We start from the raw sequence: 115,343 nt of genomic DNA, 5'->3' as shown, positions 1-115,343 counted from the left end.
CAACTATCACAAATAAAAGATAGATTTTATAAAGGTGATCAATCACATAATATCCATGCAGACAGCAATGGTTTGGGATTATCTATAGTAGAATCAATTATTCAATATCATGATGCAGATATCGATATAAAAAGTGAGATTGATGAAGGAACTGAAGTCGTGGTATCGTTTAAGAAACCATAAACTTATAGTTAGCTATAATAAAAAAATAGGTAGGTGTTAAATTGAAAACAGGTCGTATAATAAAATCGATTAGCGGTGATTATTCAGTTCAAACTGAAGATGGAGTTTATATAACAAAAGCTAGAGGTTTATTTCGTAAAAAGAAAACATCACCAACAGTTGGGGATATTGTTGATTTTCAAGTAGAGAATGAAACCGGTGGCTATATTCAACATATTCATGAAAGAGAGAATATATTACTAAGACCTCCTGTGTCGAACATTAATAAAGTAATTGTAGTGATGAGCGCAGTAGAACCAGAACTGAGTCAACAGCTTTTGGACCGTTTTTTAGTCGTAGTTCATTCATATAATATTTCACCAGTCATATGTGTCACAAAAAAAGACTTGGCTACTGATAAACAAAGCGCACAGATTAAACAGTTGTTAAATGAATATAAAATGATTGGCTATGAAACAATTTTTGTCGGTAATGACGATGATTTGTCATTAACAATCAAACCGCTCATAAAAGGTATTATCGTCTTAAGTGGTCAGTCAGGTGTAGGAAAGTCATCTATGATGAATCGATTATTTGAAGACTTAAATATTGAAACAAACAAGATTTCTAAAGCATTAAATAGAGGAAAACATACTACTAGACATGTCGAACTTTTTGAAATGGAAGATGGATTTTTGGCTGATACTCCAGGGTTTAGTGCATTGGATTTTTCTCATATTGAAAAAGAAGATTTAACAAATTATTTTCCTGAATTTGAAGAAGTAAAATCAGAATGTAAATTTAGAAATTGTACACATATTAACGAACCAAAGTGCGCAGTTAAAACTTTAATCGAAGAAAGAGAATTTTATAAAACGAGATATAATCATTATGTAGCGTTATTCGAAGAAATACAAAATAGAAAGGTAAGATATTAATGGTCAAAATAGCACCGTCACTATTAGCATGTGATTTTTCAATTTTAAAAGAAGAAGTAGATAAAGTTCGTGAAAGTGGAGCAGATATATTACATTTTGACGTGATGGATGGACAATTTGTTCCTAACATTTCAATAGGGTTACCAATACTAGAATCATTAAGAAAAATAACTGATATGACGATTGATACACACTTGATGATTGAAGATCCAGAACAAATGATTGATTTATTCTGTGAAGCTGGTAGTGACATGGTTTCAGTTCATTATGAAGCAACACCGCATATCCATAGAGCTATTCAACAAATAAAGTCACATGATAAATTAGCTGGAGTCGTTATCAATCCAGGAACGCCTGTGCAGTTAATAGCTCAAATATTACAAGATGTTGATTTTGTATTAATCATGACAGTTAATCCTGGGTTTGGTGGCCAATCATTCATAGAAACAACTTTAGATAAAATAGAATGGTTAAATGAGTACAGACAAGAACACGGTTTAAACTTTGAAATAGAGGTCGATGGTGGTATCAACGAAACCACAAGTGCTCAATGCATAGACAAGGGCGCTGATATATTAGTAGCAGGATCTTATTATTTTAAACATGATGATTATAAGCAACCTGTACTTAAATTAAAGGGTGATTAACTTTGAAAGTAAAATTATTATGTAGCGTAAGAAATATTCCATCTAATCTATTTGATGATAAAAATGTAGACTGGATCGGTGTAGATAGAGGAACTTTAGAGTTGGTTAACAATCAAATCAAGCCTGTATCAGCAGTTGGGGATTTTGATTCTGTTAATGAACAAGAGTTAGAACAAATAAGGAAAGCTATAGATGTTTACCCCGTCAAGAAAGAAAAAGATGATACAGATTTAGCGTTAGCAGTAAATTTAGCGGTTGATATGGGATATACTGAAATAGAAATTTATGGCGCAACAGGTGGCAGATTAGATCACTATATGGGCGCGGTTCAAATTTTAACAAAACCAGAATTTTTAAAGCAAGATTTTAAAATTTCACTTATTGATCAACAAAATCATATAAGTGTTTTAAAACCTGGGAAACACGAAATATTTAGAGTAGAAGATATGACTTATGTATCATTTGTACCTTTAAATACAGGTATTAGAATTAAATTGGATGAATTGAAATATGAATTGCCGTTTACAACACTAGATCAAGGTTCTACGTTAACCATTAGCAATGAGTTTAAAGAGGGATTGGAACGAGGTTTCGTACAAGTTGAGTTAGGAAATGTATTAATTATTCAAAGTAAAGACATATAAAAAAAGAGAACCTTCCACACAAAGGTTCTCTTTACTATATGTGACTTATATTCATTAAACGCGTGTAACTTTACCTGATTTAAGAGCACGAGCAGAAACCCATACACGTTTAGGTTTACCGTCAACTAAAATTCTAACTTTTTGTAAGTTAGCGTTCCAACGACGTTTGTTAGCATTTAATGCGTGAGAACGATGGTTACCCGTTCTAGCTTTACGACCTGTTACGAAACATTCTTTAGCCATAAATATCCTCCTTTAATGAAATATAAATACACATTTATTTACGTTTACACACTTTAATAATATAACACGCGTATTATGCCATTTCAATATCTAATTTACAAAAATAAGAAAAAATATCAACAAATTTCGCTAAAAGTATTTTAAAGTTGAGTTTATTTGTTATAATTATATCTTGTGAAAACGTTGCTTACGTAAAAACAATAAAATGATGAATTCTTGCGATTTGAATGTTATTTTAAGTATAATTAAAAAGAACATAAATAATGAAGATAAATACGTATATATTCTAGATTATTAGGAGGGACGAAATCATGACTTTAGAAATTACAAATGAGTATGGCAGTATCGATATATCAAATGATGTTATTGCAACATTAGCAGGCGGAGCTGCTGTAGAATGTTATGGTATTGTTGGAATGGCAAGTAAGCATCAAGTAAGAGATGGAATTGCTGAGATTTTAGGGCGAGATAATTACTCTAAAGGCGTTATCGTATCTCAAAATGAAGGTGTGCTTGACGTTGATATGTATATAATTGTGAGTTATGGAACTAAAATTTCAGAAATAGCAAACAATGTTCAATCTGCTGTTAAATATACTTTGGAGCAATCATTAAAATTAAAAGTCAACGCAGTAAACATATATATCCAAGGTGTTCGTGTGATTAATGATGATGAGGAAGCATAGGGAGGCAATTAGAGTATGAAAAAGATTGACGGCAAATTGTTTGCTGATATGATCGTTCAAGGATCAGATAGTTTATCAAACAATGCAGATTTTGTAGATTCTTTAAACGTATTTCCAGTTCCAGATGGTGATACAGGTACAAACATGAATTTATCTATGTCATCGGGCGCAGGTGAAGTGAAAACCCAAAACAGCGCACATATAGGAGAAGTAGGAAAAGTTTTCTCTAAAGGTTTATTGATGGGAGCGCGAGGAAACTCAGGCGTAATATTATCCCAGTTATTTAGAGGTTTTTCTAAATCAATTGAAAATGAAAATGAAATAGATGCTATACAATTTGCTAAAGCGTTCCAAGCAGGTGTTAATACAGCGTATAAAGCTGTTATGAAACCTGTTGAGGGTACAATACTAACAGTAGCAAGAGAAGCTGGTGAGGCTGCTGTAAAATCGACTGAGACAACAGATGATATTATTACTGTAATGGAAGCGGTTATTGAATCAGGTCAAGTAGCACTAGATAATACACCAAACCAACTACCTGTACTTAAAGAAGTAGGTGTTGTCGATAGTGGTGGACAAGGTTTGATGTTTGTTTATGAAGGATTCCTTGCTACTTTAAAAGGAGAAAAAATAGCTCCAAACAGAGAAAAAGTAGATACTGACGAATTTATAAATGATGATCATGATTTTGGCGGCATTATCGATACAGAAGATATTGTTTATGGTTACTGTACAGAAATTATGGTGCGATTCGATAAAGATAAAAAACCATTTGATGAAGAACAATTTAGACAAGATATGAGTGAATTTGGTGATTCATTATTAGTTATTTCTGATGATGAAATTGTTAAAGTCCATGTACACTCAGAAACGCCTGGTGAAGTGTTAACTTACGGTAGCCAATATGGTGAACTTATTAAAATGAAAATTGAAAACATGCGCGAACAACACAGAGAAGTGTTAAGAAAAAGTGCAGATAAAAAAATAAAACAAGAAAAACAAGAAGAAATTGACACTGCAGTGATTACAATTTCAATGGGTGACGGTATCACTAAATTATTTAAATCGCTTGGTGCAACTCATGTAATTAGCGGTGGACAAACTATGAATCCATCGACTGAAGACATTGTAAAAGTAGTAAAAGAATCTGGTTGTAAGAAAGCAATTATTCTACCAAATAATAAAAATATCATTATGGCAGCTGAACAAGTTGAACAATTAGTTGATATTCCAGTAGCTGTCGTTACATCTAAGACTGTATCACAAGGTTTATCAGCAATGTTAAACTTCAATTTAGAGCAGTCTATAGAAGAAAACAAAGCACAAATGGAAGATGCAATGCAATTCGTTAAATCTGGATCTGTTACTTATGCGGTAAGAGATACGAATATTGATGGTATCACAATTAAAAAAGGCGAATTCATGGGAATTAATGAAGGTAAAATTAAAGTAAGTGATTCTGATCATGTAGCCGTTAGTCAAAAGTTAATTGATGATATGCTAGATGAAGATAGTGAGATTTTAACAATCATTAAAGGTGAAGATGCAACTGACGAAGAAGTGAGTAAACTAGAAAGTTATGTTGAAGAACACTATGAAGATGTTGAAATTGAAGTACATCAAGGTGATCAACCTATTTATTCATTCTTATTCTCAGTTGAATAATTAAAAGCAATGAAGAACAACAATGTTAATAATTTGACGTTGTTGTTTTTTCTGTTTTAAAACGCTTACAAAATTTAGTAAAGTTGTTATAATGGTATGGTGAAATCAAAAGAGAAATGAGTGATAATTGATGAAATATACAAGTGTCTTTGACATTATAGGTCCTGTTATGGTTGGACCATCATCATCTCATACTGCTGGGGCAGTTAGAATCGGCTTAATAGCTAGAGGGCTTTTTAATGGGAAGCCGAAGCATGTAGATATATATTTATATGGTTCTTTTATGGAAACTTATAAAGGACATGGAACAGATGTCGCACTTGTGGGTGGTCTTTTAGGATACGATACAGACGATGATAGAATTAAAACAAGTCTAAAAGATGCAGAACAACAAGGTATTGAGGTTAATTTTATAGAGATGTTCGAAGAAAGATCACATCCTAACACTGCGATTATTAGTATGCGTAATGAAGAATTAGAAATTTCAGTAGAAGGTATTTCTATTGGTGGCGGTAAAGTTGAAATTGTTGCCATCAATGGATTTAAGATAGCAATCAGTGGTAATTATCCAGCGTTACTTGTCTTTCATAAAGATACTTTTGGGACAATTGGGAAAGTTACAAATGTCTTTGGTGAATATCGAATTAATGTTGGTAGTATGCAAGTAGCTCGTAAAGAAAAAGGTGAACTCGCTTTAATGACTTGTGAATTGGACGATGATATACCACAAGAAGTATTAAACAAAATACAAGAAATTGACGGCGTACAAACTGTGTCATTAATGGGGTAAGTTAAAAAGGAGGGTTATAATGTTTCAAAGTGTAAAAGAACTTATAGAAATATGTGAAAAAGAAAATAAAAAAATATACGAAGTTATGATCGAACAAGAAATAAGCGTAACAAAGCTCTCCAAAGAAGAAGTGTATAAAAATATGGAACGCAACCTTGATACAATGGAGAAAGCTATAGAGCGTGGTATTAATGGTGTAACTTCCACTACAGGATTAACTGGTATGGATGCTGTATTATTACAAGATTATTTAGAAAGCGGTAAATCACTTTCTGGAGACTTAATGATAGATGCTGTAAGTAAAGCAGTCGCGACTAATGAAGTAAATGCAGCGATGGGTAAAATATGTGCAACGCCAACAGCAGGGTCTGCTGGTGTAGCGCCCGGCGTATTGTTTGCATTAAAAAAACGCCTGAATCCATCAAGAGAAGATATGATTCATTTTCTATTCACAACAGGAGCATTTGGTTTTGTTGTTGCTAATAATGCTTCAATTTCTGGTGCTGCAGGCGGTTGTCAAGCTGAAGTTGGATCTGCAGCAGCAATGAGTGCAGCAGCTACAGTTGAAATGGCTGGAGGTACACCACAACAGTCTGCTGAAGCATTTGCGATCAGCCTGAAAAACATGCTTGGATTAGTATGTGATCCAGTAGCCGGTCTTGTAGAAGTACCATGTGTTAAACGTAATGCTGCTGGTGCTTCAAATGCTATTATTTCAGCTGATATGGCATTAGCAGGTGTAACGTCACGAATACCTACAGATGAAGTAATCGAAGCTATGTACAAAATAGGGCAAACAATGCCTTCAGCGCTTCGAGAAACAGGTAGAGGTGGCTTAGCAGGTACACCAACAGGTGAAAGATTGAAACAAGAAATCTTCGGAAATTCATAAACAATAAAAGTGCTATGTGAAAGGATTACAATCCTGATTTCATAGTAAAGCTCCTAATCCGTTGTTTTTAGATAACGGCTTAGGAGCTTTTATTTATATCTTCGGTATTGAAAGTATATGTTTATGTAGGTGCTTTTTATGTACATATTATTTCAGGGAAACTACTATTATCTTGTCTCATGTCTTTCTTAACAATTGGTTTAATAAATATAAATGTTCTATAATAGTAGTATTAATTAATTTAGGTGATAAAAATGAAAAAGCAACATCTGATATATACTAATCACACACTACAAGAATTAAAAGGTGTTGGCCCGAAAAGTCTTCAATTATTGAATGAGTTAAATATTCATACATTAGAAGATTTAGTTTTGTATTTACCGACACGTTATGAAGATGAATCTGTTATTAATTTAAATGAAGCATCAGATGGTGATGTCGTGACGGTTACAGGAGAAGTTTATTCATCTCCAACAGTAGCTTTTTTTGGTAGAAATCGTTCGAAACTCACATGTCATATGATGATAAATAATATTGCAGTAAAAGTGACTTTCTTTAATCAACCATATTTGAAAAAACGTCTAGTAATGGGCCAAACTGTAACTGTAAAAGGAAAATGGGAGCATAAAAAGCAGATTATTACTGGACAGAAAGTAATGGCCGAAAGACAAGAAGGTGGCAATACATTAACGCCAATATATCGTTTGAAAGAAGGACTAAAGCAAAAGCAACTTAATAAATATATTGAACAAGCATTAAGTTTAGTAGATATTGACGAATGGTTATCAGAAGATTTAATTAGTAAATATAAATTGATGTCTTTAAAAGATGTTATTCCAATTTTACATAGACCAATAGAGTTTGATTATTTAAAAATGGCGCGTCGAACTTTTGCTTTTAATGAGCTATTTTTATTCCAACTTAAAATGAAGTGGTTAAGTAAGCTTGAAAAAGAAGCAAACAAAATTGAAGGTTTAAATTATAATGTTCAAGATGTTAAAGAATTTATAGATACGTTGCCATTTGAATTAACAGATGCTCAAAAGAGTAGCGTGAACGAGATTTTCAGAGATTTAAAAGCACCTATAAAGATGCACAGACTTTTACAAGGTGATGTTGGTTCAGGAAAAACAGTTGTGGCTGCTATTGCTATTTATGCAATGTTTAATGCGAATAAACAAAGTGCATTAATGGTCCCTACAGAAATTTTGGCAGAACAACATGCTATTAGTTTAGACGAGTTATTTGGAGGTCGTTTGAACGTGGCTTTATTAACTAGTTCGGTAAAAGGTAAAAAAAGAAAGCTTTTACTTGAACAATTAAGAGCTGGACAAGTAGATATATTAGTAGGTACACATGCTCTTATACAAGATGATGTTGAATTTAATGATATTGGTTTAGTTATTATTGATGAACAACATAGATTTGGTGTGAATCAACGTAAAAAGTTGAGAGAAAAAGGTGCAGATACAAATGTATTATTTATGACTGCGACACCCATCCCTAGAACGTTATCTATATCAGCTTTTGGAGAAATGGATGTCTCCTCTATTAAACAAATGCCCAAAGGTCGTAAGGAAATCATCACTTCGTGGGCAAAACACGATGAAATCGATAGTGTGTTAAATCAGCTTAATAGTGAGATAGTTAAAGGTAGACAAGCTTATGTAATATGTCCACTCATTGAAGAGAGCGAAGCATTAGATGTCCAAAATGTTACCGCTATATATGAACAACTACAATTGAAGTTTGGATCTGAAAAAGTTGGTTTACTCCACGGTAAAATGACATCGGATGAAAAAGACCATATTATGAATCGATTTAGCAATAATGAAATTGCTATTTTAGTTTCTACAACTGTGGTTGAAGTAGGTGTTAACGTTCCAAATGCTACGTTTATGATAATATATGATGCTGATAGATTTGGATTATCGACACTACATCAATTAAGAGGAAGAGTAGGAAGAAGTAATCATCAAAGTTACTGTACACTTGTTGCTTCACCAAAAACTGAAAGTGGTGTTGAACGAATGCATATTATGACAGAATCTACAGATGGTTTCTATTTATCTGAAAGGGATTTAGAAATGCGTGGCCCTGGTGATTTCTTTGGTGTTAAACAAAGTGGTTTACCAGACTTTAGAGTAGCAAATATAGTGGAAGACTATAGAATGCTTGAAGTAGCGAGAGATGAAGCAAGCGAATTGGTTCAATCGGGTGAGTTTTTCAAACCTAAATATGATAAATTGAGATTGTTAGTACAAGAAACAATGGAAGAGCAAAATTTCGATTGACAAGAGAAAGCCGATTGTATAAATTTAAATTACCATTATTTGAGAGTAGGTAAGTATTATGAGATGGGTATTAAGAACAATTGGTGTTTTACTCATTTTAGTATCGATCACGATATTCTTTTGGAATGACGTTAGAACATACTTTACAGAACGCGTAAATGATAAAGTGATTACTTCATACGAAAACCAAGATAATAAAGTAAAAGTAAATCCTGTTGAATCTTGGATTACGAAGACGGAAATGAATGAGCTTGAAATAAATGATAATATGGTTGGTTATTTAAAAATACCGACAGCCGATATTAATGAGCCGATTTTTAAAGGTCCTGCAACAGAACAAAATTTAAAAAATGGTTTATCGTTAGTAGATGAAGGTGAAAAACTTACAGAACAAAATGTTGCAATAGCTGGTCATAGAGTCGAAGGTGCTGGTATTCGCTTTAACTATTTGGATAGAGCGAAAATTGGAGATAAAGTAGAATTGATTACTAAAGAAGGTAAAAAAACATTTAAAATTGATAATATTAAAAATGTTAAGCCAACACAAGTAGAAGTGTTAAATGAGCATAAAGATAAGCCAAACCAACTCACTTTAATTACATGTGATTCTTATAATCCTGATACTTTATTGTTTGAAGAACGTATGATTTACACAGCAATTGAAGAAAAAAGCGCATAATTAAGACCAAGCGAGTGAAAAAAATAAATTTCACTCGTTTTTTATTGTATAATTTGTTGAGAATATTGTCGTGCCCGTGTTAGTATAAATAAGGTAGGTCATGATAGCAGGTGCTAATTATAGCTATAAGTACATAATAGAATGGATTTGGATGAGATGAAATTAACAAAAGCAAATCGTCAGAAAGAACTTACAAATCGATTAAAAGAAGAACCGTTTGTTACTGACGAAACGTTAAGTGAATATTTTAATGTAAGCATCCAAACTATTAGATTAGATAGAATGGAGCTTGGCATTCCTGAATTAAGGCGTCGTATTAAAGACGTTGCAACAAAACAACATGATGAAATTAAATCATTACCGATAGAAGATGTAATTGGTGAAATTATAGACATAGAATTAGATAAATCCGCAATTTCACTTTTAGATATTAAAGATGAACATGTTTTTACAAGAAATAAAATTGCGAGAGGGCACTATATATTCGCCCAAGCAAATTCTCTATGTGTTGCACTTATTAATGATGAATTAGCTTTAACGACTAAAGGTTCTGTACAATTTATAAAGTCAGTTAAGTTGAATGAGCGAGTAATTGCTAAAGCTACGGTGATTAATAAATCTAAACATATTGCTAAAGTTGATGTAACAAGTACAGTGCATGGAGAGACAGTATTTAAAGGACAATTTGAAATGTATTATGCAAGCGAGGGTGAAAAAAATGGTTAAAATTGCGGTAGATATGATGGGTGGAGATGAAGCTCCAGATATCGTAATAGAAGCGGTAAAAAATGCCGTAAATGATTTTCCAGATTTAGAAATATTACTTTTTGGTGATGAAAAGAAATATAATTTTGAACATGAACGCATCACTTTTACACATACTGATGAGAAGATAACAATGGATGATGAACCTGTAAGAGCTATAAAAAGAAAGAAAAACGCATCTATGGTATTAATGGCTCAGGCTGTGAAAGAAGGTAAGGCAGAAGGTTGTGTATCTGCGGGGAATACAGGAGCGTTGATGAGTAGTGGCTTATTTATTGTTGGAAGAATTAAAGGCATAGAAAGACCAGCGCTTGTCGCAACATTCCCTACGGTTACGGGTAAAGGTTTTGTGTTTTTAGATATTGGTGCGAATTCTGATGCTAAACCTGAACATTTAGTGCAATATGCAAAAATGGGCGAAATTTATGCTAAACAAGTTAGAAGCATTGATAACCCATCATTAGCTTTGCTGAACATTGGTACTGAAGAATCAAAAGGTAATCAACAAACTAAAAAGACATACCAATTATTAAAACAAGAAAGTTTTGATAATTTTATTGGAAACGTAGAGTCAAAATCTTTATTATTAGATGCATGTGATGTTGTTGTTGCAGATGGTTATAGTGGTAATATGGTCTTAAAAACAATCGAAGGTACTGCTAGTGCTATTTTTAAAATGATGAAAGAAGCAATGTTTTCATCAACTAAAAATAAACTCGCTGCATTGACATTAAAAAAAGACATCAATAAAATTCGTGATAAAATGGATTATGCAGAATATGGCGGTTCTGTGTTACTAGGATTAAATGGCGTTGTAGTAAAAGCGCATGGTTCTTCTAATGAGCGTGCATTTTATAACGCGATAAGACAAGCAAAACTCGCTGCAGATACAAAAATCGTAGATAAAATGAGAAAGGCAGTAGGTGATGTAATTGAGTAAAATAGCAATCATGTTTCCTGGTCAAGGATCACAAAAAGTAGGTATGGCAGAAGATTTATACCAAACAGATATCAACGCTACTTCTATCCTAGATAGAGCTAATGAATCATTATCATTCGATTTATTAGATGTTATGTTTAAAGATTCAGAAGGTATATTAGGTTTAACTGAATATACGCAACCAGCTTTATTAACACATAGTACTGCACTGATGAATACTTTAAAAGATATAAACTATGATTATGCTTTAGGACATAGTTTAGGTGAATATTCAGCATTAGTATCAGAAGGTGTATTAAAATTCGAAGATGCAGTTCAAATTGTACATAAACGTGGACTATTAATGTCTGAAGCGTTTCCTCAAGGCGTAGGTTCAATGGCTGCAGTATTAGGATTAAATATTGATGAAGTTAGAGAAATTTGTGGAAAATTATCAACAGAAGATGAAATAATAGAACCAGCGAACATAAACTGTCCTGGTCAGATTGTAGTTTCTGGTCACACAACTTTAATTGAAAAATTAGTATCAGAGGGTAAATCATTAGGTGCTAAACGTGTTATGCCATTAAAAGTATCTGGTCCTTTCCATTCTTCTATGATGAAAACTATTGCTGCAGATTTCAAAGCATACATAGATCAATTTGAATGGCACGACGCAGAACACCCAATTGTACAAAACGTTCATGCTAAACCAGAAACAGATCACAACGTAATTAAAGAAAATATGGTAAAACAATTGTTCTCACCAGTTGAATATAGTCAATCCATTGAATATTTAATTGCAGATGGTGTTGATCACTTTATAGAAATAGGTCCAAACAAAGTTTTATCAGGACTTGTTAAAAAAATAAGCAGAGATGTTAAAATAACTTCAATTCAAACAATTGATGATGTTAAAGGATGGAATGAATAATGACAAAAACTGCACTTGTAACAGGCGCTTCTCGAGGCATAGGTAAAAAAATAGCATTACAACTAGGTGAAGAAGGTTATAACGTTGTAGTCAATTATGCTGGGAATAAAGAAAAAGCAGAAAAAGTTGTCTCTGAAATAAAAACTTTCGGCGTAGACGCATTCGCAATACAAGCTAACGTAAGCGAACAAGACGAAGTAAAAGCAATGATTAAAGAAACATTAAATCAATTTGGAACCATCGACGTACTTGTAAATAATGCTGGTATCACACGTGATAACTTACTTATGAGAATGAAACAAAACGAGTGGGATGATGTAATCAATACAAACTTAAAAGGTGTATTTAACTGTGTACAAGCAGTTACAAGACCGATGTTAAAACAAAAATCAGGACGTATTATTAACTTGTCTAGTGTAGTAGGTTCAGTAGGTAACCCAGGACAAATTAACTACGTTGCAACAAAATCAGGTGTAGAAGGTATGACGAAAACATTCGCACGTGAATTAGCATCTCGAGGCATTACATGTAATGCTGTTGCACCAGGATTTATTGTTTCTGATATGACTGATCAATTATCAGATGAGTTAAAAGAACAAATGAAATCACAGATACCTTTAGATCGTTTTGGTGAAGATAGTGATATTGCGCACACAGTAGCATTTTTAGCGAGTGAAAAAGCAAATTACATTACTGGCCAAACAATTCATGTTAACGGTGGCATGTACATGCAATAATTTGGTATTATTCATGTTAGTGTGAAATATAAAAGTTTTAAATTATTTAAAGGAGGTGAATGGAATGGCAAGTTTCGATAAAGTAAAAGACATTATTGTAGATCGTCTAGGAGTAGACGCTGAAAAAGTAACACCTGAAGCTTCATTTAAAGATGATTTAGGTGCTGATTCTCTAGATATTGCTGAATTAGTAATGGAATTAGAAGATGAATTTGATATGGAAATCCCTGATGAGGAAGCAGAAAAAATCAACACAGTTGGTGACGCTGTTAAATATATTGAATCATTAGAAAAATAATTCAAATTACAAAAGCCCGTATACCAATGGTTTCGGGCTTTTTATTATGAGTTTTTATGAAAAGGGGGCAAAAAGGGGGCAAAATCTATACGATATTAATATTTTCCAACTTATTTACTAACTCTTTAGACATTTTTTCAGATACGTGTGAGTATATTTTTAAAGTAGTATCATGATCATTATGACCAACTCTATCCATAGTAACTTTTAAAGGAATACCCATTTCAGCTAAAAGAGTTATATGTGAGTGTCTGAATATATGAGTAGTCACTTTTTTATTGATCGAATCAATTTTATCTACAGCTTCTTCTAATATTTTATTTATTTGAGAAATAAAGATAGGGTTACCTTTACTTGTAGTGAAAATAAAACCTCGATTAATATATGATTTATTATAAAGTTGCAATTTTTTATTTTCATGGATAAGTGTTTTTAATATTTGGCAACTTCTATTATTAATATTAATTTTACGAGTACTATATTCATTTTTAGTTGTATCTTTAACTCCATATCCACCATTGGACTTTTTCCAATTAATAGTTCCTTCTATCATTAATTCCTTTTTATCAAAGTCTATATTTTCATTTTTAATTGCTAATAGTTCTCCAACCCTCATGCCATTTAAATACATAAATTCAATGATATATGCAGTTACAAATCGAATTCTTTTGCTATCTAATCTATTAAGTGCCTGGTAATCTTCCAGTATTTTATTAATTATTAATTTAACCTCTGAATTTTCCAAGAAAAATGATTGTTTATTTCTAATTTGTTCTATAGATAAACTTTTTCGTGGTAGAGTAATGTTATCAATGAAAGATATGTTTTCTAAGTTATAAAATTTATTAACGTATCGCATTATGTTTTTAAATAGGGATAATATCTTATAGCTATATTCATGAGCGATGTTTAATTCTAGAATTTTATCAAATTGCTTTTGAGTATAAGATAAATTTAGCTTTTGAACTAACACATCACTATTAAATAATTTTTTTAGTACTTTGAGTTCACTTTCTTTACTCAAAAATGTATTGTATTTATTACCCGAAGTCGCTTTGTAGTGTTTAAAATACTCATCACAAACCTCGAAAAAAGTTAAAGTACTTAATTGTTGTGTATTACTATTTGAAATAATAGAATTTATTTTTTTATCTAGCAATAACACAGCTTCATTTTTAGCCTTTTTTGTACATGTATTCATACTTATACTTACTTTTTTACTTTTGTTAGTAAGTGGATCTTTATATCTTTCATAAAATTTATAAGTTTTTTTTCCATTTTTTAAAATCCTTTCTTCATACCACATGTTTTTATACCTCCAAAATTACATCAAATCGATTTAATGCCAACTAAAGGATGTGTTTTACTTCTATTGATTAACATCTCTAGTCTTTTATATGCCTCTAAATACGTCACCTTAAAGTAATATACAAGCTGTTCAGCAGTCCATAACTCATTTGTAACGATTAATCTTTCAGGCATTCTGAGTAATAATGAAAACTTTTCAGCTTCTGCTTCTTGTTTAAAATTAAATAGATTTTTAGTTTTCGTTTGATTACCAAAATGCAAATGAAAATGTGCAAACTCATGACAGAATGCTTTCCACATGTTTTCTGTAGTATCATTTTTAACAAATATAACGTCTCTGTTCCTTACTTTTGCATAAAGTGTAATAGGGGAGTTATAAACGACTAAAATGTTATAAATATTGCTTAAAAACTCTATATTCAAATCACTGTTATCTAAAATTGTATAAGCAGTGATATCATTCACTATATCTTCGACTCTCATAAAATATCCTCCAAATCTAATCAAATGATCTAATTAACTTAATCACTTTGCCGATTATATTTATACTGTTTATATCTTCAATAGAGTAGCTGGTGTTATTAATAGCAACATAGTTTGATAGTTTTTTTATTTCAAATCTATCTGATTCAATAAAATTAATTTCGGCAACAAATTGGTTAAAAGGAGTACCGTTCATTTCATCATTAATAACTACAATATCTTTATCGAACAGTAAAGGTTCAATATTGTCTGTTTCATCAAAGTAAATAATAATTGCTTGATCGTTATTTTCTATCCTTTTGTTATCTCTTGAAGTTGCAAACTTTGATATTCCAGTTCTAAATTGTTTATATCTTTCTGGTATTTCAATTAAAGTGTTTGTATTCATGTTCTATTCCTCCAATTTATAAGAACGTATGTTCGGTTTTAGTTTGAAATAAAAGCCGACCAAAATATTTAGTGGTCAGCTAAAAATAAAGTTTATTATGGTTCTAAGTTGTATATTGCTTTTGTCCCACTGAAATCAGCAAAAGGACTAAATTCTAATTCTAGTTTTTTAGGGTTACCAGTAATAGCAAAACCGGTTTTTCCTTGTATACTTCTACCAGGCGATAAACCATCTAATAATTCATCATCCACAGGGTAACTCTCTAACTGTTTTCCATCAGCATATGCTTTTACATCAGTTCCAACTGGAATGTCTTCATCTCCATTGTTTTTAATTTCCATATCTACAACTAAGACTTTATCAGCTTCTACATCTGCGAATTCATTTCTTTCATCAGTATAATATGCATCAACCAATTTAAATTGCACATCTTTGATAGTAACATCGTCACCGACTTTATATCTTTTTTCAGATGTTTTTTTATTTTTCTTTTGTTCTTCTTTAGTTCCATTTACTTCTTCATCAACACTATTAACAAATACTGCACTACATGCTCCAAAGATTATAGCAAGTATTATAAAAATTCCTAAACAACCGCCACATCCCCATATCCATTTTTTCTTGTTACTTTTAGTATTGATACCTTCTTGATTGTTCATACTTGTTCTCCTTTTATATGTAAATTTTTTATAACTACCTTTTATAATTATTATATATACATTTATTTTTAAAAAATAATTGATATAATGAAAGGGATATCGGGCGCTCGTGGTCATAATATTGTTCTCATACTCAATGACTATGCGTTGCACTTTCTAACTACTTTTACTGAGTTTGTTAGCTTAGCTCAAAGTTGCCATATCTTTAAATTAGACTTAGGTTTCCTTTGAATTCACCCGATGCATACTATATATTACTATACAGTAGGGCAATTAATTACCTGTAAGCGTGTTTGTAGCGAAACTGCCAAGACTTGATTTAGTATCTGTCACACGAGAGAGCATATCTCCAATTGAAGTTGATTTCACTATAGTTGAACCAGTCCCTTCTCGCTGTGATTTAACTGTTTTATAAGAACCCGAAGCAATTGACTTGCTTACAATTGTTGAAAGGTTGGTAGTCGTTCCGTTACTCAATTATGTTATCGCCACCGTTTTTTATCGGTGGCTTCTTTATGTTTCCATAAAGTTCAGCATATGTGTTTATCCCATAATAATTATAAATATTTTTATTTAGCACTCTTTTGTTAAAAACAAATTATAAACCATAGTCCACTAATTTAGTACAATCTAAAATTTGGTTAAAAAATATAAACTAACAGGTTGTTAGTTCATACTCTTTTCTATTGATCGCCTTTAGACTTCTTGTCTTTCTCAATATAGAAGTCGGCTAAATCTGATAATTCTCGCATAATTTCTTTTTTACGGTCATCGGATAGTTCGTCCCAACCTTCTTTGTCTGAAAACATCAAAACTTCAGTATCTTCAATAGAGTTGGTATTTTCTTTTTCATTTATTAATTCACCTAAATTTATATCAAATAAAACACTTAGTTTTTTTAAGTTCTCCAAATTAGGTTCATTCGTATTAGTTTGAGACTCGTATCGCTGATATGCTTGTGGAGTTATATTTAAGTGATCAGCAACATCTTTTTGCGTTAACTTTTTAGCTTTTCTAAAATACCTTAATTTAGTAGCTAAATCCTTATTAGGCATAGTTACAACTCCTATTTAAATGGGATTATTACTTATGTAACAAATATAAACTATAAGTTTAATTTTAACAAACAACAAAAAGTTGTATTTATCGGTTGACTTAAACAAAAAGTTGTATTATATTATTTATAACAACTTAAAGTTGTAAAAAGAAAGGGGTGATCACATGATTACTTTATCTTCAATAAAAGACGCCAGAAAAGAATTAAACCTTACCCAAGATGATATGGCTAAAAAAATAGGTGTCACTATTCAGTACTACAACATGTTAGAGAATAAAAAAAGACAACCTTCTGTTGCTATTGCTAAAGAAATAGGTTCAATACTAAATATTGAATGGACTATTTTTTTTAAATAATGAAACAACTTAAAGTTGTTTTTTTCAGAACACTTGATTTATTCGACTAACTAAATAATACGAAAAAATACGTGAACATGATAGACCAGTCAGTTCACAGAAAGCGAGGATACAATGAAAAGATTTAAATTGTGGAATCACTATCAATACGAAATTAGTACTAAGAAGTTTAAAGCACTACATCTAATAACTTTAAATATAGTGCTTATAACTTATACGTATCAATTTTTGAAACATTGGTGGTTAGAATTCAAAGATTGCGAAAATGCTTTTGAACTATATTTTAAAACGACTAATCATTTTGAACGTTCATCTAAGAATTTTGAAATTAATGATAATTGAATTTTTGAATTGGTTTTCATAGCTTCTTCCATTAAATATTTTTCGGTTTTGTTTAATGGTCTTAATTTAGAAAATTTATTAAACAATTTTTCTAAATCAGAATTATGATCTTGCCAATTATCTTCAATAAATTTATCGATATCCAAAGTATCACCACCCTTCAAATTTAATATTACAAATTTGAAAGTAAATAAGTAAGACAGAACTTAAAACGAACATGTTGACGTCCTACTAGAGCGTTTAAGAGCGAGAGTGAGCGACGATATGAGCCACACTTAAATACATCTAATAGTCATTGCCAAGACTAAACGTTGTGATAGGACGTCAACAAAAGAAAAGGAGGAACTAAACTATGTCTAATTTAAAGATATTGCCTAATGAAAAAAATGTAATCGTAGATTCAGAACAAGTAGTGTTTAATCCTATTTATGCTAAACCTGGTCCAGTAGGAAAAGCATTTGGAGTAGGTAGAACAACAGTATACAACTGGTTGAAATCATATGAACAAGACAATTTAGGTATCGAGGGAATGTATCTTGATTTAACACCTGGATTAACACTAATCAATATTCAAAAACTAGAAGAATTTTTAAAGAAGAAACATAAAAAATGGTTATAGGAGGTCTGTACATGAGCAAATTAAATCTAATCAAAATAACACTTCTAATCATCAACTTGGTGGAGGAGGTTAGAAGTGTATCTAGTAAAAATTAGGAGGAATAAATTATGGATGAAGACAAGTTTTTAATGATATTTACTATCTTTACTTTGTGTATAAATCTGATAGCTCTACTAGCAAATCTTTTCCTATAGAAATTTCAAATTTCTTTGTTTTTCTACTAGTTGCTATTTTGAATTTCAAAGATTTATAATCGAAAGTTTTGTCGTTTTCGTTTTTCATAAATTGTAGATAACATTTTTGGGTTTGATAAGCTGATAAATTTATCGGTAACCCGTGTGTCTTATGATTATCATCAAAATATTTTCTACTCATAATATTTTCAACATGATAAACGACTTCGAATTTTTCATTATTAGATGTTGTTTCAATACCAGTAATTGAGAATGGTTTATTGGATTTATTTATAAATATAAACTCAATATAAAATTCTACACGAGAATCAACAATTTCATTAATTTTTACATCGAAATTTGTTCTTTGTTTCCAAAATAAAAACCAAAAGTTAATTACAGAAAGAATAAAGCCACCTGTTGCAAAAAATGTTTTAATCAATTCTGGCTCAATGAGTTTTATAATAACTTTCACCACACTTTCATAATAAATTAAATTAATTGTACCAAATTGAAATAATAAATCTATAACAAATTAAGGAGGTCATTAAAATGACAAGAGAATTACAAACTTTTAATTTTGAAGAATTGCCAGTAAGAACTTTAACAGTAAATGATGAACCACATTTTGTAGGAAAAGATGTGGCTGAGGTATTGGGGTATTCCAGGGCAGATAATGCTATTAGAAATCACGTAGATGAAGAAGATAAGCTAACGCACCGTTTCAGTGCATCAGGTCAAAGTAGGAATATGATAATCATCAATGAATCAGGTTTATACAGTTTAATCTTTTCATCAAAGTTAGATTCAGCTAAACGTTTTAAACGCTGGGTTACATCAGAGGTATTACCAACATTAAGAAAGACTGGTTCATATCAAGTTAAACCTTTAACAACATCAGAACAAATTCAACTGATTGCACAAGGTAATACCGAATTAGATGAAAGAGTAACAGCTATAGAAGAAAGTTATCCAATTATGCACGGACAAGCAAAACATATTCAACAATTAGTTGCTCGTAAAGTAGCAGAGATCGTTAGGAATAAATTCAATGGATACTACAAAGAAACATCTAAGAAATTGTTTGCAGAAATCTATAGAAGTATTAAAAAAATCTTCCAAGTACCAACATATAACAGTATTCCAAGAGGACGTTATGAAGAAGCAGTAAAGTTCGTTGAACAATGGCAACCCTCATTCGAAACAGTGTATCAACTAGAACTTAACCTTAAAGAAGCATAAAAAAATAACTGAACCAGGTGACCAAACCTAGTCCAGTTACACTCAATGACCAAATTGAGATTTTAGAACACATCATTTATTCGACCAAATGATGATAACTAAATAATACATCACATGATGTGAACTTTAAAGACGGAACAGTTAACCAAACACACGCATTAATCAATAAGGATTATAGAAAGAAGGAGAACAATATGGCACATGTAATCAAAAGGCAAATAGACAGAACAGGAATGACACAACAGAGATTGGCAGATATGGCATTAACAACAAAGAGCAACATGTCAATGATGATTAACGGTCAAAGAAATATATCTGCAGATACTTATAAAGCGCTAGCAACAAATAGTAATGACGGGGTTTTTGTAACTGATACATTAAATGAGTTTTCAGATGGTTTCTCAACTCCTGCGCACAGTGACGAATATTATTATGATCACCCTGGTTTAGTTAAATATCAACTTATAAAAGAAATGAAAGAAGCAATTTATGCCTTAGAAGAATGTAATTTCTTAAAAAGACCAGAATATATGACTAGAGATGAAAAAGAAGAAATCGTTAAGACAATGTCCGAATGTGAAGATGTATTGTTCCACGGAACTGTATTTATCAATAAGACATGCGAACACATTAATAAAAATATTAGAGATTTAGTAAAAGCGCACGAACAGAAGTTAAAAATGGAACGCAGAATATAGGAGGTATTATATGAACATTTTAAAATATCCATTACTTACTTTAATTATTGTAATTGAGTTCTTTATCATAGCAAGTTTTTCAGTTACACCTATTGAACATTCCTTAATGTTTTGGCTTGTAACAGTATTGTTTTTCGAAATGTTCGACCATGTATTCAATAGCTTAAAAAATGATGAAATTTAAAGGAGGGATCTAAATGTTAGAAGTAGGAGAACAAAGGAATTCAAATTTTTCGTTACAGGGATTTTGGTTTGAAAAAGAAGTGATTTATTACGCTGACTATATTGATATGAAAATCAAATGTAATCGTACAGAAAGAACAGTAGTATCAGCTTGTTTTTCTTCAGCTGATGATTACGAAACACAGAAAGAAAACATTGAAGCAATGTTAAACGATTATTTATTAGAAAATACGACCGAAAACGAAAGATTATTTAACTATTTGACCAGTAGACAATGGAACCATGATTTATTCGACTAAAAAAGACACCTCGACCAAGGTGTCCAAATAAGAAATAAGATTTGTAAATATTATACCACAGGAGGATATGGATATGGAAATCAAGCTTATTAAGTTAGTGCTAGATAACTTTAAAGGCGCTAAACATTTTGAATTAAACGCCGAAGGTAAAGATATTGTTGTTAAAGGAGAAAATAACACAGGTAAAACAACGATTGCAGATGCTTTTTATTGGTTACTTTTCAACAAAGATAGTAAAGGTGCTACTAAATTCTCAATCAAAACATTAGATAGTGCAGGAGAAGAAATAAACAATTTAAAGCATAGCGTTTATGCAGTGTTGAACATTGACGGTAAAGAACAACATATTAAAAAAACGTATTCAGAGAAATGGACAAGAAAACGAGGACAAGCGAAATCAACTTTCACAGGACACGAAACGGTATATGAATTAGGTTTCTCAGAAGAAGAATTAACACCTAAAAAATTAAAAGACTTTAATGAATTTATAAATTCAATTATCAGTGATGAACAAATCTTCAAATTAACAACTAACCCGTTTTGGTTTAACAGTTTAAAACAAGATGAACGTAAAAAGATATTAATGAGTTTAGTTGATGAAGTGACGGACGAAGATGTAATTAATTCAGATAGTAAGTTGAAAGAACTTAAAAAATTATTAGGTGACGGATCATTAGAAGATTTTAAGATGCGAATAAGTCGAAATAAGAAATCTATCAATGAAGATTTAAAGGCTATTCCAGTACGTGTAGATGAAATCAATCACAACATGCCAGACGTTCGAAAATATAACAAACAAGCTTTAGAAGAAGAGTTAAACGAAATTAATAATCAAATTAAGCAAATAGACATTGAAATTAAAGATGTAGAGAACGGTTTGGAAATCGAAAAGATTGAGAAAGAAATCAAATCAAAAGAACTCGATATCCAGTATTTAAAAGATAATCACAATCATGGTAGCAAACGAGATTTATCGTCAATGATCAACCAAGATTCTGAACTACAAAGAGCCATTGCAACGAAACGTAGAGATTTAAGCAATTTAACAGCTGAACTGCAAAAAAATGAAAGTGTAATTGAAGAACAAAACGAAAAATTCAAAGCATTAGGTATTAAACATAAAGAATTAGTAAATGAACAGAAAGAGTTTACTACAGCAACTGTATGTGATTGCTGTGGTCAAGATATACCAGAACATATGCAACAAGAAGCAATACAGAAAATGAAAGAGGATTACAACGCTGATAAGTCTGAAAGATTAGAGAAAATACAATCAGACGGTATTGAAATTAGAAATAAAGTGAAACAACTATCAGAACAAAACGATGAAATTGAATCAACTATGGAAGAACTGAAAGAAGAAATTGATAAAGAAACAAAGAATGTAGAAGAAATCAAAGAAAGTATCAAAAAAATCGAAAGCAATAATACAGATGTGAAAGATACAGACGAATACAAGCAATTAGATAGCGAAATTAAAGCCCTAAAAGAGAAAAAGGGACAATCTATTCAAAGTATGAGTGAAGACGTTCAAAACATTGTTAAGAGCAAAAAAGAACCATTAATTAATCAGCAACAAGAGATTAAACAAAAGTTAGATGATATCCAAGTTAGTCAACGCGCTGTAGATCGAATTAAAGAACTTGAAACTAAACAAGAACAATTAGCACAAGAATATAACGAATTAGAACATGCGACATTCTTAACAGAAGAATTTACGAAACAAAAAGTAAATCTGATGGAAGGCTCAATCAATGACAAATTTGAAATCACTAAATTTAAATTGTTTGATGTGCAGATTAATCAAGGTGTTCAAGATGTTTGTATCGCAACACATAACGGCGTTCCATTTGATAGTGGATTAAATAACGCAGCAAGAATAAATGTCGGTTTAGACATCATAAATGCTTTATCTAAGCACTATAATTTCTATGCACCAATCATGATTGACAATGCAGAATCTGTTACAGACGTTCATAAAACAACATCTCAACAAATTCAATTAGAAGTAAGTAAAAAGGACAAAGCCTTAACTGTAGAAGTAATTTAATAAAAATAATGGAGGAATTAAAATGACAAATCAAAATCAAATAGTAGAGAAATCAAGTACAACATATGAGGTTAACGGTGAAACAGTTAAGTTATCACCTTCAATCATCAAAAAATATTTAGTAAGAGGTAACAAAGAAGTTAATGATCAAGAAATTATGATGTTCTTATCACTTTGTAAGTATCAAAAATTGAACCCATTCTTAAATGAGGCGTACATCGTTAAGTTTGGTGGAGATGCTCAAATAATTGTTGGTAAAGAGGCATTTATGAAACGCGCAGAGTCTAACGCTAAATACAAAGGTATTGCAGCAGGAATCATTGTAGAACGCAACAACGAGTTACACGAAATCGAAGGTGCTGTAAAGCTTAAAAACGATGTTTTAATAGGTGGCTGGGCAAAGGTTTATCGAGAAGATAGAGAAATGCCAATCGTAGCTAAAGTATCACTTGAAGAATACGACAAAAAGCAATCTACATGGAAACAAATGCCATTAACAATGATTAGAAAAACAGCAATCGTGAACGCACTACGTGAAGCTTTTCCAGAAAATCTAGGTGCTATGTATACCGAAGAAGAAAGTATTCAACCAATCAATGTAAATGACGATGTTCAGCAAGAAATTAAGCAAAATGCCAATAAAACAGCAATTGATATTCCGAAAGAAGAACCTCAAAAAGTTGAAACACCAAAACAACAAGAAAAAGTAGAAGTTGAGCCTGCACAGTTTGAAGAAGTTAAAGAACCGAAACAAGCTAATCAATCAATATTCGATGAAGGACTATTTGGTAATGAAAATTAATTGTATAGGTAGTGGTTCCAATGGGAACTGCTACCACATTACAGACGGTGAAACTGAAGTATTACTTGAATGTGGGTTTAACTTCAAAAAGATACAACATGCTTTAAATTACCAACTAAAAACCATTTCAGCATGTTTAATCAGTCACAGACATAATGATCATATCAAAGGATTAAAAGAATTATTGAACTACGGTATCAATTGTTATATTGGTGAAATCGAAAAAGACGAACTGATAGCAATAGATAGAAAGTATGACAATTTTAGATTGAAAGGTATTCAGCCTTTAGAACATTTCAAGATTGGCACGTTAACAATATTACCCTTTGATGTACAGCATGACACAGGTCAGCCATTAGGTTATCTCATTCAGTCAGACAGTGGCGACAAGCTACTGTTTGCGACTGATACCTATTACATCAAATACACGTTTACAGGACTTACACACATGCTTATTGAGTGTAATAACAGTATCGAAATATTAAATCGAAATGTAGAAAACGGCGTACTAAATTCATCTTTGAAAAAGCGAATTAGAAAAAGTCATTTCAGTTTAGAGAATGTAATTGATTTTCTAAATGATTGTGATTTATCGAGATTGAAAGAAACATATTTAATTCATTTATCTGATACTAACTCAGACGAAGTATTGTTTAAGAAATCTATTCAGAAAGTTACTGGAAGACCAGTATATGTACTTTAAGAAAGGAGAATCAAAATGTTGCAAAAAATATTTGTAATAAATTTGAAACATCAAATGGATAAGCAAAAAATTGGAGTTGGATATCTTGCGAACAAAATCGGTGTTAGTAGAAATACTATAACTTCGATATTGAATAATGATAATTATGGACTGAAATTAAAAACAGTTGAAAACATTGCAAATGCACTTGGAATAGAAGTGATGGATTTACTGACGAAGCAAGATTTATACGCTGGAAAGGAGCAAAATCATGAAAGAACAACCTAGTTATTACTCAATATTAACTGCTGATGTTAGATATAGCACATATATAAATGATAGTGAGAAAGTTCTGTTTTCTGAAATAACAGCTTTAAGTAACAAAAATGGATTCTGTAGTGCTTCTAACAAGTATTTTGCAGAACTTTACAACGTAAATAAAGATACGATATCTAGAAGAATAAACAAGTTAAAAACAAATGGATTCATTGATGTAGAAATTGAATATAAAGATAAACAAATAATAAAAAGAAGAATATACCCATTGTCGCAAATCAATAGAGGTATAGTGACAAATCAAGATAGGGGTATCTCGAATTCACACGGTAAGGGTATATTGCCAAATCACGTAGAGAATAATACAAGTAATAATACTACAAGATTAAATACTACAAGAAGAATAGATATATTGTCGGGTAACCCGACACCAGCACCCTATAAATCTATAATTCAATATTTGAATAGTAAGACTGGAAAACAATATAAACATACGTCAAAGAATACGCAAAAATTAATCAAAGCAAGAATAAACGAAGGTTTTACAGAAGAAGACTTCAAACATGTTATTAACGTAAAAGTAGAACAATGGATTAATGATCCTAAAATGTCTGAGTATCTAAGACCGACAACGCTATTTGGAAATAAGTTCGACACTTATCGAAATGAAATATCAAAGGAAATAGCTGATGAAGATAATCCGTATCTTAAATATATGAATAGTTGAGGTGATTAAATGAATGGTCTATTCAATCCAAAGTTAGCGAATAAGTTAGAACAAAAAATGCAGCCTAAGTTATTAGAAAAAGGCAAGTGTGAGAAATGTGGTCGAGATTATGAGGAATATCAATTTAAAAATGGTTATACCTACAGACTAGGTTGTGACTGCGACATGATTGAACACGGTAAAGAGTTAACACGTAAATTCAAGCAACGTCAAAAACAGAAAGAAATAAATAGAATTCTAAGTTTTTCAAGTGAGAATGAAGAAACTAAAAACGCTACTTTCGAAACTTACATTCCAGAAAATCAAAACCAAGAAAAGGCAAAAGTAATCTGCGAAAGATATGCCAACTCATTTGATAAAGATAATAAGCAGTCGCTTTTATTACAAGGCTCATTTGGATTAGGAAAATCACACTTAGCAATGTCGATTTTAAAAGAAGTGAAAAATAAAAATTATTCAGTACTCTTTATTAATTTAACTGAATTGATTTCGAAGTTCAGATCTACCTTTGATAAAGATAGCGAGTATTCAGAAACGGATTTAGAAAGAGCAATAGGACAAGTTGATTTAATGGTTTTCGATGACTTCGGTATGAATGTTACAGACTATGGCATGTCAAAGCTATTTCAAATTGCTGAAAGTAGAGTTGGCAAGCACAACATCATAACAACTAATCTATCAGTCAAAGAACTAACGAAAACAAAAGACCAACAAAGATTATTTAGTCGGTTAATGTCTAACACCACTGGCATTACTTTGGAGGGCGACGATTACCGAATGAAAGGATTTAGAAGTCTAAAGTAATTAACAGGAGGAAATTAAATGATTCCAATAACAGTTGAAGACATTATGGAACGATTAAATTGTAGTGAGCAAAGGGCAAGATTATTTTTCAAATGGTATGGCGATAATCAAGAAAAAATACAACGAGAATTAGCCATACAAGAACACAAGCAAAGAACAACACCAGCAATCATAATTAATAAACCAATGGAGGTAGCAACAATATGATCAATAGAACAGTATTAGTAGGGCGATTAGTACGTGATCCAGAATACCGAACTACACCGAGTGGCGTTCAAGTAGCAACATTTACATTAGCAGTAAATCGTACTTTTACTAATCAACAAGGAGAACGTGAAGCAGATTACATCAATTGTGTTGTATTTAGAAAAACAGCAGAGAATGTAAACCAATATTTATCTAAAGGGAAATTAGCAGGCGTTGATGGAAGGCTACAAAGTAGAAGTTATGAAAACAAAGAAGGACAAAAAGTATTCGTCACTGAAGTTGTTTGCGATAACGTTCAATTCCTAGAGCCTAAAGGTAGTCAAAACGGCTCAAATTCATATCAAAATGGAACGAGTTATCAAAAGGGGAACAACTATACCCAAAATAACCAAAACGTCCAACAAAGGCAAAATAAAGCGAAATACGACCAACAAAATAATCCATTCAACAATGGCAGTGGTTTTAATGATGACGATTTACCTTTTGACTAAATTTTAGAACATATCCTTTATTCGACGAGGTGCGAAATATGACAACAAAACCAATTTTTAGGTTATCAGATGCAGTTAAACAAAACTATAAGTTAAAACGTCCGTTAATTGACCAATTTCAGACGTTTATAGCAAGTATTAAACAATCTGGACACTATATAAACGATACAGATGCTTTGCAGTGGTTTTTAAGAAAAAACGATGTATATGGCTTTATTTTATACATCGGCATGACCACTGAAAATGAAATTAGAGTAACGATGTCAGTTGAAAAACAAAGATTGGTTTCAAACAGAAAAAGCTTAAACAAACTAAATGACCAAATGGAGAGTGTAAAAAATGTTACAAAAAGAAAAAATAACAGCTGATGGCAATGAATACATTTTAACGCCACAACAAGTAAGAATGGCTGAAGAAAACAACTTTGATAAAACTTTTATAAGAATGCGTATAAGAGCAGGTTGGACGTTGAATTTAGCTGTAAGTGTTCCTCAAGGTGTACCGAAATGTGATGCCGAAGCATATATGAAGTTCGAAGAGTTAGATGGACGTAAGAGAAAACCTAAAAAAGATTATTCAAAACCGAAACCATGGTTAGAAAAATATCCTCAGAAAACAGAATTCGGAGATTACGCTAAACAATTATTCAATGACTGTTGTGGGAGTTGGTAAATATGATCAATAAAATTAGTGATGAAAAATCTTGCTTTGAAGTTGGTAAAAATGGTGTAGGCACTATTACCGAGTGGAGAGTAAATGTTGATGTAGTAGACATTTTTAGAGTAGCTGATGTTAATGGTCATCTACTAGCTTTTAAAGGATTTATTAATAAGAATTACAAAATTGAACGTGAAAAAGTAGTTAAAAAACAACTAAGCATATTTGATATTTAGTCATGCTATTAATTTTAGAAGGTGATATAGATGGTGAAAAAGTTAAATGGAAAAGGAAGTCTGGCAATGTTGTTTGAAATTTACAGATATTTAAATAACAAGAAAAGAACACCTAGTGAGAATGTTATCTACAAGATGATTAATGATCAATATAAAACTACATTTGAAACAAGTCCAACTTATTTTTATCGACTATACGAAGAGAAAGCCAAAGTGAATATATCTACTTTCACTGGAAGAGCGAAAAGAGGTTGGTCATTGGATAAAGCTTTAACTACAGAAAGGTTAAGTTATGGTGCAACGCCAATGAATTCAGTAGAAAAAATGAATGAAACTGAAAAAGATATCATTCGATTTATTGAAAATAAACTACCGCTCAATCCAAGACAATTAAAGTATATCGAAAGTAATCCAGCGTTTGCACAAAGAATGAAGAAAGAAGGTATATGCTAATGAAATTCAAAGCAGGCGATAGAGTGCATGTGACGAGGTTAGATGGTATAAAAGCAGATTTTTACGCAACTCTATCTGGTTTTGATTCATACTATGAAACAGCAGAATTAGTTAATTGTACTAATAGAACACTTGAAGGTGAAGATGTGTATTTGCCACATGATGAGGACTTCGGTCCAAATAAAGATGACTACTACACCCTAGCGACAGACGAAGAAGATACAGAGGAACCAGTTATTCAGCGTATTAACGAAATGTATAACGATGTGCCAACTCATTATAAAGCTGATATAGACGTGATTGAGTTTTGTAGACAACATTTCACTGACGAAGAATTTAAAGGCGCTATGAAGTTCAACCTTATCAAATATCCGACACGTTTAGGACGTAAAGATGACATGGTTAAAGAATTAGATAAAATTATTGATTACGCACAACGATATAAAGAGGTGTTGGAGAATGAGCTTACTCAACAAATACGATCTATACAATTCAGAAGGCAAAAAGATGTTTACAGTGATACCTGGTGAGATTAAAAATACTTTACTAGGTATGCCGCACACAGCGTTTGTGAATCAAGAACATAAGCTAACTGATAGTCAGTTGAATCAGTTTAAAGCAGCACATGATTTGAAGTTAGAAGAAGAATTAGGACTACAACTTGATATATGGGATGTGATTTAATGCCAACGATAAAAATAAAGAAAGAAATGAATTTACCACAGTTAATTGAGTGGGGATTTAAAAATAATATAAAAAACGCTGTTTATAATTCTAAGAATGGACTTTCAGTAAACTTCTCATTTGATGGAAAAGCAGTTATTGGCTATGCCTTTAGCGAAGAAGATACTTTCACAGTAGAGATTGAAGAACCTATCACAGAAGATGCAGAAATAAAGGGGTTGGTTGAATTTGGTAACGATGGTTATGGTCCACATTTCTTTCAGTGTAGTGGCTCATCAATAAATGAACAAAAAGATATTGATTCAGAAGCTTTCTACATCATGAACGAAGATAAAACAATAACTCTTATCTGGACTAAAGAGAAAGGGCTGGTGGAGTAGATGCCGACAATAAAATACACGAGAGAAGATATAACTAAGTTAGAGAATGAACGAGATCAATACAAAGCAGAACGTGATGAACTAAGCAATAAGCTAGATAAAGAATGTAATGATAATTATAAGTTAGAGGGTCAATTACACGACATGACCAAACAACGTGACACTCTTATCAAAGATGTGGAGAAGTTAAGGGAAGAAAAGGCAGCAATAGAAATGTATTTGGATGCAGTTAAGGTATATTACCCGATGTACGAAGAATTGAACAAGAAATATAACAGACTCACTGAACACATCAGACTAAAAGCGAATAATAATCCAGGCAACAGTAGATATATTGCGTTAGTACATTTCATAGATGATTTGGAGGCTGGAACAGATGATTGAAGAAATAGAAGTTTTAGTTAAGGGGCGTTTATTTACTTTTAAAAATAAAGATTTTTCGCAAGAAGATTTAGAAATAATGTGGGATTGTTTAAAAACAAAAATAAGGTCTGATTTATTTTTATCTTTTACACCAAAAGAAGATTTAATAATAAAAGCATCATCAATTGATTTTGTAAACAAAGTTATGCTGGAGGCTGATACTCATGATTAGAGAAATATTTCAAGATATTACCGATACATTTGACATGAACCAATGGACAGTATTGTGGATGGATGATAAAGGAAAGTCACACGGTAAAAGGTTTTATTACAAACATCATGCTAGAGATTTCTATAAAAGCTTACCTTATATGAATAAAAGAATGGAAAGAGTGTGAGTGACTATGGCGTATGAGTATGAGGAATGGATAAGTATTACAATCGATGAAAAATTAGCGTGGAGAGGGTTTGACCCAGATGAAGAAACTAGAGCAAGGGATGAACTCAAAGAAGTCTACGCTAAAGCAAAAGCATTTAACGAGATAGTGGAAGTTTTCAAAGATTACCCTTTAAAAACTGATTCAGATGTCATGGACTTTATTCAAGCAAAATTAGACGATATGGAGGACAAATAAATGAACAACTTAATCAAACAAGTAGAACAATGGTCAATTGATAAAGGACTAGATAAAGGTAACAGTTTTACACAATACGCTAAATCTTCAGAAGAAATGGGAGAAGTTGCAGCTGCACTTTGTAGGAATGATATAGACGAACTTAGAGACGGTATAGGGGACGTTATTGTCACATTAATTATATTAGCCCAACAAAACGGTATGACGTTATATGAGTGCTTAGAACAAGCGTATGGAGAGATTAAAGATAGAACAGGAGTTATGAGTAAAGATGGATCGTTCATCAAAACCGAAGATTTATAAGGATAAGGGTGGCGAAAGTCACCAAGACATCCTAGAACGCATTAAGCAAATACTTAATAAGGAGGATACACAATGAAACTATTAATTACATTATTACTAAGCACACTAGCATTATTCATATACGTCAAGCGTTCGTATAAGTACGCTAGCGTGAATGACACAGTTGAACCACCGATAGATTACGAATCAGATAAGTATAAAGAGAATGAAGTATGGTTTAGTGGAGTTGGTAGACATTGATATTTGGAATAATACTACTCGCAGTAATAGTCATTGCACTAATAATAAATGCAGTTAAGGAGTGATAAATATGGCATCAGTACAAGAACAAATGAATAACATCAAAAGTAAAGATGAATTGATTAAATGGTTGATCAATGAATATTTCACTTTATCACGCAAAGTATATGGTAAAAAATACGACGAAGTTTTATTTAGTGAAATTGATTCAATAAGGGATAAATTTGATGTACTAAAGGAAGTCGAAAAGTAGGGGTTATAGTATAATTAAAAATAAAAAAGGGGTTCTAAAATGTTAAGTAAAAATGCCGAAATTATCTTGAAACACTTGTATGAAAAGGAAATGAAGTTTGAAGATTCATCTGATAAAAAGAACGAAACAGCAATGGTATCAATGGACGAAATAAAAGATTTATTTCCAAATAGTTCAGATATTCATGTAAACCAAACACTGACATATTTGTTGTCCGAGAAATATATATTCAATCGTCTAATAAATTATCCTTACAAAATCTATGACAAAGATTTTTCGCTAAATAAATTTGTAATTGGTGATAAAGGAATATCTTACTTGAAAAATAAAAAATATAGATTAGGTGCTGTAATATTACCTTTAGTTTTCTCAGCGATAGGTATTATTATTTCAATAATTGCTTTATTGAATTAGAGATAAGGAGTGATCAATTGAATAGAAAACAAGCTAATCGAGGTAAGTGGTTTGAAACAGTAATAGGCAATATTAATCGCGTTTACAAACAAAAGAATATAGCAATAATCGATAAAGTAGCAACGCCTATAAGTTATAACACAAGGACAGGTAAAGCACGCTATCAAGAAAAGAGTACCGTTGATTTTGTAGGATGTAACAACAAAGGTAAGTACATAGCCTTTGATACGAAAGAAGTTAAAATTAAGAATTTACCCTTGAAAAATGTGAGTGATCATCAAGTTAAGTATTTGACTGATACTAAACGAATGGGTGCTGAAGCTTTTCTATTAGTACTATTTAGATTTAATGATACATGTTTCAAGTTAGACATTGACCAGTTTAACGATTTTAAGAAACAACATGAACGTAAAAGTATTCCGTACGAATGGTTTGAAGGAAATGCTGAATTAGTTAGGAGTGGTAATGGCGTAATTTTTGACTATTTAACCGATGTTGACCACATCGAAAACTAAACCAATCGGAGGAATTGAACACATGACTTATTCGACTAAACATCTATACAAAGTAGAATCAAAAGAGAAAGCTTTGGAGTTAATCCATAATTATTATAACAACGCTAATACTTTAATTTTATATGCAAAAGAATATGAAGATGTAATTGGTGGTGCTAATACTTCTAAATATGGTATAGAAGCAAGTTTGCCAAAAGGTAATATAACGGATACAACACCATTTTTATATGAGGTTGATCGCAGGATAAAAAGAAATAATCTAATGGTTAAGTTAGAAAGGAAATTATATCCCGTGCAAATGGCAAAACAGTTTATAAGTGATGAAACAGAAGAACTTGTACTTGAAATGAGAATGGACGGGAAGTCACTTAAGAAGATATATGAGACTACTGGAATCAGCAAGAAACAACAGTATAAAATCTATAACAAAATAGCCGAGGATATCATGAAACATTCTTGAGTTACCAAAGTTACCAAAATTACCGCCTTTGTCACTCGTTACGATAGTTGATTACAATAGGAGGTTTACCCTAAAATGGAAGGCAGGACGGCTAGGCAAATTCAAATCAATCAAACTGATAAGTTTGTACGTCGCCCTACACCTAGCCTAACGGCTATTTTCCATACCCTTTCTATAACCCTAATATTAATGTGAATCCACCTAGCAAATGTTAGGTGGATTTTGTATAATTAGATTGTAAAAAATTAAAATAAGAGGATAGTGAAGCACAGATGGATTGGATTATTAGCGTATTTGATTGGTTAAATAATCTTTTTAAATTACCAATAATACAAAGTATTTTAGGTTCAGGTATAGTTGCAATGATTTTCTCAATTGTAATAAAACATAATCTGATGAAAAATATAGAAGTATTAAAATTTAATAACTCAAAGGATTTACAAGCAGAAGCATTTTATAAAGAAGTTGCTGGTAAAGAAATGTCGGAACTGCTAATTTGGTGGTCTAAAACGGTATTAGAAAAAGATTTCGTATCTAGTAAATCAGATGATGAAATTCAACAGAAACTTCAACAAACCTTTATTTATGGAGGAGAAAGAACTGTAAAGTTAATAACTGCGTACCAGCAACATAATTACATTCCACCTGAAAAAAGGAATGAAGATTTCAATTATAAAAGTATGGCATACATTTCTATGATTGGGAGTTCTGTAAAGAAAGATTATACAAACCAAGTTTCAGATCCATTGAGTCTATTAGAATTTAAATTGAGTGACTTCAAGGGTAGTAAGGGGAAATTCAAAAAAATTGTAAATGATATTGAAAGAGAAATTTAACACTCACTTATGTGGGTGTTTTTTATTTGGAGTTGAACATATGAGAGTAATGGTAATCGCCGACGGAACTTTAAAAGGCATTAGAAAAGTGAATAATGATTGTCATTTGATAGCAATGATTAAGAGATTAAAGAATGATGCTAACGTAAGCAAAGTGTTAATTGATTATAATCCAGTTGATAAAGGTGATAAAGATTACGATATAGAAGTAGAGTTGATGACATGAAGAAATTCAAATATGTGATTAACTCTATTTTTTATATTCAAGCACATATGCATTTAGTGATTATGAAAGTGTTTAAAGTTAAGGAATTAAAATAAATGAACCTATTAGGATAAGAAGGTGATACATTGATATGGCTAGAGTAAATGCTAAAGATTGGATAACTGAAGAAGGATTAACGAAGATACAAGGTTGGGCTAGAGACGGTTTAACTGATGAACAGATAGCACATAACATAGGGTGTAGTCGTTCTACATTGTATGTATGGATTAAGAAGTACACGGACATTTCAGACGCCTTAAAAAGAGGAAAAGAGGTTATTGATAGGCAAGTAGAAAATGCACTGTTAAAAAGAGCGTTAGGTTATGAAACAGTTGAGACAACAAAAGAAAGAGTATTTGATGAATTGACTGGTGAATACGCAATGCTTGAAACAAAAGAAGTTAAGAAACAAGTTGCTCCTGATGTTACTGCTCAGATATTCTGGTTGAAAAATAGAAAACCTTCTGAATGGCGTGATAAACGTGACGTTGAACATAGTGGAGAAATGACGACAAATGTTAATAACATGAACAATCTTAGTGAAGACGAATTACGTAAACTTGCTAAGTTAGATGGTGATTGATTTGAAATTAACAGACGAACAAAAGAAACTTATTGCCATTCAAGCAAAGAACGAATTATCAAGTCGTTACTTTAGAGACTATATCGTCACTGTACATCATGGGGCTTATAAACATTACAGACATACAGAATTGATTTGTGAAGCACTACAACCGATTGCAGAAGGACAACAGAAATATATATTGATTGAGTTACCACCTCGACATGGTAAATCAATGACGGTGACTGAAACGTTCCCGTCTTTTTTTATTGGCAAAAATCCAGATAAAAGAGTTATCAGTTCAGCTTATTCTGATAACCTCGCTAGAAAGTTTGGTCGATTAAACAGGAATAAGTTAAAAGAATTTGGTAAACAGATATTCAACTTAGATATATCAGATGAAAAGAGCGCATCTAATAACTGGGGAATAGCTGGTAAACGTGGTGGAATGATTGCCACTGGTATTGGTGGCTCAATCACTGGTGAAGGTGCAGACTTATTAATCGTTGATGATCCAATTAAAAATAATGAAGAAGCACAATCAAATACAATACGAGAGAAGATATGGAGTGAGTGGGAATCAACATTGACTACTCGTCTTCATAAAGGTGCATCAGTAATTGTGGTAATGACACGTTGGCATGAAGATGATTTAATAGGTCGTTTGCTTGAAAGGTCGCCCTATAATTGGCAACGTATAAGATTACCTGCTATTGCAGAAGATGATGACGATTTACTCGGTCGTGAATATGGTGAAGCTTTATCACCAGACTTGGGATATGACGAAGAGTGGGCAGAATTAAAGAAACAAGAAGTTGGTTCAAAGACATGGGCATCACTTTATCAACAAAGACCAGCACCAAGTGAAGGAAACATATTTAATCGTTCATGGTGGCAATTCTATGATAAGTTACCTTATCGATTTGATGAAATGGTTATCTCATGGGACTTAACATTTAAAGATGCCGAAACAAGTGACTACGTGGTGGGTCAAGTTTGGGGAAGAGTTAAGGCTGATAAATATTTAATAGATCAAGTTAGAGACAAGATGGACTTTCCTTCAACATTGACTGCTGTTAAAACGTTAGCACGTAAATATCCAAAAGCTAAAGCAATATTGATTGAGGATAAAGCAAACGGTCCAGCTGTTATTTCAACATTAAAAAGAGAAGTATCAGGCATTATTCCAGTTAATCCAGATGGTGGAAAGATTGTAAGAGCGCAAGCAGTTACACCTATGATTGAATCAGGGAATGTATTCTTACCAAGTAACAAACCATTCACTCATGATTTGATAGAAGAATGTGCAAGCTTTCCAAATGGTAAACATGATGATGCTGTCGATAGTATGACACAAGCATTAAATCGTATTGGTAATACAAAACAAGCATTCGTTTCGAATGTGAATATGTGGTAAGGAGGTAGACAATGGCAGAGTTAAAATCATTCACGCAAGAAGAAATAACAGAAACACACGGTGATATGTTTTTATATAGAGATTTATATGACGGTCGTCATTCGAAGTTGTTCGATAGAGCAAAAGCATTAATTGAACAAGGTGAAATCATTGACCGTATTGAATATGGCGATGTTAAAGCACAGAACGTTCAAACGCCATACATTGTAGTGAACATATCTAAAATGATTGTAGATATACCGACACTGTTTATTACAAGGTCAATGGGTAAACTTCAAACGAACTATCCAATCAATGAGATAGAAGATGATGAAGACTTCAACACAGAAGATAATCATATTGAGGGAACACAAGATGATTCGTTAAACGGAGAACTGTTCGACTTACAACAAGAAACATTAGACCAAATAGAAGTAAATTCAAACTTCAACAAACATCACGGTATGAATATAAAGCAATGGCAAATAGACGGTGGCATTGTGGCAGTACCTGAAGTGATTAACGGACAAGTAAAGTTATCGTTTAAAGAACGTAATGTGTATTACGAACTAGAAGACGGTAAGACATATCAACTTCGCTATATCGTAGAACGTGGCGATGACAAGTATGTTCATGTTCACGAAGAAGTCGAAGGAGAAGACGAATTAACAGGAAGTCATACAGTTTATCATATGGACGACAACGGAGACTTACAAATAGTTGATGATGAAGAAATCATATTCGATATAACTAAACTTGAAAAAGACCAACGAGATTATGTTTTAAAAGGTCGTAAGCGAACGTTATTTGTTTACCTACCTTACAGTCCAACGTTCATGAATAGATACGGTAGAAGTGTTCTAATGGGACAAGAAGGTAAGCAAGATGAAGTAAACTGGACAATGACTCGTACAGCACAAATCTTCGAGCGTAATGGCAAACCTAGAATATCAGTTTCAAAAGAAGTAATGGATCGATTAATAGATGTATCTATGCAACGATATGGTGTTGAAGATAAGTTTGATCATCGTGATTTAGAAGTTACAACAATTGATGAATTTGGCAAGTCATTGGAAATACATCAAATCGATATTTCAAAGATTGGTGACATTACCTATGTAAAAGACGTTATCAAGATGATGTTAATGGAAACACAAACGAGTGAGAAAGCAATTGATTTCTTTACTTCGGAAGGCGCTCAAGCACAATCTGGTACAGCAAAGTTTTATGACTTATTCTTATCGATTATGAAAGCTGAACAAATGCGAGATGAATATATTGAGTTCATTCAACAAGGCGTTGAAAATTGTCTGTGGTTACTTAACTTAGATAACAAAGATATCATCATTGAGAAACCAATCGTTGTTCAAAAAGATATGATGCCAGTTACTTCAAAAGAAACTTCAACATTAAACAATCAAAGTTATGCAGCTGGAACACAATCACTTGAACAAACAGTTCGTAACAACAATCCAGATAAGTCAGAAGAATGGATTATGGAAGAAGTAGAAAAAATTGAAGCTGAACGAACGTCACAAGATAGCATGTCATTGTTAAGAGGTAACATGACAGGTTTAAGCTTCAACGACAACAAAGAAGACGAGGAAGAAACTAATCCAGTTGATGAAGAAGTAAAAGAAATGGAGTAGGTGATTAAATGAAGATTGAACAAATAAAGCCTACAGTTGAGTTTTTACAAAATGAAATACTAAAGTTAATTCAAGAAGTTGATTTATTAAGCGCTAGAGATAAACAGATTATGTTTAGAAACATTGAAAACTTAATTCAACAATTTGGTACAGATGTTTTTGAGTTTATTGAACCCGAACTTGCGAAGGTGTATGAATCGGAATTGAACATAGCAACTAAAGAATTAAGTAAGCAAGGTATACCGATATCAAACGAACTCAATTCACAAGTTCATAAAAGTGCGTTAGCAACAATCACAAGTGATACAATGCTAGATTTACAAGCAGCACTTAGACAAGCATACTTCACAACAGTTTCAACAATTAATCAAACATTATTAGAAGTTCAATCAGACATTTCAAGAGGTATCTTATACGGTCAAAATCGTAGGAAGATAGTTCAACGGGTGTCTGATTCTTTTGTTAAAGGTGGTATGAAATCATTTAGAACAATAGATAATAAACTATTACCTTTAGACTTCTACACAGAAACAGTAGTGAGAACGAAAATAAGCACTGCTAGAACGCATGCTCATGTTAACCATTACTTAGAGACTAGTAATGACTTAGTGTATGTTACAGGCAATTTAAATACATGTAGTGAATGTGCTAAATATCAAGACAGAGTATTTTCAATAAGTGGTAAAGATACGAGATTCCCACAATTAGATGTTCGTGATGTTATTCCAGTTCATCCTAACTGTAAGTGTATGGTTAGACCTTTTGTTGCTGACTTCAAAACAGAAAGTGAAATTAATAAATACATTGCTAAAGGTAAAGACTTTAATCCTAATCTTGACCCTCGAACTAAAAAACAAAGAGAAAGTTACGAACATGATCAACAACTAAAACGTAAAGCAAGACAAGAAATGAAAACATACAACAGTATTAAAGCGATATTAGGTGATGATGCTCCTAAGACATTAGGTGCTTATCGCAGAATGAAACGGGCTAATAGTACTGGTTATGTAAAGATGAAACAGAAGTTAAGAGTTGCTAGACAAGAAATGAAATAGGAAGTTTATTTAAACCGACAGTCGTGAGATTGCCGGTTATTTTTGTGCGTTTATCTAATCATAAGGAAGTGATCTAAACGTATCTCATGGCAGTGGTATTCTGCTTGACCTGTTCGTAAGTCACTAAAAGACGATGTCGCAGGTACAAGCGTTATTGTACTAATCCAATCGGTGTCGGACATCGTTATCAAAACGTAAGGAGAGAATAAATATGAATAGAGAAACACTTAAAGCTTTACAATTATCCGATGAACAAATTGAAAAAGTAATGGCAGAAAACGGTAAGGATATTCAAGACATCAAATCGCAATTAAGTGAGAAAGATACAGAAATCAAATCTTTAGAATCAGAAAAAGAAACATTATCTAAACAGATTACAGCACTTGAAAAGAAAGCAAATGATTATGACAAGCTTGAGGACACTAATAAAGAACTTCAAGAACAAATCAAAGACTATAAAGTTCAAGTAGCATCTAACGAATTGGATAAGAAAATCTTAAAAGAAGTATCTAAAGATGCGTATGATCCAGACGATGTATTTTTATTTATTGATAAAGACAAGTTTAATCGTGATGAAGAAAGTGGAGACATCACAAACTTTAATGAGGTCATGAATGAATTACGTGAGAATAAAGCCTACTTATTCAATCAAACTAACACTTCAAATGATGAAGGTGGTTCAGAGGAAGAAGTTACGCCACCACCAAACAACAATTATAAGTCTGGTGGACAAAGTGGCAATGGCAAGCAAAAGGTTGACTATTCAAAACGTGGTAGAGACTTAGCAAATGAATTATTTGGAAAACAAAAGGAGGAATAAAGAATGAGTTTAAAACCAAAGAAAGTTCAATTCGAAAATGAACAACCAGAATTTTTAAGAGATGCTAAAAATCTTGAGTGGACTGTTGGAAACATCACTTTAGATTCATCTAAATTAACAGAAGGTCAAGTTATCAAAGGTGGAACAGCAGTATTTAAAAATACTGAATCAGATTTATTTGAGTTAGTACAAGCTTCAACACCTGAGACAATGACTGCACCAGTGTTAACAGGACATGCAGTTAAAATTGATGATGTTCAAGTTAATGAACAAGTATCAGCGTTACGTAAAGCATCTGTTTATGAAGAATTATTAACAGGCGTAACAAACAATTTCAAAAAAGCTACTCAAGGACGCATTACATTCGACGTGTAATACGTCCTATTTAATTGCAAATAAAAGGAGGAAATATTAATGGTATTAATTACTGAACACGAAAATTTACAAACACCTACATTACAAGCATTTATTGAAAATGCACCTGCTCAATCTTCAAGACGTTTATCAAATGCTTTTCCTACTGAACAAGTATTCGATATTAACGTAGCGTATAACGTTATTGATTCAACTGGAATTAAAGCAGGTTCTATTATTGGATTTGATGCTGCTACACCATTACGTAAGAAAGGTGATATCCAACAAGTATTGGCTAAGCTTTCTAAAATCGCTCATGCCTACAACTACACAGAAGAAGAAATGTATCGCTACAAAAACTCACGTAATAGTGCTGAACAAGATGCTTTAGTTCAAAATGCTTTATTATCAATCGCTGATTTATCTGAAGGTATTGAAGATACTAAAGAGTTAATCAGAGCAAACATGGTTTACCGTGGTGTGTTTGATTATGAAGATCCAAAATCAGAAGTGAAAATTCAATTTGATTTAGATTTACCAGATGAAGCTAAAACAACAGCAGGAGATTTCTCTCGTGCAGATGTTAATCCATTAGAAGTATTAATGAATGAAGTTGAAAAGTACAAAGAGCGTAACAATGGTCAAGCACCTGCTTATGTTGTTATGAATTCTAAAACATTAGCGAAGATTAAACGTAATCCTAATGTTGCTGCTGACTTATATGGTTCAGAGGCTGGAAACAAAATTGTTCGTCAATCTGATTTAGATACTTTATTCACAGATATTGGCTTACCTAAAGTTGAAATCGACGATGCTCAAACAATTATCGAAGGTATCACTGGAGATATTGTTAAGAAACATTTAGATGATGATGTAGTCGTATTACACGCTGCAAACTTAGGTAATACATTAAGTGGTCCAGCCGCTGATAACAACTTCACAAACGGTAAGTATGTTGTTTCTGTTGTTTCTCAAGACCCAGTTGGAGAGAAAACAATTGTCGGAGAAGTAGCAATGCCTGTATTGAAAAATATCAAAGGTATTTCTATCATCACTGCTAACGAAACATCTGACGAAGAAGAAGTTCCTGAAGGTTAATTTTAACTTTCTAAAATAATTAAGGAGGTTAAATCAATGGCGAAATTTAAAGTGCTTAAACAAGTTGATGGTAAGAAAGAAAATAAACGTTTCGAACCAGGCGAAGAAGTTGAACTAACTGTTAAGCGTGTACAAGAGATTGAAACAAACATTGATAAACAAAAGAAATTCAAAGGAACAGGTCCTTATTTCGAACGTATTGAAGAACCTAGCGAGTAGGTGATGATATATGTTGGATACTGAAAAAGTAATTGAATACATTGAGAAAATACCTTCTAATCCGTTGTTAGAAGGTATGGGAACTCAAGAATTAGAACAAAATATATTTGATTCTTACGAAGATATTCACTCCTTATATCCAAAAGTAATAATCTCAGAACGAATGATTGTTAAACAAATGTTGTACAAACTCGAAGGAGAGTCCAATGGTTACGCTATGTTGAAAAGACAAGGTGTAGAAACACAAAAAATTAATGATGCTAGCGTAACGATGTCTGATAATCTACTTGATCCATATGTGCTTTTCCTAATCAACCAACAATTACAAACTAAATCGGTAGGTCATATTGGGAGATTGATATGATTATTTACAGAGATAAAGTTAATGTAATTGTACCAACTGTTGATTCGAACGGTAATCAGATAAAAGATGACTACGGTAAACCATTAACTGAAAAGGTGTTAACTAAAGCACATGTTAGATATGGTATTCAAAATATCTATAATGCTAACGGTGAAGAATATACATCAGTTACTCAAGTTTACATTCCTATATCTGATACTGTTTCAAATATCGATTTAAATGCACGTATTGAGCATATAACACCAAAACATACAAAAGTATTAGGACAAGTTAAAAAGCTTGAATACGGGCAAGATATTACAGGAAAACCACATTTTATTAAGGGTTATATGTAGATGGCAGGACTCAGTTTAAAAATTGAATGGACAGGACTTCGAGAATTACAACAAGAGTTTAAAACGATGAATAAACGTTTCAACCTCATATTGCTTGATGAAATGGATAAAATCGGTTTGACTTGCGAAGAATATGCTAAAGCACTTTCGCCACGTGATAGTGGAGATTTAGAGAATAGTATTCATTCAACACAAGCTACTGTTGAAGGACGTTCATTTGTAGTCTACGTTGGTACAAATATGGAATATGCAACGTATGTTCATGAGTTAAACAATGTTAGACCAGTTGGAGATAAATATGAACGTGGTGTTAAATATCCAAATTATTATATAAGAGGACGAGGAACAGGTACCCGTCAAAAACCTAATGTTAAAGGATATCAACCAGGTCGTAAATTCCTACAACATGCCGTCATTTTAACTGACCAACATTTTGAAACAGCAATGGAAAGAGCGTTGACACGTTTATTTGAAGGAGGCAGTTAGATGATACAACGCGCTATTAAAAAGATATTACAGGATAGAATACCTGACTTAGAGTGGACAGTTGATTATCGTACTGCACAATCAGAGTTCGGTGTTGTTTATTACGAAGGTGGTTATCCACCTGATAGAAGTGATATGAAATCACACTTGATGAATTATCAAGTTGAAATAAGGAGTCAAAGCTTTGATAAAGCAGCAAATAGGGCTTTCGATACTTACAAAGCTATTCATGGAATAGAGAATAGGGTAATGGAAGTCCCAGTATATGAAGACGGGCGTTTAATCAGAACAGATAAACACTTTATTCAATACATTTATGCAGAATCGCCACCAATTAGAGTGGGTGTAGAGAATGACATTATGATCTACACAATAAATTTTTTAGCACTTATTTTGCCTTATTGCGAATAAGTGCTTTTTTAATACCCAAATTTAAGGAGGAATTATAATGCCACAAGAAAAAATTAGTTATGAATTTGGTATGGCTGACTTCATTTTTGATGAAGGTTTACCGACTGAAACGAGATTTGACGGAAAAATGTGTGAAGATGGTTCATTACTACAAGGTGATGGAGGGGAAGTTCAATTAGAGCCTGAATTAGAAGATATTAATTCACCAGACTTCGGTAATACAAATTATGACCAAGTTGTAGTTGGTTGGAATGGAACAGTGACTATTGTCGCAATGAAAGCAACATTAGATTTAATTAGTAAAACATTAAGTGGAACTATTTCACTTGAAGCAGATGGTAAAGTCGTATCAGTTACAGATGCACCTATTGGAGCATCACTTAGAGAAGGTGCTAGAACTTTAAGAATTCACCCAAGACAAATGGGAGATGATACTTCAGAAGATATCTTCATTCATAAAATCGCTAACTCTAGTGGTATGACTAAATCATTTGCGAATGAACAAGGTAACTACGAAATGGAATTTGCAATGTTCCCTAAAGATTGCGCAGATGCCAATAAACCGAATAACTACTTCTACATCGGACAAGATCCAGATGAACTAGTAGAAGGTGCAGAAGAAGTACCAGCAGGATAAGTAGAGTGAGGGATAACCTCACTCTTTTTTATTTGTTTTTTAATTTATATATCAAAGGAGAAATGACACATGGTACAAGTAGAAATTAAAACATATGAAGGTAACAAGTTAGTAACTGAAAACGTTGAAATCAAAGAAATGAATATTCTTCAAATCAAAAGAGTATCAAGAGAATTAAATAAATTAGTTAAAGATATTAATACAAATGATCACTTAAAGAGTGCAGTAGATACATTCTTCGCTAAACGTAATGAAATCAATGAAGAGAATAGAAGACTTTATGAAGAAGCACTTGAAAAAGCTAAAAGTGACGATGATAAAGTAAATGTTTTTCAATATGACGGTTCAGAGGCGTTTAAACGAGCAGGCGCTCAATTCTTTAAAGATGTATTAGGTTCTTTTGAAATCGTGTTAGAGAACGCACCAGATTCATTACAAAACTTAATTTCTCAAGCATCTAACATCAATGCTGATGTAATTGGTCAACAAAATGTTTATACGTTCTTAGATATTATCGATGCAGTTATTGAAGTCAATGATATTCCTAAATTAATCGAACGATTAAAAAAGTCAAAAGATTCCTTCTCAATGGTGTTGGCAGTTCTGTTTCCGAAGAAGGAACAAACGAAGGACGAAGTAATGCCAGCGACATCGAATTAGAAGAAGTCGTCATATACAAGTTAAGCAAAGAACTCGGAGGGCGTGATGAAGTTCTTAGCACTCCTTTTAGTGAGTTACTAGCTTATTTAATGACACATTTCGAAAACGAAGAACGCAAAGCAGAGAAAGAGCAAGCTGATTACTATATGAACTTCATAGCAATGTTAAATAGTAATCCACAGTCAAAAGAAGATATGAAAAATGTTAAAAAGTTCTTGAAAGATATTCAGCCTAAAAAGAAAGTTGAAACATCTTCAAGACCTAAAAAGAAATATCAATGGAACGAAAGAGTCCAAAAGAAAATTGAAGCTAGAAAACGTGCTGAACAAAATATGTAAATTAAAAAATAAATAAAAGAAGGGAGGGGTCTTATGGCAACTATTAAGGAGTTGCAAGCCAAATTTAGCGCCAATCAAAGTGGTATGGAATCGGCTTTTAGTGCTATTGCTAATCGACTTAACGATATTGAAAAAGCATCTGATCGTGCTGCAAGAAATATCGAAAAGAACATGACTCGTGGTATGAATAGAGTATTCAAAACGGGTGAAGGCTTTGAAAAGGTTGGTTCAACTTTCACTAGTATATCTAAAAAATCAGAAGAAGTAGGTAGTAATCTTACAAATAAAATCACAAAGCCTGCAATGATTGCTGGTGGTGCTTTAGCAAGTATAACCATTGGTAAAGGTTTCGGGCGTTTGGTTGAGATTGATAACGCTAAAGCTAAATTAGATGGTTTAGGACATAGTAGTGAAAGTGTTCAAAAAATCATGGATAACGCCTTAGAATCAGTTAGAGGAACATCATTCGGATTAGGTGAAGCTGCGACGACTGCATCTAGTGCAGTTGCAGCTGGAATTAAACCAGGTAAAGAACTTACTAGATATTTAAGCCTAACAGGAGATGCTGCTGCGATAGCTGGGTCAAGCATGGGCGAAATGGGTTCTATTATTAACAAAGTCCAAACTTCGAACAAAGCTTATAACGGAGAGTTACAACAACTTTCTGAACGTGGTATACCTATTTATCAATGGATTGCTAAGGAAGCAGGCGTTACTGCTGATGAAGTATTTAAAATGGCAAGTGACGGAGAAATTTCAAGTAAGATGTTCTTAAATGCTATCGAAACAAATATCGGTGGCGCAGCTAAAAAAATGGGACAAAAGTCCTTTACTGCTTCTCTTGCTAACATGTGGGCTGCAGTTGGTCGACTTGGTGCTAGTTTCTTAGATGCTGGTGGTAAAGGTGGAGGTTTCTTCAGCAAAATGAAACCTTTAATGAATGATTTAACTACTGCTATTGACGGAATGGAAGGTTCGGCCGCTAAGTGGGGAGAAACACTAGGTCAAGTGCTTGATAAAGTTGTTAACGGAATCAAAGGTATTGTTAATTGGTATAACAGTTTAGATAAGAATACTCAAAAACTAATAGCAAGTATTATGCAGTGGAGTACATTGATACTTATTGGACTTGGTCCTGTCTTAATGATATTCAGTAAGTTAACAGGAATAATCGGCGCTATATTTGGACCGTTTGGCAAGTTCTTAAAATTCTTTGCTAAATTTAGTACTGCTGCTAAAAGTTCAGAAGGTGCAATAATCGGTATTACTAAAGTATTCCCTAAACTAGGCGCAATACTAGGAACGCTAACTGGACCTGTTGGATGGATAACATTAGGAGTCATAGCATTAGGTACAGCATTTGTCGTCGCCTATAAGAAGTCTGAAACATTCAGAAATATCGTTAATGCTGCGCTTAATGGCGTTAAACAAACATTTATTACGATAGGAAATATCATCAAAGGCTTTTTCCAATTATTCAAAGGAAATGGTCAAGACGGCATTATAACACTAAGTAAGATATTACCTCCTAATGTAGTTGTTGGACTTACTAATTTTGCTACAAAAGTTAAAACTACATTCTATCAAGTTGTTAACGCAATAAGTACTTTCGCTAGATCTATTGGTACACAAATTAGTGCATTTTGGGCTAAAAATGGTACTGAAATAATGTCTGCTTTACGAAATGTAGGTAGTTTTATTTCTACAACATTCAAATTCATTTGGGGTAACGTGATAAAACCAATCATGACTTTAATTTGGAATTTGATGAAAATTTTGTGGCCAGCCATAAGATTACTGATTGTATCCGTTTGGCAGAACATAAAAGGCGTGATACAAGGCGCGATAAATATCATACTAGGTATAATCAAAGTGTTTTCTTCATTACTTACTGGTAATTGGAAAGGCGTTTGGCAGGGTATCGTTCAAATTCTAAAAGGTTCAGTTATTTTAGCGTGGAATTTAGTTCAATTATGGTTTGTTGGCAAAATACTTAAAGTTGTTAAAGTTGGACTAGGTCTGTTGAAGGGTGTCGTTTCTAAAGGTTGGACTTTTATACGAAACTTCATCAGTAAAACTGCACAATCAATTTGGAATTCAGTTCGTACTAAATTCTCTGGTCTTTCTAAATCAACAAGGGATATTTTCACGAATTTATCAAATTGGTGTAGAAATTTATGGACATCATTGAAAAATAAAATTACTTCATTAGGTCAGTCAATATGGGACAATATTCGCAATAAGTTTACGGGATTAAGTAAATCTACAAGAAGTATTTTTAGTAATTTATCTAAATATGCCCGAGATTTGTGGACGAAAATGAAAAACTTCATTACTAATTTAGCACAAAATATTTGGACTAACGTACGTAATAAGTTTTCAGGAATGTCTAAAAGTTCTAGAGAAATATTCAGCAGATTGTTTGAAAGTGCTAAAAATATCTTTACGAATATTAAAAAGAGAGTGACAAGTTTAGCACATGGCGCAAGAGATAATGTCGTGAATGGTTTTAAAGCCATGTATGACAAAGGTAAGTCATGGATAGATAAACTTAAAAACTTCTTATCTGACTCAGTGAGTGGCTTTAAATCGATTGCTAAAAAAGTTGGTAATGGTGTTGCTAATGGTGCAATCAAAGGTTTAAACGCAATGATTAAAGGTATTAATACCTTATCGGATAAGATAATGAATAAAAAGCTTATCAAAAATGAAATACCAGAAGTCAAATTATCTACTGGTACTGGTGGAAGTAAATCTGTTAAGACAAATGCAAAGGGTCAATTACAAGAAGATACTTTAGCAATGGTTAATGACAAGGGACCAGGTAACGGGAAAGGTCGTAATGGACATCAAGAATTAATAAGAGATAAAGACGGCTCATTATTTGCGCCTAAAGGTCGAAATGTAGTTCTTCCGTTGAGAAAAGGAATGGAAGTAATCAACGGTAGAAATACACAAAGTATGATTGAAAATGGAAATATTGCAGCTTTTCATAATGGTACAGGTGATAAGCCACATAAAAAGCATAAAGCAGAAAAGAGGCCAAATGCACTACAAGTAGGTATGGCATCTGTAGATTCTGGATATAAAGCTTTGAAATCATACGGAAGTAAAAAGACTGCTGAACTAGTTGCTAAAGGAAGTAAAGTTGCATTAGATGCTTGGGATTATGTTGAAAATCCAAGTAAGTTAGTCGATACGGTCATGAATCAATTTGGTGTGAATTTTGATGATATCAAAGCTGTATATGGAGATATTATTAAACACAGTTATAACAAATTGAAAAATAGCTTGAAGAAAAAAGTTATGGAATGGTTTGTAGACGCGTCAGACGGTGGTGGAGGTGGCTCGAATCCATTTGCTAATAATCCAGCTTATCACTGGGTTAGAGGCTTCAATCCTCCAAGTCACTATGGATTAGATTACGGTGCTAATACTGGTACTAAAATTCCATCTTCAGTTTCGGGACGTGTAGTTAAAGCCTGGTCATCTCCATACGGTGGTGGTAATGAAGTTCAAGTTGCAAGTGGAGGTATGGGGCATATTTTCATGCATATGAATAAACGATCAGTTCAAGCTGGGGATATGGTAAAACAAGGACAAAAACTTGGAGAAGTTGGTTCTACAGGTAATAGTTCGGGTCCTCACATTCACTGGCAAGTAAACAAAGGAACTTCTTATGCTAGTAATAATCAAGCGATTGACCCATTGAAATGGGCGAAAGATAATCCATCTAAAGGTGGTGGAGGTGGCATGTTAAGCAATGTCATAACTGCCTTAAAAATCGCCAAACTCCCTGTAACTCAGGAATATATCAACGCTTGGATGAAACAGATTGAAACTGAATCAAGTGGTAATGCTAGAGCAATGGGTGGTAACGACGGACTAGCTGACGGAAACGCAATGGGGCTTGTACAAGTTAAACCTGGTACTTTCAAAGCCAATCAAGGTAAAGGTATGGGTGATATTTGGAATCCAGTACACAACTTAGTGGCAGGTATGAACTATGCAAGTAAAACATATGGAAGCAGTTTACTAGATGTTATTGGTCATGGTCATGGTTATGCAAATGGTGGCATTATCAATTCACCAGAAATAGCTTGGCTTGCCGAAGGTGGTTTTAGTGAATCAGTAATTAGTCATGACCCTTCTATGAAAGCAAGAAGTAAAGTTATTTGGGACAGAACAGGAGAAATGCTTGGATTCTCAGAAGATGCAGAATTACTTCGTGGAATTATTTCAGCAATCAATGAAGGTAATAGCTTACAACAAATCAACAATAGAGATACAAATAGAATTGCTAATAAAGATACAAATGTATACATGGACGGTAAACAAGTTGCACAACAAGTAAGCAAAAGACAAGGTTCTATGTATAACAATAATTCATACGTATTAGGAGGTGGGTAAATGAATTGTGATAATGGAAAATGGGTTAAATTAATATATAGTAACAATAAAACCGTCAATCTCATGGAGAAAGACGGTTTTGAATTTATTGGATTTGATAAACATGAAGTAAATGGAAATACCTTTATTCAAGAGATAAGTGGAGTAGACGGCGCTTTAATGGGAACCACAACATTTGGACCATTTGAACTTAATTTACATTTTAGATATACAGGTGTAGATAGTACGGATATGGATTTGTTTTGTTTTGAACTTGAAAACGAACTACAAAGCAGAGAACCATATTATGTTGTCCATAGTAAAATGCCAGGAATTAAGTATTTTGTTGCGCCAACTCCTAAAGTAGAAAAAGACCCATTAACAATCAGACACAGTGATTTTACAATTACATTTACTTGTAACAAAGGCTACTCCGAGTCCTTATATGAAACAAATCAATACAACAAAACATCTGACAAATGGCAGTTCGGCAATGGTTTACTTGTGAATGATGATATCAAGTATAAGCATAATACAACTAGCTTTAAAATATTCAATGGTTCATCTGACACGATCGCACCTTTTCCACATCGACATAAGTTGATTATTAAACTAAACGTCAATGCACCTAAAGGTTTCAAACTTATTAATCGTACAACAGGCGATATATTTGAATATAAGAAAGCTATCACTAAAAGCAAACAAATCATTATCAATGGTATATATCCAACGATAGACGGTAAACGTGTCGGTATAGATACTAACCACGAATGGTTAACACTAGTACCCGGATATAACGATATTGAAATAATCGGAACGGATATAACACAGCCAACTGCTGAATTTATATTTCCGTTTATTTATAGGTAGGTGTTAATATGGATAATTTAATAATTACCAATAGTGCTAACACATTCGCAGAGTTGTTGATTGATTATGATTTAGGGACATTCAAATATGAAGTTGAAAAAAATAGTAGTCGTTCATTATCGCTAACTGCTTTTAAAACAAGTTTTGCACCCGATATATATGATTTGATTCAAAACGAGTCTATTTTATTATGGCGTGGTCAACAGTATGTGATTAAAACGACTGATCCAAAAAGCAACAATGTAACACTTACGAATGATATTGTGGCTCATCACATTATGTTTGAATTTCAGAATCACTATATCGACAAAGATTTAGAGAATGAAGAAATGAATAACGACAGTGATGAAGAATTACCGTCACCAACATGGACTTTAGAGCAATATTTAGACTTCGGTTTCAAAAGCAATAAGCTAGGTTATTCATATAAAATTGTCGGTAAGTTCGACCAACGTATAGCAATTGATGAAGTTGGCGATAAAAACGGTATAGAATTTCTAGTCGAAGGTGCTGAACTATTTGGTTATATCTTCTATGCTGACAATAAAATAATCTATATATATGACGAGGATACGTACTATAAAACATCTGATGTTGAGTTAATTGGTGGATACAATGTAGACGAGGCGTCAGTAACGGTTAATACGCAAGAACAAAAAACATTTGTTAAAGGTTATGGCAAGAAGAAGTCAACTTCAGAAACAAAGAATTACAGTCCGTTTAAACCGCCTAGCTTAACGTACAATGGCACGTTCTTCAAAGAGGGTACTTGGCGTACACAAGTCGTGGGTGCAAGCTATGAGAAACGTTTTGAGTGCAAATGGGGGAACGAAACTCTTACATGGTCACTCAAAAAACTATCTCGTGGAGGACTGTTAGATGTCTATTTAGATAATGAGTTGATTGGACGTTATAGCTGTTATAGCCATACAGCTAGGTCAGAACAAATTGTTATTGCTCGTAATTTGAGTAAGGGTTGGCATACATTCAAAGCAGTACATCGTGGTGCAGATCCTAACGTTAAAGAATATAAAACAGCGCCAGTAATGTATGTTGGTACTGAAAAGTCTACAACGTTAAACTTAACAGCAGTGTTGAAGGGCGAGGACTTATATCATGTGAGCGATACTTATTACTCACCTTACTACGATAAGAACAACCCTAAGCAAGCTGCAACAATCTATGATGATAATATTCTTGATAAAGCAGAATTACGCAAAAAACTAATTCAAGAATTAAATGACGAACCAGTGGTCGAGTTATCCACTAACTATTTAGATACCGAACAAATCAATGAACGTGATCTAGTTTATTTTAAACACACTGGTTTAGGTTTTGATACCATGTTGAAAGTCATCAAGATAACAGAATCGCATCCATTACTGAACTTACCAGTTGAAGTAGATTTCAGTAATAAGAAAACAGACATTATCAAGATACAACAAGCAATCAATAAACGTATAAAAAATGTAGATAAACAAATCAAGTCGGGTACTCTTGGAGGCTCGACTTTTGTTATGCCTAATTTATATTCCGATAGTGTAGGGGTGGTGTTATTAGATGGCTGAAATTAATATTAGATATCTTCAAGATACTGACGGGGATAGATATTTCCCTATGACACATGTTAACGCCATTTTAGGGTTAGAAGAATTTGATAATGGCGATGATATCAGTAATTTAAATGCGCTAATTAATAAACTCACTACTGACAATTCAGCACTACAAAATAGGGTGTCAACACTTGAAACGGACAATAATCAATTTAAACAAGATATCGAACAAATGAAACAAGAAATAGAAACATTGAAAAACGATTCAACAATACCACCAGAGGAGGGCTAGTAGATGAAGATAAAACTTAATTTTCCAATCGAATTAGGTCAAAAGTTTAGACGGTTTATTATAGAGAATTTCAGATTAATTCAACAAAAATTCGATGATTTGAAATTAATCTTTGATAAGCACCGTACAACTGAAAAAAGAGCGCATAAATCATCTCAAATAGATCATAACGGAAATAGTTTAGATAGAGAAATTAATCGTATGAGTGGCGAATTCGACAATGTTATCATTACTAATAATGGTGACGGTATTGCAGAAGTAACGCAAGCGCAAGTAGATATGGTGGGTACTAGACATGAAGTGCTTGCCAAAAGATTGCGTTCAGATTTTTTAAACTTGGAAAATCAAATTGACGAAACAAATAACGAATTAGAAAAATCTAAAATTATCCGTTCGGCTTATGATTTTGGTGTTTATCCAGACAGAGATGAAGATTCTAGCGACGGACTACAAGCATGGCTAGATTGGAATAACCATAGAGGCGGAGGAACAATTATTCTGCCATATGGGGAGTATTTAATCGGTAAGCAATTAACCATATATAGAAATACAACGATTTTAGGTTATGGTGCAAAAATCATCAGACATGGCGATAATAGAAGTTGGATGACAAATTTACCTAATGGTGAACTACCTTATAAATATGAAGGTGAAGGCAACATAAAAATATGTGGTCTAACATTTGATGGTAATAGTGAACTAACAACCAACATGAACGGTGTATTACTTGCGCACGGAGAAAACATTGTATTTGAAGATTGTCTATTTAAAAACGTTTCGGGTACACATGCAATTGATCTAAGTGGTTGTAAGGATGTGTTAATCAAACGTTGTAGTTTTAAAGGACAACGTGATGCTGTTGAAGGTAATAAGGAGGCTATACAAGTATCCATTGCAAGTAAAGATGGTATAGGTGAGCAATATAGTAGTTCATTCGATAGCACACCTTCAAAAAATATAGTTGTTGAAAATTGTTATTTTGGACCTTCTGAAGAGTTTGGAAGTTGGGCAACTGCAATTGGCGACCATTTCAGCGTTTATGACAAATGGGTATCGAATGTACGTTTAACGAATAACTTCATTGAAGGTACAACGAATTACGCCTTAAGAGTATATAAATTTAAAAACACGATATTAGAAGGCAATATTATAACTGACTGTAATGGTGGTATCTTTGCAACACCAACACCTGGTGGTTACCTATCTTCACATAATGCCGAAGGTGTACAAATGGGTGCAGCACAAGGTGGAGAAGATTTGAAACTTATCAATAATACCATTACGAACATAGCGACAAATGGTATACATGTTTCAGCTTATCCTAACAAATTAGATTCAGAGTTAAATGAGTCATTTGACTTTGTGGAAATCAAAGGTAATACAATCAGAAATTGTCAAAGAGTCGGTATATATGTACCTGAGTCTGACAGAGTTAAAATCATTGGAAATTCAGTTGATAAAACAAATGTCGGTATTCAGTCATATGGTACTTGGCAGTTAAACCTATCAAATAATATCGTTTCTAATGCCAATACAATTGGTATTTTTGTATCTAATAATAAAAAGTTAGAAAACGGTAGCATACAAAGTCATGCATCAATACATGGCAACCAAGTATTCAATACTGGACAAGATGGTATTCGTGTTTCAGAAGGCGCCGTATATATTGATGTTGAAAGTAATCGAGTATCTAATTATGGCTTGAATGCTACGCAAAGTTGGATAGTTGCAGGTATTTATTTTGTTGATGTGCATAACGGATCAATTACTAATAACACATTAAGTGCTGTAGGTAAAAGTTTCGTAGATGCTGTTAGAGTTTCAGAAGAATGTACAAACATTCAAGTTTGGAATATTCAACCAGGCAACTCAACAATCACTATATTAGACAAAGAAAAGAATTATTATGGGTTTAAGGATATCAATGGAAACATTATAAGACATGATGGAGGTGCTAATTAATGGCTATGAATAAAGTAGGTACATTAAGACTTGATGTTAACGCACATTACAAGAATACACACAGTACAAATATTATGTTTTATAACATGGACATCAATACCTCAACACTTAAATTTATCATTACAAGAAATGATAAAACATTACCATTGGGCAAGAATAATGTAGATACTTACATTTATCTTGAAGCAAGCGACGGTTCATTCATACAAGATGAAGTGGCTATCATAGATGAGTTGAATGGTATTTGCGAGTATGTTATACCGAATGAATTTTTAAATCATACAGGCACTGCCAAAGGTCAATTTTATATCAGTGTTGATAATAAAGAAGATACTGTTACAAGTATAGATTTCACTTTTGAAATTAAAGATGCTTTGATTAATACAATACCTTCTGTCGTGAAGTTAAATACTATTCGTAAATATGATGAACTTGAAAAAACACTAAAAGAAAAAGTGCATAACATAGAAGAATCTTATAAAAATATAGATGATTATATTACAAAAGTTCAAAAAGCTAGTGATGATGGTATTTCATTAATAAATGATACAAAAGATAGTGCGCTTGTTGAATTAGAAAATAGTAGAAATACACATGTTAATCAAATCGAAACAACAGGTACTGAATACGTAAATGATCTGACTAATATTAGAACAGGTATTAATGAAAAAATTGACCAATTTAATATCGATGTTGAAAATAATGATTTTATCACTGAACCAATGACCGATACTTGGCAAAAATACAAATTAACTGAAGACAGTGGACAAGTAGTAGATGTTTCTTTAGAAAACAATATTGATAAATTGCATAATCTAAAGCCTGGTTTTTATTTTGCCACACTTATTCCTATAACAGATGCATCTGCTGATTCTGGTTTTGTTGAAGTATTAGAAAAAAATGGTGGCGCATTAAAACGTATAACTTTTAAGCCTCACAATTCTAATCAGGTATGGACAAAACGTTTTTATAATACTTGGAATGATTGGGAATTATCGAATAAAGACATGGAAACAACGTATGGTTCTCAAGAAAAAGTTGATTTAGCTTTAAGTGAGGCGAAACAATACACTGATTCATCAATGGTAAACAGACGTAAAACATTATGGTCAGGTGATGCTCGTGAACGTAATACGGTTTTTGCTATTAGTGAAAGCTACAAAAACTTCTCTTATTTATTAGTGCGTTATAGATACTCTGGTGGAGGTAAAACAGTACCTATTCATATAGATACTGATAAGAAAATACCGATACAAGACTTTAACATGACTGATGCAGCAGGTGACAATCCTAAGATGAATGAAATGGGTTTAATTTTTACGACTGATACTGAAGTAAAAGTGACACATAACAATTCATTTGATGTTAAAGGTCAAAGAAATTTATACGATGATAACGATATCACTTTAAAAGAAATTATAGGGGTGAGATAATGCAGATTATAATTAACGAAAATAATGAAATTACTTCATATGCAGTAATAGGTAACATGAAAGATGGTATAGAAGTTAACGATTATCCAAGTGCGTTCACTATAGAATTCAAGCCTAGATTATATTTATATGTTGATGGACAAATTACCTTAAATGAAAATTATACAAATGATATTCAACCACCTATTGTTGATACAACGCACACTGCACCAGGTAGCGATGAAGAACTACGAAAAATATTTGGAAGTTTACAAATGAGTTCTGTGCAAACCATGAAAATGGTTATGGACTTATCAAAGCAAGTCGCTTCACTTACAAAACAGAATGTAGAATTACAAAAACAACTTAACGAAAAAGGAGTTGAATAATATGTTTATGTTTCCTAAATTTCAAGATTTAAAAACGCAATGGGGTTGGGGTATTTACACATTAGAAGATATGCAATGGTATGTTGATATGGGTGTTATTGACAAAGAAGAATACGCACTTATCACAGGCGAGAAATATCCAGAATAAATCACAAGGCACTGATTAATTTCAGTGTCTTTTTTATATAAATAAATTACAGAGAGTGGGTGTTTTATGAACAAGATGTCCTTACCAGAAATGATTTCAAGCACGCTACTGTTCGGTTTAGGTGTATTCAGCTTATGGCGTGGTTTGTTCTTTGCTATTCAACAAGAAACGGTATTAAGCGATTCAGAATTTTATAAAGCTTTACATCAATTTATGCCTATTTGGGTGTGGGGGATATTGATGGCTATATCAAGTTTATTTTTGATTTATTCAAGTTGGTTGATACCTAAACGTAATAGCCTTTTTCATTGGTCATTGTTTTTAGGAGGTCTGACATGTTCGTTCATGTATTTAATGATGACAAGCGCAGGTTTGTTCAATGCTATTAATTGGCTAACACCTATGCAATTTGCCACGTTATCTGCAGTATGTGGTGTGATTGCGTTTTTCGGGGGTGCAGAGATTTATGCCAGACGAAAATAGATATGTATTAAAAGCTGACCACATTGCTGATATAAGCAAACTAACAGGTCGTATTAAAGATGTTGATAGCAAACATATGGAATTGCACAATGATTTAAAACTTACTATAAACACCCTATCAATTAGTACGCAAGCATTAACTGAAACGAGCAAGAAAACAAACCATATTTTAGAATCAATTGATGAAAAGATGGATGGATATAACGATCGTATTAAAAATGTAGAGTTTAATGTTGAAACAACTACTAAGCGTGTAGATGATATTGAACATTCAGTATCAGAACGCAAACAAGGCAACATACAGTTATGGGTCGCAATAATCGGTACATTAGGAACTGTTATTGTTGGGGCTTTAGCATTTGCACAAGTATTTTTCTAAGGAGTGATTAAATGGCAATATACAAAAATAAAGACATAGAAGTTAATATTAACGAACAAGGCGCTGAATATGGTAATATTGGCGCTAATTTTTATACAGAAGATGAAAATAGTGCCTCTATTCGTATATACATTAAACATAATAACGAGCCAGTTAATCTTGCGACTGCTGGTCTAACACCGATGTTAAGTCTATATATGCAAGACGGATCGTACTTCGATAACGAACCAGTAGATATTGTGTTAGCTGAACAAGGCTTAATTCAATATAAGATTAGAGATAATGTGATTAAACATGTCGGTAAAGTTAAAGCAACATTGATATTAAAGAGTGAAGCGCAATCGCTACATGCCACAGAATTTAGTTTCACTATTCTAAGTAGTGGACTAGATGAACAAGTAGCAAAAGAAATCAATATTGACTTGATTGGGGATAAAATCGAAGAAGTATTACTCGCTAATGCTAGTGAATTTAAAGGCGAGAAAGGCGAGAAAGGCGATACTGGATCACAAGGTATACAAGGTGTTAAAGGAGATAAAGGGGATAAAGGCGATTCCGTCCTAGCAAGTCCTAAAATTTATACAAGAGAAGAATATGACCAACTAGAAACTAAAGATAGTAACACCTTGTACTTTATAAGCGAGGTGTGATCATGGCTAATATAGGTGACAAAAAAATCACTCATATTTATCAAGGAAATAACTTGATATTAGAAGATAATCAAGAAACTAAAGATATTAAAATTGGAGATAAAAAAATAGATTTTGTTTTTCAAGGAAACAAAGTTCTATACCCTAATCCTATTATAGACAAGTTAGTTTTATGGTACGACTTTAAAAATTTAAATAATACAAGTTTTAATAAGGATATAGCAAAAGATTTAAGTAATAACAGTGATGGTACTTTAAAAAACTTTTCTTATACAAGTGAGAGTGGATATAGTACTGGCTTAAAGTTTGATGGTATAGATGATTATATATCTTTGAACACAGAACTTGGTAAAAACTTTACGATATCTACAACTATTGATATTGACAATATTACAAACAATTACATTTTAAGTTCCACAAGTGTTTATTTCTTTATCAGAAAGAATGGTTATAATCTAGATTTGTCTATACTTAATAGTGAAGGTAGGCAAGAACAATTCCGAGCAACTAACTTTTTCGTTGAGTTTTTAAATAAAAAGATAAACATAAGCTACGTTATTAACTCTGATGATAAGAAAGTTTATATGTATATTAATGAATCTTTATATACTACTTTTAACATGGAAGCAGATGCTAGAAGTAATATGAAGGTAACTGGTATAGGTATATGGAATAATAATTACTTTTTCAAAGGTTCTTTATATAGTTTAAAAATTCACGATAAATCACTCACTAATGAAGAAATTAAACACAACTACAATCTAGAAAAAGAAAGGTGGAACTTATAATGAGATTTGTCATTGCAGAAATACAATTCTTTGAACGATTAGGATATAACACGAGATATTGGCGTAAGTCGAAAGACGGTACTAAAACGATTTGTCATTTAGAATACGCTGAAATTTTAGCACATGATTTGGAAAGCAATGATAAAGTACAAATTTTAGATGCACCAGAAGCATCAGAGATCATGGCTACAAATGAATGGTCATGGGAAGAAGAATAAACTAAGTCACTCTTTCACGAGTGATTTTTTAATTTAAGGAGGATAACTAATGAAAATCAACTGGAAAGTTAGAATTAAGCAAAAATCATTCTGGGTAGCCATTATTTCGGCTATCCTTTTGTTTGCTCAACAAGTATCTGGCGCATTTGACTACGACATCACAGTATACACTGACCAAATAACGAATATCGTTAACAGTGTGTTAGGCGTGTTGGTGTTACTAGGCGTGGTTCAAGACCCTACTACAAAAGGGATAAATGACTCAACTCATGCTCAACAATATAACGAACCAAAATAAGTCGGCTAAATAGTTGGCTTTTTTAATACAATAAAAGGAGTGTTATTAATGACTGCAAAATTAACACAAAAAGAGGCGGTAGAATACGCACTATCTATGGTAGGTAAAGGGTTCGATTACGACAATGCTTATGGCTGGCAATGTTTTGATACTGCAAACTATTATTGGCATCAATTATTCGGACACGGGTTAAAAGGTAACGGTGCTGCTGATATACCTACACACAATGACTTTAAAGGCGAGGCTACCGTACATGAGAACACAAAGTCATTCTTAGCTAAACCAGGCGACTTGGTTATATTTAATAAAAATTATGGCGGTGGATATGGTCATGTAGCTATTGTTGTAGACGCAACACTAGATCAACTTGATGTCGTAGAACAGAATTGGTTGGGCGGAGGCTTAGATAAAACAGAAGTTACAACACGCAGGAAACATAACTATGATTTCCCTATGTGGTTTATCCGTCCGAATTTCAAAGCTGAAGTTAAGAAAGCTACAACTACTCAAAAAGCTACTGTTAAAAAAGAAGTTCCTAAAAAAGAAGATACTAAAAAAGGTAAAACACTAAAATACAATCGTGATGAAGTGACAGGTTATAAGTTACCTAAACGTGGCTATAAACCTAAAGGAGTAGTTATCCATAATGATGCTGGTAGTTTATCGGCAATGCAATATCACGACAGTTTAGTAAATGCACCATTAAGTCGATTAGAGAACGGTATAGCACATAGTTACATTAGTGGCAATACAGTGTGGCAAGCACTACCAGAGGGACGTACAGCATGGCATACAGCTAATAATGATGGGAATACTAATTATTACGGTATTGAAGTATGCCAATCAATGTCAGCTAGTGATAAAGATTTCTTAGCAAGTGAACAATCAGCATTTCAAGAAGCAGCGAGAATGTTGAAAAAGTGGGGACTTCCAGTTGATAGAAATACAGTGAGATTACACAACGAATTTAGTGCAACACAGTGTCCACATAGATCAATGAAGTTACACGCTGGATACACATCAACTCAACGTGCGCCACAATCAGTAGTGAATAAAACTAAAGACTACTTTATAAGTCAAATTAAAGCGTATTATCAAGGTGAAATACCAAAAGGCTCAACAGTATCAACGAGTAAGAAAACGTCTAGCAACACGTCTAAAAATGTCTCTAGTGGCAAATGGCAAAAGAACCAATATGGGACATGGTGGATGAAAGAGTCGGCTACATTCACATGTGGTGGTAGTCCGATATTAGCAAGAATAGATGCACCGTTCCTAACTGCTCAAGAAGGTTATTGGTTCCAACCTGGTGGCTATACAGATTATGATGAAGTTTGTTTACAAGATGGTCACATCTGGATTGGCTATACATGGAAAGGTGTAAGATACTACTTACCAATCAGAACTGCAAAAGGTACGCCTCCAGGACATTCAGTTGGTCCATTATGGGGTACAATTAAATAAGTAAATATGTTATAATATAATATGCTATTACTTGGTTACGATGAACCGTCGTACATTATTAAACCCTACTTAGCGGGAACTAGGTAGGGTTATTTTTTATTTAAATAAATGATACTATAATAAATAGATAAATAAATTTTTAGGAGTATAACATGAAAAAATTGATAGGTATTAGTATATTAAATTGTATTTTATTAGCAGGTTGTGGGAGTAGCACTTTAGATAAAGATTATTTAAACATAGCTCATAGAGGTGCAAGTGGTTCTAAACCAGAACATACATATGTTGCTTATGATAAAGCAATAAAGCAAAAAGCAGATTATACAGAGTTAGATTTACAAATGACTAAAGACAATAAATTAATCGCAATGCATGATAATAAAGTAGACAGAACAACAAATGGCGCTGGATTAGTTAAGGATAAAACTTTAAAAGAAATTAAAAGCTTAGATGCTGGGTCTTGGTTTGATGAAAAATATAAAAACGAAAAAGTTCCTGAATTAAATGATATTTTGAATAAGTATAAAAACAAAACTAATTTTTATATCGAAACTAAACATCCAGATATGTATCCAGGCATGGATAAAAAGCTAATAAAAGATTTAGAAAATAATGATCTACTCAAAAAAGATGGTTTGAAAAGTGGCAACTTAATTATTCAATCATTCTCTGAAACTAGTTTACAAAATATACATAAACTAAATGAAAATATACCGTTAGTTCATTTAATAGATGATAGAGATGTAAAAGATTTAAACGATAAAGAATTAAAAAGATTATCTAAGTTTACATATGGATTAGGTTTTAATAAGGATGTTATAAGTAAAGAATTAGTAGAAAAAGTTCATAAGAACGGATTGAAAGTACATGTCTTTACTTTAAATAATGAAGACGATGTTAAGGAAATGAAAGATTTAAACGTTGATGGTGCTTTTAATAACAATCCATAGCGAACATATTTAAATATAAATTAAACCACCCAAACATTTCACTGGGTGGTGTTTTTAGTTATATGAATACGTAAAAGCCCACCTGAATGAATAGGGGGTATGTGTTCGATTTGTGTTCTATCTTTTATACAATCTTATTTTAGTGTAATATTAATATAATTATGCTAAAAGAGGGATGAATTATGTTTAATTTGCCAGCCGTATGTATGAATTGTGGTACTGTTTTTCAAAGTGGATTCGGACTTTCAGTAGGTGTTATAATGACTTCAACGAATAACATCTCTGGACCTTGTCCTAATTGTGATGGTAACGGTCGTGTTCCAGATGGTATATACGAAGTTATACAAGATATTGATAATACTTTAAAGGTTGACAACGCTAAAGATGTATATAAACTTCAAAGAATACTCAATACAACAAACAACTTTGATACAATAAATAATGTGAAAGACAGAGTGAAGAAAGAAACACCACAATATATAAAAGTAATTGATGCTATTGAATATTTCTTTTCTAAAACAAAAAATACATTAGCGGCAATTGGGATTGTCAGTACAATAGTATTCGGTATAACATCTATGGATAAAGATTCAAGTATGGATGAGAATATAAAAAATCAAAATAATATTATTAAAGAGCAACGCGATATTATAAACGATTACAAAGCTCTAAACAAAGAACTTAAAGAAAAAGAAGATGACCATAAGGAGGAATAGATATGTTAATAGATCATATTTTAACAATACTACCTTACTTTGCAACAATATGTTTTCTATTCTCGTTATTAGGTTATAGTGCAGAGAACAAAAGATTGAAAAGAAAAATAGAATTATTAGAGAGACAGAAATAAAATAAACCCTAGCTTTCCAAAATAGGCTAGGGTTAATTTTGTTTATCGTATATAAAATCGGGTAAAAATCTAATATAGCTAATAATAGCTATACTTAGTAAAATTTGGCTAATCTCCGAATAACAAACTTTTATGTATTACATGCTCCAGTCCTACGGAAATAGGCTGGAGTATTTAAAAATAATTCAAATTAATTGTAAATTAAATGAAATATGCTACACTGCTTGTAGAGTTATATAACTCTATATCTCTTGAACTTTTTAAAATTAACAGCCCAATCTTTTGATTGGGTTATTTTTTGTGCTAAAATAACATTAGACATATTAAACACAACTATACGGCGAGCCTGCTCATATAATTGAGTAGGTTATTATTTTGACTAGATTATCCATAGTGATATAATTAAATTAGTTTAAACCTATTATCTCCGTTTTAGTTTTAAACTCATATTTGGTAATACCTTTTTGCACCTCGCTAATAAGTGGGGTGTTATTTATTTGATTTAATACCTAAAGTGTAGTATTACTATATATAAGCACAAATCTTGTGCTGGATTTTCATATATAAATAACCATTAACTTGCCCTATCACTTTGTGTGATGGGGTTATTTTTAAATTTTTATTGCCATATTTAGCATAATCTGGTAATTTAGTAATACAAGGAATGGCTTAATACCCGATTTAACATTCCGTATTGTTGAATGATTCTATTTTAATAAGCCACTCTAGACCTTTTACTATCATCTAGAGTGATTTTTGTATGGAATTAATAGAAGAATGTGTCACATATTGTACGAAAAGTTTACATTTTGTAACCTTTTTTAGAACGTATGTATTGAATATGCTATATTTATAGCTTATATTTAATCTAAAGGAGGAGATAATATGAGCAAAGTAGAACAAACTTTACCCTACAGACAATTGTTTAATGAATCGATACTCAGTGTTATTGGTGGAAAGTTAAATGATCAGCAACATTCAATATCGACTAAAGACTTTCATATCAAGATTCGAGATATTGTTGAAGCATTTAATCTTGAAATCGTTGAAGAAAACTTAGGTTATGATATTTCTGGTCGTCTTGAAGGGAATAAAATAATTGTTAATGAAAATCATTCTGAAAATAGAAAACGATTTACTATAGCACATGAATTTGCTCATTTTATTCTCAATCACGATGGCACTAATCTTAGAACAATAGATAAATCAAATTATAAAAATCCAGTAGATTATTCAAATGAAATTGCTGCAAATAGTTTTGCTGCAAGTATTTTAATGCCTGAAATTCAAGTTGAAACACTTTATGATACGTTTTTAAAAATTAATAATTTAGATCAAAATACTAATTTAACTTCTGAACAAAAGCGAAAGTTATATGAATATGTTTCCGAAAAATTAAAAGTATCTGAGTCAGCTGCTAGTTATAGGTTGATAAATTTAGGCTTGATATGACAAATTTAGAATTTAGTTATAGTGACATTGAAAAAAGTTATAAGGAAGATTTGTATTTTGATGTTATTAATATTGATATAAAGGTTAAAGTTCGAAACCCTGATGAAAGTAACAATACTTTATACAAAATAAAAGGAGTTTCTTCAAATACTAAATGCAATAATGAAGAACTCGCAAAAAAAGTAGGTAGTATAACTGAAGAAATAAACGTCAGATTAATCGATGACTCGCAAAAGTTTAATAATAATTGGAGTTTATTTTATTTATATAAAGAACTTCTACAACAACTTGATGGAGAATATAAATTTTCAAGAGGACAATGTACGGATTGGGAAATGTTACCTGGTATAATTAGAAAAAACACTAATGATGAACTTAAAAATAAGTTTGAAATAACCTATAAAGATATTATGTATAGGTATCCAGACTTAGTTCAGTACTATCCTGCAATTTCTGATGAAAGTAATATAAAAATGAGAGAGCAAGAACTTGCTCATTTACAGCATTATGGTATGAAAACAAGTTTGATTGATATAACCGAAAATCCATATATAGCATTGCTATTTATGGTGTCTGATACTAGTGCTAATGACTTTGAATTTGCAACTTTAGATTTATATAACATTGATCCAGAGATACATGATAAGTTTAATTTATTTAGTAAAGTAAAACAGTTAAACACTAATCAAAGAATTATTGCACAAAAAGGAGCATTTTTAAATTTTGATAAAGTATCCTTAACTACTCCCACACCAAGTAAAATTAATAAAATACCATTAATTAGAATCAAACTTAAGATTAGCTTTAAACATTTAAAGAAAACTAAACGTTTATTAGAAAAAGAAAAAAGTCGTCATAATGAGTTAAAAGAAGAATACCTTACCATGATGGATAGATCGAATGAACAAAATGATAATAACGAAGAAATTCGTAAAGAAGATATTCAGGGGAAAATCAGAGAATACTTCGAATTAGGTAGAAGTGTAAATGCTTTAAAAAGATCAGTGAAATCTCAGAAAGAGTATTATGAAAAAATAGTCTTAAGTAGAATAAGAATGGATATAAAAAATAAATTAGCAGAATATCATTATCGTGAAAAACATTTATACCCAGATTTATATAAACATATTCAATATGTTGAGTCGGAATATGTTGAAAAAAGAATGAAAGAAAATACTAAAGCGGAAACTCGAGAAAATGTTAATGCTAAAAACTTAATTGCTAATTTCTTAATATAAATTGTTTGTATAAAGGATTATATTAATAGTTTTTACAATAAAAAAACCCACCTTAATTGGTGGGCTTTTTTTATGTTATACTTAAATTGGGTGAAAGACGTTAAGACTATATATAGGTGGCTGCTACAGTCGGCCGCCTTTTTGCTCTCATAAATAGCTTTATTTTATTGTTTGAGTTAATTGCACTTATATTTTCTTTAATTCTTCCTCCATAAAATTATATATTTCTACATCTTTTAACATTTCATCTATTTTGATCAGTAAATTCTCCACTTGATACTTTGGTAAAAACGCTCTTTCTTTAGATAATTGTAGCCATTTTATATTTGGTTCTATATCCATTATATAAAAATCTATAACCATTGGTTTTAAGTATTCACATAGCCCATTAACACCATTTTCTCCATCTGTTTCTTTTGTGATTAATACATGAAGAATCATATGCTCTATTAAATCACAATATACTAGGTACTCTTTAGTTTGATATTCATATGAGTATTGATGTTTGGAAATATAATTCTTATCAGAAATGTTTTTAAACTTATTTTCAAGTATGTGATGACAAAATAAACCTTCATTAGTTTTTGAAAACTTACCTTTAGTAGGGTTTTTAATTTCACCTGCCAAAAATCTATTATAAGATTTTTCTATATAGTAATTATCTATAACAGTCCCGTGCTTATCAATTAATGTACTTATTGCTTCATCGTAACTCATATCCATTAATTTTGAATAGTATTCATATTTTTCTTCGTAGTTTTCCATGATTATCCCCTCCATTATATTAATATTACTCTATCTCCACAATACAATCCATACTCAATAACACTTTCTCACCATTCTCTAATACCTCTAACTTGTTGCACTCACTATCGAACTTATTAATCTCACACTCAATTGTTTTATAATATCCATCTTCCCAATATTTAATAGTAGCAGGTGGATCATAAAACAATTTTTGTGCCAACACATCATTTAAATCACGTAATGCTAATTCATCTAAGATAGGTTTATCAGTCTTACTTTGGTCCTTAATATATTGATTAATTGTTTCATATTGTTGAGGCATCGTAGCAAATGGCGCCCATTTAATCATCTTACGTCCCTCTGGAATATTACTGTTTAAATACTGTTTAGGTATCTTACGATAATCTGTTTCATACTTATATGGTTCAGGCATACCTGGGTTAATGATTTTCAACTTAAACACCTCTCGCATAATTAGTAGTTTTATTATACGAACAAACGTTCTATTTTGTAAAGAGGAGGAGTGTATATGTATAAGGGGGCAAAAAGGGGGCAAAAAGTTTGTTTTCATATGAACTAATATGAAATAACCATTGCATAAAACCTATGAGAAAGTGTGATAATTACTATGTTTGGACACCCATAAACTCATGCGAAAATCATATGTATTTCATCATTAGAGAAATAATCCACTTTACAAAATCCCGTAGGTATATGCCTAACGGGATTTTTTATATGCTGATATAGTTAGTTTTAAATCACTCATACACAAATGATGAACTATTCACATATCTATTATTATGTTAAAATGTTGTAATTATTCCATATGGAATAATTACTATACATAAATCATAAGGGGGATATATGAAAGGTAACAGAAAATTTTTATTAACGATGGCACTTACGAGTTTGGCAGTTTTGAATTTGAATGCTCAAGTTGATGCAAAGGAAGGTACCTCAAAAGATAAATCACCTAAGATACAGAATATTGAAGTTGATCATAGAAATTATGATAAAAAAGCAAGTAAAGTTAAGGAAGAAGCAACTAAGTCTTCATCAGCTGCAATGGATTATATAAATTCATTAGAAGGTAAAGGGTGGGACTTCGATGGCTATTATGGTTGGCAATGTTTCGATTTAGTTAATTATTATTGGAATTATTTATATGGTCATGGTTTACATGGTGACTACGCTAAAGATATACCTACTGAAAATGACTTTACAGGTGAGGCAACTGTTTATAAAAACACGCCATCTTTTGTGGCTAAACCAGGTGACATTGTTGTATTTAATGAAGATTTTGGCTCAGGAGCGGGCCATACAGCTATTGTTACAAATGGTAATGCTGATGGTAATTTAAATCAATTCCAAAGCTTAGATCAAAACTGGTATGGTGGCGGTGAAGATAAGACAGAAGTAGCTCAACGTATTACTCATAATTATGAAACAGAAATGTGGTTTATTAGACCCAATTAATATGTTAAAGGTATAAATGTTAAGCTTTTCTTAAAATACTCTTAATCTGTTATTTATTAATTTTTAGATTAGGAGTATTTTTATGTATTTTTGCTCAATAGTTTACGATTGTGGTCTAGATAAATAAGTTTATGATAATATTCTTTTTTTTTTATGATATTTAACGTAAAATAGATAGGAAACATAATGTTAGGAGGAAACAAATGTCTAAGAACAAATCTCAAATCATAATGCAATTCAAAGTTGAATTTGATCAGTTTATGTCTAATCTAGATATTGAATTTGAAAATTATGATATTTATATTCAAGCTTTTTCGCATTCTAGTTTTATTAATGATTTTAAACTGGATAAATTAAGTCATAATGAACGTTTAGAATTTTTAGGAGATGCGGTGTTAGAATTGACGGTGTCACAGTTTTTGTATAAGAAATTTCCATTATTGCCTGAAGGTAAGTTAACTAAACTGCGCGCATCAATTGTATGTGAACCATCACTTGTAACATTTGCAATGAGTTTGAACATGAACGAATTATTACTTCTTGGTAAAGGCGAAGAGAAGACCGGCGGACGTGAACGCCCGTCTTTAATTGCTGATGCTTTTGAATCGTTTGTAGGTGCATTGTATTTGGACAAGGGGATTGAAAGTGTAGAAACCTTTTTAAATAAGGTGGTTTACCCTCATGTTATAGATGATAATTATACCGCTAATAGAGATTATAAGACTGAGCTTCAAGAGTTCATGCATAGACGTAATAAAGGTGTCATTACTTATCATCTACTCGATGAAAGTGGACCAGCTCATCACAAGTTATTTACCTCAGAGGTGTTATTAAATGGGGAAGCTTTAGAAATTGGTGAAGGTCGAACGAAGAAAGAATCTGAACAAAATGCAGCTAAAAAAGCGCTGAATAATAGTCGTTAAGGAGTAATTTATGGTTTATTTAAAGTCGATAGATGCATACGGATTTAAATCATTTGCAGAAAATACACATGTTGAATTTGATAATGGTGTAACTGCAATAGTCGGCCCAAATGGTAGTGGTAAAAGTAATATAACGGACGCTATAAAATGGGTGCTTGGTGAACAATCTGCCAAGAGTCTTCGAGGATCGAAGATGGAAGATATTATTTTTAATGGATCTAAAGAACGAAAAAAATGTCAATATGCTGAAGTGAAATTAACTTTAGACAATCATTCTAGAAAACTTAATATAGATGAAGACACAATTACAGTTGAAAGAAGATTATATCGTAATGGTGACAGTGAGTATTATCTTAATAATGAAAGAACTCGATTGAAATCTATATTAGATTTATTTTTAGATTCTGGTTTAGGTAAAGAAGCTTTTAGCATTATATCTCAAGGGAAAGTTGATGAAGTATTAAATGCTAAACCTAGCGATAGACGTTATTTAATTGAAGAAGCTGCTGGTGTACTTAAATATAAAAAACGTAAAAAAGAAGCGACTACTAAACTTGAAGAAACAGAGCAAAATTTAAACCGAGTTGAAGATATAGTATTCGATTTAGAAGCACGTGTAGAACCTTTAAGGGAAGAAGCAGCAATCGCTGAAGAATATCTTTCTTTGAAAGAAGAAATGAAAAAGAGTGATATTACAGTTACTGTTTATGATATTCAAAGCTTAAATAAAGATTTTAAACAATTAGAAACTGATATAGAGCATTTTCAAGCACAAAAAAATCAAAAGACTTCTGAATTAGATGGATTAACATTTAAGTTGAATGATAAGAAAAAGAATCGTGATCAAATTTCATTTAAAATACAAGAATCTAATAAATCTTTAGTAGAAGCGACAGAATCATTAGAGCGTTACACAGGTCAATTAGAAGTTTTAAAAGAAAGACAAAAAAATAGTGATGCTACAAATGAAAGATTAGAAGAAGATAAAAACCTTACGCAATCTCGTATTGATAAAATAACTAATCAAATTAAAGAAATCGATGTTGAACTATCTTCATTTAAGGAAAAACAACAAGTAATGCTTCAAGAGATTAATCAACTTGAAAGCCAACTTTCTAATAATGAAGGTTCTTTCGAGGAACGTATTGAAGAACTGAAAGATCAATATTATCAATTAATGACAGAACAATCTGATATAAATAATGATATTAGATTTTTAGAAGATAAATTAGCAACTCATCAAGAAAAACAATCAAGGTTAGATGGTCGTCAAAAAGAAGTATATGATCATTTACAAAATGTCTGGAAAGAGAAAGAAACAGTAAGTAAACAATTAGAACAAATTGAAACGGATTTGAAAGAAACAACGGAAAAATATAAATCTGATTACGCGATTTTAAAAGAGAAAGAAACAGAGTATAAAGAGTCTGAATCTAAACTTTATCAAGCATATAGATACACTGAACAAATGAAAACACGTATTAATACACTTAAAAGTATGCAAGAAGATTATTCTGGTTTTTATTCTGGTGTAAAGCATGTACTAAAGGAAAAATCTTTAAAAGGCATTGAAGGAGCAGTAGCTGAAATTATTGATACGCCTACGCAGTTAACTACAGCAGTTGAAATTGCGCTTGGAGCTTCATTACAGCATATTATTGTTCGAGAAGAGAAAGATGCAAGATTAGCGATTAAATATTTAAAAGATAAAAAGTTAGGTAGAGCAACATTTTTACCAATGAATGTCATCAAAAAGAGATTTATACCAGATAATGTAGTAAATCAAATTAAAAACAGTCCTGGATTTGTTACAGTAGCATCAGAAGGTGTCCAGTTTGATGAACAGTATCGCAATATAGTAGAGCATTTATTAGGTAGTACGATTATTGCGGAAAGTTTAGAAACTGCTAATGAGCTAGCTAGAACAATTCAATTTAAACATAGAATTGTAACACTAGATGGAGATATTATTACTCCTGGAGGTGCGATGACTGGTGGAGGTAAAGAGAAAAAAGCGAGTCTCTTATCTCAAAAAGATGAACTTAAGACAACTGAAGATAAATACCATAACTTTATGAAACAGACAACACAAGTAGAATCAAAAGTTAAAAATTTAAAAGAAGAAATTCAACAATTAGAAAAATCTCTTTCAGAAACACAAGAAAAAGGCACGGAGCTTAGAGCAAGTGAACACGAAGTGACATTGCAGTTAGATTCTATTTTAGCAAAAGAAAAACGTTTAATAGATGAAAATGAAACGTTCGAGTTTGAAAAGAACGATGGTTATAATTTCATAAAAGGGCAAGAAACTTTAAAAGAAAAACAATCATTACTTGTTGAAATTCAAGGGCGCCTTAAGTCAATAGATGAAGAAATCAATCAATTAAACGCATCGTTATCTAATAACAAAGATAGTGAAAAAACGATACAAAATTTATTAAATGAAAAACGATCAAACCTCGCAGTGGAAAAAGAGAGAAATCGTCTGAAAGTACAGGATAAAAAACGGTTAACTGAGGATTTAAATGAAAATGAAAATACATTAACAAAAATTTTAGATCAAATTGAATTAGTTAACTCGGATGAATACAGTGGTACTAGTCAGTTTGATGAAGTTGAAAAACATATAGAACAAAGTACTAATACAAAACTTGAAATAGAAACGAAAATGTCAGAACAACAAGATATGTATAGAGCTATTCAAGAAGAAATTCAAAAACTTGAGGAAGACATAGAAACATTAAGACAAAGTATTTCTGGAATAGAAACAGGTCTACAAGATATGGTAAGTAAACATTCGAAAATAGATATAATGATTGAACACCAGTTGACGCACTTAAGTGATACGTATCAACTTACATTTGAAAAAGCTGAGTCGATGTATGAAATGCCCGAAGATATTTCAGAAGCACGTAAAACAGTTAAACTCACTAAAATGTCTATCGAAGAATTAGGTCATGTTAATTTGAATGCTATCGAGCAATTTAAAGAGGTTAATGATAGGTATACTTTCTTAAGTGATCAAAGAACAGATTTACTAGAAGCTAAAGAAACACTAGAACAAGTAATATTAGAAATGGATAGTGAAGTATCTACACGATTTAAAGAAACATTTGATGAAGTGAATCAACATTTTGGTAACGTATTTAAAACTTTATTTAATGGTGGTAGAGCTGAACTTCAATTGACTGATAAAGATATACTTGATTCAGGCGTGGAAATTGTTGTACAACCACCAGGCAAAAATAGACAGTACTTATCTTTATTAAGCGGTGGAGAACGTGCACTATCAGCAATTAGCTTGTTATTTGCTATTTTGAAAGTACGAACAGCGCCATTTGTTATACTAGATGAAGTTGAAGCGGCGCTTGATGAACATAATGTTATTAGATATGCTGAGTACTTGAATAAACTAAAAGCAGATACACAATTTATTGTTATTACACATAGAAAAGGTACAATGTCATACGCAGATAGTTTATATGGTGTGACGATGCAAGAGGCAGGTATATCTAAACTTGTGAGTGTTAACTTAAAATCAATTAAAGATGAAGAATTGGAGGCATTGCAGTCATGAGTTTTTTTAAACGATTAAAAAATAAATTTGCACCAAGCGATGAAGTAAAAAAAGATGAAATTGAAACTAAAGAGGAACAACCTATAGAAGATTTACCTCCCGAATCAAATGAAAAACAAAATCCTGAAGCGGTAGAACTTAATGATGGTTTAATGTCTTTAGATGAATTTGAAGAGTGGGAATCAGAACAACTAGGTGCTAAATTTAAGCAAGGTCTAGAAAAATCTAGAGAGAATTTCCAAAACAAATTAAATGACTTGTTAGCTGTTTACAGAAAAGTCGACGAAGATTTCTTTGAAGCGTTAGAAGAAATGTTAATTCAAGCAGACGTAGGATTTAATACAGTAATGGAACTTGTTGATGAGCTACGTATGGAAGCTAAACGTCAAAACATTACTGAAACAGAAGAGCTTAGAGAAGTAATTGTAGAAAAAATCGTAGACATATATGTTCAAGGTGATCAAGAGATTGACCGCATGGACATTGAGGATGACAGATTAAACGTTATATTGATGGTCGGTGTTAATGGAGTTGGAAAAACGACTACAATTGGTAAATTAGCGCATAGATATAAACAAGAAGGTAAAAAAGTAATATTAGCGGCTGGTGACACTTTCCGTGCAGGTGCAATTGAACAATTACAAGTATGGGGAGAAAGAGTTGGCGTTGAAGTCATCAGTCAAAAAGAAGGCTCAGATCCAGCTGCGGTAATGTATGATGCAGTTAACGCTGCTAAAAGTCGTGGAGCGGATGTTTTAATTTGTGATACAGCTGGAAGATTACAAAACAAAGCGAACTTGATGAATGAATTACAGAAAGTAAGAAAAGTTATAGATCGTAATATTCCTGGTGCACCACACGAAGTATTGTTAGCTTTAGATGCAACGACAGGTCAGAATGCTTTATCTCAAGCCAAATCATTTAAAGAAGTAACTCAAGTAACAGGTATTGTGTTAACTAAGCTTGACGGTACAGCAAAAGGTGGTATTGTATTAGCCATACGTAATGAACTACAAATTCCAGTTAAATTTGTAGGATTAGGTGAAAAAATGGATGATTTACAACCATTTGATGCTGAAAGTTACGTATATGGGTTATTTGCTGATATGATTGAATCAAATGAAAGTGTTGAAAATACAACTGAAGAAGTGGATGAAGATGAAAGAAAATAATGATTTAATCAAAACAATGCGCATGAATTATCTGTTTGATTTTTATCAAGGATTATTAACTGAAAAGCAACGCAACTATTTAGAACTATATTATTTGGAAGATTATGCTTTAAGTGAAATTGCAGAGACTTATCAAGTGAGTCGACAAGCTGTATATGATAATATAAAACGGACAGATGAGTTGTTAGAAGAATATGAAACGAAATTGCAACTCTTTAAAAAATTTAAAGAAAGACAGTCTATAATACAAGAATTAAAAAGATTGTCATCAGATAATCAAGAAATTAAGCAAGCTATAAAACGCTTAGAGATTCTTGAATAGGAGGAGAAATTATGGCATTTGAAGGTTTATCCGAGAGACTTCAAGCCACGATGCAACGCATCAAAGGTAAAGGTAAGGTAACTGAACAAGATATTAAAGCAATGATGCGTGAAGTACGTTTAGCATTATTAGAAGCAGACGTTAACTTTAAAGTCGTAAAGAAATTTGTTAACACTGTTTCAGAACGTGCCCTTGGCGCAGATGTTATGCAATCTTTAACACCTGGACAACAAGTTATTAAAATTGTTCAAGATGAATTAACAGCTTTAATGGGTGGAGAAAATAGCAAAATTAATATGAGTACTAAGCCACCAACAGTGGTGATGATGGTTGGTTTACAAGGTGCAGGTAAAACGACAACTGCTGGTAAATTAGCTATGCTAATGAGAAAAAATTATAATAAAAAGCCTTTATTAGTAGCATGTGATATTTATAGACCGGCTGCTATTCAACAATTACAAACAGTTGGTAAACAAATAGATGTCCCTGTCTATACTGAAGGAGATCAAGTAAGTCCTAAAGAAATTACGGAAAATGCATTAAAATATGCTAAAGAAGAACACTTGGATTTTGTTATCATTGATACAGCTGGACGACTTCATATTGATGAAGCATTAATGAATGAGTTGGTTGATGTGAAAGAAGTTTCTACACCTGATGAAATCATGTTAGTTGTAGATGCAATGACTGGTCAAGATGCTGTAAATGTAGCAGAATCATTTGATGAAACTTTAGATATTTCAGGTGTTACATTAACGAAATTAGACGGAGACACACGTGGTGGTGCTGCGCTATCTATTCGTTCTGTAACTGAAAAACCTATTAAATTTATCGGTATGAGTGAAAAATTAGATGGACTTGAATTATTCCATCCAGAACGTATGGCATCTAGAATCTTAGGTATGGGTGATGTATTAAGTTTAATCGAAAAAGCTCAACAAGGTGTAGATGAAACAAAAGCTAAAGAATTAGAAAAGAAAATGCGAACTTCTGCGTTTACATTCGATGATTTCTTAGATCAGCTAGAGCAAGTTAAAGACTTAGGTCCATTAGATGATTTAATGAACATGATACCTGGAGCTAATAAAATGAAGGGTATGAAAAATGCAAACATGGATCCTAAACAAATAGATAATGTTCAAGCTATTATTAGATCTATGACATTAGAAGAAAGAAGTAATCCAGAAATACTGAACGTTTCTAGAAAACGTCGTATCGCTAAAGGTTCTGGTCGTTCATTACAAGAAGTGAATAGATTGATTAAACAATTTGGCGAAATGAAAAAAATGATGAAACAATTTACTGGTAGCAATAAAAAAGGTAAAAAAGGCAAAAAAGGTAGCAATCCATTCCAAGGAATGAATTTACCATTTTAATTTAAAATAAGTTACTAACAAGTACTTGTCGCGATTTTGTAAAGTGATAACGCCCAGGGGAATAGTATGCGCGAGAGACTAAAGGCTCGGGCCATACCCCAGGCAAGCATTCACTTTCAAAATCGAGTATAAATAAATTCTCCTAATCCGTTAATTAAATATATAAGGGATTAGGAGAATTATTTTGAGTATGGTTAGATAGAAATCCATCTTTTTATAAACAAATTTTAGACAAATTTAAATTGGTAAAGAGAAAACACTTTACAAACTTTTTATATCCTGTTATAGTATTTACTTGTAGAAAAGAAATTATAAATGAGTAAGGAGTTTTTAAACATGGCAGTTAAAATTCGTTTAACACGCAAGGGTTCAAAAAGAAACCCATTTTATCGTATAGTAGTAGCAGATGCACGTTCTCCACGTGATGGTCGTATTATCGAACCAATCGGTACTTATGATCCAGTTGCTAAATCAGATTCAATTGTTAAAATTGATGAAGAATTAGCTTTAAAATGGTTAAAAGATGGAGCAAAACCAACTGATACAGTTCGTGATATCTTATCAACACACGGTATCATGGAAAAATACCATAATTCTAAACTTTCTAAGTAAAGATAGATTATAATGGAAAAATTAATACAAACAATTATAGTACCGCTCGTAGATTATCCGGAGAACATCAATATATCTAAAGATGAACAAGATTCTAGCATTACGTTCAATATAGACGTTCATGAAGAGGACATTGGCAGAATTATTGGTAAGAAGGGCAGAATGATTAAAGCAATTCGTACAATTGTGTCTGGTTCAATGAACGAGTATGGAAAGAAAGTGTTTGTAGAGGTTAATTAAGAGTGCCTACTTTGGTGCTCTTTTTTATTGTTGATGAAACAACAGTTAGGAGGCAATGCTAGATGAACGTTGAAATTGGGAAAATCGTAAATACGCATGGAATCAAAGGTGAAGTCAAAGTAATGTCTGAATCAGATTTTACTGATGAAAGATTTCAACCTGGTCAACATGTAACAGTTAAACATAGTAAAGAGGAACAAACTTTTGTAATCGCATCTCACAGAATGCATAAAAATTTTCATTTATTAACGTTTGAAGGTGTTCAAAACATAAACGAAATTGAGCACTTAAAAGGCTCTAAAATTTTTCAAGAGCAAGAAAATGATGCAATTGAATTAGATGAAAATGAATATTATTATTCAGATATAATCGGTTGTACAGTATTCGTCGAAAAAGATGCAATTGGAGAAGTAGCAGAAATTTTTGAAACTGGTGCAAATGATGTGTGGGTGGTTAAAGGAGAGAAAGAGTATCTCATTCCTTATATTGAAGATGTTGTTAAAGACATAGACATTGAAAATAAATCAATCAGAATAGAACCGATGGAAGGTTTATTAGACTAATGAAAATTGATTATTTAACTTTATTCCCTGAAATGTACGAAGGTGTTCTTAATCATTCTATTATGAAAAGAGCTCAAGATAAAAATATCGTATCATTTAATACAGTGAATTTTAGAGATTATGCAAATAACAAACATTCACAAGTAGATGATTATCCATACGGTGGCGGACAAGGTATGGTATTGAAACCAGAACCAATCTTTAACGCCTTGGAAGATTTAGATAAAACACCAGATACAAGAGTTATTTTAATGTGCCCTCAAGGAGAACCGTTTACACAGGAAAAAGCTGAATCATTATCTGAAAGTGAACACATTGTGTTTATATGCGGTCATTATGAAGGATATGATGAAAGAATTAGAACGCATTGTGTAACAGATGAAATATCAATAGGTGACTATGTATTGACTGGCGGAGAGCTAGCGAGCATGACAATGACAGACGCAATTGTAAGATTAGTACCAGGAGTTTTAGGAAATCAAGTATCTCATGAAGATGATTCATTTTCATCTGGTTTACTTGAACACCCACAATATACAAGACCGGCTGATTATCAAGGCATGAAAGTTCCTGATGTATTGTTATCAGGGAATCATGCAAACATCGACAAGTGGAGACATGAACAATCTCTATTAAGAACTTTGGAAAGAAGACCGGATTTATTAGAGCAATATCCACTAACTGAAAAAGACAAAAAAATTCTAAACAACAATAAAAAATAGATTGAATGAAAATAAGCATTATGATATAGTATTATAAGTGTGTGAGCACAAAATCACTATGATCCGCTGCCAGCATTGAATGTATTTTAAATTTATTATTGGGCAAGAACATAGTCAGAAGGAGAGAATATAAATGAGTAATCATAAGTTAATCGAAGCAGTAACTAAAGACCAATTACGTACGGATATTCCTACATTCCGCGCAGGTGACACTTTACGTGTACACGTACGTATCGTTGAGGGTAGCCGTGAGCGTATCCAAGTATTCGAAGGTGTAGTAATCAAACGTCGTGGTGGCGGAATTTCAGAAACATTTACAGTTCGTAAATTATCTTACGGTGTTGGAGTTGAACGTACATTCCCAGTACACACTCCGAAAATCGAAAAGATCGAAGTTAAACGTCGCGGTAAAGTACGTCGTGCGAAACTTTACTACTTACGTAGCTTACGTGGTAAAGCTGCTCGTATTAAAGAAATTAGATAAATTAAAATATAAGGATTTGTCCTTTATTTTAAGTAGAAAACCGGCTGAGACATTTTGTCTTAGCCGGTTTTGTTTTTTAATTTTGAGTCAGAGAAAAAGTGAATTCATGAGTATAACTTAATCCAATAAGAGGTGCTCTACTTGGATTATTGTCATAGTTAATCCAACAAAAGGTGCTCTACTTGGATTATTGTCATAGTTAATCCAACAAAAGGTACACTGCATCATCATATTATTGAAACTATTAAAGCATTAAGTAATTTAAGTATGTATATTAAAATTCAAAATTTAAAAAAATAGAAAACCTCCACACTATTTGATTTAACAAACATTGTGGAGGTTTTATTTTGAGAAAGAAATTTATATTTTAGAATCTTTTTTACGTATAGTTTTACGAAATACAATTAATAATATGATACCTATAAACATTGCGACCATACTCGTTTTAAATAATGGCGGTTGATAAGTAATGATAACTTTCTTTTGACCTTTTTCAACAGGAATACTAGACATAATATAATTTACTTTCTTTATATCTACAGGTTTCCCATCAACGGTAGCTTTCAATCCTTCTCTATAGACAAGTGGCATGACGAGATGACCAGAAGGGTGTCGTTTTATATCAATTTGGTAGTGATTATTTTTATTGTGAAACTTAATATCTTGATTTTTACTTTGCTTCACAGCATTTTTTAAAGTTGAATAATCTTCTCCTTGAATTGATTTTAAATCGAAATGATAAGTGCCTTTTTTAAGTTTGATATGCACAGTATTTTGAGCCCTTATATTTGCTGTAGTTGTATGGCTCGGTCTTACATAAGTATATGATAATTTATGCCTGAAAATTTTATGTTCATTCACTTTAATGTAATAATTTTTGTCTTTTGGTTTCTTGATCTCAGCATCTATCATAAAATATAAATCTTTATATTTTTCTGAAGTGTCTTTAGGTAGATTAATTGTTAAACCACCGCCATCTTTTGTAACAGTTAATTCTTTATTGTCTAGTTTTGCATTGTTATACGAAATTTTAGACGAATCAAGTAAATCTTTTGGCTGTTTAATTTGCTCTATTGAGTCTTTATGATTATCAATCATTCCATTTAACATAGCATGTTCTTTAACTAGTGGTGTATTTAAATTTTTATCATTAAATACTTTATTAACAACTCGAGCACTAGGTAGTTTTTTTGTATTTTCATATATGCGATTAGTTCTATCTTGATCCTTATACGAATCAATTCTCTCAGTGTTAGTAGGGTAATGTAAGTCGTTCTTATCCTTGATTACGTAATCGACGTTAAACAAGCTGTTTAAGTTACTTCTTTCTGAAAAACCAGCATAATAACTATTGCTATTTTTAGGCATACTCACAAATAAATCTTTTTCATAAAACTTTAATATATCTGCATTGTATATACTGCTATACAGTTTTGTGCTATTAAAGTTATAGTACATAGGTGAATTGACTGTGATTGGGCGTAACATATCGATTCTTCTTAAATCATCTATTTTATTTTCTTTTAAATGATTAATTTTAGAAGCTGTTTTCTCTGTATATATATGAGAATCTTTAATAGAATCCTTCTTAGGTGTATATTTTGAAAGTATTTTATTTTGATAGTCATAAATTAAAGCAAATTGACTCGCCATTAAAACGATACAAATAAGAATATTAATATATTGGTGTTTATAAGTTATTTTAAACAATAGTAAAATGCATAAAATAGGTACAAAAATTAACCAATAATAAAATGTTTGTTGCCAAATAGCTGTTACTAAAATAGAGGTAATAGGTAATATTGACGCTAATAAAAACTGTTTAATCGTTATTAATTTAATGTGTTGTACTACCATAGCGGTTAAAATAGCAGTAGATAACGCTAGAGCGTAAACCCATCTTCTTTGAGGCATTGAGAACCCGTTAAAAAATGAATCGAAATATGGTGATAGTGAGCCAATAAGACATATGATTGTAGCTATAGCAAAAAGCTTAAAATAATACTTTTTATATAAAGGGCGTAAAAATAAAGCAGTAACAGATAAGAAAGAAATAGTAATATAAAATCCACCATATAATACATTATATTGTTTTATAAATGGGATTATTAAATCAACATTATTATTCATGATACTTCGGTCATTTTCTAAGTAAGATAAAACACCTTGAACGAATCCAAAATTACCAATTAAAAAGGCAATAAATACTGAAACGATTGTATAGATGAATTTTTGCTTTATATTTACGATGTCTTTTTCATATTTAAATATAATTCTATATAACACATAGAATACTAAAATGATAAATTGATAATAAGTAAAATAAAAATTAGATGTTATTGTGATTGCAATAGCTATAATGAGTACTGTAGGTTTTTTTTGGGTAAATAATCGCTCAATTCCTAATAATGCTAAAGGAAGATAAAACATAACATCACTGAAAAACGACCATGTAAAAGTAAAGTAATAATACACAGTTGACCAAGCGTATAAAATACTTCCTGCAAAGGCTAATACTCTATTTAAATGATATTTTAATAATAATAAGTATGTAATAAAAATAATACATGCACATTTAAAGATAGCAATCACAATTTGGTTGGTTAATACAGTATTTAGCAGGTCCTGTGATTGTGAAAAAAATTGATAAGCTAGAACGAATACAATTCCTATCCAAGCAAATGGTGAGGTAGCGTAATAATAACTTAGATCAGAGAAGTAGTCTCCTCCTAATCCAAAATCAATATCATAAAACATTGTAAATAGTTTAGCATGTTGTATGAGATATATTTGAAAAGGTATCATTTGTTTTAATCCATCACCAATACTTGTATATAAATAATCATAATTCATATATTTATAGATAGTTGGTATATAAAAAATTATCGCGCAAAATAATGTAATGAATATTAAATAGATGATTTTTTTCATTTTGTCCCTCTTTGTTATGTGATATATAATTAGTTTATTATTCCCATATAATGGTATCATCAATCTTTTATAGTTTGAAAAAGCATACATATGAACAAGTTTTAAATTGTATATGTATGCTTTTGATACTAACTTTTATTCACTTTTCTTGTATATAAACATGATAATATTATCGAAATAATGGATACGAAAATCATAGTTTTAAAGAAAGGTGGTTTATATTGTATTTTAATATGTTTACTATTTTTAGACACGTTTATACCAGTCATAATATGATTCACTTTTTCGACTTGAACTTCTTTATTATCTACAGTAGCAGTCATACCATTTCTATAAGGGATATTAATGACTGCCATGCCACCACTGTGATTATTTAAATCAATATCAATAGCGCCATTTTCTTCTTTATAAGAATAATTTTTCTTTTTGTTTGCGGATTTTAAAGTTTTGTAATCTTCTCCATACAATCCTTGTAATTTTAGATTATATGTTCCGTTCGTTAAAGCAATAAATATTTTACCATCACTAGTAACAGGTACCCTATATAATAAATCATCTTGTAACATTCTATACTTTGAATCCTCAAACAAGCGATTATTAGAATAATCATTGATTTGAATAGAGAAGTTAGATTGTGGTGGTTTTCTCTCAAGATGTAGCATTAAATACATATCTTTATATTTTTTAGCAATCTCTTTAGGAAGTGTAATTGTTAAACCATCACCATTTTTAGGAACAGTTAAAATATTGTTTTTATATTTTGAATTTCGCTCTGTAATATTCGTTTGATTTAATAAATTAGGTGCATTTTTAATTTGTGAATAATCACTACTATGACTATCAGTAATAACGCCATTTATCATCGCATGTTCTTCATCTAAAGGTGTTTTAAGTTGTTTTTGATTATAATACTTATTAGTAACTTTAACAGCAGGTAACATTTCTTTGTTTTTTAATATTTGATATTTACCGTCATCACTTACAACTTTAAAGTTAGCAGGTGATTCTTTTTCATAACTTTTCTTCATAAGGTATTTAGTTGACCATAAACTATATAAATTAGATCTATTTTGCATATTACTATAACGGCTTAAAGATTCATTTTTTAAATTAATTTTAGCCTTGGAAAATAAATAATCATATAATTGACCATCAAAAATACTTGAATATAAACTCATACCTTTAAATTGTTGGTACATAGGTGTATTGTCTTGTTCTAAAACGCGCCAAGCAATTCTTTCATCACTTTGTGTATTTTGCTTGATGTCATCTATATGAGCACGTTGTAATCCACTATCAAAAGTACTCGCTTGAATAAAGAATGTATTTGCTCTTCTTTCATGGTCTTCATGATAGATTTGGTTTTTACTATGTTCTTTGGATACTAAAAATGATAGTAACAGGACGCCAAAAACATAAATAATCATTATTAAAGTTTTGTACGATTTCATGATTAACACAAATAATCCAATAATAAATAATACTGGTAACATCCAAATCCAAATAACATAATCTTTAGTGATCAAATAGCTAGATAATATAACAATGAAGCTCGGAATACAGGTGAATATATATGTTTTTAAGGATAAGGATTTAAAATAATATATATATTGTGCTATAAGCCCACTAGAGAAGAAAGTAAGTAAATAATGCCATCTTTTCTGAGGGGCTGAGAATCCGTTAAATACACTATCTATAAAAGGTATAAAGCTAGCAATAATGAATAGAATTGTAAATATGCTAAACATCCGGTAGAAATAATTTTTATAAAGTTTAAAAGTTAACAAAGCTTGAATAGTTAAAAATAATACGACAATTAAATAGTTATCGTAAAAAATATTGTCGTGTTTTGTGAAATCAGATAATAAAGGTATTTCACCTTGATAAGTCGCTCTATTATTGCCTATAAAGCCTCTTGCTGAATGGAAAAATATCATAATACTACAGCCAAAACCTAGTATACTTGCGATGAAAAATACTTTGAACTGTTGCCATTTAAGTACTACATCGTCTTTATGTTTAAAAGTAAATCGATAAATAAAATATAAAATTCCTATTAAAACTTGATAATAAGCAAAATAGAAATTATTAATAAAAGTAAGAGCAACAATTAAGATAAACATTCCAATTTTTTTATTTTTTAAAAATCGTTCTATACTTAATAAAAGTAAGGGTAATAAAATAAAAACATCACTAAAAAACGGCCAGTATACTGTAAATCTAAAGTATATAGGTGACACAGCAAATAGAAAGGCTGATACTACAGAGCTTAAACGATTTAAACCAATTTTTTTAGTGTAAAAGTAGACTGATATCATAATTAAAAAAGATTTTATAATAGATAATACAATAGCGTTTTGTGCCCAAAAAAGCATGCGCTCTGTATCAAAATTAAATATGAATGAGCTAATCCAGATAACAATGACATTTATAATAAATAAGATATTAGTAGAGAAATAGTAAGCAAAATCAGTTAACATATCTCCACCTAAACCTAAATCTGTTGTGTAGAAGAATGAGCCTTTTGTCCAATGTTCATATAAAAACATTTGTATAGGTAACATTTGTTCAATACCATCATTTGGTCCAGTGAAAATCACGCCATCTTTAAAATATCTATATATGACATAACCATGTCCTAAAATAGCTAATAGCCCAAGCAAAAGAATAAATTTAATTGTAGATTTTTTAGTATGTAAGAATTTTTTAAATCGTTTTATCATATAGGTCACCTGTTACTCATTCATCTATATTGTTATTTTTCATATTCGTTTGATCTATTATATACTTTGGACGATTTTTAGTTTCATAATATATTCTACCAATATATTCTCCTATAACACCAAGGCTGAATAATTGTAAACTACCTAAGAATAAAATGGCGGAAATAATCGTAAAGTAACCAGGTTCTTCGATTCCGTGTAGCACGATATTTATAAATGTGATTAAAATGTACAATAAACATACCACCATTGTAACTCCACTAAAATAAAAACAAATCCTTAAAGGTTTATTATTAAAACTAATTACGCCATCCATTGCATAATCTAATAATTTAAAGAAAGAGAATTTAGATTTCCCTTGATTTCTATCTTTATGATTAAATGTAATAGTTGTTTTAGAAAAGCCTACCCATTCAAATATCCCTTTTGAAAATCTATTATATTCAGTTAAATTTAAAATAGATTGTAAAACATTTTTAGAAATTAAACGAAAGTCACCTTCGCCACTTTTAAACTTAACATCAACAATATACTTAGAAAGTTTATAAAAAGCATTGGCTGGAATACGTTTTAAAAATGATTCATTTTCTCTATTTCTCGAAGCTACAACTTGATGATAGCCTTCTTCATATAATTTAATGAATTCAGGTATCAATTCAGGAGGATGTTGCATATCTGAATCCATAATAATTGTTGCATCACCATTTGCGTGTTCTAATCCGCAAAACATTGCTGACTCTTTACCGAAGTTCTTGGAGAAAGAAATGTATTTAACATTAGAATCAGAATTCGCTAAAGTTTTCATCATATTTAATGAATTGTCTGTAGAACCATCATTTATAAAAATAAGTTCAAAGTCATATGGTAAATTAACAAAGACGTTCGCAACTTTTTCATGTAAAATAGAGATATTAGTATCCTCATTGAAAACGGGTACTACAATTGAAATTAACATAACAAACCTCCTATATAGATATGGTAAATATATCACATTTCTATAGTTTAGAATAAGAAAGGATAATATAAATGACAATACAATGGTTTCCAGGTCATATGGCCAAAGCTAGAAGAGAAGTAACTGAACAATTAAAAATGGTAGATGTTGTATTCGAACTCGTTGATGCTAGAATACCACTTTCGTCAAGAAATCCAATGATTGATGAAATCATAAACCAAAAACCTAGAGTTGTAATACTCAATAAAAAAGATATGTCTAAACAAAGTGAAACAGATAAATGGACACAATACTTTAAAAATGAAGGGTTCTTTCCTGTTCAAATTGATTCAAAACACGGTAAACATTTAAATGAATTAATGAAAGCTGCAAAAGCTGCAACTAAAGATAAATTCGATAGAGAACGTAGGAAAGGGTTGCGTCCTAGAGCAATCAGAGCGATGATTGTTGGTATTCCGAACGTAGGAAAATCAACGCTCATTAATAAATTAGCCAAAAAAACGATGGCTAAAACAGGAAACACACCAGGAGTTACAAAAAAGCAACAATGGATAAAAGTCGGTAAAGAATTAGAATTGCTAGATACACCAGGTATATTATGGCCAAGATTTGAAGATCAAGCAATTGGTAAAAAATTGAGTCTTACTGGCGCAATTAAAGATAGCATAGTGCACTTAGATGAAGTAGCAATTTATGGATTAAATTTCTTGATTGAAAACGACCCTGAAAAATTACAAAAATTTTATCAAATAGAATTAACAGAAGAAAATGATGTTGTAGAATTATTTGACCAAATTGGTAAAAGAAGAGGCATGCTGAAAAGAGGAAATGAAATAGACTATGAAGCAGTTACAGAACTTTTAATTAGAGATTTAAGAAATGCTAAAATCGGTAATTATTGCTTTGATATATATGAAGAAATGAAGGATAGTCTCTATGAAACAAAAGACAATTAAAGAAATATCTATTGAAATCAATGAATATAAAAGCTTTGAAGATGTAGAAACTTCAATTTATAAAGACGATTTAAGAAAAGGTGTTCAAGCAGCTTTAAATAAAAAGCAAAAACAGATAGAACAGCTACAAAAATTAGAAACACAATATTTAAGAATGAGCGAATATGAAAACAAATTGTTAGAGAATAGTAGCGATGCTTTAATATGTGGTATTGATGAAGTAGGAAGAGGTCCACTAGCTGGGCCAGTTGTTGCCAGTGCGGTGATATTGGAACCAGGGCACAATTATATCGGTATAACAGATTCTAAAGCTTTATCTCAAATGAAACGTGAATTATTCGAACAACAAATTCATGCACAAGCTTTATCAGTCGGCATAGGAATAGCAACTGTAGAAGAAATAGACGAACTAAATATTTATCAAGCAACAAAAGTTGCGATGTTAAGAGCTATTGAACAATTAAATGTGAAACCAGATCATTTACTAATTGATGCTATGCAATTAGATATTGATATACCTCAAACTTCTATAGTAAAAGGGGATGCCAATAGTGTATCTATTGCTGCAGCAAGTGTAATTGCAAAGGAATATCGTGATCGTTTAATGAATGATTATAATAGCCAATATCCTGGATATGAATTTGATAAAAATAAAGGTTACGGTACAAAAGCTCATTTAGAAGGTGTAGAGAACTATGGAATAACACCAATTCATCGGTTATCTTTCGAACCAATTAAGACAAAAGTGAAATATTATTCTAACAATTCCTGAAATTAGACCATCCTTGTTTACAATAACGCTTACATTTTCTATAATTGAATAGTAAGCAAACATTAATGTATGTATTAGGAGGATGGAGAATGAATATCCATGAGTATCAAGGTAAAGAGATTTTTCGCTCTATGGGCGTAGCTGTACCTAATGGTTCAGTGGCTTTTTCACCTACTGAAGCAGTAGAAAAAGCAAAAGAATTAGATTCAAATGTATATGTAGTGAAAGCGCAAATCCATGCCGGTGGGCGTGGTAAAGCTGGTGGGGTTAAAATTGCTAAGTCTATTGATGAAGTTCGCGAGTATGCGAAAGAATTATTAGGCAAAGTACTTGTAACACATCAAACTGGCCCAGAAGGTAAAGAAGTAAAACGACTTTTAATTGAAGAAGGTTGCGATATTCAAAAAGAATACTACATCGGTTTTGTAATCGACAGAGCAACTGATCGTATTACATTAATGGCATCTGAAGAAGGCGGAACTGAAATTGAAGAAGTTGCAGCTGCAACTCCTGAAAAAATCTTCAAAGAAGTAATTGATCCAGTAACTGGTTTAATGCCTTATCAAGCAAGAAGAATAGCTTTCAATATTAACATTCCAAAAGAATCAGTTAATAAAGCTGTAAAATTAATGATGTCTTTATATAATGTGTTTGTAGAAAAAGATTGTTCAATTGTTGAAATCAATCCACTTGTAACAACAGGTGACGGTGAAGTTTTAGCACTTGATGCAAAAGTGAACTTTGACGATAACGCTTTATTCAGACATAAAGATATCGTTGAAATGCGTGACTTAGAAGAAGAAGACGAAAAAGAAATCGAAGCATCTAAATATGATTTATCATATATTGCATTAGATGGAAATATTGGTTGTATGGTAAACGGAGCTGGTTTAGCTATGGCTACGATGGATACAATTAATCACTTCGGCGGCAATCCGGCTAACTTCCTTGACGTGGGGGGCGGCGCTACGAAAGAAAAAGTTACTGAAGCATTTAAAATTATATTAGGAGATTCTAAAGTACAAGGTATTTTCGTAAATATCTTCGGTGGAATTATGAAATGTGATGTTATTGCGGAAGGTATCGTAGCTGCTGTTAAAGAAGTTTCATTAGATATGCCTTTAGTAGTTAGACTTGAAGGTACTAATGTAGAACAAGGTAAAAAAATCTTAAAAGAATCTGGTTTAGCAATCGAACCTGCATCTATCATGGCTGACGGTGCTCAAAAAATTGTTAAATTAGTTCAAGAACGATAAGAGAAAGGCGGAGAGTTACGTGAGTGTATTTATCGATAAAGATACGAAAGTGTTAGTACAAGGTATTACTGGTGCAACAGCACTTTTCCATACAAAACAAATGTTAGACTACGGTACACAAATCGTTGCAGGTGTTACACCTGGTAAAGGCGGCCAAGTAGTTGAAGGTGTACCTGTATTTAATACTATAGAAGAAGCGGTAGAAGAAACAGGTGCTACAGTTTCAGTTATTTATGTACCAGCACCATTTGCTGCAGATGCAATCATTGAAAGTGCAGATGCAGAATTAGATTTAGCTATTTGTATTACTGAACATATTCCAGTTATAGATATGATCAAAGTTAAACGTTACTTAGAAGGTAAGAAGACACGATTAGTAGGACCAAACTGTCCTGGCGTTATCACTGCTGACGAATGTAAAATTGGTATTATGCCGGGTTACATCCATAAAAAAGGCCATGTAGGTGTTGTATCACGTTCTGGTACATTAACTTACGAAGCAGTACATCAATTAACACAAGCTGGTATCGGTCAAACAACAGCAGTTGGTATTGGCGGAGACCCAGTAAACGGAACAGACTTCATTGATGTGCTAAAAGCTTTCAATGAAGACGATGAAACATATGCTGTTGTAATGATTGGTGAAATTGGTGGAACAGCGGAAGAAGAAGCAGCTGAATGGATTAAAGCTAATATGAACAAACCAGTAGTTGGCTTTATCGGAGGACAAACAGCCCCTCCAGGTAAACGTATGGGACACGCTGGTGCAATCATTTCAGGTGGTAAAGGTACTGCATCAGAAAAAATCAAAACACTTAATGAATGTGGTGTTGATACAGCAGATACACCATCAGTTATTGCAGAAACATTAATAAACCGTATCAAAAAAGAAGACGGTCTATATGACAAATGCTTAACAATCAAATAATTTAAAAATAATATAGAATAAGTACAGTGAATAACAATCAATATTCGCTGTGCTTATTTAGTGTTTTCTTTTTAAAGAAAAAAGTTAAATATTATTTCATAATCTTAATCTATGCCCTTAAAAATTAGTAATTATCTATTTTTAAGGGCTTTTTTTATGTGAAAAGATAAGATAGACAACGATAAAAAGAGATATTATAATAAATGTAAAAAAATGACATAAGGAGTGAGCGATGAATAATAATACAGAAGCACTATATTTAAAATCTTTAGAATCTAGGTATGATAATGATTATGAGACACGAAATAAATTAATGGGATTAGAAGGCGAATTAATTGTAAATAAAACATTGGAAAATATTAATTATGTTGTTTATGCTCATAATCTAGAATTTACAGTCGATAAGAAATTTCAGGTCGATTTTTTAATTGTCCATAATAACCAGATAAATATATTAGAAGTTAAACATTATTATGGAGACTTCCATTTTTTCAACTCTTACATGCAAAGTTCATCAAATAACACTTATCCACTTCCGTTTAAGCAGCTTAATATAGCGAAAAACAACCTCCAAAAATTATGCGATGAAATAAATATTAATCTCCCAATTCAAGAATATTTAATCTTTTCGAATCCCACATTTACGGCTCAATCTACTATTCCAAATAAATCTCAAGTCTTATTAAGATCAGAATTCTATAAATTCTCTAAACTTTTTCAATCATTTCAAGTAGCGAAAGATAAAGCGATATTAAATCAAATACTTCAAAAACAAAAAAGGTTTTCTCAACAATTTAAAAGTATTAAAAAAACTGAATTCAGCCTAATTATGAAAGGGATTAAGTGCCCTAACTGTAAAAACCTAAATACAATGGTTGTCGAAAAGCGAAAGAAAACGACTACTTGTATTTGTTGTGAAAAAGATTTTAAAAGAAATGAATTATACTATTTTAATATTAGAGAACTAGCAGTTATTAAAGGTGAAGAAGGATTTACTTTAGCCGAAGCAATGGAATGGTGTGATGCAGAAAATATATATACAATTCGCAGAGTTTGTAATAAATACTTTGAATCTAAAGGGCAACGATACAAGAAATATACATTAAAAGAGAATGAGATAGAGAAAGAAGTGCTCTAACGTGCAAGATGGATAGAACAAGCTCGTTAGAAAACGTAACGTGCACGAGCGAAAAAACAAGCCCGTTAACGCATAACGTGCAAGACGGATAGAACAAGCTCGGTAGAAAATATAACGTGCAAGAGTGAAAAAACAAGCCTGTTAACGCACGCAAAACACATCAAAACAATAATAAACCTCAAATTCAAATCAATATCAACTACACAATCCACTATTCCAACCTCACATATTCTACACTATAGAAGGAGCAATAATTATGAATTTTAATCAAGAAATAGTTTTAAAATTAACTTACGCTGGTTTTACGACTAGGCATTTACATAAAATGTTAAGTTATGATACAAGTTTAAATTTTATTGATGATCATGATGAGTTCTTAAATTTCATTTCCAAATCGAATTTTAATTATAATAAAATGTTTGCAATGTATAATAGGTATCGAGATAGTGATATAGAGGAGCTAGTAAAAAACATCGAAGCTCAGAATATTAAATTTGTCTTTTCTAACCAGTCGGGTTATCCTAATTTACTGAAGCAGATTTACGATTATCCATTAATGTTATTTGGGCAAGGTGATATGAATTTATTAAATCATTCAAAAATGCTCGCAATTGTTGGTTCTCGTAAAGCAACTACCTATACTGAACAGATTTGTGATACATTAATACCAAGTTTAGTTAAAGCTAATATCACGATTGTATCTGGTTTAGCAATGGGCGCGGATTATTTCGCTCATCTAAAAACGATAGATCAAGGTGGTCACACGATTGGTGTTGCGGCTTTTGGACTGAATTACCATTATCCAAAATCTACAGATTATATAAATTTGTTTATGAGAAAGCATCATTTAGTAATAAGTGAATATTATCCTAATGTTAAGTTACAGAAATGGCGTTTTCCTGAGAGAAACAGAATTATAAGCGGTTTGTCTCAGGGCGTTTTAGTTACTGAAGCAAATGAACGAAGTGGATCACTTATTACAATTGATCAAGCGTTAGATCAAAATCGTAATGTTTATTGTTGTCCTGGTACTATATTCCAGAGCTTGAGTAAAGGCGTAAATAAACGAATTCAAGAAGGTGCTAAACTTATACAAACGCCTGAAGATATACTTGAAGATTTTAGGTAAAATGGAACAAATTGAAAGGTTTGAAAAAATATTTTAATTGACAAAGCTGAATTTATCAGTTTATCATTTACATTTGTAATCAATAGAATAGCAAGGGGGAGTTACTTTGGCAGAAAATCTTGTCATTGTCGAATCGCCTGCAAAAGCTAAAACCATTGAAAAATATTTAGGAAAAAAATATAAAGTCATCGCTTCTATGGGGCATGTTAGAGATTTGCCTCGTAGTCAAATGGGTGTAGATGTAGATAATTATTATGAACCTAGATATATAACTATTCGAGGTAAAGGACCAGTCGTTAAAGATTTAAAACGTCATGCAAAAAAAGCTAAAAACGTTTATCTTGCGAGTGACCCTGACCGAGAAGGTGAAGCGATTGCTTGGCATTTAGCACATATATTAGATATAGATGAAAATAAAAAATCACGAGTAGTATTTAATGAAATTACGAAAGATGCTGTAAAAGAAAGTTTTAAGCATCCAAGAGAAATCGAACATGAGTTAGTTGATGCTCAACAAGCACGTAGAATATTAGATAGACTAGTAGGTTATAATATATCACCAGTTTTATGGAAGAAAGTGAAAAAAGGTTTATCTGCAGGACGTGTTCAATCAGTAGCATTACGACTTGTGATTGATCGTGAAAATGAAATTAATAATTTTAAACCTGAAGAGTATTGGACAATAGAAGGTTTATTCAAACATAAAACAAAAACGTTTTCTGCTAAATTCTTACATGAGAAAAGCAAACCAGTTAAGTTGAAAAATGAAGGTGATGTTAAAAAAATCACAACACAATTAGATGGGGACAAATTTGAAGTTACACAAGTAACGAAAAAAGAAAAATTAAGACACCCCGCTAAATCATTTACAACTTCTTCATTACAACAAGAAGCTTCGCGTAAATTGAATTTCAAAGCTAGAAAAACAATGATGCTTGCTCAACAATTATATGAAGGTATAGATCTTAAAAAGCAAGGTACTGTCGGGTTAATCACATATATGAGAACTGACTCCACACGTATATCAGAAACAGCACAAGCTGAAGCAGCAACATTTATTGAAAATGAATATGGTAAAGAATATTTATCAAAAGCAAAAGCTACTAAAGGTAAACAAGGTGCACAAGATGCCCACGAAGCAGTAAGACCTACAAGTGTTGCTAGAACGCCAGAACAAATGAAGGCATTTTTATCTAGAGATCAACATAGATTGTACAAGCTGATATGGGAAAGATTTATGGCGAGTCAAATGGCTCCTGCAATAGCAGATACAGTAGCTGCAGATATAACGCAAGGCGATTTAAAATTCAGAGCAAATGGTCAAACGATTAAATTTAAAGGTTTCATGAAAGTATATGTTGAAGCTAAAGATGATCAAGATGAAGAGAAAGATGGTAAATTGCCTCCATTAGAAAAAGGAGATATCGTTACTGCTGAGAAAATTGATCCTAAACAACACTTTACGCAACCACCACCAAGATATACGGAAGCGCGTTTAGTAAAAACAATGGAAGAATTAAAAATTGGTAGACCATCTACTTATGCTCCAACGATTGACACAATACAAAAACGAAATTACGTCAAACTTGATCAAAAACGTTTTATACCAACTGAACTTGGTGAAATTGTTCATGAATCAGTGAAAGAATACTTCCCTGAAATTATCGATGTAGACTTTACAGTTAATATGGAAACACTATTAGATAAAGTCGCTGAAGGCGAAATAGAATGGAAGAAAGTTATCGACATGTTCTATGAGAACTTCAAAATTGATGTTGCTAGAGCAGAAGAAGAAATGGAAAAAATAGAAATTAAAGATGAGCCTGCAGGAGAAGATTGTGAATTATGCGGTTCACCTATGGTTTATAAAATGGGAAGATACGGGAAGTTTATGGCTTGTTCTAATTTCCCTGAGTGTAGAAATACAAAAGCAATTATTAAAACGATTGGTGTTAAATGTCCGAAGTGTAAAGAAGGCGAAGTGGTAGAGCGTAAATCTAAGAAAAATCGTATTTTCTTCGGTTGCTCAAGATATCCTGAATGTGATTATACATCATGGGATAGACCATTAGATCGTTCATGTCCAAAATGTGATACAGTTTTAGTTGAACGTAAAAAAGGAAAATCTGCACAAGTTATTTGTCCAAATTGTGATTATAAAGAACAAGAACAGAAATAATGTGTGAAGTGCAAAAAGTTATCGGTATAGATAATTTTTTGCACTTGTTTTTTTGTTTATTGGTAAAAACAGTAAATTGTCACTAATTTTTAAAAATTTGCTTTAGTTTATTATTTGATTAAATTCAGATTTGTTATACAATTCAATATGGAATATAAAAATGTGGAAATAGGAGGCATTTAATATGACTTCAATAAATGTTATTGGCGCTGGTCTAGCTGGGTCGGAAGCGGCTTATCAAATCGCCAAAAAAGGGATAAATGTTAACTTATATGAAATGAGGCCAGTCAAAAATACGCCAGCTCATCATACTGATAAATTTGCTGAATTAGTTTGTTCTAATTCTTTGAGAGGTAATCAACTTACAAATGCTGTTGGTGTTCTAAAGGAAGAAATGAGACAACTTGATTCACTTATTATAAGAGCTGCTGATAATGCACGTGTTCCTGCGGGAGGAGCATTGGCTGTAGATAGACATGATTTTGCGGGGTATATTACTGATACTTTAAGAAATCATCCTAACATAACTGTAATGAATGAAGAGATTACAAAAATACCTGATGGGCCAACAATTATAGCAACTGGACCTCTTACAACACAAAGTTTGACACAAGAAATTATCAATATTACTGGGGAAGAACAATTATATTTCTACGATGCAGCTGCACCAATCATTGAGAAAGATTCAATTGATATGGATAAAGTTTATTTGAAATCGCGCTATGATAAAGGTGACGCGGCATATTTAAATTGTCCAATGACAGAAGAAGAATTTGATAGATTTTATGAAGCGCTTATTCAAGCAGAAGTAGTACCTTTAAAGGAATTTGAGAAAGAAATTTATTTTGAAGGGTGTATGCCTTTTGAAGTCATGGCTGAAAGAGGTAAGAAAACTCTTTTATTTGGGCCAATGAAGCCAGTAGGTTTAGAAGATCCTAAGACGGGGAAACGTCCATATGCAGTGGTTCAATTACGACAAGATGATGCAGCAGGCACGCTATATAATATTGTAGGTTTTCAAACACATTTAAAATGGGGCGCTCAAAAAGAAGTGATTTCATTGATTCCTGGATTAGAAAATGTTGATATTGTACGTTATGGCGTTATGCATAGAAATACTTTCATTAATTCGCCGAACGCGTTAAAAGAAACTTACCAATTGAAATCACGTAATGACTTATTCTTCGCTGGTCAAATGACTGGAGTTGAAGGATACGTAGAAAGTGCAGCGAGTGGTTTAATTGCAGGTATTAATGCGAGTAAATTAGTATCGAATTTGGAACCAATAGTATTCCCAAGAGAAACAATTATTGGTAGTATGGCTTACTATATTACACATGCAAATAATAATAAAAACTTCCAACCGATGAATGCTAACTTTGGTCTCTTACCTACATTAGAAAAACGTATAAAAGATAAAAAAGAACGTTATGAAAAGCTAGCAAATCGTGCATTGAAACACTTAGATTCATTTAAAGTAATGTTATAGTAAATTATTTTAAGATTTATAATAATTGTGATACAATTCAGATAAATTGAGGAGTGAGTATAAATGCATGCTATAGAACAACAATTCTTAAATATGTTAATGTATGAAAAACACTTTTCTACGCATACATTGAATGCTTATGAACTTGATTTAATTGAATTTAACAATTTCTTGAAGACGGAACATTTGTCATTAAAAGAATTTGAATATAAGGATGCAAGGAGATACCTTGCATTTTTGTATGATAAAGAGCATAAACGTACAAGTGTATCACGTAAAATCTCAACACTGAGATCTTTATACCAATATTGGATGAGTGTAGACAGTGATATACAAAACCCGTTTATTCAACTTGTTCATCCTAAAAAAGAACATCATTTACCAAGTTTCTTCTATGAAGAAGAATTGGAAAAACTATTTGAAACATTAAATGATGGAAAAAGAACAAATATTAGAGACAAAGTCATATTGGAATTATTATATGCAACAGGAATTCGTGTTTCAGAATTAGTTCATATTCAATTAGATGATATAGATTTGGATTATTCTTTTGTGAAAGTATTAGGAAAAGGTAATAAAGAAAGAGTTGTTCCTTTTGGTGAATATTGTCAAAGTGCAATAATAGATTATATTGATAATTTTAGAAGTCAGTTAAAAATAGACCATGATTATTTAATTGTTAATATGCGTGGACAAGCTATTACTGAGCGTGGCATAAGATATGCTTTGAATGAAATTGTTAAACGTACTCAAGGCGTTTATCATATCCACCCCCATAAATTGCGCCATACATTCGCGACACATTTATTAAATCAAGGTGCAGATATGAGAACAGTTCAAAGTTTATTAGGTCATGAAAGTTTGTCTACAACGAGTCAATATACACATGTTACAAAAGATCAATTAAGAAAAGTATATTTATCTGCACATCCCCGTGCATAAAGGAGAATTAAAATGAGTTCAACATTACATGCTACAACAATATTTGCAATTAGACACAATGGACATTCTGCAATGGCAGGAGATGGACAAGTGACATTAGGCGAACAAGTTATCATGAAACAAACTGCTAGAAAAGTGCGTAGACTTTATCATGATAAAGTTGTTGCTGGTTTTGCTGGTAGTGTTGCCGATGCGTTTACATTATTTGAAAAATTTGAAGTTAAGTTACAAGAATATAGTGGTAATTTAACGAGAGCTGCTGTAGAGCTTGCCCAAGAGTGGAGAGGCGACAAAATGTTGCGTCAGTTAGAGGCAATGTTAATCGTTATGAATGAAACGGATCTACTTGTAGTAAGTGGTACTGGCGAAGTGATAGAACCTGATGATGGCATAATCGCCATCGGATCTGGTGGGAACTATGCGCTAAGCGCTGGTCGGGCATTGAAATCATATGCCCCTAATTTATCAGCTAGAGAAATTGCTGAAGCTTCATTGAATACTGCAGCAGATATTTGTGTATTTACTAACCATGAAATCAGAGTAGAAGAAATTTAAATGGAGGGTTCCAGGTTGTCACAAAATCAATTAAAAATGACACCACATGATATTGTTGATCGTTTAAATGATCACATCATTGGTCAACAAGATGCAAAACGAAAAGTTGCAATTGCATTAAGAAACAGATATAGAAGAAGTTTATTAGAAGAACAGTTAAGAAATGAAATCATCCCTAAAAATATATTGATGATTGGACCAACAGGTGTTGGTAAAACAGAAATTGCTAGAAGAATGGCTAGACTTGTAGGTGCACCATTTGTAAAAGTTGAAGCAACAAAATTCACAGAAGTCGGATATGTCGGACGTGATGTGGAAAGTATGATACGTGATTTAGTTGAAGTTGGTCGACGTATCGTTAAAGAAGAAAAGAAAAAAGGCGTATTAGAGGATGCAAAGAAAAAAGCGAATGAACGTTTAGTGAAACTACTCGTTCCGAGCATGAAGAAAAAAGCGCAAACTAATACAGGTAATCCATTAGAATCTTTATTCGGCGGTCAATTTCCAAACTTTAATCAACAACAAGAAGAGGAAGAAGCACCAACAGAAGAAATCAAAACAAAACGTGAAGATATAAAGAAACAACTTCTTAATGGAGAATTAGAAGAGGAAATAGTAAAAATTAAAGTAGAACAAGAACAACAATCATTAGGCATGATGGGTATGGAAAATAATCCGCAAATGCAAGACATGCTTTCTCAAATGATGCCGAAGAAAAAAATAGAAAGAAACTTGCCTGTTAAATCTGCTAGAAAAATCTTAATCGACGAAATTGCGAATGAATTAATCGATCAAGAATCAGTGAACGAAGAAGCAATTCAACTTACTGAACAAATGGGCATGGTCTTTATAGATGAAATTGATAAAATTGCTGTAAGTAATAACAGTGGTGGACAAGATGTTTCACGACAAGGTGTACAAAGAGATATTTTACCAATTGTTGAAGGTAGTGTAATCCAAACTAAATATGGTTCTGTGAATACTGAACATATTTTGTTTATTGGCGCAGGTGCCTTCCACATGTCGAAACCGAGCGATTTAATCCCAGAATTACAAGGGAGATTCCCAATTCGTGTTGAGTTAGAAAGTTTAACTACAGAAGATTTTGTGAAAATATTAAAAGAACCAAAACAATCTCTTCTTGAACAATATAAAGCATTACTTGAAACTGAAATGGTTACTATAAACTTTACAGATGATGCAATTAACAGATTAGCTGAGATTGCATTCCAAGTTAATCAAGAAACAGATAATATTGGTGCTCGAAGATTACACACGATATTAGAAAAAATGTTAGAAGACTTATCTTTTGAAGCTTCTAATATGCCAAATGCAGTAGTAGATATTACACCTGAATATGTAAATCAAAAATTAGAATCAATCGCAACGAATAAAGATTTAAGTGCATTTATATTATAAAAAAAGGAGCAAAAATTAAATGAGTTTATTATCAAAGACAAGAGAATTAAATACATTACTACAAAAACATAAAGGGATAGCTGTAGATTTTAAAGACATGGCTAAAACAATAAGTGATGTAACAGTAACAAATGTTTTTATCGTTTCAAGAAGAGGTAAAATTTTAGGTTCAAGTTTAAATGAATTATTAAGCAATGATAGAATTATACAAATGTTAGAAGATAGACATATACCAAAAGAATACACTGACCAATTAATGCACGTAAGCCAAACTAAAGAAAACATTGGAATTGATGATGTGTTAACTGTTTTCCCACCAGAAAACAAAGAATTATTTGAAGATAGCCAAACAACTATTTTCCCAATTTTAGGTGGCGGTGAACGCTTAGGTACATTGGTTGTTGGACGTGTTACTCAAGACTTTAACGATAACGATTTAGTTTTAGGTGAATATGCAGCGACTGTTATCGGTATGGAAATATTAAGAGAAAAGCATAACGAAATTGAACAAGAAGCTCGAGATAAAGCTGCTATTAATATGGCAATCAACTCTTTATCTTATTCTGAAAGAGAAGCAATTGAACATATCTTTGAAGAATTAGGTGCTCCAGAAGGATTACTAGTTGCATCTAAAGTAGCTGACCGTGTTGGTATAACTAGATCAGTTATTGTAAATGCTTTAAGAAAACTTGAAAGTGCTGGCGTTATTGAATCACGCTCGTTAGGTATGAAGGGTACGTTCATAAGAATTAAAAAAGAACGTTTCTTAGATGAGTTAGGAATAACTAAATAAAAATACTTGATGAGTCAAGCTAAATATGATATATTTAACAACGGCTGAAAAAGCCAAATTCACACATATTCACGTAAATTATAGTTTGGTGCAACATTTTGATTGTTGTTACTATAATATGTGATTATGGCGGAATAAAACCAATTAGGAGGAATTTATTATGGCAGTTATCTCAATGAAACAATTGCTAGAAGCAGGAGTTCACTTCGGTCACCAAACACGCCGTTGGAACCCAAAAATGAAAAAGTATATCTTTACTGAAAGAAACGGTATCTACATTATCGACCTACAAAAAACAGTTAAAAAAGTTGATGAAGCATACAACTTTATTAAATCTGTTTCAGAAGAAGGCGGTAAAGTATTATTCGTAGGTACTAAAAAACAAGCACAAGAGTCAGTTAAAGAAGAAGCTGAACGTGCTGGTCACTACTACGTTAACCAAAGATGGTTAGGTGGTATCTTAACTAACTATAAAACAATTTCTAAACGTGTAAAACGTATTTCTGAAATTGAAAAAATGGAAGAAGACGGTACATTTGATGTACTACCTAAAAAAGAAGTTGTAGAAATTAAAAAAGAATACGACCGTTTAATCAAATTCTTAGGCGGTATTCGTGATATGAAATCAATGCCTCAAGCATTATTCGTAGTTGACCCTCGTAAAGAGCGTAACGCAATTGCTGAAGCACACAAATTAAACATTCCAATCGTTGGTATTGTTGATACAAACTGTGATCCAGATGAAATCGACTATGTTATCCCTGCGAACGATGATGCTATCCGTGCTGTTAAATTGTTAACTGGTAAAATGGCAGATGCTATTATTGAAGGTCAACAAGGCGTTTCAAATGAAGATGTTGCTGAAGAGCAAAACATCGACTTAAACGAAACTGAACAAGCACCTAAAGAAGAATCAACTGAAACTACTGAAGCATAATTTCAAAAAGGTGATAAGGTTCTATAACTTATCACCTTTTTTTAGAAAGAATTACTAAATTTTTTATAATTGATTATTTATATAAATGGAGGAATTTAATATGGCTATATCAGCTAAACTTGTCAAAGAATTACGTGAAAAAACTGGCGCAGGTATGATGGACTGTAAAAAAGCTTTAACAGAAACAGATGGTGACATCGATAAAGCGGTAGACTTTTTACGTGAAAAAGGAATTGCTAAAGCAGCTAAAAAAGCTGACCGTGTAGCAGCAGAAGGTACAACATATGTTGCTTCTAAAGGTAACGAAGCTGTAATCCTTGAATTAAACTCTGAAACTGACTTTGTTGCTCGTAACGAAGGTTTCCAAAACTTAGTAAAAGAAATGGCTGATCATATTCTTGAAGTTAAACCAGCTGATGTTGATGAATTAAACGCTTCTAAATTAGCTAATGGACAAACTGTAGAAGAAAAAATGAATGAAGCTATTTCAACTATTGGTGAAAAATTAACTTTACGTAGATTCACTATAAAAACTAAAACAGATAACGATGCATTCGGCGAATACCTACACATGGGTGGACGTATCGGTGTGTTAACTCTTGTTGAAGGTTCTACTAATGCTGAAGCTGCTAAAGACGTTGCTATGCACATCGCAGCTTTAAACCCTAAATTTGTTTCTCGTGACCAAGTTTCTGAAGAAGAATTAGAGCACGAAAAAGAAATTCTTAAACAACAAGCATTAAACGAAGGCAAACCTGAAAATATCGTTGAAAAAATGGTAGAAGGTAGAATGCGTAAATATTTAGAAGAAATCTGTGCTGTAGACCAAGCATTTGTTAAAAACCCAGATCAAACTGTTGCTGAATTCTTGAAAACAGATGGCGGCGTGCTTGTAGATTTCGTTCGTTACGAAGTTGGGGAAGGTATCGAAAAACGTTCTGATAACTTTGCTGATGAAGTAAAAGGACAAATGGGAGGTAACTAAGGTTACCTTTTGAAAGAAGACACGTCTTGTGTCTTCTTTCGTTATATTAAGACCTAATTATAAGCATAGAGAGGGATCGAGATGACAAAAAATTCTAAATATAAACGCGTCGTTCTTAAATTAAGTGGAGAAGCCTTAGCCGGAGATTCAGGTTTTGGTATTAACCCAGTTGTAATAAAAAGTATTGCTCAACAAGTTTCAGAAGTAGCTCAAATGGACTGCGAAGTTGCAGTTATTGTTGGTGGCGGAAACATTTGGAGAGGAAAAACAGGTAGCGATTTAGGGATGGATCGCGGTACAGCTGATTATATGGGTATGTTGGCGACAGTAATGAATGCTCTAGCTTTACAAGACAGTTTAGAACAATTGGACTGTGATACAAGAGTATTAACATCAATAGAAATGAAACAAGTTGCAGAGCCTTATATTAGAAGACGTGCAATCCGTCATTTAGAAAAAAAGAGAGTCGTTATATTTGCAGCAGGTATCGGCAATCCGTATTTCTCAACTGATACAACTGCAGCATTAAGAGCTGCTGAAGTTGAAGCTGATGTTATCTTAATGGGTAAAAATAATGTAGATGGTGTTTATTCTGCTGACCCTAAAAAAGATCCTAATGCAGAAAAATACGAAAGATTGACATATATTCAAATGTTACAAGAAGGATTACAAGTGATGGATTCAACTGCATCATCGTTTTGTATGGACAACGACATCCCACTTGTTGTATTCTCGATAATGGAAGAAGGAAATATTAAACGTGCTGTTCAAGGTGAAGAAATCGGTACGATTATTACAAAATAAACACGAGGTGTAAATTCCATGGCAGATGTTATTAAAGAAACAAAGTCAAAAATGAATAAAACAATAGAAAGCTTTAGTAGAGATTTAGCTGGGATTAGAACTGGTCATGCAAATGCGAATCTTTTAGACAGAGTGAATGTTGAGTATTATGGTGTACCAACACCAATTCAACAATTAGCTGGTATATCTGTACCAGAAGCTCGTTTGTTAGTTGTTCAACCATATGATAAATCTTCTGTTGAAGATGTATTGAAAGCAATTAATGCAGCAAATCTTGGGGTAAACCCAACAAGTGATGGTACAGTAATTAGAATCACTGTTCCTGCATTAACTGAAGAAAGAAGAAAAGAATTAGTTAAAGAAGCTAAAAAAGAAGCTGAAAACGCTAAAGTTGCAATCCGTAATGTAAGACGTGATTCAAACGAAGACTTGAAAAAACAAGAAAAAAATGGCGACATTTCAGAAGATGACTTAAGAACTCAAACTGACAAAGTTCAAGAAGTAACAGACGACTTCATTAAGCAAATAGATGACTTAACTACTGAAAAAGAAAAAGATATTCTAGAAATCTAAAGATATGGGCTGTACCAAATCAGACTTTGGTACAGTTTTTTTCTTTATATACACAGAATGCTTCTTTTTGTGATAAAATGTATTACGATATGTTTAATTCAAATACATATAAATTCGCGTTTGTTTGATGGAGGACGCTATGATAAAAAAGTTTATAAAGCAAAAACAACAAATAAATAATGATAATATTTTAACTATTCCAGAACATATAGCAATCATAATGGATGGAAATGGACGATGGGCTAAAAATAAAAAAATGCCCCGAATAAAAGGCCATTATGAAGGGATGCAAACTGTTAAAAAAATCACGAGAAAAGCTAATGATTTAGGTGTGAAATACTTAACGTTATATGCTTTTTCAACTGAAAATTGGAGTAGACCCGAAGACGAAGTCAATTATATTATGAAATTGCCAGTAGATTTCTTAAAAACATTTTTACCAGAACTAATCGAAAAAAATGTAAAAGTATCGACTATAGGTTTTTCAGATCAATTGCCGAATCATACTAAAAAAGCAATAAATGAGGCAATTAATAAAACAAAAGATAATACAGGATTAAATTTAATTTTTGCTTTAAATTACGGTGGAAGAGCAGAAATTTTAAATGCAGTTAAAAAACTATATCAAGAAATCGATGCGGGTCGTATGTCTATAGATGATTTAACAGAAAAAAATATAGAGGATAATTTATTTACTTCAGACATTCCTGATCCAGAATTATTAATACGTACATCTGGAGAGGAAAGATTGAGTAATTTCTTAATATGGCAATCATCATATAGTGAATTTGTATTTACTAAAACACTATGGCCAGATTTCGATGAACAATCACTTATAGATTGTTTAAAAATTTATCAGTCAAGACAACGTAGGTTTGGTGGGCTGTAAAGGAGAAAAAAATGAAAACAAGAACAATATCCGCAATCGTTGCGTTGGCTGTATTTCTCCCAGTTGTAATTTATGGGGGAGTACCTGTCATAATACTCGCTTATTTACTTGCGTTAATTGCGCTCAAAGAAATACTAAATATGAATAATTTAACGATTATTTCAATACCGGGCTTTTTGTCGGTTGCTTCATTATGTATTATTTTATTACCGCAAGAGCTTATACAACACAATATAGAATTTCAACTACAATTGTTGATTATTATGAGCTTCTTGATGTTAAGCTACACTGTTATGTCTAAGAACAGGTTTAATTTTATGGACGCTGCTTTTTGTACGCTCTCAGTTGTTTATATAGGTATTGGCTTTATGTATTTTTACGAAACTAGAGAGCATGGTTTACACTTCATACTGTTCGCATTATTAGTCGTATGGTTAACAGATACAGGTGCATATATATTTGGTCGATTGTTTGGTAAACATAAATTATGGCCTCTTATAAGTCCAAATAAGACTATTGAAGGTTTTATTGGCGGTATTATTTCTAGCTTAATTGTTGCTGTTATTTTTGGACAATCTTTTGATATGCATGTATCATTATGGTTACTTATTCCATTAACGATGTTATTAAGCATGTTTGGACAATTAGGCGATTTAGTGGAATCAGGGTTGAAGCGTCATTTTGGTGTGAAAGACTCAGGGAATGTTATGCCAGGACATGGTGGTATACTTGATAGGTTTGATAGCTTTATCTTTGTCTTACCTTTATTGAACTTATTCCTATTTCAAATGTAAGATGAGGTGAATCAAGTGAAAAACATTGCTATTTTAGGAGCAAGTGGCTCGATTGGTCAACAAGCGTTAGATGTTATAAGAGAGCATGCAACTGATTTTAATTTAGTTGCATTTTCTGTTGGAAAAAATATCGCGTACGCACAGAATATTATAAACGAGTTCAAACCTGATATCGTATCTGTACAATATGAAGAAGATATAGAAAAACTTAGCCATTTAGATGTAGAAATAGTTTACGGTGATAAAGGGTTATTAGCAGTTTCAACATATCACAAAACAGATTTGTTATTGAATTCAATTCTAGGTAGTATAGGTTTAAAGCCGACAATGGCTGCTATTGAAGCTGGAATTGATATTGCTTTAGCTAATAAAGAAACTTTAGTAGTGGCTGGCGAACTTGTTATGAACAAAGCGAAAGAAAAAAACGTTAAAATATTGCCTGTCGATTCTGAGCATTCTGCTATATTCCAATGTTTACACGGTGAAAATAATCAAAATATTAATAAGCTTATCATTACAGCAAGTGGTGGTTCGTTTAGAGATTTAACTCGAGATGAGTTGAAAGATGTTACGTTAGAAGATGCTTTAAATCATCCTAATTGGTCTATGGGTCAAAAAATCACAATTGATTCAGCAACTATGATGAATAAAGGTCTGGAAGTCATTGAGGCTAAATGGTTATTTGATTTAAATATCGATCAAATAGAAACGATACTCCATAAAGAGAGTATTATACATTCTATGGTTGAATTTAATGATTCTAGCATTATAGCACAGCTTGGTACCCCTGATATGAGAACGCCTATCCAATATGCTTTTACATATCCAAATAGAGCACCTAGAGATGCAGAGAGGCTTAATTTAGCACAAATAGGTCAACTAAATTTCAAAGAGATGGATTTTAATAGATTTAAATGTATTAAATTGGCTTATAAAGCACTTAGTATAGGTGGTACGATGCCAGTAGTGTTAAACGCTGTGAATGAAGTAGCAGTAGGGAAGTTTTTGAATAAGGAAATATCATTTTTAGATATAGAACGAATGATAGAGAAAGAAATGAAAGAGCATCAAGTAATAGCATCTCCAGATTTAGATACTATTTTAAAAATTGATGCAGCATATAAATCTAAGGATTACGGGGTGTAAGCGTGATTTATACAATATTAGCATTTATATTTGTATTTGGTCTCTTAGTTACAGTACATGAATATGGCCATATGTTTTTTGCTAAGCGAGCGGGCATTATGTGCCCTGAATTTGCTATAGGCATGGGCCCGAAAATATATTCTTATAAGAAAAATGAGACGTTGTATACGATTAGACTATTACCTGTTGGTGGTTATGTCAGAATGGCCGGTGATGGCTTAGAACAAAATCCACTAACACCTGGTATGCACATCGCAATTAAATTGAATGATCAAAATGAAATTACTCATGTTATTATGGACGACCAACATAAATTCCAACAAATTGAGCATATAGAAATTAAAGATAGCGATTTTGAAAAGGATATTTATATTGAAGGTATAACTGCAAGTGATGAAGAAAGACATCATTTTAAAATTGCGAGAGAAGCATATTTTGTTCAAAATGGTGATTTAATTCAAATAGCACCTAAAGATAGACAATTAATGAGTAAAAAGCCTTACCAAAGATTTTTAACATTGTTTGCAGGGCCATTATTCAACTTTATTTTAGCTCTAGTTATTTTTATAGGTTTAGCTTATTGGAATGGCGTACCTACAAATGACCCTGTGTTTGGTGATTTAGAAAAAGGTGGTCCTGCACAAACAGCAGGTATTAAAAAGGGCGATGAAATAAAGACAGTTGATGGTAAGAAAATAGATAAGTTTACCGATATTCAACCAATATTTAAAGAAAAGAAAGAAAAACCAGTTGAAATAAAAGTAGATCGTGATGGTCAGGAAAAATCTTTTAAAGTTGCAGCTGAAAAACAAAAATTAGAAGTAGCGAAAGATGAGTACGAAACAAAATATATGATTGGTGTAGCCCAACCTACTGAACATACTGTATTTGGGCCACTATTAGCAGGTATTGAAAAAACTGTAGTAGCAGGTAAAGTTATTTTCTTAGCAGTAACTAATTTGATAGGCAGTATATTTACAGGTGACTTCTCGTTTGACATGTTGAATGGCCCAGTCGGAATATACAGTAATGTCGATACAGTTGTTAAACAAGGATTTGTTACATTAATGGGCTTTACAGCTTTACTAAGTGTTAACTTAGGTATAATGAATTTACTACCAATACCAGCTTTGGATGGTGGTAGATTGCTATTTGTTATATATGAAATGATATTTAGAAAGCCGATTAACAAGAAGGCCGAAATGGTAATGTTATCTATTGGGGCTGTATTTTTAATATTCGTGATGATTATGGTTACGTGGAATGACATTCAACGGTACTTCATGTAACGAACAGGAGGAAAAAAATGAAACAATCAAAAGTATTTATACCTACACTGAGAGAAGAACCAGCTGAAGCTGAATCAATCAGTCATAAATTTCTACTTAAATCTGGTATGATCAAACAAAATGCTAGAGGTATATATAGTTATTTACCTACTGCTAAACGTGTATTAAATAAAATTGAACGAATTGTTCGAGAAGAAATGGAAAGAATTGATGGCGTGGAAGTTCTAATGCCTGTACTTCAACCTTCAGAATTATGGGAAGAATCAGGTAGATGGGAAGCTTACGGTTCAGAATTAATGAGATTAAAAGACCGAAATAATCGTGACTTTGCTCTTGGACCAACACATGAGGAAATTATTACATCATTAGTACGTGATGAATTGAAATCATATAAACGTTTACCAATAACATTATTCCAAATTCAATCTAAATTTAGAGATGAAAAACGCCCACGTTTCGGTTTATTACGTGGAAGAGAGTTTATCATGAAGGATGCGTATTCTTTCCATTCTGATGAAGAGTCATTAGATGAAACATATAACGATATGTATAATGCGTATCATAATATATTTACTAGAGTTGGGCTGAAATTCAGACCTGTGTTAGCCGATTCCGGCGCAATTGGTGGCGATCATACACACGAATTTATGGCGTTAGCTGAAATTGGTGAAGACACAATCGTTTATAGTGATTCAACTGATTTTGCAGCAAATATTGAAAAAGCTGAAGTCGTGTATACACCAAACCCTGAACATACAGAAATTAAAGAATTAGAAAAAGTAGAAACACCTGATGTAAAAACTGCACAGGCGTTAGCAGACTTCTTAAATGTAACGTTAGATAGAATCATTAAATCTATGATTATTAAAGTTGATGACGAGTATGTCATGATATTAATTAGAGGTCATCATGAATTAAATGATGTTAAGTTGAAATCATTCTTTAAAACTGAAAATATTGAGTTAGCAACTGAAACAGAAATAGAAAATATTATGGGAGCAAAACCAGGTAGCTTAGGCCCAGTTAATGTTGATAAAATAAAAATTTATGCTGACCAATTTATACAAGATATTAATAACCTTGCAGTAGGTGCTAACGAAGATGGCTATCATTATTTAAATGCTAACGTTGATAGAGACTTTAAAGTTGAAGCATATGGTGACTTTAGATTTATACTTGAAGGTGAAGCTTTGCCTAATAACTTAGGGAATGCAAAATTCGCTGAAGGTATAGAGGTTGGACAGGTGTTTAAACTTGGTACAAAATATTCAGAAAGCATGAATGCTACATTCCTTAACGAGCAAGGAAGAGCACAACCATTAATTATGGGTTGCTACGGAGTAGGTATTTCTAGAACTTTATCAGCAGTTATAGAACAACACCATGATGATAATGGTATTATATGGCCAAAAGCAATTTCACCATATGATTTACATTTAATCGCAATTAATCCTAAACAGGAAGCACAAAAAGAACTTTCAGATCAAATATATGAACAATTAAGAGAGAAATTTGATGTTTTATATGATGATCGTAAAGAACGTGCTGGCGTTAAATTTAACGACGCTGATTTAATTGGATTACCTGTTCGTATTATGGTTGGTAAAAAGGCTTCTGAAGGTATAGTAGAAGTGAAACGCCGTGATAATACGGAAAGCCAAGAAGTACATGTTGATGAAATTGAAGAAGTAATCAAAGCATATTACGATGCAGTGAAATAAACTGATAAGAAATATAAAATCTGATATAATATAAGATATTTAAAGAGGCTAATATGAAAAATAGCCTCTTTTTCATTTTGATGAAGGTGGTCGTGCAATTGTCAATGACAGGAAAAGAAAAATTCCAAACGTTACTCACACAATTGAACATAACAGATGAACTTGATAAAGAAATAGTTGGACAAGGTGAATTAACACGTATAAATGTCTCTCAATCTAAAAGATTATGGCATTTTTATATAAAGTTACCATACTATTTATCAAGTGAAATGTATCTAGTTTTTACAAATCAACTGCAAAGTGTATTTCAAAGCATTGCACAAGTTGATTGGACAATTGAAGTGGAAAATAAGGAACAAATAGATGAGCATATCTTAAAATATATGCCACATTGTATAGATGGTACGGGTATTAGTGATAAAGTTAAACATCAGTTAAAACAAAAGCCTATTATTTTCTCTGATGATGTAGTTAAAGTGCAAGTGAATAATGATGTTGAACGTGATTATTTTGAAAAAAGAGTGAATGGCTCTTTAGTTCAAGCACTGAAGAAATGCGGATTTAACATCAGTCGTGTTGTATTTGAAACGATGGATAATGAAGAACAAATGAGAAGAGAGTTGGAATCATTTGAAGCTCATATTCAACAAGAAGATGAAGAAGCAGCACGCATTGCATCTGAGAAAATGGAAAGAATGAAGAAAGAGAAAGCCGAATCTGGCGGAGATGAAAATGCTGTTGCTAGATGTCAAATAGGTAAAGATATTACTGTAGATAGCATTAGAAAAATTGAAGATATTATTGAAGAAGAATTCAAAGTTGCACTAGAAGGTGTGATTTTTGATATAGAAATGAAAGAGTTGAAGAGTGGTAGACATATTGTAACGTTAAAAATTACAGACTACACAGATTCACTTATATTAAAAATGTTTACGCGCAAAGGTAAAGATGATTTAGAGCACTTCAAAGCGTTAAAAGTAGGTACTTGGGTTCGTGCTCAAGGTAGAATTGAACAAGATCAATTTATTAGAGATCTTGTCATGATGATGACAGATATACATGAAATTAAAAAAGCACCTAAACTTGATAAAGCACCAGATAAGCGTGTTGAGCTACATTTACATACATCAATGAGTCAAATGGATGGTATTACTCACATCGGTAAATACGTAGAACAAGCTGCTAAATGGGGTCATAAAGCAATCGCAATAACTGACCACAACGGTGTACAAGGATACCCAGATGCCCACGCAGCTGCGTTGAAAAATGATATAAAAATGATTTATGGCATGGAAGGTATGCTTGTCGATGACGGTGTACCAATTGCATATAAATCACAAGATATTCCTTTAAAGACAGCTACTTATATAGTATTTGACGTTGAGACTACGGGTTTATCCAGTCAATATGATCAAATTATTGAGTTAGCAGCAGTTAAAGTGAGAAATGGTGAAGTAGTAGACACATTTGAACGATTTTCAGATCCTGGTGAACGTTTATCAGAAACGATTAAAAACTTAACTGGAATTACAGATGAAATGCTTCAAGGACAACCGGATATAGAGACAGTTCTGAGAGATTTCCACGAATTTGTTGGGGATGCAATTTATATCGCCCATAACGCTTCGTTTGATATGGGCTTTATTGATACAGGTTTTGAAAAAATAGGTCTTGGTGCAACTAAAAATGCTGTTATCGATACATTAGAATTATCAAGAACTGTGAATACAGAGTATGGTAAACACGGGTTGAACTTCTTAGCTAAAAAGTATGGCGTCGAGTTAACTCAACACCATAGAGCTATTTACGATGCTGAAACAACAGCACATATTTTTATAAAAATGTTAAAACAGCTCGAAGAGTTAGAGGTATATAATCATAATGAAATTAATGACAGACTTTCCAATGACGAAGCGTATAAGAGAGCTAGACCATCTCATGTTACGTTAATCGTCCAAAACCAAGTTGGCCTTAAAAACTTATTCAAAATTGTAAGTGCTTCGTTAGTAGACTATTTTTATCGTACACCGCGAATACCGCGTTCATTATTAAATGAGCACCGAGAAGGTATACTTGTTGGAAGTGCGTGTGACGAAGGTGAAGTATTTACAACAGTTATGCAAAAAGACCAAAATGAAGTTGAAAAAGTAGCACAATATTATGATTATATTGAAGTTCAACCTAAAAGCCTGTACCAAGGTTTATTAGATAGAGAGCTTATAAAAGATAACGAAACAATGGAAGAAATTTATCATAGAATATTAAGTGTGGGCGAAAAATTAAACATTCCAGTTATTGCTACAGGAAATGCGCATTATTTATATGAACAAGATGCAATAGCTCGAAAAATACTTATCGCCTCACAGCCAGGTAATCCATTAAATCGTCAAACTTTACCTAAAGCACACTTTAGAACTACAGATGAAATGCTAGATGAGTTCCATTTCTTAGGTGAAGAGAAAGCTTATGAAATTGTCGTTAAGAATAGTAATGACTTAGCTGATCGTTTAGAAACTGTTGTACCAATTAAAGATGAGTTATATACACCGAATATGGAAGGTGCCAACGAAGAAATTCGAGAAATGAGTTACAATAATGCAAGAGCTTTATACGGAGAAGATTTACCACAAATCGTAATAGACCGTTTAGAGAAAGAACTTGAAAGTATTATTGGTAACGGATTTGCTGTTATTTATTTAATATCGCAAAGATTGGTTAAGAAGTCATTAAACGATGGATACCTAGTAGGGTCACGTGGTTCAGTCGGATCTAGCTTTGTAGCTACTATGACTGAAATTACAGAAGTTAACCCATTGCCACCACATTATATATGCCCTAAATGTAAAGAAAGTCACTTCTTTGACGATGGTTCTGTAGGTTCAGGATTCGACTTACCAGATAAAAAATGTGAAAAATGCGATGTCGAAATGATTAAAGAAGGACAAGATATTCCTTTTGAAACATTCTTAGGTTTCAAAGGAGACAAAGTACCGGATATTGACTTAAACTTTAGTGGTGAATATCAGCCTGAAGCACATAATTATACTAAAGAGTTATTTGGTGAAGATAAAGTATTCAGAGCTGGTACAATAGGTACAGTTGCCGAAAAGACTGCTTTCGGATATGTAAAAGGTTATTTAAACGACCAAGGTATTCATAAAAGAGGGGCAGAGGTTGACCGATTAGTTAAAGGTTGTACAGGTGTTAAGAGAACAACTGGTCAGCACCCAGGAGGTATTATTGTAGTACCTGACTATATGGATATATATGATTTTACACCGATACAATATCCAGCCGATGATCAAAAATCAGCGTGGAAAACAACACACTTTGACTTCCATTCTATTCACGATAATATTCTTAAATTGGATATACTTGGACACGATGATCCAACAATGATTAGAATGTTACAAGACTTATCCGGGATAGATCCTAAGACCATTCCAGTAGATGATAAAGAAACAATGAGAATTTTCAGTACGCCTGAATCATTAGGTGTAACTGAAGAAGATATTTTATGTAAAACTGGAACATTTGGCGTACCTGAATTTGGTACAGGCTTTGTTAGACAAATGCTAGAAGATACAAAACCAACGACATTCTCTGAACTTGTACAAATATCAGGATTATCTCACGGTACGGACGTTTGGTTAGGTAACGCACAAGATTTAATTAAAGCTGGTACTTGTGATTTATCAAGTGTTATCGGTTGTCGTGACGATATTATGGTTTATTTAATGTATAATGGGCTAGAACCGTCGCTTGCCTTTAAAATAATGGAGGCAGTGCGTAAAGGTAAAGGGTTAACAGACGAATTCGAAGAAGCTATGAAAGAAAATAATGTGCCTGATTGGTATTTAGACTCATGTAAAAAAATTAAGTACATGTTCCCTAAAGCCCACGCTGCTGCATATGTATTAATGGCTTTAAGAATTGCATACTTTAAAGTGCATTACCCACTTTACTATTACGCTAGTTACTTTACTGTACGTGCAACAGATTTTGATTTAAAAACTATGACTAGGGATAAAGAGTCAATTAAAACAGTAATAAAAGAATACTATAGCCGATTCCATGAATTAGCTAAAAAAGAAAAAGATGTATTGACTGTATTAGAAATCGCAAACGAAATGGCACACCGTGGATTTAGAATACAACCAGTTAGCTTGGAGAAAAGTGATTCATTTGAATTTAAGATTGAAGGAGATACTTTAATTCCTCCATTCATCGCTGTTCCAGGTCTAGGTGAAAACGTTGCGAAAAGAATCGTCGAAACAAGAGAAGAAGGACCGTTTTTAGCAAAAGAAGATTTAAATAAAAAAGCGGGTGTTTCTCAGAAAGTTATTGAGTATTTAGATGAGTTAGGTTCACTGCCAAATATGCCTGATAAAGCTCAGCTTTCTATTTTTGATTTGTAACGTATATCCTTGAGCATGCCTGATTTATGTGATATACTATTATTGCTTAAAATAATACTCTGACGTTAAAAGAGTGGGACCTTTCCCGCTCTTTTCTGTTTGTATTAAGAGGGAGGTCATTATGAGTAAAGTTGCAGCACAAGTTGAGGAAATTATTCAACCAATACTCGAAACGTTAAATTATGAATTAGTAGATGTAGAATACGTTAAAGAAGGGCAAGATTACTATCTACGTATTGCAATTGATAAAGACGGTGGCGTTGATTTAAACGATTGCACAATTGCCTCTGAAAAGATAAGTGAAGTTATGGATAAAGAAGACCCTATTAAAGAGCCGTATTTTATGGATGTATCTTCTCCAGGTGCGGAACGTCCGTTGAAAAAAGAAAAAGACTATCAAAATGCAATTGAGCAACCTGTATTTATCTCTTTATACGAACATGTTGAAGGAGATAAAGAATGGTTAGGCGTTTTAAAAGAAGTAACTGAAGAAACGATAACACTTGAAGTGAAAATTAAAACAAGAACTAAAAATGTCACGTTGCCTCGCAAAAAAATTGCAAAAGCACGTCGATCCGTAATGTTATAATATAAAGGAGGATACATTGTGAAAAGTAATGAATTATTACTTGCAATTGAATACCTTGAAAAGGAAAAAAGAATACCACGAGAGGTGTTAATTGATGCAATAGAAGCGGCTTTAATTACAGCTTATAAGAAAAATTACGATAGTGCCAAAAATGTTAGAATTGAATTAAATTTAGACGAAGGTACTTACAAAGTAATTTCTAGGAAAGATGTTGTTGAAGACGTTGAAGACTATAAAGGTCAAGTAGCTTTAGACACAGCTTTATTATCTAACCCAGCATATGAAATTGGAGATGTATACGAAGAAGACGTTACACCTAGAGATTTCGGTCGTGTCGGTGCACAAGCAGCAAAACAAGCTGTTATGCAACGTTTAAGAGATGCTGAAAGAGGAATTCTTTATGATGAATTTATCGATAAAGAAGATGATATTGTAACAGGTGTAATTGACCGTGTAGATCACCGTTATGTTTATGTTAATTTAGGTCGTACAGAAGCTGTACTTTCAGAAGCTGAAAGAAGTCCTAATGAACAATATTTACCGAACGAACGCATAAAAGTTTATGTAAACAAAGTTGAACAAACTACTAAAGGACCACAAATTTTTGTATCACGCACTCATCCAGGGCTTTTAAAACGTCTATTTGAGCAAGAAGTACCAGAAATATATGATGGTACTGTTATTGTTAAATCAGTAGCAAGAGAAGCTGGTGACCGTTCTAAAATCAGTGTAACATCAGATAATGGTGATATTGATGCTGTTGGTGCATGTGTTGGTGCTAAAGGTGTTCGTGTTGAAGCTGTAGTTAATGAATTAGGTGGAGAAAAAATTGATATTGTAGAATGGGACGAAGATCCAAGAGTGTTCGTAAGAAATGCTTTAAGTCCTTCTCAAGTTGTCGAAGTTTTAGTTGATGAAGAGAACCAATCTACAACAGTTGTTGTACCAGATTATCAATTATCTTTAGCTATTGGTAAAAGAGGGCAAAACGCACGTCTTGCTGCTAAATTAACTGGTTGGAAAATTGATATAAAATCAGAATCAGACGCAAGAGAAGCTGGAATTATTTCAACTGAAGAATCATAAAGTGAGGTGATTTTGTCATGAAAAAGAAAAAAATACCAATGCGCAAATGTATACTTTCAAATGAAATGAAACCTAAAAATGATATGATTCGTGTAGTAAAGAATAAAGAAGGCGAAATCAAAGCTGACGCTACAGGTAAAGCACCTGGACGTGGCGCATATGTTTCAAAAGATTTAGAAATCGTAGAAAAAGCACAAGAACAAGGTAAGTTGGAACGCTATTTTGATAGCAATAAATCAACACTTGAACCTGTGTATAAAGAAATCATTCGATTAATCTATCGAGAGCGTATACCTAAATGAATATAAGTAAAAAAGATCAAATTTTAAACCTTCTTGGACTAGCGACAAGAGCTAGAAAAATTAAGACTGGTGAAGAAATTGTTATAAGCGAAATAAGACGAGGAAATGTAAAACTTGTCATACTTTCAGAAGATGCTGCAGCAAACGTTACAAAAAATATAAAAAATAAATGTGCAACTTATCATGTAACACTTTTAACATTTGCTACACGCTTTGAATTAGGCTACGCAATTGGAAAAGAAAGCAGAGTGGTGTTGGGCATAACTGACATTGGATTTAGCAAGAAGCTAAAAACGATGATTCATGATTTTCATGAGGAGTGAGTATATGAGTAAAAAAAGAATATATGAGTATGCAAAAGAAGTTAACTTAAAGAGTAAAGATATTATAGATGAATTAAAGAAAAACGGTGTAGAAGTATCAAATCACATGCAAGCACTAGAGGAGAACGACATTAAAACATTAAATAAAGCGTTTAAAAAACAAGAGGCAACTAAGCCAGAAACAGCTAAAAAAGAACAAACAAGTACTCACGCAAATTCAAATTCAAATAAACCAAACAATAATCAATCAAATCAAAACAACAAGAACAATAAAAATAACAACAAGCCAAAAAATAAAAAACAACAAAAGAAAAATCAAAAGAATAATAAACAAAGTAACCAACAACAGCCTAAAGAAGTTGTACAAGAAACACCTTCATTAATTACTTATGAAGAAGGTATCACAGTTGGTGAACTATCTGAAAAAATTAATAAAGATGCTTCAGAAATTATTAAAAAATTATTCTTACTTGGTATTGTTGCGAACATTAACCAAGCATTAGACACTGAAACTGTAGAATTGATTTGTGCGGATTATGATATTGAAGCTGAATTAGAAGTACATGTTGATGCAACAGATTTAGAAAATTATTTCGAAGATGAAGAAGCTGATGATGCTCGATTAGTAGAACGTCCAGCAGTTGTAACAATTATGGGACACGTTGACCACGGTAAAACAACATTACTAGATTCAATTCGTCACACTCGTGTTACAGCTGGTGAAGCGGGCGGTATTACTCAACATATCGGTGCTTACCAAATCGAAAACAACGACAAAAAAATCACATTCTTAGATACACCAGGACATGCTGCGTTTACAACTATGCGTGCACGTGGTGCCCAAGTAACTGATATTACTGTATTAGTAGTAGCAGCTGATGATGGTGTAATGCCTCAAACTATTGAAGCGATTAACCATGCTAAAGCAGCAGAAGTACCTATTATTGTTGCAGTAAACAAAGTTGATAAACCAACAGCAAATCCAGACAGAGTAAAACAAGAACTTGGTGAGCATGGATTATTCCCTGAAGACTGGGGTGGCGATACAATATTCGTTCACTTATCTGCTATACAACGTGAAGGAATAGACGAATTGTTAGAAATGATTGGTCTAGTTTCTGAAATTGAAGAATTAAAAGCTAATCCTGACCGTGCAGCAGTTGGTACTGTAATCGAAGCAGAATTAGATAAATCTCGCGGACCTGCCGCTTCTTTATTAGTACAAAATGGTACATTAGAAGTTGGAGATTCACTTGTAGTTGGTAACACATATGGACGTGTACGTGCTATGGTGAGTGACTTAGGTAAGCGTATCAAAACAGCTGGGCCATCTACACCTGTTGAAATTACAGGTTTACATGATGTACCACAAGCTGGAGATAGATTTGTAGTATTCAAAAACGAAAAACAAGCTCGTCAAATTGGTGAAAAACGTCAACAAGAAAATATCTTGAAACAACGTCAAGATAGTAAGAGTGTTTCTTTAGATAACTTGTTCGAACAAATGAAACAAGGTGAAATGAAAGACTTAAATATTATTATTAAAGGTGATGTACAAGGTTCAGTAGAAGCTTTAGCAGCATCATTAATGAAAATTGACGTTGACGGTGTAAACGTACGTATTATTCATACAGCAGTAGGTGCAATTAACGCATCTGACGTTACATTGGCAGCAGCATCAAATGGTATTATTATTGGATTTAATGTAAGACCAGATGCAGGCGCTAAACGTGCAGCAGAAGAAGAAAACGTAGATATGAGATTACACCGCATTATCTATAAAGTAATCGAAGAAATCGAATCAGCTATGAAAGGATTATTAGATCCTGAATACGAAGAACAAGTAATTGGACAAGCTGAAGTACGTCAAACGTTCAAAGTATCAAAAGTTGGTACGATTGCAGGTAGTTATGTAACAGATGGTAAAATTACTAGAGATGCAAGCGTACGTATCATTCGTGACGGAATCGTAATCTTTGAAGGTGAATTAGATACATTAAAACGTTACAAAGATGACGCTAAAGAAGTTGCGACTGGATATGAATGTGGTATCACTATTGAAAAATTCAATGACATTAAAGAAGGCGACATTTTTGAAGCGTTCAAGATGGTTGAAATTGAAAGAAAATAATAATTATAAAAGCAGTGAAGAATCTATAAAGATAGATTCTTCACTGCTTTTTTTAGTTAAAAATGAGATGATATTTTTATACAATCTTCAATTTTGTTCGTGCATGCTTGCCTAGGGTATGGTTCGAGTCTGTAGTCTCTCACACATACTATTCCCTCGGGCGTCAGCACTTTACAAAATCGTGAATTAGGAATTGCCTTAATAGAAATAAATATAAGCAAAAGAGCTAGGGACATAAAACCTTAGCTCGTTTTGGATGAGCTTGATCAAAATAAAGAGTTGATATTTTAGTTGGATTTACAATTACGTAAATCCAATTATATGCGCCCTTATTGGATTTTCTACTTCAATAATCCAAGTACGCACACTTTTATTGGATATACTAAGACAATAATCCAAGTACGCACACTTTTATTGGATTTACTAAGACAATAATCCAACTAACCATACTCTTATTGGATTTACTCCGACAATAATCCAACTAAACATGCTCTTATTGTATTTTCTACTTCAATAATCCAAGTAGACACACTTTTATTGGATTTTCTATAACAATAATCCAAGTACACACGCTCTTATTGGATTTACTAAGACAATAATCCAAGTAACCGCAATCTTATTGGATTTTCTATAACAATAATCCAAGTAAATACACCTTTATTGGATTAACTAAGACAATAATCCAAGTAACCACACTCTTATTGGATTTATTAAGACAAAAATCCAAGTAACCACACCTTTATTGGATTTTCTATAACAATAATCCAAGTACGCACACTTTTATTGGATTTACTAAGACAATAATCCAACTAACCATACTCTTATTGGATTTACTCCGACAATAATCCAAGTAGACACACTTTTATTGGATTTACTAAGACAATAATCCAAGTAACCACACCTTTATTGGATTTTCTATAACAATAATCCAAGTACGCACACTTTTATTGGATTTACTAAGACAATAATCCAACT

135 protein-coding genes (1 of these 135 running past the window's edge) are annotated in these 115,343 nt (G+C 32.3%); 121 read left to right on the top strand and 14 right to left on the bottom strand.

Translation table 11 applies throughout. The features are described from left to right. The 4 genes in view from LQ682_RS00670 to LQ682_RS00655 are tightly spaced (at most 41 nt apart) and all read left to right on the top strand, a layout consistent with a single transcriptional unit that may run on beyond the window. Positions 1 to 183, top strand: partial view of a sensor histidine kinase gene (locus tag LQ682_RS00670; RefSeq protein ID WP_017000127.1) — the final stretch only. It extends 1,200 nt beyond the left edge of the window; the window shows 183 of its 1,383 coding nt (coding positions 1,201–1,383); its start codon lies off the left edge, out of view; the stop codon is at positions 181 to 183. Positions 184 to 224: 41 nt separating this feature from the next. After that, positions 225 to 1,100: a ribosome small subunit-dependent GTPase A gene (gene rsgA / locus LQ682_RS00665; protein WP_135031948.1), complete on the top strand. Its 876-nt coding sequence runs from the start codon at positions 225 to 227 to the stop codon at positions 1,098 to 1,100. Beyond that, positions 1,100 to 1,747, top strand: coding sequence for a ribulose-phosphate 3-epimerase (gene rpe / locus LQ682_RS00660; RefSeq protein WP_017000125.1), 648 nt, complete (start codon positions 1,100 to 1,102; stop codon positions 1,745 to 1,747). Before rsgA ends, rpe begins: the two co-directional genes overlap by 1 nt. Positions 1,748 to 1,749: 2 nt before the next feature. Further along, entirely contained in the window at positions 1,750 to 2,391 is a 642-nt protein-coding gene (locus LQ682_RS00655; protein ID WP_064211539.1) for a thiamine diphosphokinase, read from the top strand. A 54-nt stretch (positions 2,392 to 2,445) separates the two neighbouring features. Here the strand turns inward: LQ682_RS00655 and rpmB are convergent, their stop codons facing one another. Next, the gene (rpmB, locus tag LQ682_RS00650) at positions 2,446 to 2,634 is read right to left on the bottom strand and encodes a 50S ribosomal protein L28 (RefSeq protein WP_017000124.1); all 189 of its coding nucleotides are present in this window, start codon (positions 2,632 to 2,634) and stop codon (positions 2,446 to 2,448) included. A gap of 311 nt (positions 2,635 to 2,945) precedes the next feature. Between rpmB and LQ682_RS00645 the strand changes: the two genes are divergently transcribed. From LQ682_RS00645 to LQ682_RS00595, 11 genes are all read left to right on the top strand, one after another. Beyond that, on the top strand, positions 2,946 to 3,320 hold the full coding sequence (locus LQ682_RS00645; RefSeq protein ID WP_017000123.1) for an Asp23/Gls24 family envelope stress response protein: 375 nt from the start codon (positions 2,946 to 2,948) through the stop codon (positions 3,318 to 3,320). 15 nt (positions 3,321 to 3,335) lie between these two features. After that, entirely contained in the window at positions 3,336 to 4,985 is a 1,650-nt protein-coding gene (gene fakA / locus LQ682_RS00640) for a fatty acid kinase catalytic subunit FakA (protein WP_239723700.1), read from the top strand. A gap of 130 nt (positions 4,986 to 5,115) precedes the next feature. Further along, positions 5,116 to 5,775 carry an L-serine ammonia-lyase, iron-sulfur-dependent subunit beta gene (sdaAB, locus tag LQ682_RS00635; protein WP_017000121.1) on the top strand — a complete coding sequence of 220 codons (660 nt, stop codon included), beginning with the start codon at positions 5,116 to 5,118 and terminating at the stop codon, positions 5,773 to 5,775. A 19-nt stretch (positions 5,776 to 5,794) separates the two neighbouring features. Beyond that, positions 5,795 to 6,667 carry an L-serine ammonia-lyase, iron-sulfur-dependent, subunit alpha gene (gene sdaAA, locus LQ682_RS00630; RefSeq protein ID WP_064204051.1) on the top strand — a complete coding sequence of 291 codons (873 nt, stop codon included), beginning with the start codon at positions 5,795 to 5,797 and terminating at the stop codon, positions 6,665 to 6,667. A gap of 254 nt (positions 6,668 to 6,921) precedes the next feature. Continuing rightward, positions 6,922 to 8,961 carry an ATP-dependent DNA helicase RecG gene (recG, locus tag LQ682_RS00625; protein WP_239723699.1) on the top strand — a complete coding sequence of 680 codons (2,040 nt, stop codon included), beginning with the start codon at positions 6,922 to 6,924 and terminating at the stop codon, positions 8,959 to 8,961. Between the two features lie 58 nt (positions 8,962 to 9,019). Then, positions 9,020 to 9,640: a class A sortase gene (locus LQ682_RS00620; protein ID WP_082892475.1), complete on the top strand. Its 621-nt coding sequence runs from the start codon at positions 9,020 to 9,022 to the stop codon at positions 9,638 to 9,640. Between the two features lie 156 nt (positions 9,641 to 9,796). Next, positions 9,797 to 10,366: a transcription factor FapR gene (gene fapR, locus LQ682_RS00615; protein WP_026023680.1), complete on the top strand. Its 570-nt coding sequence runs from the start codon at positions 9,797 to 9,799 to the stop codon at positions 10,364 to 10,366. Beyond that, the gene (gene plsX, locus LQ682_RS00610; protein WP_064204048.1) at positions 10,359 to 11,345 is read left to right on the top strand and encodes a phosphate acyltransferase PlsX; all 987 of its coding nucleotides are present in this window, start codon (positions 10,359 to 10,361) and stop codon (positions 11,343 to 11,345) included. Before fapR ends, plsX begins: the two co-directional genes overlap by 8 nt. Next, on the top strand, positions 11,338 to 12,258 hold the full coding sequence (fabD, locus tag LQ682_RS00605) for an ACP S-malonyltransferase (RefSeq protein WP_064204047.1): 921 nt from the start codon (positions 11,338 to 11,340) through the stop codon (positions 12,256 to 12,258). The genes plsX and fabD overlap by 8 nt, the downstream gene beginning before the upstream one ends. Then, positions 12,258 to 12,995, top strand: coding sequence for a 3-oxoacyl-[acyl-carrier-protein] reductase (gene fabG / locus LQ682_RS00600; RefSeq protein WP_064211536.1), 738 nt, complete (start codon positions 12,258 to 12,260; stop codon positions 12,993 to 12,995). Before fabD ends, fabG begins: the two co-directional genes overlap by 1 nt. A 64-nt stretch (positions 12,996 to 13,059) precedes the next feature. Then, entirely contained in the window at positions 13,060 to 13,293 is a 234-nt protein-coding gene (locus LQ682_RS00595) for an acyl carrier protein (RefSeq protein ID WP_017000113.1), read from the top strand. Between the two features lie 85 nt (positions 13,294 to 13,378). On the opposite strand, the gene LQ682_RS00590 is transcribed toward LQ682_RS00595, so the two are convergent. The 6 genes from LQ682_RS00590 to LQ682_RS00565 all read right to left on the bottom strand — a co-directional run bounded on the left by LQ682_RS00590 (position 13,379) and on the right by LQ682_RS00565 (position 17,186). After that, on the bottom strand, positions 13,379 to 14,599 hold the full coding sequence (locus LQ682_RS00590; RefSeq protein ID WP_239723698.1) for a tyrosine-type recombinase/integrase: 1,221 nt from the start codon (positions 14,597 to 14,599) through the stop codon (positions 13,379 to 13,381). A gap of 23 nt (positions 14,600 to 14,622) precedes the next feature. Next, a complete protein-coding gene (locus tag LQ682_RS00585) occupies positions 14,623 to 15,084 on the bottom strand; it encodes an ImmA/IrrE family metallo-endopeptidase (RefSeq protein WP_037587631.1) in 462 nt (153 codons plus the stop codon). Positions 15,085 to 15,100: 16 nt separating this feature from the next. Beyond that, on the bottom strand, positions 15,101 to 15,472 hold the full coding sequence (locus tag LQ682_RS00580; protein WP_204255615.1) for a hypothetical protein: 372 nt from the start codon (positions 15,470 to 15,472) through the stop codon (positions 15,101 to 15,103). Between the two features lie 95 nt (positions 15,473 to 15,567). Then, the gene (locus LQ682_RS00575) at positions 15,568 to 16,131 is read right to left on the bottom strand and encodes a DUF4352 domain-containing protein (RefSeq protein ID WP_204255616.1); all 564 of its coding nucleotides are present in this window, start codon (positions 16,129 to 16,131) and stop codon (positions 15,568 to 15,570) included. A 273-nt stretch (positions 16,132 to 16,404) separates the two neighbouring features. Next, positions 16,405 to 16,608 (bottom strand): hypothetical protein, encoded by a 204-nt coding sequence (locus LQ682_RS00570; RefSeq protein ID WP_204255617.1) that lies wholly within the window; start codon positions 16,606 to 16,608, stop codon positions 16,405 to 16,407. A gap of 206 nt (positions 16,609 to 16,814) precedes the next feature. Next, complete coding sequence (locus LQ682_RS00565) at positions 16,815 to 17,186, bottom strand: helix-turn-helix domain-containing protein (RefSeq protein ID WP_204255618.1); 372 nt, start codon at positions 17,184 to 17,186, stop codon at positions 16,815 to 16,817. A 166-nt stretch (positions 17,187 to 17,352) separates the two neighbouring features. On the opposite strand from LQ682_RS00565, the gene LQ682_RS00560 reads away from it, so the two are divergent. Continuing rightward, positions 17,353 to 17,544, top strand: coding sequence for a helix-turn-helix transcriptional regulator (locus tag LQ682_RS00560; protein ID WP_204187058.1), 192 nt, complete (start codon positions 17,353 to 17,355; stop codon positions 17,542 to 17,544). 296 nt (positions 17,545 to 17,840) lie between these two features. Here LQ682_RS00560 and LQ682_RS00555 read toward each other — a convergent pair whose 3' ends face one another. Further along, the gene (locus tag LQ682_RS00555; protein ID WP_167811883.1) at positions 17,841 to 18,032 is read right to left on the bottom strand and encodes a hypothetical protein; all 192 of its coding nucleotides are present in this window, start codon (positions 18,030 to 18,032) and stop codon (positions 17,841 to 17,843) included. A gap of 206 nt (positions 18,033 to 18,238) precedes the next feature. Here LQ682_RS00555 and LQ682_RS00550 point away from each other — a divergent pair, with 206 nt between their 5' ends. After that, positions 18,239 to 18,505 carry a helix-turn-helix domain-containing protein gene (locus tag LQ682_RS00550; RefSeq protein ID WP_107610211.1) on the top strand — a complete coding sequence of 89 codons (267 nt, stop codon included), beginning with the start codon at positions 18,239 to 18,241 and terminating at the stop codon, positions 18,503 to 18,505. A 144-nt stretch (positions 18,506 to 18,649) separates the two neighbouring features. Here the strand turns inward: LQ682_RS00550 and LQ682_RS00545 are convergent, their stop codons facing one another. Continuing rightward, entirely contained in the window at positions 18,650 to 19,153 is a 504-nt protein-coding gene (locus LQ682_RS00545; RefSeq protein ID WP_239723697.1) for a hypothetical protein, read from the bottom strand. A gap of 77 nt (positions 19,154 to 19,230) precedes the next feature. Between LQ682_RS00545 and LQ682_RS00540 the strand changes: the two genes are divergently transcribed. The 66 genes from LQ682_RS00540 (at position 19,231) to LQ682_RS00220 (ending at position 64,002) form a co-directional block, all read left to right on the top strand. Continuing rightward, on the top strand, positions 19,231 to 19,920 hold the full coding sequence (locus LQ682_RS00540; protein WP_129407463.1) for a BRO family protein: 690 nt from the start codon (positions 19,231 to 19,233) through the stop codon (positions 19,918 to 19,920). Between the two features lie 194 nt (positions 19,921 to 20,114). Further along, positions 20,115 to 20,618 carry a helix-turn-helix domain-containing protein gene (locus LQ682_RS00535; RefSeq protein ID WP_191835891.1) on the top strand — a complete coding sequence of 168 codons (504 nt, stop codon included), beginning with the start codon at positions 20,115 to 20,117 and terminating at the stop codon, positions 20,616 to 20,618. 10 nt (positions 20,619 to 20,628) lie between these two features. Then, complete coding sequence (locus tag LQ682_RS00530) at positions 20,629 to 20,802, top strand: hypothetical protein (protein ID WP_185805782.1); 174 nt, start codon at positions 20,629 to 20,631, stop codon at positions 20,800 to 20,802. Between the two features lie 13 nt (positions 20,803 to 20,815). Continuing rightward, a complete protein-coding gene (locus LQ682_RS00525; protein WP_204236995.1) occupies positions 20,816 to 21,100 on the top strand; it encodes a hypothetical protein in 285 nt (94 codons plus the stop codon). Positions 21,101 to 21,173: 73 nt separating this feature from the next. Further along, positions 21,174 to 23,150, top strand: a complete 1,977-nt coding sequence (locus tag LQ682_RS00520) for a hypothetical protein (RefSeq protein ID WP_239723696.1) — start codon at positions 21,174 to 21,176, stop codon at positions 23,148 to 23,150. Between the two features lie 22 nt (positions 23,151 to 23,172). Further along, the gene (bet, locus tag LQ682_RS00515) at positions 23,173 to 23,952 is read left to right on the top strand and encodes a phage recombination protein Bet (RefSeq protein WP_239723695.1); all 780 of its coding nucleotides are present in this window, start codon (positions 23,173 to 23,175) and stop codon (positions 23,950 to 23,952) included. Beyond that, positions 23,942 to 24,655, top strand: coding sequence for an MBL fold metallo-hydrolase (locus LQ682_RS00510; protein WP_239723694.1), 714 nt, complete (start codon positions 23,942 to 23,944; stop codon positions 24,653 to 24,655). Before bet ends, LQ682_RS00510 begins: the two co-directional genes overlap by 11 nt. A gap of 15 nt (positions 24,656 to 24,670) precedes the next feature. After that, positions 24,671 to 24,922 (top strand): helix-turn-helix domain-containing protein, encoded by a 252-nt coding sequence (locus tag LQ682_RS00505; protein WP_239723693.1) that lies wholly within the window; start codon positions 24,671 to 24,673, stop codon positions 24,920 to 24,922. Next, positions 24,906 to 25,637 (top strand): conserved phage C-terminal domain-containing protein, encoded by a 732-nt coding sequence (locus LQ682_RS00500; RefSeq protein WP_239723692.1) that lies wholly within the window; start codon positions 24,906 to 24,908, stop codon positions 25,635 to 25,637. The genes LQ682_RS00505 and LQ682_RS00500 overlap by 17 nt, the downstream gene beginning before the upstream one ends. Before the next feature lie 9 nt (positions 25,638 to 25,646). Further along, a complete protein-coding gene (locus tag LQ682_RS00495) occupies positions 25,647 to 26,441 on the top strand; it encodes an ATP-binding protein (protein ID WP_239723691.1) in 795 nt (264 codons plus the stop codon). Between the two features lie 18 nt (positions 26,442 to 26,459). Next, positions 26,460 to 26,648: a hypothetical protein gene (locus tag LQ682_RS00490; RefSeq protein WP_210142899.1), complete on the top strand. Its 189-nt coding sequence runs from the start codon at positions 26,460 to 26,462 to the stop codon at positions 26,646 to 26,648. Beyond that, entirely contained in the window at positions 26,645 to 27,139 is a 495-nt protein-coding gene (gene ssb, locus LQ682_RS00485; RefSeq protein WP_239723690.1) for a single-stranded DNA-binding protein, read from the top strand. Before LQ682_RS00490 ends, ssb begins: the two co-directional genes overlap by 4 nt. A 38-nt stretch (positions 27,140 to 27,177) precedes the next feature. Further along, the gene (locus tag LQ682_RS00480; RefSeq protein WP_191835903.1) at positions 27,178 to 27,507 is read left to right on the top strand and encodes a hypothetical protein; all 330 of its coding nucleotides are present in this window, start codon (positions 27,178 to 27,180) and stop codon (positions 27,505 to 27,507) included. Further along, on the top strand, positions 27,479 to 27,811 hold the full coding sequence (locus LQ682_RS00475) for an SA1788 family PVL leukocidin-associated protein (protein ID WP_210124955.1): 333 nt from the start codon (positions 27,479 to 27,481) through the stop codon (positions 27,809 to 27,811). The genes LQ682_RS00480 and LQ682_RS00475 overlap by 29 nt, the downstream gene beginning before the upstream one ends. Before the next feature lie 2 nt (positions 27,812 to 27,813). Further along, a complete protein-coding gene (locus LQ682_RS00470; protein ID WP_239723689.1) occupies positions 27,814 to 28,032 on the top strand; it encodes a hypothetical protein in 219 nt (72 codons plus the stop codon). Between the two features lie 30 nt (positions 28,033 to 28,062). Then, the gene (locus LQ682_RS00465; RefSeq protein WP_239723688.1) at positions 28,063 to 28,485 is read left to right on the top strand and encodes a hypothetical protein; all 423 of its coding nucleotides are present in this window, start codon (positions 28,063 to 28,065) and stop codon (positions 28,483 to 28,485) included. Continuing rightward, positions 28,485 to 29,015: a DUF3310 domain-containing protein gene (locus LQ682_RS00460; protein WP_239723687.1), complete on the top strand. Its 531-nt coding sequence runs from the start codon at positions 28,485 to 28,487 to the stop codon at positions 29,013 to 29,015. Before LQ682_RS00465 ends, LQ682_RS00460 begins: the two co-directional genes overlap by 1 nt. Next, positions 28,993 to 29,169, top strand: coding sequence for a DUF3269 family protein (locus LQ682_RS00455; RefSeq protein ID WP_239723686.1), 177 nt, complete (start codon positions 28,993 to 28,995; stop codon positions 29,167 to 29,169). The genes LQ682_RS00460 and LQ682_RS00455 overlap by 23 nt, the downstream gene beginning before the upstream one ends. After that, positions 29,169 to 29,549, top strand: coding sequence for a hypothetical protein (locus LQ682_RS00450; protein ID WP_239723685.1), 381 nt, complete (start codon positions 29,169 to 29,171; stop codon positions 29,547 to 29,549). Before LQ682_RS00455 ends, LQ682_RS00450 begins: the two co-directional genes overlap by 1 nt. Continuing rightward, positions 29,550 to 29,933, top strand: a complete 384-nt coding sequence (locus tag LQ682_RS00445) for a hypothetical protein (RefSeq protein WP_239723684.1) — start codon at positions 29,550 to 29,552, stop codon at positions 29,931 to 29,933. Continuing rightward, positions 29,926 to 30,144, top strand: a complete 219-nt coding sequence (locus LQ682_RS00440) for a hypothetical protein (RefSeq protein ID WP_239723683.1) — start codon at positions 29,926 to 29,928, stop codon at positions 30,142 to 30,144. The genes LQ682_RS00445 and LQ682_RS00440 overlap by 8 nt, the downstream gene beginning before the upstream one ends. Then, entirely contained in the window at positions 30,137 to 30,310 is a 174-nt protein-coding gene (locus tag LQ682_RS00435; protein WP_167739937.1) for a hypothetical protein, read from the top strand. The genes LQ682_RS00440 and LQ682_RS00435 overlap by 8 nt, the downstream gene beginning before the upstream one ends. A gap of 6 nt (positions 30,311 to 30,316) precedes the next feature. Continuing rightward, positions 30,317 to 30,547: a hypothetical protein gene (locus tag LQ682_RS00430; protein WP_239723682.1), complete on the top strand. Its 231-nt coding sequence runs from the start codon at positions 30,317 to 30,319 to the stop codon at positions 30,545 to 30,547. Beyond that, complete coding sequence (locus tag LQ682_RS00425) at positions 30,548 to 30,850, top strand: MazG-like family protein (RefSeq protein ID WP_239723681.1); 303 nt, start codon at positions 30,548 to 30,550, stop codon at positions 30,848 to 30,850. Positions 30,851 to 30,922: 72 nt separating this feature from the next. After that, positions 30,923 to 31,090 (top strand): hypothetical protein, encoded by a 168-nt coding sequence (locus LQ682_RS00420; protein ID WP_239723680.1) that lies wholly within the window; start codon positions 30,923 to 30,925, stop codon positions 31,088 to 31,090. 70 nt (positions 31,091 to 31,160) lie between these two features. Then, a complete protein-coding gene (locus LQ682_RS00415) occupies positions 31,161 to 31,343 on the top strand; it encodes a hypothetical protein (protein WP_239723679.1) in 183 nt (60 codons plus the stop codon). 39 nt (positions 31,344 to 31,382) lie between these two features. Next, the gene (locus tag LQ682_RS00410) at positions 31,383 to 31,757 is read left to right on the top strand and encodes a hypothetical protein (protein ID WP_239723678.1); all 375 of its coding nucleotides are present in this window, start codon (positions 31,383 to 31,385) and stop codon (positions 31,755 to 31,757) included. Between the two features lie 17 nt (positions 31,758 to 31,774). Next, positions 31,775 to 32,272: a Holliday junction resolvase RecU gene (locus tag LQ682_RS00405; RefSeq protein ID WP_239723677.1), complete on the top strand. Its 498-nt coding sequence runs from the start codon at positions 31,775 to 31,777 to the stop codon at positions 32,270 to 32,272. 22 nt (positions 32,273 to 32,294) lie between these two features. Further along, positions 32,295 to 32,732 (top strand): hypothetical protein, encoded by a 438-nt coding sequence (locus LQ682_RS00400; protein WP_239723676.1) that lies wholly within the window; start codon positions 32,295 to 32,297, stop codon positions 32,730 to 32,732. A 272-nt stretch (positions 32,733 to 33,004) separates the two neighbouring features. Further along, complete coding sequence (locus LQ682_RS00395; RefSeq protein WP_239723675.1) at positions 33,005 to 33,568, top strand: hypothetical protein; 564 nt, start codon at positions 33,005 to 33,007, stop codon at positions 33,566 to 33,568. A gap of 40 nt (positions 33,569 to 33,608) precedes the next feature. Next, on the top strand, positions 33,609 to 33,794 hold the full coding sequence (locus LQ682_RS00390; RefSeq protein WP_239723674.1) for a hypothetical protein: 186 nt from the start codon (positions 33,609 to 33,611) through the stop codon (positions 33,792 to 33,794). A gap of 130 nt (positions 33,795 to 33,924) precedes the next feature. Next, complete coding sequence (locus LQ682_RS00385) at positions 33,925 to 34,416, top strand: helix-turn-helix domain-containing protein (protein ID WP_239723673.1); 492 nt, start codon at positions 33,925 to 33,927, stop codon at positions 34,414 to 34,416. A 1-nt stretch (position 34,417) separates the two neighbouring features. Then, positions 34,418 to 35,812: a phage terminase large subunit gene (gene terL / locus LQ682_RS00380; RefSeq protein ID WP_239723672.1), complete on the top strand. Its 1,395-nt coding sequence runs from the start codon at positions 34,418 to 34,420 to the stop codon at positions 35,810 to 35,812. A gap of 11 nt (positions 35,813 to 35,823) precedes the next feature. Then, complete coding sequence (locus LQ682_RS00375; protein ID WP_239723671.1) at positions 35,824 to 37,440, top strand: hypothetical protein; 1,617 nt, start codon at positions 35,824 to 35,826, stop codon at positions 37,438 to 37,440. A gap of 8 nt (positions 37,441 to 37,448) precedes the next feature. Beyond that, positions 37,449 to 38,495, top strand: a complete 1,047-nt coding sequence (locus LQ682_RS00370; protein ID WP_239723670.1) for a phage minor capsid protein — start codon at positions 37,449 to 37,451, stop codon at positions 38,493 to 38,495. A gap of 211 nt (positions 38,496 to 38,706) precedes the next feature. Next, positions 38,707 to 39,315 carry a phage scaffolding protein gene (locus tag LQ682_RS00365; protein ID WP_239723669.1) on the top strand — a complete coding sequence of 203 codons (609 nt, stop codon included), beginning with the start codon at positions 38,707 to 38,709 and terminating at the stop codon, positions 39,313 to 39,315. Between the two features lie 3 nt (positions 39,316 to 39,318). Next, complete coding sequence (locus LQ682_RS00360) at positions 39,319 to 39,690, top strand: hypothetical protein (RefSeq protein WP_065381301.1); 372 nt, start codon at positions 39,319 to 39,321, stop codon at positions 39,688 to 39,690. Between the two features lie 39 nt (positions 39,691 to 39,729). Next, positions 39,730 to 40,767 carry a major capsid protein gene (locus LQ682_RS00355; protein ID WP_239723668.1) on the top strand — a complete coding sequence of 346 codons (1,038 nt, stop codon included), beginning with the start codon at positions 39,730 to 39,732 and terminating at the stop codon, positions 40,765 to 40,767. 36 nt (positions 40,768 to 40,803) lie between these two features. Next, positions 40,804 to 40,986 (top strand): hypothetical protein, encoded by a 183-nt coding sequence (locus LQ682_RS00350; RefSeq protein WP_037587707.1) that lies wholly within the window; start codon positions 40,804 to 40,806, stop codon positions 40,984 to 40,986. Between the two features lie 10 nt (positions 40,987 to 40,996). Beyond that, a complete protein-coding gene (locus LQ682_RS00345; RefSeq protein ID WP_119494029.1) occupies positions 40,997 to 41,350 on the top strand; it encodes a hypothetical protein in 354 nt (117 codons plus the stop codon). Next, positions 41,347 to 41,685 (top strand): hypothetical protein, encoded by a 339-nt coding sequence (locus LQ682_RS00340; protein WP_119494030.1) that lies wholly within the window; start codon positions 41,347 to 41,349, stop codon positions 41,683 to 41,685. The genes LQ682_RS00345 and LQ682_RS00340 overlap by 4 nt, the downstream gene beginning before the upstream one ends. Further along, positions 41,686 to 42,171, top strand: a complete 486-nt coding sequence (locus LQ682_RS00335) for an HK97 gp10 family phage protein (RefSeq protein ID WP_239723667.1) — start codon at positions 41,686 to 41,688, stop codon at positions 42,169 to 42,171. Beyond that, positions 42,172 to 42,582, top strand: a complete 411-nt coding sequence (locus LQ682_RS00330) for a hypothetical protein (protein ID WP_239723666.1) — start codon at positions 42,172 to 42,174, stop codon at positions 42,580 to 42,582. It begins immediately after the preceding gene. A 37-nt stretch (positions 42,583 to 42,619) separates the two neighbouring features. Next, positions 42,620 to 43,219: a hypothetical protein gene (locus LQ682_RS00325; RefSeq protein ID WP_107590657.1), complete on the top strand. Its 600-nt coding sequence runs from the start codon at positions 42,620 to 42,622 to the stop codon at positions 43,217 to 43,219. A gap of 69 nt (positions 43,220 to 43,288) precedes the next feature. Further along, positions 43,289 to 43,879, top strand: coding sequence for a hypothetical protein (locus tag LQ682_RS00320; RefSeq protein WP_239709412.1), 591 nt, complete (start codon positions 43,289 to 43,291; stop codon positions 43,877 to 43,879). A gap of 89 nt (positions 43,880 to 43,968) precedes the next feature. Continuing rightward, positions 43,969 to 44,217, top strand: a complete 249-nt coding sequence (locus LQ682_RS00315) for a hypothetical protein (RefSeq protein ID WP_239723665.1) — start codon at positions 43,969 to 43,971, stop codon at positions 44,215 to 44,217. A 33-nt stretch (positions 44,218 to 44,250) separates the two neighbouring features. Then, positions 44,251 to 48,627, top strand: a complete 4,377-nt coding sequence (locus LQ682_RS00310) for a peptidoglycan DD-metalloendopeptidase family protein (protein ID WP_239723664.1) — start codon at positions 44,251 to 44,253, stop codon at positions 48,625 to 48,627. Further along, the gene (locus LQ682_RS00305) at positions 48,628 to 49,476 is read left to right on the top strand and encodes a phage tail domain-containing protein (protein ID WP_239723663.1); all 849 of its coding nucleotides are present in this window, start codon (positions 48,628 to 48,630) and stop codon (positions 49,474 to 49,476) included. Positions 49,477 to 49,484: 8 nt separating this feature from the next. After that, positions 49,485 to 51,044 carry a prophage endopeptidase tail family protein gene (locus tag LQ682_RS00300; RefSeq protein ID WP_239723662.1) on the top strand — a complete coding sequence of 520 codons (1,560 nt, stop codon included), beginning with the start codon at positions 49,485 to 49,487 and terminating at the stop codon, positions 51,042 to 51,044. Then, on the top strand, positions 51,037 to 51,321 hold the full coding sequence (locus tag LQ682_RS00295; RefSeq protein WP_239723661.1) for a hypothetical protein: 285 nt from the start codon (positions 51,037 to 51,039) through the stop codon (positions 51,319 to 51,321). The genes LQ682_RS00300 and LQ682_RS00295 overlap by 8 nt, the downstream gene beginning before the upstream one ends. A 3-nt stretch (positions 51,322 to 51,324) precedes the next feature. Further along, positions 51,325 to 53,283, top strand: coding sequence for a right-handed parallel beta-helix repeat-containing protein (locus LQ682_RS00290; RefSeq protein WP_239723660.1), 1,959 nt, complete (start codon positions 51,325 to 51,327; stop codon positions 53,281 to 53,283). After that, on the top strand, positions 53,283 to 54,716 hold the full coding sequence (locus LQ682_RS00285; RefSeq protein ID WP_239723659.1) for a BppU family phage baseplate upper protein: 1,434 nt from the start codon (positions 53,283 to 53,285) through the stop codon (positions 54,714 to 54,716). Before LQ682_RS00290 ends, LQ682_RS00285 begins: the two co-directional genes overlap by 1 nt. After that, positions 54,716 to 55,084: a DUF2977 domain-containing protein gene (locus LQ682_RS00280; protein ID WP_239723658.1), complete on the top strand. Its 369-nt coding sequence runs from the start codon at positions 54,716 to 54,718 to the stop codon at positions 55,082 to 55,084. The genes LQ682_RS00285 and LQ682_RS00280 overlap by 1 nt, the downstream gene beginning before the upstream one ends. A 1-nt stretch (position 55,085) precedes the next feature. Further along, on the top strand, positions 55,086 to 55,232 hold the full coding sequence (locus LQ682_RS00275; protein WP_239723657.1) for an XkdX family protein: 147 nt from the start codon (positions 55,086 to 55,088) through the stop codon (positions 55,230 to 55,232). A gap of 66 nt (positions 55,233 to 55,298) precedes the next feature. Beyond that, a complete protein-coding gene (locus LQ682_RS00270; protein WP_239723656.1) occupies positions 55,299 to 55,715 on the top strand; it encodes a G protein-coupled receptor family protein in 417 nt (138 codons plus the stop codon). After that, positions 55,699 to 56,094, top strand: coding sequence for a hypothetical protein (locus LQ682_RS00265; protein ID WP_239723655.1), 396 nt, complete (start codon positions 55,699 to 55,701; stop codon positions 56,092 to 56,094). The genes LQ682_RS00270 and LQ682_RS00265 overlap by 17 nt, the downstream gene beginning before the upstream one ends. A gap of 11 nt (positions 56,095 to 56,105) precedes the next feature. Continuing rightward, the gene (locus LQ682_RS00260) at positions 56,106 to 56,744 is read left to right on the top strand and encodes a BppU family phage baseplate upper protein (RefSeq protein ID WP_239723654.1); all 639 of its coding nucleotides are present in this window, start codon (positions 56,106 to 56,108) and stop codon (positions 56,742 to 56,744) included. Between the two features lie 2 nt (positions 56,745 to 56,746). Then, the gene (locus LQ682_RS00255) at positions 56,747 to 57,532 is read left to right on the top strand and encodes a LamG domain-containing protein (protein ID WP_239723653.1); all 786 of its coding nucleotides are present in this window, start codon (positions 56,747 to 56,749) and stop codon (positions 57,530 to 57,532) included. Next, positions 57,532 to 57,750 carry a hypothetical protein gene (locus LQ682_RS00250; RefSeq protein WP_239723652.1) on the top strand — a complete coding sequence of 73 codons (219 nt, stop codon included), beginning with the start codon at positions 57,532 to 57,534 and terminating at the stop codon, positions 57,748 to 57,750. Before LQ682_RS00255 ends, LQ682_RS00250 begins: the two co-directional genes overlap by 1 nt. A 49-nt stretch (positions 57,751 to 57,799) precedes the next feature. Further along, entirely contained in the window at positions 57,800 to 58,048 is a 249-nt protein-coding gene (locus LQ682_RS00245; RefSeq protein WP_204175709.1) for a phage holin, read from the top strand. Positions 58,049 to 58,096: 48 nt separating this feature from the next. Further along, positions 58,097 to 59,512: an SH3 domain-containing protein gene (locus tag LQ682_RS00240; protein WP_239723651.1), complete on the top strand. Its 1,416-nt coding sequence runs from the start codon at positions 58,097 to 58,099 to the stop codon at positions 59,510 to 59,512. Between the two features lie 152 nt (positions 59,513 to 59,664). Further along, complete coding sequence (locus LQ682_RS00235; RefSeq protein ID WP_239723650.1) at positions 59,665 to 60,462, top strand: glycerophosphodiester phosphodiesterase family protein; 798 nt, start codon at positions 59,665 to 59,667, stop codon at positions 60,460 to 60,462. Positions 60,463 to 60,644: 182 nt separating this feature from the next. Further along, the gene (locus LQ682_RS00230) at positions 60,645 to 61,178 is read left to right on the top strand and encodes a hypothetical protein (protein WP_239723649.1); all 534 of its coding nucleotides are present in this window, start codon (positions 60,645 to 60,647) and stop codon (positions 61,176 to 61,178) included. Positions 61,179 to 61,180: 2 nt separating this feature from the next. Beyond that, entirely contained in the window at positions 61,181 to 61,312 is a 132-nt protein-coding gene (locus LQ682_RS14105; protein WP_275591492.1) for a hypothetical protein, read from the top strand. An 885-nt stretch (positions 61,313 to 62,197) separates the two neighbouring features. Next, on the top strand, positions 62,198 to 62,764 hold the full coding sequence (locus tag LQ682_RS00225) for an ImmA/IrrE family metallo-endopeptidase (protein ID WP_239723648.1): 567 nt from the start codon (positions 62,198 to 62,200) through the stop codon (positions 62,762 to 62,764). Beyond that, positions 62,761 to 64,002 (top strand): FRG domain-containing protein, encoded by a 1,242-nt coding sequence (locus LQ682_RS00220; protein WP_239723647.1) that lies wholly within the window; start codon positions 62,761 to 62,763, stop codon positions 64,000 to 64,002. The genes LQ682_RS00225 and LQ682_RS00220 overlap by 4 nt, the downstream gene beginning before the upstream one ends. Before the next feature lie 186 nt (positions 64,003 to 64,188). Here LQ682_RS00220 and LQ682_RS00215 read toward each other — a convergent pair whose 3' ends face one another. Both LQ682_RS00215 and LQ682_RS00210 read right to left on the bottom strand, forming a co-directional pair. Continuing rightward, positions 64,189 to 64,767 carry an SAV1803-related protein gene (locus LQ682_RS00215; RefSeq protein ID WP_239723646.1) on the bottom strand — a complete coding sequence of 193 codons (579 nt, stop codon included), beginning with the start codon at positions 64,765 to 64,767 and terminating at the stop codon, positions 64,189 to 64,191. A 25-nt stretch (positions 64,768 to 64,792) separates the two neighbouring features. Continuing rightward, complete coding sequence (locus LQ682_RS00210) at positions 64,793 to 65,203, bottom strand: YolD-like family protein (protein ID WP_275591491.1); 411 nt, start codon at positions 65,201 to 65,203, stop codon at positions 64,793 to 64,795. A 410-nt stretch (positions 65,204 to 65,613) separates the two neighbouring features. Here LQ682_RS00210 and LQ682_RS00205 point away from each other — a divergent pair, with 410 nt between their 5' ends. The 11 genes from LQ682_RS00205 to rplS all read left to right on the top strand — a co-directional run bounded on the left by LQ682_RS00205 (position 65,614) and on the right by rplS (position 76,216). Beyond that, positions 65,614 to 66,225: a CHAP domain-containing protein gene (locus LQ682_RS00205; protein ID WP_017000112.1), complete on the top strand. Its 612-nt coding sequence runs from the start codon at positions 65,614 to 65,616 to the stop codon at positions 66,223 to 66,225. A 203-nt stretch (positions 66,226 to 66,428) separates the two neighbouring features. Continuing rightward, the gene (gene rnc / locus LQ682_RS00200; RefSeq protein ID WP_239723644.1) at positions 66,429 to 67,148 is read left to right on the top strand and encodes a ribonuclease III; all 720 of its coding nucleotides are present in this window, start codon (positions 66,429 to 66,431) and stop codon (positions 67,146 to 67,148) included. 10 nt (positions 67,149 to 67,158) lie between these two features. Beyond that, positions 67,159 to 70,725, top strand: coding sequence for a chromosome segregation protein SMC (gene smc / locus LQ682_RS00195; RefSeq protein ID WP_239723643.1), 3,567 nt, complete (start codon positions 67,159 to 67,161; stop codon positions 70,723 to 70,725). After that, on the top strand, positions 70,722 to 71,897 hold the full coding sequence (gene ftsY / locus LQ682_RS00190) for a signal recognition particle-docking protein FtsY (protein ID WP_064211534.1): 1,176 nt from the start codon (positions 70,722 to 70,724) through the stop codon (positions 71,895 to 71,897). Before smc ends, ftsY begins: the two co-directional genes overlap by 4 nt. Then, positions 71,884 to 72,219 (top strand): putative DNA-binding protein, encoded by a 336-nt coding sequence (locus LQ682_RS00185; protein WP_017000108.1) that lies wholly within the window; start codon positions 71,884 to 71,886, stop codon positions 72,217 to 72,219. The genes ftsY and LQ682_RS00185 overlap by 14 nt, the downstream gene beginning before the upstream one ends. An 11-nt stretch (positions 72,220 to 72,230) precedes the next feature. Continuing rightward, a complete protein-coding gene (ffh, locus tag LQ682_RS00180; protein ID WP_064204043.1) occupies positions 72,231 to 73,595 on the top strand; it encodes a signal recognition particle protein in 1,365 nt (454 codons plus the stop codon). A gap of 336 nt (positions 73,596 to 73,931) precedes the next feature. Continuing rightward, positions 73,932 to 74,207 carry a 30S ribosomal protein S16 gene (gene rpsP / locus LQ682_RS00175; RefSeq protein WP_064204042.1) on the top strand — a complete coding sequence of 92 codons (276 nt, stop codon included), beginning with the start codon at positions 73,932 to 73,934 and terminating at the stop codon, positions 74,205 to 74,207. A 12-nt stretch (positions 74,208 to 74,219) separates the two neighbouring features. Next, on the top strand, positions 74,220 to 74,447 hold the full coding sequence (locus LQ682_RS00170; RefSeq protein WP_016910740.1) for a KH domain-containing protein: 228 nt from the start codon (positions 74,220 to 74,222) through the stop codon (positions 74,445 to 74,447). Positions 74,448 to 74,509: 62 nt separating this feature from the next. Next, positions 74,510 to 75,010 carry a ribosome maturation factor RimM gene (gene rimM, locus LQ682_RS00165; RefSeq protein ID WP_017000105.1) on the top strand — a complete coding sequence of 167 codons (501 nt, stop codon included), beginning with the start codon at positions 74,510 to 74,512 and terminating at the stop codon, positions 75,008 to 75,010. Beyond that, positions 75,010 to 75,732 carry a tRNA (guanosine(37)-N1)-methyltransferase TrmD gene (gene trmD / locus LQ682_RS00160; RefSeq protein WP_017000104.1) on the top strand — a complete coding sequence of 241 codons (723 nt, stop codon included), beginning with the start codon at positions 75,010 to 75,012 and terminating at the stop codon, positions 75,730 to 75,732. The genes rimM and trmD overlap by 1 nt, the downstream gene beginning before the upstream one ends. 133 nt (positions 75,733 to 75,865) lie before the next feature. Then, positions 75,866 to 76,216 (top strand): 50S ribosomal protein L19, encoded by a 351-nt coding sequence (rplS, locus tag LQ682_RS00155; protein WP_064204040.1) that lies wholly within the window; start codon positions 75,866 to 75,868, stop codon positions 76,214 to 76,216. Between the two features lie 360 nt (positions 76,217 to 76,576). Here the strand turns inward: rplS and LQ682_RS00150 are convergent, their stop codons facing one another. The 3 genes from LQ682_RS00150 to LQ682_RS00140 form a co-directional block, all read right to left on the bottom strand. After that, positions 76,577 to 79,147, bottom strand: coding sequence for a YfhO family protein (locus LQ682_RS00150; RefSeq protein ID WP_239723642.1), 2,571 nt, complete (start codon positions 79,145 to 79,147; stop codon positions 76,577 to 76,579). Between the two features lie 128 nt (positions 79,148 to 79,275). Continuing rightward, positions 79,276 to 81,870 carry a YfhO family protein gene (locus LQ682_RS00145; RefSeq protein ID WP_239723641.1) on the bottom strand — a complete coding sequence of 865 codons (2,595 nt, stop codon included), beginning with the start codon at positions 81,868 to 81,870 and terminating at the stop codon, positions 79,276 to 79,278. A 16-nt stretch (positions 81,871 to 81,886) separates the two neighbouring features. Beyond that, complete coding sequence (locus LQ682_RS00140) at positions 81,887 to 82,825, bottom strand: glycosyltransferase family 2 protein (RefSeq protein ID WP_239723640.1); 939 nt, start codon at positions 82,823 to 82,825, stop codon at positions 81,887 to 81,889. A 71-nt stretch (positions 82,826 to 82,896) separates the two neighbouring features. On the opposite strand from LQ682_RS00140, the gene ylqF reads away from it, so the two are divergent. The 27 genes from ylqF (at position 82,897) to infB (ending at position 114,368) form a co-directional block, all read left to right on the top strand. Continuing rightward, entirely contained in the window at positions 82,897 to 83,781 is an 885-nt protein-coding gene (ylqF, locus tag LQ682_RS00135; protein ID WP_017000099.1) for a ribosome biogenesis GTPase YlqF, read from the top strand. Further along, positions 83,762 to 84,553 carry a ribonuclease HII gene (locus tag LQ682_RS00130; RefSeq protein ID WP_017000098.1) on the top strand — a complete coding sequence of 264 codons (792 nt, stop codon included), beginning with the start codon at positions 83,762 to 83,764 and terminating at the stop codon, positions 84,551 to 84,553. Before ylqF ends, LQ682_RS00130 begins: the two co-directional genes overlap by 20 nt. Positions 84,554 to 84,642: 89 nt before the next feature. Next, the gene (gene sucC, locus LQ682_RS00125) at positions 84,643 to 85,809 is read left to right on the top strand and encodes an ADP-forming succinate--CoA ligase subunit beta (RefSeq protein WP_017000097.1); all 1,167 of its coding nucleotides are present in this window, start codon (positions 84,643 to 84,645) and stop codon (positions 85,807 to 85,809) included. A 19-nt stretch (positions 85,810 to 85,828) separates the two neighbouring features. After that, the gene (gene sucD, locus LQ682_RS00120; RefSeq protein ID WP_017000096.1) at positions 85,829 to 86,737 is read left to right on the top strand and encodes a succinate--CoA ligase subunit alpha; all 909 of its coding nucleotides are present in this window, start codon (positions 85,829 to 85,831) and stop codon (positions 86,735 to 86,737) included. Positions 86,738 to 86,969: 232 nt separating this feature from the next. Next, positions 86,970 to 87,875, top strand: coding sequence for a nuclease-related domain-containing protein (locus LQ682_RS00115; RefSeq protein WP_239723639.1), 906 nt, complete (start codon positions 86,970 to 86,972; stop codon positions 87,873 to 87,875). A 256-nt stretch (positions 87,876 to 88,131) separates the two neighbouring features. After that, positions 88,132 to 89,004, top strand: coding sequence for a DNA-processing protein DprA (gene dprA, locus LQ682_RS00110; RefSeq protein WP_064211588.1), 873 nt, complete (start codon positions 88,132 to 88,134; stop codon positions 89,002 to 89,004). Positions 89,005 to 89,110: 106 nt separating this feature from the next. Continuing rightward, on the top strand, positions 89,111 to 91,183 hold the full coding sequence (topA, locus tag LQ682_RS00105; protein WP_016998603.1) for a type I DNA topoisomerase: 2,073 nt from the start codon (positions 89,111 to 89,113) through the stop codon (positions 91,181 to 91,183). Between the two features lie 184 nt (positions 91,184 to 91,367). After that, entirely contained in the window at positions 91,368 to 92,672 is a 1,305-nt protein-coding gene (gene trmFO / locus LQ682_RS00100) for an FADH(2)-oxidizing methylenetetrahydrofolate--tRNA-(uracil(54)-C(5))-methyltransferase TrmFO (RefSeq protein WP_064211586.1), read from the top strand. 63 nt (positions 92,673 to 92,735) lie between these two features. Further along, positions 92,736 to 93,614: a tyrosine recombinase XerC gene (xerC, locus tag LQ682_RS00095; RefSeq protein WP_239723638.1), complete on the top strand. Its 879-nt coding sequence runs from the start codon at positions 92,736 to 92,738 to the stop codon at positions 93,612 to 93,614. A gap of 12 nt (positions 93,615 to 93,626) precedes the next feature. Continuing rightward, a complete protein-coding gene (hslV, locus tag LQ682_RS00090) occupies positions 93,627 to 94,169 on the top strand; it encodes an ATP-dependent protease subunit HslV (RefSeq protein WP_016998606.1) in 543 nt (180 codons plus the stop codon). Between the two features lie 36 nt (positions 94,170 to 94,205). Continuing rightward, a complete protein-coding gene (hslU, locus tag LQ682_RS00085) occupies positions 94,206 to 95,588 on the top strand; it encodes an ATP-dependent protease ATPase subunit HslU (RefSeq protein WP_369964561.1) in 1,383 nt (460 codons plus the stop codon). 19 nt (positions 95,589 to 95,607) lie between these two features. Then, entirely contained in the window at positions 95,608 to 96,381 is a 774-nt protein-coding gene (gene codY, locus LQ682_RS00080) for a GTP-sensing pleiotropic transcriptional regulator CodY (protein WP_016998608.1), read from the top strand. Between the two features lie 160 nt (positions 96,382 to 96,541). Beyond that, entirely contained in the window at positions 96,542 to 97,318 is a 777-nt protein-coding gene (rpsB, locus tag LQ682_RS00075; RefSeq protein ID WP_016998609.1) for a 30S ribosomal protein S2, read from the top strand. Positions 97,319 to 97,418: 100 nt separating this feature from the next. Next, positions 97,419 to 98,303 (top strand): translation elongation factor Ts, encoded by an 885-nt coding sequence (gene tsf / locus LQ682_RS00070; RefSeq protein WP_016998610.1) that lies wholly within the window; start codon positions 97,419 to 97,421, stop codon positions 98,301 to 98,303. 81 nt (positions 98,304 to 98,384) lie between these two features. Next, positions 98,385 to 99,107, top strand: a complete 723-nt coding sequence (gene pyrH / locus LQ682_RS00065; RefSeq protein ID WP_016998611.1) for a UMP kinase — start codon at positions 98,385 to 98,387, stop codon at positions 99,105 to 99,107. Positions 99,108 to 99,125: 18 nt separating this feature from the next. Next, complete coding sequence (gene frr / locus LQ682_RS00060) at positions 99,126 to 99,680, top strand: ribosome recycling factor (RefSeq protein WP_016998612.1); 555 nt, start codon at positions 99,126 to 99,128, stop codon at positions 99,678 to 99,680. A gap of 139 nt (positions 99,681 to 99,819) precedes the next feature. Then, positions 99,820 to 100,569 (top strand): isoprenyl transferase, encoded by a 750-nt coding sequence (locus tag LQ682_RS00055; RefSeq protein ID WP_016998613.1) that lies wholly within the window; start codon positions 99,820 to 99,822, stop codon positions 100,567 to 100,569. An 11-nt stretch (positions 100,570 to 100,580) separates the two neighbouring features. Next, positions 100,581 to 101,363, top strand: a complete 783-nt coding sequence (locus LQ682_RS00050; RefSeq protein WP_064204030.1) for a phosphatidate cytidylyltransferase — start codon at positions 100,581 to 100,583, stop codon at positions 101,361 to 101,363. A 15-nt stretch (positions 101,364 to 101,378) separates the two neighbouring features. Further along, a complete protein-coding gene (dxr, locus tag LQ682_RS00045) occupies positions 101,379 to 102,509 on the top strand; it encodes a 1-deoxy-D-xylulose-5-phosphate reductoisomerase (protein ID WP_239723637.1) in 1,131 nt (376 codons plus the stop codon). 2 nt (positions 102,510 to 102,511) lie between these two features. Next, positions 102,512 to 103,798: an RIP metalloprotease RseP gene (gene rseP / locus LQ682_RS00040; RefSeq protein WP_239703974.1), complete on the top strand. Its 1,287-nt coding sequence runs from the start codon at positions 102,512 to 102,514 to the stop codon at positions 103,796 to 103,798. A gap of 17 nt (positions 103,799 to 103,815) precedes the next feature. After that, on the top strand, positions 103,816 to 105,519 hold the full coding sequence (locus LQ682_RS00035) for a proline--tRNA ligase (protein WP_064211583.1): 1,704 nt from the start codon (positions 103,816 to 103,818) through the stop codon (positions 105,517 to 105,519). A gap of 98 nt (positions 105,520 to 105,617) precedes the next feature. Continuing rightward, a complete protein-coding gene (locus tag LQ682_RS00030; RefSeq protein WP_016998618.1) occupies positions 105,618 to 109,937 on the top strand; it encodes a PolC-type DNA polymerase III in 4,320 nt (1,439 codons plus the stop codon). A gap of 121 nt (positions 109,938 to 110,058) precedes the next feature. Then, positions 110,059 to 110,526 carry a ribosome maturation factor RimP gene (rimP, locus tag LQ682_RS00025; protein ID WP_016998619.1) on the top strand — a complete coding sequence of 156 codons (468 nt, stop codon included), beginning with the start codon at positions 110,059 to 110,061 and terminating at the stop codon, positions 110,524 to 110,526. A gap of 18 nt (positions 110,527 to 110,544) precedes the next feature. Beyond that, complete coding sequence (nusA, locus tag LQ682_RS00020; RefSeq protein WP_016998620.1) at positions 110,545 to 111,612, top strand: transcription termination factor NusA; 1,068 nt, start codon at positions 110,545 to 110,547, stop codon at positions 111,610 to 111,612. Between the two features lie 17 nt (positions 111,613 to 111,629). Then, entirely contained in the window at positions 111,630 to 111,914 is a 285-nt protein-coding gene (rnpM, locus tag LQ682_RS00015; protein ID WP_064204026.1) for an RNase P modulator RnpM, read from the top strand. After that, complete coding sequence (locus LQ682_RS00010; RefSeq protein ID WP_016998622.1) at positions 111,911 to 112,237, top strand: ribosomal L7Ae/L30e/S12e/Gadd45 family protein; 327 nt, start codon at positions 111,911 to 111,913, stop codon at positions 112,235 to 112,237. The genes rnpM and LQ682_RS00010 overlap by 4 nt, the downstream gene beginning before the upstream one ends. Positions 112,238 to 112,241: 4 nt before the next feature. Beyond that, the gene (infB, locus tag LQ682_RS00005) at positions 112,242 to 114,368 is read left to right on the top strand and encodes a translation initiation factor IF-2 (protein WP_064211581.1); all 2,127 of its coding nucleotides are present in this window, start codon (positions 112,242 to 112,244) and stop codon (positions 114,366 to 114,368) included. The last annotated feature ends 975 nt before the right edge of the window (positions 114,369 to 115,343 follow it).

Origin of the sequence: Mammaliicoccus sp. A-M4, from assembly GCF_022386955.1 — a bacterium.
Taxonomy (GTDB): Bacteria; Bacillota; Bacilli; order Staphylococcales; family Staphylococcaceae; genus Mammaliicoccus; species Mammaliicoccus lentus.
This window is presented reverse-complemented; position numbering and strand designations above follow the sequence as displayed.

What these genes read in the sequence shown, in the direction of transcription:
- LQ682_RS00050 (WP_064204030.1), top strand. Translation starts at nt 100,581, where the DNA reads ATGAAAACAAGAACAATATCCGCAATCGTTGCGTTGGCTGTATTTCTC.
- LQ682_RS00280 (WP_239723658.1), top strand. Translation starts at nt 54,716, where the DNA reads ATGCAGATTATAATTAACGAAAATAATGAAATTACTTCATATGCAGTA.
- LQ682_RS00465 (WP_239723688.1), top strand. Translation starts at nt 28,063, where the DNA reads ATGGTGAAAAAGTTAAATGGAAAAGGAAGTCTGGCAATGTTGTTTGAA.
- LQ682_RS00505 (WP_239723693.1), top strand. Translation starts at nt 24,671, where the DNA reads ATGTTGCAAAAAATATTTGTAATAAATTTGAAACATCAAATGGATAAG.
- ftsY (WP_064211534.1), top strand. Translation starts at nt 70,722, where the DNA reads ATGAGTTTTTTTAAACGATTAAAAAATAAATTTGCACCAAGCGATGAA.
- LQ682_RS00010 (WP_016998622.1), top strand. Translation starts at nt 111,911, where the DNA reads ATGAATATAAGTAAAAAAGATCAAATTTTAAACCTTCTTGGACTAGCG.
- LQ682_RS00475 (WP_210124955.1), top strand. Translation starts at nt 27,479, where the DNA reads ATGTTACAAAAAGAAAAAATAACAGCTGATGGCAATGAATACATTTTA.
- fakA (WP_239723700.1), top strand. Translation starts at nt 3,336, where the DNA reads ATGAAAAAGATTGACGGCAAATTGTTTGCTGATATGATCGTTCAAGGA.
- rimP (WP_016998619.1), top strand. Translation starts at nt 110,059, where the DNA reads ATGAGTAAAGTTGCAGCACAAGTTGAGGAAATTATTCAACCAATACTC.
- smc (WP_239723643.1), top strand. Translation starts at nt 67,159, where the DNA reads ATGGTTTATTTAAAGTCGATAGATGCATACGGATTTAAATCATTTGCA.
- LQ682_RS00550 (WP_107610211.1), top strand. Translation starts at nt 18,239, where the DNA reads ATGTCTAATTTAAAGATATTGCCTAATGAAAAAAATGTAATCGTAGAT.
- LQ682_RS00490 (WP_210142899.1), top strand. Translation starts at nt 26,460, where the DNA reads ATGATTCCAATAACAGTTGAAGACATTATGGAACGATTAAATTGTAGT.
- LQ682_RS00320 (WP_239709412.1), top strand. Translation starts at nt 43,289, where the DNA reads ATGGTACAAGTAGAAATTAAAACATATGAAGGTAACAAGTTAGTAACT.
- LQ682_RS00500 (WP_239723692.1), top strand. Translation starts at nt 24,906, where the DNA reads ATGAAAGAACAACCTAGTTATTACTCAATATTAACTGCTGATGTTAGA.
- rnpM (WP_064204026.1), top strand. Translation starts at nt 111,630, where the DNA reads ATGAAAAAGAAAAAAATACCAATGCGCAAATGTATACTTTCAAATGAA.
- xerC (WP_239723638.1), top strand. Translation starts at nt 92,736, where the DNA reads ATGCATGCTATAGAACAACAATTCTTAAATATGTTAATGTATGAAAAA.
- LQ682_RS00340 (WP_119494030.1), top strand. Translation starts at nt 41,347, where the DNA reads ATGATTATTTACAGAGATAAAGTTAATGTAATTGTACCAACTGTTGAT.
- LQ682_RS00315 (WP_239723665.1), top strand. Translation starts at nt 43,969, where the DNA reads ATGACACATTTCGAAAACGAAGAACGCAAAGCAGAGAAAGAGCAAGCT.
- LQ682_RS00355 (WP_239723668.1), top strand. Translation starts at nt 39,730, where the DNA reads ATGGTATTAATTACTGAACACGAAAATTTACAAACACCTACATTACAA.
- bet (WP_239723695.1), top strand. Translation starts at nt 23,173, where the DNA reads ATGACAAATCAAAATCAAATAGTAGAGAAATCAAGTACAACATATGAG.
- LQ682_RS00335 (WP_239723667.1), top strand. Translation starts at nt 41,686, where the DNA reads ATGGCAGGACTCAGTTTAAAAATTGAATGGACAGGACTTCGAGAATTA.
- LQ682_RS00400 (WP_239723676.1), top strand. Translation starts at nt 32,295, where the DNA reads ATGACTTATTCGACTAAACATCTATACAAAGTAGAATCAAAAGAGAAA.
- ffh (WP_064204043.1), top strand. Translation starts at nt 72,231, where the DNA reads ATGGCATTTGAAGGTTTATCCGAGAGACTTCAAGCCACGATGCAACGC.
- rnc (WP_239723644.1), top strand. Translation starts at nt 66,429, where the DNA reads ATGTCTAAGAACAAATCTCAAATCATAATGCAATTCAAAGTTGAATTT.
- LQ682_RS00345 (WP_119494029.1), top strand. Translation starts at nt 40,997, where the DNA reads ATGTTGGATACTGAAAAAGTAATTGAATACATTGAGAAAATACCTTCT.
- infB (WP_064211581.1), top strand. Translation starts at nt 112,242, where the DNA reads ATGAGTAAAAAAAGAATATATGAGTATGCAAAAGAAGTTAACTTAAAG.
- LQ682_RS00520 (WP_239723696.1), top strand. Translation starts at nt 21,174, where the DNA reads ATGGAAATCAAGCTTATTAAGTTAGTGCTAGATAACTTTAAAGGCGCT.
- LQ682_RS00420 (WP_239723680.1), top strand. Translation starts at nt 30,923, where the DNA reads ATGAAACTATTAATTACATTATTACTAAGCACACTAGCATTATTCATA.
- sucC (WP_017000097.1), top strand. Translation starts at nt 84,643, where the DNA reads ATGAATATCCATGAGTATCAAGGTAAAGAGATTTTTCGCTCTATGGGC.
- LQ682_RS00290 (WP_239723660.1), top strand. Translation starts at nt 51,325, where the DNA reads ATGAAGATAAAACTTAATTTTCCAATCGAATTAGGTCAAAAGTTTAGA.
- LQ682_RS00365 (WP_239723669.1), top strand. Translation starts at nt 38,707, where the DNA reads ATGAATAGAGAAACACTTAAAGCTTTACAATTATCCGATGAACAAATT.
- LQ682_RS00300 (WP_239723662.1), top strand. Translation starts at nt 49,485, where the DNA reads ATGGATAATTTAATAATTACCAATAGTGCTAACACATTCGCAGAGTTG.
- LQ682_RS00565 (WP_204255618.1), bottom strand. Translation starts at nt 17,186, where the DNA reads ATGCCTAATAAGGATTTAGCTACTAAATTAAGGTATTTTAGAAAAGCT.
- LQ682_RS00235 (WP_239723650.1), top strand. Translation starts at nt 59,665, where the DNA reads ATGAAAAAATTGATAGGTATTAGTATATTAAATTGTATTTTATTAGCA.
- LQ682_RS00580 (WP_204255615.1), bottom strand. Translation starts at nt 15,472, where the DNA reads ATGAATACAAACACTTTAATTGAAATACCAGAAAGATATAAACAATTT.
- LQ682_RS00430 (WP_239723682.1), top strand. Translation starts at nt 30,317, where the DNA reads ATGGCGTATGAGTATGAGGAATGGATAAGTATTACAATCGATGAAAAA.
- LQ682_RS00055 (WP_016998613.1), top strand. Translation starts at nt 99,820, where the DNA reads ATGATAAAAAAGTTTATAAAGCAAAAACAACAAATAAATAATGATAAT.
- LQ682_RS00385 (WP_239723673.1), top strand. Translation starts at nt 33,925, where the DNA reads ATGGCTAGAGTAAATGCTAAAGATTGGATAACTGAAGAAGGATTAACG.
- LQ682_RS00115 (WP_239723639.1), top strand. Translation starts at nt 86,970, where the DNA reads ATGAATAATAATACAGAAGCACTATATTTAAAATCTTTAGAATCTAGG.
- LQ682_RS00595 (WP_017000113.1), top strand. Translation starts at nt 13,060, where the DNA reads ATGGCAAGTTTCGATAAAGTAAAAGACATTATTGTAGATCGTCTAGGA.
- LQ682_RS00590 (WP_239723698.1), bottom strand. Translation starts at nt 14,599, where the DNA reads ATGTGGTATGAAGAAAGGATTTTAAAAAATGGAAAAAAAACTTATAAA.
- LQ682_RS00510 (WP_239723694.1), top strand. Translation starts at nt 23,942, where the DNA reads ATGAAAATTAATTGTATAGGTAGTGGTTCCAATGGGAACTGCTACCAC.
- LQ682_RS14105 (WP_275591492.1), top strand. Translation starts at nt 61,181, where the DNA reads ATGTTAATAGATCATATTTTAACAATACTACCTTACTTTGCAACAATA.
- tsf (WP_016998610.1), top strand. Translation starts at nt 97,419, where the DNA reads ATGGCTATATCAGCTAAACTTGTCAAAGAATTACGTGAAAAAACTGGC.
- LQ682_RS00425 (WP_239723681.1), top strand. Translation starts at nt 30,548, where the DNA reads ATGAACAACTTAATCAAACAAGTAGAACAATGGTCAATTGATAAAGGA.
- LQ682_RS00440 (WP_239723683.1), top strand. Translation starts at nt 29,926, where the DNA reads ATGATTGAAGAAATAGAAGTTTTAGTTAAGGGGCGTTTATTTACTTTT.
- LQ682_RS00535 (WP_191835891.1), top strand. Translation starts at nt 20,115, where the DNA reads ATGGCACATGTAATCAAAAGGCAAATAGACAGAACAGGAATGACACAA.
- LQ682_RS00270 (WP_239723656.1), top strand. Translation starts at nt 55,299, where the DNA reads ATGAACAAGATGTCCTTACCAGAAATGATTTCAAGCACGCTACTGTTC.
- pyrH (WP_016998611.1), top strand. Translation starts at nt 98,385, where the DNA reads ATGACAAAAAATTCTAAATATAAACGCGTCGTTCTTAAATTAAGTGGA.
- LQ682_RS00230 (WP_239723649.1), top strand. Translation starts at nt 60,645, where the DNA reads ATGTTTAATTTGCCAGCCGTATGTATGAATTGTGGTACTGTTTTTCAA.
- LQ682_RS00305 (WP_239723663.1), top strand. Translation starts at nt 48,628, where the DNA reads ATGAATTGTGATAATGGAAAATGGGTTAAATTAATATATAGTAACAAT.
- LQ682_RS00375 (WP_239723671.1), top strand. Translation starts at nt 35,824, where the DNA reads ATGGCAGAGTTAAAATCATTCACGCAAGAAGAAATAACAGAAACACAC.
- LQ682_RS00530 (WP_185805782.1), top strand. Translation starts at nt 20,629, where the DNA reads ATGAACATTTTAAAATATCCATTACTTACTTTAATTATTGTAATTGAG.
- fabG (WP_064211536.1), top strand. Translation starts at nt 12,258, where the DNA reads ATGACAAAAACTGCACTTGTAACAGGCGCTTCTCGAGGCATAGGTAAA.
- sdaAA (WP_064204051.1), top strand. Translation starts at nt 5,795, where the DNA reads ATGTTTCAAAGTGTAAAAGAACTTATAGAAATATGTGAAAAAGAAAAT.
- hslV (WP_016998606.1), top strand. Translation starts at nt 93,627, where the DNA reads ATGAGTTCAACATTACATGCTACAACAATATTTGCAATTAGACACAAT.
- LQ682_RS00415 (WP_239723679.1), top strand. Translation starts at nt 31,161, where the DNA reads ATGGCATCAGTACAAGAACAAATGAATAACATCAAAAGTAAAGATGAA.
- LQ682_RS00470 (WP_239723689.1), top strand. Translation starts at nt 27,814, where the DNA reads ATGATCAATAAAATTAGTGATGAAAAATCTTGCTTTGAAGTTGGTAAA.
- LQ682_RS00285 (WP_239723659.1), top strand. Translation starts at nt 53,283, where the DNA reads ATGGCTATGAATAAAGTAGGTACATTAAGACTTGATGTTAACGCACAT.
- LQ682_RS00585 (WP_037587631.1), bottom strand. Translation starts at nt 15,084, where the DNA reads ATGAGAGTCGAAGATATAGTGAATGATATCACTGCTTATACAATTTTA.
- frr (WP_016998612.1), top strand. Translation starts at nt 99,126, where the DNA reads ATGGCAGATGTTATTAAAGAAACAAAGTCAAAAATGAATAAAACAATA.
- LQ682_RS00460 (WP_239723687.1), top strand. Translation starts at nt 28,485, where the DNA reads ATGAAATTCAAAGCAGGCGATAGAGTGCATGTGACGAGGTTAGATGGT.
- LQ682_RS00310 (WP_239723664.1), top strand. Translation starts at nt 44,251, where the DNA reads ATGGCAACTATTAAGGAGTTGCAAGCCAAATTTAGCGCCAATCAAAGT.
- LQ682_RS00395 (WP_239723675.1), top strand. Translation starts at nt 33,005, where the DNA reads ATGGATTGGATTATTAGCGTATTTGATTGGTTAAATAATCTTTTTAAA.
- LQ682_RS00410 (WP_239723678.1), top strand. Translation starts at nt 31,383, where the DNA reads ATGTTAAGTAAAAATGCCGAAATTATCTTGAAACACTTGTATGAAAAG.
- LQ682_RS00145 (WP_239723641.1), bottom strand. Translation starts at nt 81,870, where the DNA reads ATGATAAAACGATTTAAAAAATTCTTACATACTAAAAAATCTACAATT.
- LQ682_RS00255 (WP_239723653.1), top strand. Translation starts at nt 56,747, where the DNA reads ATGGCTAATATAGGTGACAAAAAAATCACTCATATTTATCAAGGAAAT.
- LQ682_RS00150 (WP_239723642.1), bottom strand. Translation starts at nt 79,147, where the DNA reads ATGAAAAAAATCATCTATTTAATATTCATTACATTATTTTGCGCGATA.
- LQ682_RS00620 (WP_082892475.1), top strand. Translation starts at nt 9,020, where the DNA reads ATGAGATGGGTATTAAGAACAATTGGTGTTTTACTCATTTTAGTATCG.
- LQ682_RS00250 (WP_239723652.1), top strand. Translation starts at nt 57,532, where the DNA reads ATGAGATTTGTCATTGCAGAAATACAATTCTTTGAACGATTAGGATAT.
- trmFO (WP_064211586.1), top strand. Translation starts at nt 91,368, where the DNA reads ATGACTTCAATAAATGTTATTGGCGCTGGTCTAGCTGGGTCGGAAGCG.
- rpe (WP_017000125.1), top strand. Translation starts at nt 1,100, where the DNA reads ATGGTCAAAATAGCACCGTCACTATTAGCATGTGATTTTTCAATTTTA.
- LQ682_RS00540 (WP_129407463.1), top strand. Translation starts at nt 19,231, where the DNA reads ATGACAAGAGAATTACAAACTTTTAATTTTGAAGAATTGCCAGTAAGA.
- sdaAB (WP_017000121.1), top strand. Translation starts at nt 5,116, where the DNA reads ATGAAATATACAAGTGTCTTTGACATTATAGGTCCTGTTATGGTTGGA.
- rplS (WP_064204040.1), top strand. Translation starts at nt 75,866, where the DNA reads ATGAGTAATCATAAGTTAATCGAAGCAGTAACTAAAGACCAATTACGT.
- rpsB (WP_016998609.1), top strand. Translation starts at nt 96,542, where the DNA reads ATGGCAGTTATCTCAATGAAACAATTGCTAGAAGCAGGAGTTCACTTC.
- LQ682_RS00140 (WP_239723640.1), bottom strand. Translation starts at nt 82,825, where the DNA reads ATGTTAATTTCAATTGTAGTACCCGTTTTCAATGAGGATACTAATATC.
- LQ682_RS00445 (WP_239723684.1), top strand. Translation starts at nt 29,550, where the DNA reads ATGCCGACAATAAAATACACGAGAGAAGATATAACTAAGTTAGAGAAT.
- ssb (WP_239723690.1), top strand. Translation starts at nt 26,645, where the DNA reads ATGATCAATAGAACAGTATTAGTAGGGCGATTAGTACGTGATCCAGAA.
- LQ682_RS00575 (WP_204255616.1), bottom strand. Translation starts at nt 16,131, where the DNA reads ATGAACAATCAAGAAGGTATCAATACTAAAAGTAACAAGAAAAAATGG.
- fapR (WP_026023680.1), top strand. Translation starts at nt 9,797, where the DNA reads ATGAAATTAACAAAAGCAAATCGTCAGAAAGAACTTACAAATCGATTA.
- LQ682_RS00130 (WP_017000098.1), top strand. Translation starts at nt 83,762, where the DNA reads ATGAAACAAAAGACAATTAAAGAAATATCTATTGAAATCAATGAATAT.
- LQ682_RS00225 (WP_239723648.1), top strand. Translation starts at nt 62,198, where the DNA reads ATGAGCAAAGTAGAACAAACTTTACCCTACAGACAATTGTTTAATGAA.
- LQ682_RS00645 (WP_017000123.1), top strand. Translation starts at nt 2,946, where the DNA reads ATGACTTTAGAAATTACAAATGAGTATGGCAGTATCGATATATCAAAT.
- trmD (WP_017000104.1), top strand. Translation starts at nt 75,010, where the DNA reads ATGAAAATTGATTATTTAACTTTATTCCCTGAAATGTACGAAGGTGTT.
- LQ682_RS00220 (WP_239723647.1), top strand. Translation starts at nt 62,761, where the DNA reads ATGACAAATTTAGAATTTAGTTATAGTGACATTGAAAAAAGTTATAAG.
- rimM (WP_017000105.1), top strand. Translation starts at nt 74,510, where the DNA reads ATGAACGTTGAAATTGGGAAAATCGTAAATACGCATGGAATCAAAGGT.
- ylqF (WP_017000099.1), top strand. Translation starts at nt 82,897, where the DNA reads ATGACAATACAATGGTTTCCAGGTCATATGGCCAAAGCTAGAAGAGAA.
- LQ682_RS00330 (WP_239723666.1), top strand. Translation starts at nt 42,172, where the DNA reads ATGATACAACGCGCTATTAAAAAGATATTACAGGATAGAATACCTGAC.
- rpsP (WP_064204042.1), top strand. Translation starts at nt 73,932, where the DNA reads ATGGCAGTTAAAATTCGTTTAACACGCAAGGGTTCAAAAAGAAACCCA.
- LQ682_RS00245 (WP_204175709.1), top strand. Translation starts at nt 57,800, where the DNA reads ATGAAAATCAACTGGAAAGTTAGAATTAAGCAAAAATCATTCTGGGTA.
- LQ682_RS00360 (WP_065381301.1), top strand. Translation starts at nt 39,319, where the DNA reads ATGAGTTTAAAACCAAAGAAAGTTCAATTCGAAAATGAACAACCAGAA.
- LQ682_RS00525 (WP_204236995.1), top strand. Translation starts at nt 20,816, where the DNA reads ATGTTAGAAGTAGGAGAACAAAGGAATTCAAATTTTTCGTTACAGGGA.
- LQ682_RS00495 (WP_239723691.1), top strand. Translation starts at nt 25,647, where the DNA reads ATGAATGGTCTATTCAATCCAAAGTTAGCGAATAAGTTAGAACAAAAA.
- LQ682_RS00325 (WP_107590657.1), top strand. Translation starts at nt 42,620, where the DNA reads ATGCCACAAGAAAAAATTAGTTATGAATTTGGTATGGCTGACTTCATT.
- LQ682_RS00390 (WP_239723674.1), top strand. Translation starts at nt 33,609, where the DNA reads ATGAGAGTAATGGTAATCGCCGACGGAACTTTAAAAGGCATTAGAAAA.
- recG (WP_239723699.1), top strand. Translation starts at nt 6,922, where the DNA reads ATGAAAAAGCAACATCTGATATATACTAATCACACACTACAAGAATTA.
- LQ682_RS00295 (WP_239723661.1), top strand. Translation starts at nt 51,037, where the DNA reads ATGGCTGAAATTAATATTAGATATCTTCAAGATACTGACGGGGATAGA.
- LQ682_RS00455 (WP_239723686.1), top strand. Translation starts at nt 28,993, where the DNA reads ATGTTTACAGTGATACCTGGTGAGATTAAAAATACTTTACTAGGTATG.
- LQ682_RS00350 (WP_037587707.1), top strand. Translation starts at nt 40,804, where the DNA reads ATGGCGAAATTTAAAGTGCTTAAACAAGTTGATGGTAAGAAAGAAAAT.
- plsX (WP_064204048.1), top strand. Translation starts at nt 10,359, where the DNA reads ATGGTTAAAATTGCGGTAGATATGATGGGTGGAGATGAAGCTCCAGAT.
- LQ682_RS00450 (WP_239723685.1), top strand. Translation starts at nt 29,169, where the DNA reads ATGCCAACGATAAAAATAAAGAAAGAAATGAATTTACCACAGTTAATT.
- LQ682_RS00560 (WP_204187058.1), top strand. Translation starts at nt 17,353, where the DNA reads ATGATTACTTTATCTTCAATAAAAGACGCCAGAAAAGAATTAAACCTT.
- LQ682_RS00240 (WP_239723651.1), top strand. Translation starts at nt 58,097, where the DNA reads ATGACTGCAAAATTAACACAAAAAGAGGCGGTAGAATACGCACTATCT.
- LQ682_RS00170 (WP_016910740.1), top strand. Translation starts at nt 74,220, where the DNA reads ATGGAAAAATTAATACAAACAATTATAGTACCGCTCGTAGATTATCCG.
- hslU (WP_369964561.1), top strand. Translation starts at nt 94,206, where the DNA reads ATGACACCACATGATATTGTTGATCGTTTAAATGATCACATCATTGGT.
- LQ682_RS00205 (WP_017000112.1), top strand. Translation starts at nt 65,614, where the DNA reads ATGAAAGGTAACAGAAAATTTTTATTAACGATGGCACTTACGAGTTTG.
- LQ682_RS00215 (WP_239723646.1), bottom strand. Translation starts at nt 64,767, where the DNA reads ATGGAAAACTACGAAGAAAAATATGAATACTATTCAAAATTAATGGAT.
- rpmB (WP_017000124.1), bottom strand. Translation starts at nt 2,634, where the DNA reads ATGGCTAAAGAATGTTTCGTAACAGGTCGTAAAGCTAGAACGGGTAAC.
- LQ682_RS00275 (WP_239723657.1), top strand. Translation starts at nt 55,086, where the DNA reads ATGTTTATGTTTCCTAAATTTCAAGATTTAAAAACGCAATGGGGTTGG.
- LQ682_RS00265 (WP_239723655.1), top strand. Translation starts at nt 55,699, where the DNA reads ATGCCAGACGAAAATAGATATGTATTAAAAGCTGACCACATTGCTGAT.
- LQ682_RS00260 (WP_239723654.1), top strand. Translation starts at nt 56,106, where the DNA reads ATGGCAATATACAAAAATAAAGACATAGAAGTTAATATTAACGAACAA.
- LQ682_RS00035 (WP_064211583.1), top strand. Translation starts at nt 103,816, where the DNA reads ATGAAACAATCAAAAGTATTTATACCTACACTGAGAGAAGAACCAGCT.
- codY (WP_016998608.1), top strand. Translation starts at nt 95,608, where the DNA reads ATGAGTTTATTATCAAAGACAAGAGAATTAAATACATTACTACAAAAA.
- dprA (WP_064211588.1), top strand. Translation starts at nt 88,132, where the DNA reads ATGAATTTTAATCAAGAAATAGTTTTAAAATTAACTTACGCTGGTTTT.
- LQ682_RS00370 (WP_239723670.1), top strand. Translation starts at nt 37,449, where the DNA reads ATGAAGATTGAACAAATAAAGCCTACAGTTGAGTTTTTACAAAATGAA.
- LQ682_RS00435 (WP_167739937.1), top strand. Translation starts at nt 30,137, where the DNA reads ATGATTAGAGAAATATTTCAAGATATTACCGATACATTTGACATGAAC.
- LQ682_RS00480 (WP_191835903.1), top strand. Translation starts at nt 27,178, where the DNA reads ATGACAACAAAACCAATTTTTAGGTTATCAGATGCAGTTAAACAAAAC.
- LQ682_RS00185 (WP_017000108.1), top strand. Translation starts at nt 71,884, where the DNA reads ATGAAAGAAAATAATGATTTAATCAAAACAATGCGCATGAATTATCTG.